This window comes from Psychrobacter sp. 1176_08 (assembly GCF_052850615.1).
The window spans coordinates 57672-173014 of sequence record NZ_VXCU01000008.1 but is presented as its reverse complement, the minus strand read 5'-3'; the positions used below and the strand labels follow the sequence as shown (position 1 = coordinate 173014).

Genomic DNA, 115343 nt, shown 5'->3' with positions numbered 1-115343 from the left:
ATAAGAAAACCTAATACTTTGATCAGTCAATTATTGATTCACTTTAATAAGGAATAACGATGTACTTTTTACTGTCTCCTGCCAAATCTTTGAATGAAACAGATGCGATACCCGTCAATCTGGGTAACTATTACAGTCAGCCAGAGTTGATCGAACATTCGCAGGATTTGATGAAAATATTAAAGTCAAAAGAACCGATGGATTTGCAAGCGCTCATGAGTATCTCTGATGATTTGGCTCAGCTTAATGCCGAGCGCAATCAACAGTGGCGTTGGAGTAAAGAGCAACCATTTACCGATGACGCAACGGGTAATATAGCGAAGCCAGCGGGTTATTTATTCGATGGCGACGTTTATACAGGCCTTGATATGTACCATATGGATAAAGAGACCGCTATTTATGTCAATGAGCATTTGGGGATTTTGTCAGGTCTTTATGGGGTGTTGAAGCCGTTAGATTTAATCCAGCCTTACCGCTTAGAGATGGGTACCAAGCTAAAAAACGAGCGCGGTGATAATCTTTATGACTTTTGGGGCGAGGAAGTGACTGACGTTATCAATGCTCGTATGGCAGATAGCGAAGATAAGACCCTGATCAATCTGGCTTCTAATGAGTACTTTAAAGCAGTAAAGAAAAAAGCCATTGATGCTAATATCATCACGCCACGGTTCGAAGACGAAAAAAATGGTCAATATAAAGTGATTAGTTTTTATGCCAAAAAGGCACGCGGTCTTATGGTGAAATATGCTGCAGATAATAAGCTGAGCAATGCGGAGCAGTTAAAAGATTTTGATTTGGCGGGTTATTATTACTGTGTAGAAGCGTCTGATGATAAGACGTGGGTGTTTAGAAGAGATGCGGCGGATCAGTAACTTGATATAAAAACCATATTTACTACAGTCGCTAGAAGCATGGCACTCAGGGCTTCTAGCGACTGTATTACATCTCCTTTAATTTAACGGGTCACAACAGTCCTTTTTGCGATTGCGATTGATAGCTAAAACCATTGCCTTGAACTATAAAGATGATTCTTTAACGTGAAATAATCGACATGATAGCGTCAGTCAGTTGGGGAATTTCCGTCATTTTCAAACCTGCAATATTGATTCTGCCATTTGGCATGCCATAAATCGCGAACTCATCTTGCAATATGAGCATTTGATTTTCTGTTAGCGGTAATAGAGAAAACATACCTTTTTGATGCGAGATGTCCAAAAACTCTGCGGGTGCATCCCTATCTTTTAAGGCTTTGCCTAACGCTTGGCGAATAGTATCCACCCTACCACGGTAGCTTGCCAGCTCGACTAGCCAAGCGTCTGGTTTGTCTAGCAAATAAGAAGCAACTGCGGCACCGTGATTGGGCGGCATGGAGTAGTTGGCGCGTGTGATGGTTTCTAAGAGTGTCTGTATATCTGCGTGACGCTCATGGTTCGTCGTCATCACCGTGGCAATACCAGTACGCTCATTGTATAGACCCATATTTTTTGAACAGCTGGCGGCGATAAATGCAAAGTCAGAGTCTTTAATGATTAGACGAAGCCCTGCAGCATCGGTATCGGGATCATCTCCAAAACCTTGATACGCCATATCAATAAATGGCACAATATTTTTCTGTTTACATTTATCAGAAAACCGTTGCCACTGCTCTAAAGAAGGGTCTATGCCGGTAGGATTGTGGCAACACGCATGTAATAACAACACGTCTCCTTCTTTTGCTTTTTCTAGCGCGGCAAAACACGCATCAATATCTAATTGTCCATTTTTATTTTGCCATGGATATGTATTAACCGTTAACCCAGCACCTTCCATCAGCGGACGATGATTGATATAGCCAGGGTCACTGATCCAAACGGTTGAATCTGGAGAGAGTATGGCGATTAAGTCAGCAATGAGTCGTAATGCACCTGATGCCCCAACCGTCTGAATCGTGCATTGGTTGTTTAGACTTCGACTGTCACCTAATACAAATTTTGCCATTTGTTGATTAAAATTAGCGTTACCCGATAGCATGCCGTAGGCCTTTGAATGGGCTCGATGAGCAAGATGTATTTCTGCATCTTGCACGGTTTTCATTACAGGCGTATTGCCATGCTCGTCTCGATAGACACCAACCAATAGATCTATTTTATGTTTGCGCTGGTCAGCACGAAACCTACCCAACAATGCCCATAGTGGATCACCATTGATAATAGGCATATTATTTAACATCATGATACTTCCTTAATTAATTTATTTCGCTCGATTGGACAAGATAACACCAATGGTACTGAGTACGATGCCGCATATCATGATGACTGATAGAGACTCATTGAGTATCAGCGCAGCGAGTATGGCAGTTAGTCCTGGGGACAACGAGCCAAGTAATAAGGTACGAATGGAGCCTAACTGTTTGACAGCATAAGAAAATGCAATGGTTGATACCACCCCTACACCAAGTCCTTGTATTAGGATAAATGGAAGCGCTTCATCAAAAGATACAAAACCTATATTCGTCTCCATAATGCCAGACAGAACCATCACTAATGTCAGAAAAAACGAGGTATAAGAGAGCACGATAGCGATAGCTATTGGACTTAACTTGGTACTTTTTAACCCTAAGGTATAACCCGCCCAAATCAGACTTGCCATCAATAATAACCCTACACCGTACAGAAGACTATTCGGTATTGCCTGTGCATGCCCGCCAATCATCGTAGCGATACCAAAGAGAATAAGCATTAATGTGGCAAATTTTCTTAATGATATTCGCTGACGATAAAAAATAAAAGACAGTAAGGCTGCAAAGAAGACTGGTGTCCCTGTCAAAATAGTACCCATGTAAGCTGCTGGCACCGTACTTGCACCAAAAGCCGCCAACAGAAGAAAAGGTACGCCGCCAAATAAAATAAACATGATGTCTGGCAGTCTTATATTTTTGATTTCATGCCAACTAGATAGTACCCAAGGGGTCAACAAAACCAGCGGTACACTAAAGCGAATGAGCATGACATCGGCAATGCTTAGCGACGACTCCCCAACCGCTCGCACAGTTAATGCAAATCCTGACCAAATCAACAATACAACGCTCATAGCCACATAGCCTTTGGTTAGTGGCGACATTATAAACAAAGGGTTTTTGCGTAATGAGGGCTGAAATATCGTATTCATAGTCGTGTCTTATACTGGTATGCAAAGACCAATTATCGATTAAAATACGCGCTTTTATCTCTATTTATTCATTGCAATTTTACAAATATTTGGTGGATAATGCTAATTAAATCAAAATTATTGGCTTAAAAATCCAAAAGGTAAATTATGGACAAAATAGATCGTCATATCTTGGAAGTGCTCCAGAAAAAAGCGCGCTTATCTACGGCGGAACTGGCCGAACGTATAGGGCTGTCGCCATCTCCTTGTGCGCGGCGCCTAAAACGTTTGGAAGATGAGGGTTATATAGAGAACTATCAAGCGAACGTAAATAAAACCAAAGCAGGTATTGTCATGAGTTTCTTTGTGGAGGTCAGTCTCAACAGCCACCAAGAAGACTCTATTGCAACCTTTGAAAAAGCCCTATCCGATATGGACGAGGTGATTAATGGACATGTGGTGTCGGGTTCTTACGATTATTTATTAGAAGTAGTGAGCCCCAATCTTGATGGTTATGAGCGGTTCACACGTAAGCTACATAAGCTTGCTAGCGTAAAAGACATACACACTCATTTATCGGTGAGAAAGGTCATTAATAAGACGACTTTACCTATTTTTGTGTGAGATTTTTTCATGCGGATTAGGGGTAATCACAGTTTTTTTGGACTACAAAGACACTTGGTATGAAAGTGAATATAATCAAACTTCACCTAACTATGTTTGCTAAAGCAGTTAGAATAAAAAATAAAACCGCATAAAAAAGCCCTACTATCTTTCGATAGCAGGGATTTTGGTAGTTAAAACACTTTTACTACAGTAGTTATATTTATAGTGAAAAGTATTTTATGGGTTGACTGAAGCAGTACGACTAGGCAACCGAGTAAAAATTGTACTTATAGTACATCGAACGAGGTTAACAACGTCGTACAAATTCAGTTAAGGCATAAATTACATCATGCCGCCCATTCCACCCATACCGCCCATTCCACCAGCACCGCCCATGCCAGCCATACCATCATCTTTCTCTGGTAGGTCAGTAATCATGGCTTCAGTCGTTAGCATGAGACCAGCAACAGAGGCAGCGTTCTCTAGTGCTGAGCGTGATACTTTTGCTGGGTCAAGGATACCCATCTCAAGCATATCGCCGTATTCACCAGAGGCCGCATTGTAACCATAGTTACCCGTACCATTTTTCACTTCATTCACTACGACTGATGCTTCTTCGCCAGCGTTAGTTACGATTTGACGTAATGGGGCTTCCATGGCACGACGTAGGATGTTGATACCAGCATCTTGGTCATCGTTGTCGCCTTTTAGTTCAGACAATGCATTCATGGCACGAACCAATGCAACACCGCCGCCAGGTACAACACCTTCTTCGACCGCGGCACGAGTTGCATGTAGCGCATCGTCAACACGGTCTTTTTTCTCTTTCATTTCAGTTTCAGTGGCTGCACCAACTTTGATTACTGCTACGCCGCCTGCTAGTTTCGCAACGCGCTCTTGTAGCTTTTCTTTATCGTAATCAGAAGTAGACTCTGCGATCTGACGATTGATAGACTCAACACGGTTTTCGATGTCAGCTTTGTTACCAGCGCCATCAACGATCACGGTGTTTTCTTTACCAACAGTGACTTTTTTAGCTGTACCCAATTGCTCAAGAGTTGCAGTCTCTAGGCTTAGACCAATCTCTTCAGAAATTACGGTGCCGCCAGTTAGCGTTGCGATGTCTTCTAGCATGGCTTTACGACGATCGCCAAAACCTGGTGCTTTAACGGCACAAGTTTTTAAGCCGCCACGCATGTTGTTCACAACTAGAGTTGCCAATGCTTCGTTTTCTACGTCTTCAGCTATGATAAGCAATGGCTTGCTCTGCTGCATGACCTGCTCAAGTAATGGCACGATCTCACGGATGTTGCTGATTTTTTTGTCAACAAGCAAGATATATGGGTTTTCAAATTCAGCAGTCAGGCTGTCTTGTTTGTTTGCAAAGTACGGGCTGATATAACCACGGTCAAACTGCATACCTTCGACAACTTCTAGGGTATCTTCAAAGCTTGAACCTTCTTCAACCGTAATAACACCTTGCTTACCGACTTTTTGCATCGCTTGCGAAATCAACTCACCGATTTTGGTATCTGAGTTAGCAGAGATAGAACCTACTTGCGCAATGGCTTTTTCGTCATCAGCAGGGGTTGATAAGTTATGGATTTCTTTAACGGCTGCGCGAACGGCTTTGTCGATACCGCGCTTAAGATCCATTGGGTTCATGCCAGCAGCGACTGACTTCATGCCTTCTTGCAAGATTGACTGAGCCAATACCGTTGCAGTAGTCGTACCATCACCAGCGACATCATTTGTACGGCTAGCGACTTCACGAACGAGCTGCGCGCCCATGTTTTCAAATTTGTTTTCAAGCTCGATTTCTTTGGCAACCGAGACACCATCTTTAGTGATGGTTGGTGCGCCAAATGATTTATCGATAACCACATTACGGCCTTTAGGGCCTAGAGTAACACGTACTGCGTTTGCTAGGACGTTTACGCCGTCCATCATTTGTTTACGGGCATCAATGCCGAATTTTACGTCTTTTGCCATGGTAAATTACTCCATTATTATAAGTATGAGAATACAATTGAATGATTCGTTCGTATGGTTATGAGTATTTTTAGCTAAAAAATGGTCAGCCAAAATATGCTGTTAAACCATTAGCCTTCTAACACGCCCAATACGTCAGATTCTTTCATAATCAATAATTCTTCACCGTCAACTTTCACTGTTTGACCAGCATATTGACCGAACAAAACTTTGTCGCCAGCTTTTACATCTAATGCGCGCGTTTCGCCATTGTCACGAATTTGACCATTACCTGTTGCCAGCACTTCACCTTGTGATGGTTTTTCTTGGGCTGAACCAGGAAGTAAAATACCACCAGCAGTTTTTGTCTCTTCTTCTATGCGGCGGACGACAATACGGTCATGTAAAGGACGAATGTTCATCGATATGACTCCAAAAATTGGTTATTTGAATTAAGGGTTTATTTGAATAAATACTCTCAATGCCAATATCTATCAGAAGTTCTGTATAAAACAGTATTCTAAAGATAAGCCTTGAGCTTGTTACAAAAAGTGGGGGCAGGACAAGTGCGGTTCAAGTGTAAAGCTCAAAAATTTACAAGATTTTTTGTACCCTTGTTTTTTGTATCTTTGAAAGTTTGAAAGATTGTCTCGCTTTTCGCATTTCACAAAATTCAAAAATCCACTTGTCGAAAATCCCTTAAATAAAAATGGTGATAACGCTATGAAACAAACCAGTGAACGAGCTGTAGAATCTGTCTGATACTCTATGTATCGATTTTCATTATGTTGATAATGCGCCACTTGTTATGAAACCAACGGTTCCGGCTTTAATGGTAACATTGGCTACAAGAGCCAAACGACAAGATGACTGGCTACTCTTGAAAAGGTAGCCAGACATGGCCATTATAGGTGTCAAAGTTATTAAAACAGCCCAACGCTATTAAAAAAATTCCCATCAAAATCTAATATGTCTTATAAAAACCGATCAAGGAACATTCATGAGATTTTTATCAATGAACAAAGCATCTCTTATCACTAATGACAAACAGCGCAGCAAGTCTAAGATTTTGACTGCCTTGACCACAGGCACCAGTATTGCTGCTATCGGAGCTTTAAGTATGACTGCCCCTACACTTGCTAACGCAAAGACCGTACAACCTTCAAGTGCCAATTATAGTTTTACCGTAGAAGACAAATATAAAGGAACCGCGACTCGCACGCTAAACCAGTCAGGTAATACGTGGAAGTACAATGTGAATGCCAGAGTTGCAGGCGTGGCAAGTGCCGCACAAAGCAGTACGTTTACCATTAACGGTAATAATGTCGTGCCAACTCAAGCCCAAACTACCTATAAACTGCTCGGTCTTGGTCGTACTCATAAGCTAAACTTTAACCCAAGTGCCAAAAAAGTTACGAGCACTTATAAGGGCAAAACAACGACCATGAATATGGCACAACAAGCATTTGATGACTTGAGCCTCGAAGTGCAAATTCGCCAAGACCTACTGAATGGCAAATTCTCTGGCAATTATTACATGGCAAAAAAAGACAAAATAGAAAAAACCCCTTTTAAGAAGTCTGGTAATACCAAAATCACCGTACCAGCTGGTACCTTTGATACGGTACGTGTTGACCGTATCCATGAAGATGACAGTCGCTCTACCAGCTTTTGGCTAGCCCCAAGTTTGGATTACTTACCTGTAAAAGTCAGCCAAATTAATGATGGTAAAAAAATGGACTTAGAATTAACCAAAGTCAATTAATAAAAGCAGCTATCCCTTTGAAGGTTTAAGATTTTTTATCTCAAGAGGATAGGCAATAAAAAAGCGGCGCTCTATATTAGAGTGCCGCTTTTTTGTATGGGAGGATTGATCCTTATGAACGCGGCTGTTTTACCACGTTGTTCATCGAGGGCAAACGTTTGAGTAAAATAAACAACCAAATGTTAATCCCCAATAATAACAAGAAGTCGATTAAATAAACGCCTATCTCAGCCCAACTACTACCATAAGCACGTGTAAATAACACCACACCACTGGCACCCAAATACACCAAGGTAAACATACTGGCTATTAACAATGCATAAGGCGAGCGTCCTCGTACTATCCATGGCGTCAAGATAAAGGCGGGCACTAACCACAATGCTTGCCATGCGACACCACCAACAATGTCAGGATTGCTCGGATTAAAAACGCTAATAAAAACAGGCAATCCAATGAGCCTATAAATCAGCCAAGCTAACCAAGTCATCAGCAAACGCTGACGAATGGGAGCAATAGGTTTTTTAGCCTTAGCAGGTTTGCCTACTCTTTTTTCAGGCGGGGTAATATTTGTCTCGCTATCGGAGTGGTTGGTAACCATTGGATATATTTATTTCCTAATTAATAACGCAGTGCTTCATTATTCTCATATCACCATATGATAGTGGCTTAACGACGCCAGTTGGCTTGTGCCAAAGCAGTTGCACTAATGGCCAAACGGTGACCTTGAGCGATTGCCAGCTCACGCTCATCGGCAGTGATTGGTTGATCATGCGCAGCCCCACTAACATGACTGGCACCATAAGGCGTGCCACCTCGATCTGTACGATTTAGAGCTGGTTCTCCATAAGGTACACCAAGAATAATCATGCCGTGATGTATCAATGGTAACATCATTGTCAGCAATGTCGTCTCTTGACCACCATGCATCGAACCTGTGGCAGTAAACACGGACGCTGGTTTATTTTGTAAATTACCTGCCAGCCATAGCGTCACCGTATTGTCCCAAAAATACTTCATAGGCGCAGCCATATTACCAAAGTGCGTTGGGCTACCGAGCGCAAGACCGCTACAATTTTTTAGATCATCCATCGTACAATAAAGATCACCCTCGTCTGGTATCGCAGGCTTATTTACCGTGGTTTCAGGGGCCACTGTTGGTACAGTGCGGATACGTGCGTTCATTCCCGCATCTTCAATACCTTGAGCGATAGCATAGGCTAATGTTTTAGTCGTACCATAACTGGAATAATAGAGTACCAAAACATAAGGGACAGTCTGACTCATTAGCAACACTTCCTCATAAAATCGTTCACGTTATTATTGATAACCATCGTCTACATCGGCTTATTTTTATGTTTGCCAATCAGACCATTATTGACCTGTCATATATCAATTCATAGTCAGCCGTTTGCACCATAGAATTGCGTATACATTATGCCCGAGTCTTTCCCTGACATGCAAACCACCTTGCTTCATATTGTAGCGCTTAAGAGCCGATAGTAGTCCCTACTGTGCATTTTGACACAATTAAAGGGCAGAAGATAACGGCGTATCTTTGTTACACTATTGTCACTTTATTGCTTGCTAAATGGTCGACATGGAAAACTTAATAAAAAAAATCCCGTTTTTGAATCAACGCTGGTTTCAATTTTTGCGATTTTTAACGCGGCATTTTTTTGAAGACAATTGCCAGCAAAAGGCAGCATCACTGACGTACACCACGATGTTGTCCATTGTGCCTATATTGACGGTACTGTTGATGATTCTATCATCTGTGCCTGCATTGTCATCGGTCAGAGCACAAATCTATGAGGTCATTTATAGTAATTTACTACCGCGCTCGAGTATGCAAGTTAGCGAGTATATCAATAGTTTCGCTGAAAAATCGTCTAATCTGACCATCATCGGTGCCCTCATTTTATTTCTAACGACCATCATGACGCTGACAACCATCGAGCGCGCATTTAATCAAATATGGCGGGTAGAAAATCGGTCAGGCGGTATCAAAAGCATGATGCGTTATTGGACCATCGTGACTATGGGGCCCTTAGTATTAGGCACTGCCTTTATCGCGTCAAGTACGGTACAGAGCCTAAGTTTTCTAAACCGACAGATCGCAGGTTATGGTATCGATTGGTCTTTTTGGGTACAAGCCGTATCGATTGGTATTACGTTGGCGGGCTTCATTGGAATGTATTGGTTCATTCCTAAAGCGCGTGTACCTGCAAAGAACGCCGCTATTGCAGGTATATTTGTGGCCATTGTATTTGAATTGATGAAGTACCTTTTCGGTACTGTAATGGCCAACTTTACCAGTTATGAAGCGATTTATGGCGCTTTTGCTGCCCTACCCATCTTTTTATTATGGATCTTTTTATCATGGAACCTGATTTTATTGGGTGTTGAGATTAGTTATACCTTAACGATTTTTGAGACCGAAGAGGTGTATCCTCGTCACCCGTTACTCAGTTTGCTTGACATGCTCAACTTGGTATATACGCACCATCTAAAAGGTGAGGCTGTCAGCGAACAGGCGCTGCGTAATGTATTGGGACGTAAGGAGCTGCCAAAATGGTATACCTATATCAACTATCTACAAGACAGTAATCTCATTACCATGACCGAAGATGATGATTATGTGCTCAAAAGAGACTTGAGCAAAATGACATTGTGGGATTTTTATCGTACGTTACCCTACCCTTTGCCGATCAAAGATGAATTCGATGAGATGACAATAGAAGATCAAAAACCTTGGCTAAGCCTTTTGGTCGCGCGTTTTGAGAATACTGAATCTTATGCTAAACAACAATTAAACCTGCCTCTGAGTACTATTTTTGCCGACAGTGAACCGCGTAAAAAAGCCGACTCCGATGAAGAAAACGCGCTCAAAGGTCATAAAAATAATTTGTTTAGAAAGACCAATACCAAGACACCATCAGTCAGTTCTGCCTCGAAGTCCCCTTCAAATCTCGAAAAGTCGCCACACTTTGATCCTGCGACTTATGATAAAGAAAGCGATGTCGAGTATGACGAGCATAATAATGAAATATTGATTCCTATGGACGCCAACAAGGTTCATGACACACACCATTCTGAGACAGATACTACCAGACGCGATGTTCACAAACGTTCTATCATTACTGAAGCGGATAACCCCCAGCCTTATCAGCCAAATAAAAAAGCCTGAACTGATGTAGAGCTCAATATAGTATGAGGCTCAAAACAGACTGATAACATGGCAAACAAGCCTTATCTCTATTGTATGATTATTTTTGGATATTTTTTAGCTTATGACAGTAAATAAAGACGAGACAAAAAGCTTGTGGATGCGATTTTTTGATAGGGTTCAAAATATACCCAAGTCGTTCATTCAGCTATGGTCGCTCCAGACATTGACGGATTTACCGGATCGACTTAGAAATTTGTGGCAGCAACTTATCGGCTCTTACTGGTTTATTCCAACGGCCTGCGTACTTGCAGGACTGTTACTTGCGCCTTTATTATTGACGATTGATCAATATTTTGATCGGGAAGCGGTGAGGAAGATTACGTTTGCGTTTACCGGTAATGATGATGCTGCACGCGCTATCATGACGTCGATTGCAGGAGCCGTTTTAGGCGTAGCAGGGACCACGTTTTCTATTACCATTGCTGTACTATCCATGGCCTCGTCTCAGTTTGGTCCACGGTTATTGCGCAATTTTTTGACAGATACACCAAACCAGTTTGTATTGGGTGCTTTTATTGGCACCTTTAGTTATAGCTTGCTCGTACTAAAGTCTATTCATAAGTACGACGTCGACTTTGGTGTCCCGCAATTAGCAGTGACTTTTGCCATTATCATGGCTATTATTTGTGCGCTTTTACTGGTTTACTTTGTCCAACATATGGTTCACGCCATTCAAGCATCACATGTCATTCAAGGTGCCAGTAATGAAGCCATTAAAAATATTCACTATTGGTATAGCGATCGTTGCGAGATTCAACATCAGCGTGATATTGAACATCAAGACCTTCAGACGTTTCATACATGGTCTTCGACACCCATTTACCCATCAAGCTCAGGTTATGTTCAACAAATCTATCTTGAGTCACTGATCACTCTGACTCAAGAGTATGGCGGCGTGGTACAAATACAAGTCAATACGGGTGATTATGTTACCAACCAAAACGTTATTGGGTATTTTTACCAACGACCAGCCGATCATGCCAGCAACCAGAAAATCACAGACTTGCCTCATTTGGCTGTTTTGCCGCGCGCACCTGATGGCGAATTTTGGCAGCGGTTTGCAGGCTGTATACGACTCGAACAACGATTGTCACATTCTAATGATATCTCTTATAGCTTAAGTCAAATGACTGAGATTGCTGTGCGAGCTTTGTCTCCTGGTATCAACGATCCAAAGACGGCCGTCAACTGTGTACAGTCTTTGACAAGTTGCCTGAGTATCATGATGCGCCGTCAGCCACCCACTTCTTATCACTTTCATGTTCCAACGCAAGAAAACGAAACGTCAGAGACCATAGACCAAGCACAACGCCTTTCCATATTGGCGGTGGTGACTTATATACCTACGATCTTGGACTTTATCAATATATCGCTTGGTGAGATACGTCGTTATGCGGCAACGGATCTGATGGTATTAAAAGCCTTGTGTCAGGCAATGGTCAATCTAAATTATTCTTGCGTCAATCATGCCCAGCAACAAACGCTCCTGCATGAGCTCGAGTTGATTAAACGGGCAGGAGAAGAAAATTTAAGCTATCAAGAATTGGTGGATGATTTGATGGAGATGTGCCAACAAGCAAAGCAATTCATTCTTGATGAGGACGCCCAACACAAGCACTTCCATTATACCAGCGATTTTGCCGCTCACATTCGTCAGTCGCTACAAACACAATCAAGCTAATCATTACACGACTGGCAATCCTCAGACTTGTATAATGTTATGACTTATACAAAGATGCCGGCTTAATTACTATAAGTCCTAGGCTTAATTACTATAAGTCCTAGGCTTAATTACTATAAGTCCTAGGCTTAATTACTATAAGTCCTAGGCTTAATTACTATAAGTCCTAGGCTTAAGGTAATTTCATATTTATACGAGACCCACTTTATGGCCACTGCAAACAGCCTCACTATTCTTGAAATCAGCGCCATATTTTTATCGATTACTGCTTCACTGTCTTATATCAATCATCGCTTTATTGGCCTACCGACCACGATTGGTGTCATGGCTATTTCCATCTTGTTGTCTATCGGAGCGATATTTTTAGGCTTTTTGGGGTTTGATCAGCTCATTGATTATGAGGTCAGTCTATTAGAGCAGCTTGATTTTACCGAAGTATTATTAGATGGCATGCTCTCCATGCTGTTATTTGCAGGCGCTTTACATGTCAACATTGGTGATTTAAAACGTTATAAGCTGCCGATTGGCATTCTTGCAGGGCTTGGCACCATCGTATCGGCTTTGCTCATTGCCATTGCTATTTATTTTATGTTGCCCCTATTTGGGTTTGGTTTACCTTTTATTTGGTGTTTACTGTTTGGGGCTCTGATATCGCCCACCGATCCTATTGCGGTCATGGGTATTCTTGCTTCAGCTGGCGCACCAAAAAGCGTTGAAACTGTTATTTCTGGCGAATCATTGTTTAACGATGGTATTGGCGTGGTTATTTTTGTGTTGTTGCTTGGCATCTTAGCCAGTGGCGACATCCCAACGGTCAATTATGTAGCACATACATTAGCAGTTGAAGCTGGTGGTGGTATTCTTTTTGGCTTGGTACTTGGGGCAATCTTGTATTACTTGTTAAAGAGCATTGACAGTTATCAAGAAGAGGTATTGCTCACCCTAGCGGGCGTCATCGGTGGGTATGCATTGGCCAGTCACTGGCATTTATCAGGCCCACTTGCTATGGTTATGGTCGGTCTCATGGTTGGCAATCGTGGGCGAGCGCTTGCGATGAGTGATAAGACGCGGCATTACATCGATTTGTTTTGGGAATTGGTTGATGAGATTTTAAACGCTATCTTGTTTGTTCTCATTGGTCTAGAAGTGGTAATGATTGTATATTCAAGCAATTTATTTATCGCAAGCGCATTGACCATCATCATTGCCTTGATGGCACGTTTCATTGTCGTGGGAATGACCACCAAAACCTTTCATCGTCAACTGGATTTGCCAACTGGGGCTTGGAAAGTATTGACATGGGGCGGACTGCGTGGCGGTATCTCAGTCGCTTTAGCATTGCAGTTACCGATGGGCGATGAGCGCGATATTTTATTGGCACTTACTTACGCCGTCGTCATATTCTCTATTTTGGTACAAGGGTTGAGTGTTGGCCGAGTGGCAAAAAGTATTCGTCCTGATGACAAAAAAGCCAGCGTATAAATAAAATCTCTGTACCAAAAAGCATTTGCAGTATAGTCGAGTCTAAATAAAACAGATACATTATAAGACAACGCTGAACTGGAATGAATTTTTTGGCTTGCTGTGCCTTCGCAAACATAGACTGCAAAAAACCTATTCCAGTCACGCTGTATCGGTTTTATACCGAACTCATTATAAAAAGCCAGCATAGAATATCGTCTATGCTGGCTTTTTGGTAAATTTTGAAGCGTATTAACCACATTTCAATGTCTACGATGTTCTATATCAAACCCTTTCGCTTCATATTACGATATACCACAATAACGATCAAAACATTTAAGACCAAGATGCCAAAGTTAAACCAATCAAACGGATTGGCTAGCAGATAGTAAAGCTCAATAGGGATAAATATACCGTAGCCAAGCACACCAAACCAATACGCCCATGTTCTGTCCTGCCACAGCCCATAAGCTTCAACGAAGCGTAAACTGGCATAAGCCACAATCAATATTAAAAATACTGGCCAATTTTTGCTTGCTTGTTGAGCAACTTGTACGGCACTGTCCACTTGAGGTGCCAATAGCTGACCGAATCTTCGCTGCCAAAAATCTGCAATCATTGTCAACCAATGATCAAGATTGGTATGCCACGACCATAACGCCATTGCCCCTAGCAGTGCGCCCACTCCTTTAACCACCTCATAGATTGCCACCGCTTTGATGGACTCACTAGAAGTACTGCGCGGGCTTTCATGCTGGTCACGTAAATTCGGCTCATAATCCTTCGAGGATGGCAGCAGATTGTCATCTTGTCGGGGCAAATTAGCCAAAGAAAGTCTCCACAACACGGCCTTGTAGTTGTTGGTTAAAAAATGGCGTGTTTTTGCCGCTTGATAGCATAGATTGTGCTGTCACTTGCCATTCTATATTAGGATCAACCAATATAGCCCCACCAATTTTCTCGTACTGCTCACTGATCCCAGCAATTTTAGCAGGATTCAAACAAATTTTATCTACCAGTTGCTCTAACGTAAGGACTTCATCATGCACCAGCTGACAAGCCAGCGCCATAAACGTATCAAAGTTTGAGATACCAGGTGTACTCTCAGCAAACGGCGCTTTTTTAGCTGTGCTATTTAGTGGTTCGTGATGACTACAAATCGCATCAATCGTGCCATCTTTTAGACCCCGTCGAATGGCTTGTTGGTCAGTATTACTGCGTAGTGGTGGTAACACATAGGCTTGTGCGTTAAACCCTTCTAAATTGTCATCTGTCAAATAGAGTTGATGCATGGCCACATCACAAGTCACGGGCAGACCTTTGTCTTTTGCCCAGCGCATCAGCTCGATGGAGGATTTGCACGACAATTGGCTAAAATGCGCTGCAATTCCTGTCTCTTCAACCATCAATAACTGGGTAGACAACGCCACCGTTTCAGCAATCCATGGAATACCCTGTAACCCATGATAAGACGCAATATAACCCTCATGCGCGACCCCATCTCCCGACAAGCTTGGCTCATCTGGATAAAAGAAGACTTTCATGCCAAACGTCGCTGCATATTCTAGAGTACGTAACAACACCAAATCATTACGGAATGGTCTGCGCGCGTTAGAGACAGCGATACAGCCGCCTTTTTTTAAGCCTGCAATATTGGAGGGTTGCTCGCCTTCTAACCCAGCGGTCAATGCACCCAAAATATGTAAGTAAATGCCACCATCATCCAGCGCACGCTCACGCAAGCCTTTTAACAAAGACCCATTTTCTAGGATAGGATTGGTGTCAGGTGGAATCACCACATGCAAAAAGCCATTGCCACGAGCCGCGCGACCTTCTGATTCTAGCGTACCGTGTTGCTGTTGACCCGGTTCACGTAAGCGCGCGCACAAATCAACCAATGGAGGTAGTAACCACATTTCACGCTCAGTTCCGATTGAAGCCAGTTTGTCTGTGACAGTATTTGGCAGAGCGTTCTTAATGGTTTGAGGAAGGTGGTCAAGTATCGGTGCTTCAGTATTGAGCATAGTAGACATGAGCGTTATTACCGTATCAATAAAATAAAAGAAATAAGAATAAAGTGGCGAGCAAACTATTAACGGTTGCCAGCCTGATGCGCGCGTTGACCTTCCATCGCTAGTGATAACACGGCCATACGAATAGCAATGCCGTTATTCACTTGCTTTAAGATCACCGACTGCGCCCCATCAGCCACGCTCGACGCAATCTCAACGCCGCGATTCATCGGCCCAGGATGCATGACCAACGCATCAGGTTTGGCAAGTGCCACGCGCTCAGGCGTAATACCATAGTGTTTATAATACTCACTCGACGACGCTAATAACGGCGAACCAATACGCTCATTTTGAATTCTTAATCCCATGATGACATCGCAGTCCGTCACGCACTCATTCATATTTTCATAAACGTTTACCCCATAACGCTCAATTCCTTTAGGCAATAACGTAAGCGGCGCACAGACACGAATATCCTTAACACCTAGAGTCTGCAAAGCACTAATATCAGAGCGTGCTACTCGTGAATGCTTGATATCACCAACGATAGCCACTGACAGCTCTTCAAATGGGCGCGGCGCTTCTCGGTGAATGGTCAGCATATCGAGCATACCTTGGGTGGGATGGGCATGCCAGCCATCACCACCATTGATAATGGCAATATCAGGCGTCACCTCTGTGGCCATAAAATGTGCGGCGCCAGAGGCCGAATGCCGTACCACAAAGATGTCTGCCGTCATCGCTTGCAAATTCCACAGCGTGTCGCGTAGGCTCTCCCCTTTTTTGGTACTGGAGCGTTCGATATCGATATTCAATACATTGGCACCCAAACGTTTTTCAGCGACCTCAAAGGTGGTACGGGTACGAGTCGATGGCTCAAAAAACAAATTCATCACCGTATACCCTTCAAGCTCAGGACGGTTGATCAATTGTCCTTTATCATCAAAAAACGTTTCTGCTTTGGCAATAATGGCTTGCAACTGTGCCTTATTCAGACCTTCAACACCCAAAAAATGGCGAATACTACCATCAGTATTTAGCTGTGGACGACTCAGTGAAGTATTGAGTTTTTGGTGAATGGCATTGGAATCGAGTGTGGCATAATCAGTCGACAAGACCGCATGTGTTGAATTGCTATCGGGAGAATTTGACATAATGGCAAGTCTTTATTGTGGGTTTATATGAGTCTATCGTAATCACTTATTCATTTTTATTCGAGCACTTACGGTTGATACGCACAGACACGAGGACATTCAGTCACTTATTTGCTACAATTTACGCTAAAGAAATAGGCACTGTATAATACCTTTAGCAGCTCTATAAATGAGATAAGTCAACCTTTATCACCTATCTTAGAGGATAGGCCTATCAAAATATAAATGAATAATAACAGATATAGTGTAGCTGATTTTTTGGTCAGGACAAAGTTGCCTGATGAGCTATTTCAAAATCTGTCAAATTAAACGTGGTTCATGTAACCCTTCCTTCTTTTAATACTGATCTAGTTTTTACTCACACTATCATACAGCAGGACATCTTATGACAACCTTAGCAAACTATCTCAACGATCACGCAGCCAATCCTGCCCTTAATGATGTGATTACGACCGTCACTGACGTGGGTAAAACCATCTCACAGTTACTAAGAAAAGGCGCTTTAGCGGATATTTTAGGGGAAGCGGGTAATCAGAACGTTCAAGGCGAAGATCAGAAAAAACTGGACGTATTGGCTAATGACTTGTTACTAGATGCTTTGGCAAAAAATGCACATTGTGCTGGCGTTGCTTCAGAAGAATTGGACGATGCGACTCCTGCCAACGCTGATGGTAGTTTACTGGTATTGTTTGACCCATTAGACGGCTCATCAAATATTGATATCAATATGGCCGTTGGAACGATTTTTTCGATTCTACCGTATGAACGTCAAGGCCAACTGAGCGAAAACAGTGATTACTTACAGGCAGGTACCAAGCAGCTTGCAGCAGGATATTTATTATATGGTACCTCTACCGTATTGGCGCTGACGATAGCAGACAAGGTTGTCATGTTCAGCTTAGATCCAGATACAGGTGAATATGTACTGATAGAGGACAATGTGCAAATCGCAGCAGATACCAGCGAATATGCAATCAATGCCTCAAATTACCGCTATTGGCGTGCGCCTATGCAGCAGTATATTGATGAGCTAATCGCAGGCGAGACAGGTGTGCGCGGTCGCGATTTTAACACACGCTGGGTGGCTGCTATGGTGGGTGACGTTCATCGTATTTTGTGCCGCGGCGGTCTGTTCACTTATCCGTTTGACACCAAATATGCCAATAAAGCCGGTAAATTGCGTTTGATGTATGAAGCCAATCCAATGAGCTTACTGATTGAACGTGCTGGCGGCGGTGCCACTGACGCGGTCAATCGTATTCTAGATATCGAACCTAACGATATTCATCAACGCGTACCTGTGGTGCTTGGTAGTAAGAATGAAGTCAATTACGTCAAAGACTTACATGTGAATTATACTGAAAAATAATTGTTTGCAACGTGCATTAATAGCAGCCAGTATAACGTCTAACGTCTAACGTCTAACGTCTAACGTTTATATGACATTATGCTGGTTATTCAAACCATTCTCATTTTATCCTCTTCTCTAAGCGATCCACTATGGTCTCAAATCCCACCGAGCTGATTACCTCAGATAAGAATACGACAGTCAAACTGGTCAAAGCGCTATTGACGCAAGCGCGCCAGCGTAAAAAGCATGGTCAGACAGTTATTGAAGGTGTTCATCTTATTGATGCAGCCCTTCGTAGTGACTATCCATTTGTCCAAATACTATTATCCGAGTCAGCACATGCTCATCCTGAGGTACAGCAAGTATTAACGCGCCTACCAACCTACACACCTATTTTAACGCTCTCAGATGCGCTTTATGGAAGTATCCGAAACCTAGGTACTGGCATCGATATCATGGCAGTCATCAAGGTGCCAACGCCCACTTTATCGACCATAACAGAGGATTGCTTGATCTTGAATGATGTACAGGATAGTGGCAATGTTGGAACGCTACTACGTACAGCAGCAGCGGTTGGCATCTCCAATATTCTGTGTACCAATGCCACCTCTCAAGCATGGTCTCCCAAAACCTTGCGTGCAGGTATGGGTGCGCAGTTTGCCCTCACTATCTATGAAGGCTTAAGCGTACAGGATATTTTAGATTATGTACAAACACCATTGTTTGCCACTAGCTCTCATACCGATACGGTCATCTATCAGCATGACTTAAAAGCCCCCATTGCTTGGATTATGGGTCATGAAGGTCAAGGGGTTTGTAATGAGCTCATGCAATGCGCCACCCCTATTGCATTGCCCCAGCCAAACGGACAAGAGAGCCTCAACGTCGCAATCGCAGGATCGCTTTGCTTGTATGAGACTTTACGGCAACGACATTACGCCTAGACATTACGCCTTAAAATTGTCTTACATATAAAAAACCCACTATCAGCAGATAGTGGGTTTTTTAAACAATCGTCAGCGGAACATTTACTGGCAACCTAGATTTTGCTGGTCAACTCAGGTAATGCCTCAAACAAATCCGCTTCTAAGAAGTAATCTGCCACACTAGCAATCGGTGACTCTGGGTCATTGTTGATAGCCACAATAACCTTAGAATCTTTCATACCCGCTAAATGCTGAATCGCACCTGAGATACCAGCAGCGATATAAAGCTGCGGCGCTACAATCTTACCAGTTTGACCGACCTGCATATCATTTGGTACATAACCTGCATCAACAGCAGCGCGTGAGGCACCGACAGCAGCACCTAACTTATCAGCCAATGGCTCGATGTATTTAGTGAAATTTTCACCATTTGCTAAGGCACGACCACCTGAAACCACAATGCCAGCTGACGTGAGTTCTGGACGATCAGATTTGGCCATCTCTTCATTTACAAAGCTGGCTTTACCAGTTTCTTGTACGTTATCAAGCGTCTCAACAGTAGCAGAGCCGCCTTCACTTGCAACCGGATCAAAAGCGGTAGTACGAACGGTCAATACCACTTTGTCTTCTGACGTTTTAACAGTGGCCGTCGCGTTACCTGCATAAATAGGGCGCTCGAATGTTTGCGCATCTATGACAGCAGATACTTCTGACAACATACTAACGTCAAGTAACGCTGCGACGCGCGGTATGAAGTTCTTACCAGTTGTAGTAGCAGGTGCAATGATATGGCTGTAATCACCAGCGATATCAGACACTAGTAAGGCAATGTTACCTGCCAATTGATGCTCATAAGCAGCATTGTCAGCTAATAGTACTTTAGACACGCCTTCAGCCTTGGCTGCTTCATCGGCTACGGCTTGATTGCCACTACCTGCAACCAATACATGGATATCGCCACCGATTTGTTTAGCAGCAGCGATCGTGTTTAGAGTTGCCTTTTTTAGACTGGCATTGTCATGTTCTGCATATACCAAAATTGCCATGGTTTTAATCCTTTATTTTTTTGTATCGTCTATTCATTTGGTTGTTTCTGTCCAATGTTGTTTATACTTTCAGCTTTAATATAGCTTCGTTTTAGTATTACAACACTGGACAGGATAGGCTATGAAAAAGTCTTAAATGACTTTTGCTTCATTTCTTAGCTTATCAATCAACTCATCAACTGACCCTACTTTGATACCAGCTTTGCGATCAGCAGGTGGCACCACTTTAATAATCTCTTGCTTGGATGTCATATCAACACCAAAGTCAGCTGGTGTCTTCTCGTCAAGCTGCTTCTTCTTTGCCTTCATAATGTTTGGCAATTTTGCATAACGTGGCTCGTTCAAGCGCAAGTCTGTCGTGATAACCGCTGGCAAGGCTAATGAAACAGTTTGTAAACCACCATCGATTTCACGAGTTACGTTTACTTTATCGCCTTCAACTTTCACTTCTGAAGCAAAAGTACCCTGACCAATACCCATCAGTGCGGCTAGCATTTGACCAGTTTGGTTGTTGTCATCATCAATGGCTTGTTTACCCAGCAAGATAATATCAGTGCTTTCAGTTTCAGCAATATTCTTTAGGATTTTAGCAACTTGCAATGGGTATGGTTTTTCGTCAGTCACGACTAAAATACCACGGTCTCCGCCTAGGGCTAAGGCTGCGCGGATTTGCTCTTGCGATTCTTTTGGACCGATTGATGCCACAATAACTTCATCAATAACGCCCGCTTCTTTTAGGCGAACCGCTTCTTCTACCGCAATTTCGTCAAATGGGTTGATTGACATTTTAGTGTTTGATAGATCAACGCCAGAGTTATCAGCTTTTACACGAACTTTCACGTTATAATCAATGACACGCTTGACCGCTACTAATGCTTTCATACGTTCCTCGTTTATTAATGTTATGAATTAAAAATGATCAGTTAAGAACCAAAGGTTCAGGATTGTTCAAACTGTCGTTCAAAGTTGTACTTAAAGTGATGATTGCTCAGCAGAAACAGAGGTTAAAGCCAAGCCAATCATTATTATCAGACCTATGTATCTTGCGTGAGCACAGGCATCACGTCAAGACAGCGCCGTGAATAATGCGTCATAAATTTGTCACTATTCTATAAAAAATAGTTTATAAGCGTATCACTTCACCGTTTCTGCTTAAATATTTAACGCTTCACACCTTTATAGCATTGCTAACGCTCTATCCATTTAACGTTTTGTTATTATTTATCTTCTTAAAACTACCAGATTACCGAAGTTTTATCATGATAAGCGCTTATCAGTTTTAATCAATAGCTCACTGTCGCGTACGTCATCAAACAAACTCCAATCAGGTGTCACATCATTATTTTTTATCACACTCATATCACCTGTAGTTTCCATAATAACGGCAAACACTTCGGTTTTGGATTTGATACCATTTTTACGTAATACTTCTTGAACGTCACTGGTAGCAAGGTTTGCTTCTTTTAGATTATCCCCAAAATACTCACCATGCGCCATTAATATAATGGCTTGATTGTCGATTAAAGCCTTTAATGGCTTCACTTTTCGCCTGATGACCGATATTACACCTTGTATTAAAAATAATACAGCCACTGCAAACAGCCCTTGCAACAATGCTGGTGTATCTGATATTACCGTTGAAGCAAGGATACTACCGATAGCCACTGTCATTGCAAAGTCATGACTTGATAGCTTAGAGAAACTGCGCAGTCCCATCAGCCGTGTGAACAACATAAGCCCCATATAAAACCCTATCGCAGATAGAGAAATACCTAGCACTTGTGGCCAGTCCATTGAGAACCAAGTTTCCCATTTCATAACACATCCTTTCTTCTTACATGTTTTTTACATCGGTATTTTTACCACTTCATAACACTTGCCGTTAACAGCCATCACTTTATCGTTTCACAAAGAAAAAAGTATAAAAAAAGCAACCTGATGAGAGGTTGCTTTTTTTTGAAGTCGAAACAGTATTTTTATTGTTTTAACAAACAAAGTAATCAATGCTTATATGTAATCTACCTATTATTGAATCTACTGAAAATCAGTCGATTCAATAAAAAATAAGATTAGATAGCTTCGATTTGCTCAGCCTGTGGGCCTTTTTTGCCATCACCTAAGATGAAAGACACTTTTTGGCCTTCGGCTAGAGTTTTGAAACCATTGCCTTGGATAGCGCTGTAGTGAGCGAATACATCTTGTCCGCCATTGTCTTGAGCAATAAAACCAAAACCTTTAGCTTCATTAAACCACTTTACAGTGCCTTCAACTTTATCTGACATAAATTTTCCTAACTCTTTAACTGTTGGTGAGACTTGTGTCGCCACCGATTAATTGATATATACCCAAATTATTTTTTGCTTGGCTTGATGATTAAAACCATCAAACTACCTCAGAGTTAACATAAGGTTTTTGCCTAAAAATCTTTGAATACCACTTGATTATAGCAGCTTTTCTTAATCGCAACTGGTTAAATTGATGATTTTTGTAAACGATTATAATCAGTTCAAAAAGACCAATTTATTAAGCAACCAATCACCTATCATACTGATATTAAATATAATTTTATTATTAGATATGCAACGCCCAAATAAAAACCAATGATTCAACCTGAGGCATATCAGTGCTGCAAATTATAATGAGCAACAATACAAAAATATTCTATTGAAATATGGGTAGCCATGGCGAGCTCAGCACTAGTAAACAAAGGGCAAAAAATATCAATGAAAATGACTGACTATAAGCGATATATTTGGCTGGTATGACCAAGTCTTTGGGAGAGTCAGGAACCCCTTTACGTTTTAATAGACGTGTTCCATAAATCCAACCGAAAGTCGTATAAATACCATAAGCTGCAGGAACCGCGATAGCCAATGGCGTTAGATCTATCACATATAACATGACTACGGAAATAAAGAACCACAGCGTGTCTAGGAGTGAGCTAACTTGAAAAAACTTAGACTTTGGTAATTTGCCATTCGTTTTCTTGAGCATTTCTCCTTGTATCCAAATTAACACTGCTATCACGGCGCTGAGCGTAACATATATGAATTGCGGCGTTAGCCAGTCAGGATAAGATATTTGCACAACATACAACCTGTAATCTATGAAAAATAAAAATGAAGGAATTTTTTGTTCTCTCCAACCTGTCGAAGACAAATCAAGATAATGACCGTCGTCTCATTGAGCAAACAATTAAAGAACACAAAGGCGATAATCTACATTGGGGAGTTACCACTGCTTTTCAAGCCATATGATTAGACCTCTATGAAAACGTATTCAAATAGTAGCGATTAAAAAACCCACGCTATGCATTCATAGCGTGGGTTTTTATGACTAACTAGGCTTGTATCCTAAATAGTTGCTTAGTTCTTGTCTTTATCGATAATCTTGTTGCCACCAATCCAAGGCATCATGCCACGTAGTTTGGCACCAGTCACTTCAATTTGATGCTCAGCGTTGTTACGACGACGGGCGGTCATTGATGGGTAGTTGGTTGCACCTTCAGAAATGAACATTTTCGCGTATTCGCCAGACTGAATACGTTTTAATGCATTACGCATGGCTTCACGAGACTGCTCATTAATAACCTCAGGGCCAGTCACGTACTCACCGTATTCAGCGTTGTTACTGATTGAATAATTCATGTCAGCAATACCGCCTTCATACATCAAGTCAACAATCAGTTTAAGCTCATGTAAGCACTCAAAATATGCCATTTCTGGCGCATAACCTGCTTCAGTTAGGGTTTCAAAGCCCATTTTTACCAGCTCTACCGCACCGCCACAAAGAACGGCTTGCTCACCGAATAAATCCGTTTCTGTCTCATCTTTAAACGTCGTTTCGATAATACCTGAACGACCACCACCAACACCAGCAGCGTAAGAAAGCGCTACTTGCTTGGCTTGACCTGAAGCATCCTGATAGATAGCGATAAGATCAGGGATACCGCCACCTTTTGTGAACTCAGAACGAACGGTATGACCTGGCGCTTTAGGCGCAACCATGATGACATCAAGGTCACTACGTGGTACGACTTGGTTGTAATGAATCGCGAAACCATGAGCAAATGCTAAGGTGGCACCTTCTTTGATATTGGGTTCAATCACGTCACTGTAAAGCTCTTTTTGGAACTCATCAGGCGTCAAAATCATGACCACGTCAGCGGCCTTTACCGCTTCTTCTACTTCAGCAACTTTTAAGCCAGCGTTTTCAGCTTTTTTCCATGAGCCTGAGCCTGCGCGTAGACCGACAGTTACTTCGACATCTGAATCTTGTAAATTAAGAGCGTGTGCATGGCCTTGTGAACCGTAGCCAATAATGGCAACTTTTTTGCCTTGGATAATCGATAGATCACAATCTTTGTCATAAAATACGTTCATAAATAGAGTCCTTTTCCTCAATCATGGCTTACCATGGATAAATGAGCGCTTAGTTTACAGCCACTTTATATACGTAAGTTGTTACCTAAGCGCGATGTTAAATTCTAAGTAAATAAGTTTAAAATATGATGTTTGAATACAATCAGCGTTGGTTATAAGCTAAGTGTTTTCTCACCACGAGCAATACCAATCACACCTGAACGTACAACTTCCATAATACGGTCACGACCAATCACATCAATGAAACCATCTAACTTCGCTTTGTCGCCAACGATTTGAATGGTATATAAAGCCGCATTGACGTCAACAATTTGGGCGCGGAAAATATCAGCACTGCGCTTGATTTCTTCACGCACGTTACCTGTTGCACGTACTTTGATCAGCATCAATTCACGCTCTACATGTACCGTGTCTGATAAGTTATGCACTTTAACGACTTCAATCAACTTATGCAATTGCTTGGTAATTTGTTCAATTCTTTCAGGTGAAGTAATAGTCGTTAATGTCAAACGTGAAATGCTTGGATCATCGGTGGGCGCAACGTTTAGTGTTTCGATATTATAGCCACGTTGTGAGAACAAGCCGACCAATCGCGACAACGAACCTGCTTCATTTTCCATTAATACTGAAATAAGATGTTGTTGCTGCATTAGGTACGCTCCCCTTTTGTTAACCACATATCACGCATGGCTTGTCCAGCAATTTGCATCGGATACACATGCTCATTACGATCGACATAAACGTCAATGAATACCAATCTGTCTTTAATTGCCATGGCCTCAGCCAACTGTGCTTCCATGGTCTCAGGATCGGTGATCTTAATACCCACATGACCATAACTTTCAGCCAATTTTACAAAGTCAGGCAATGAGTTCATATAAGACTGTGCATGGCGACCTTCGTACAACATATCCTGCCACTGTTTGACCATACCCAACTGAGCGTTGTTTAAATTCAAAATCTTGACTGGTAAATTGTATTGCAAGCACGTAGACAGCTCTTGGATATTCATCTGAATAGAGCCTTCGCCAGTAATACACACCACGTCGCGCTCAGGATTGACAAGCTTTGCGGCCATTGCATATGGTAGCCCGACGCCCATCGTACCAAGTCCGCCTGAATTCAACCACTGACGCGGCTCATCATACGTGTAGTAAAGTGCAGCAAACATCTGATGCTGACCCACGTCACTTGTGATAATGGCTTTGCCATCGGTAATTTTGCATAATGCTTGTACAACGTTTTGTGGCTTAATGCCGTTGTCTGTATTGGTGTCATAACGTAAGCCATGACGTTTGCGCCATTCATTAATCTGTGACCACCAATCAAGTAGTGCATGTTGCTCAAGCTCTTTGTCGTGCCCAATAATATCTAACATGTCCGTCAATACAGACTTCACGTCACCAACGATAGGAATATGAGCAAGAATCGTTTTAGAAATAGATGCCGGATCGATATCAATATGGATAATCGTTGCATTTGGGCAGAATTTTTTGACGTTATTGGTGACGCGGTCATCAAAACGTGCACCAACCGCCAAAATCACGTCGGCATGATGCATGGTCATATTGGCTTCATAAGTACCATGCATGCCCAGCATACCTAAAAACTGACGATCAGAGCCAGGGAAAGTACCAAGACCCATTAATGTGTTGGTCACAGGTAAGTTTAGACGGTGAGCTAGATCTGTCAGCTCTTCATGCGCCTTACTCCAAATCACGCCGCCACCCGCATAAATAACTGGGCGCTGTGCAGACAATAAAGTCTCAACTGCTTTTTTGATTTGACCGCTATGGCCTTTTAGCGAAGGTTGATACGAGCGTATGAAAACCTCTTCTGGGTATTCGTATGCGAACTTTTCGTTGGGTGCGGTCATGTCTTTAGGCACGTCAATGACCACTGGTCCTGGACGTCCAGACTGTGCAATATAAAACGCTTTTTTGACAATACTTGGAATTTCGCTCGCATGACGCACCTGAAAGCTATGCTTCACGATAGGACGTGAGACACCAACCATATCGGTTTCTTGGAAAGCGTCTTCACCAATAAGGCTACTTGGCACCTGACCGGCGATTACAACCATCGGTACTGAATCCATAAAGGCGGTCGCAATAGCTGTCACGGTGTTGGTTGCACCAGGGCCCGACGTTGCTAATACGACGCCCGTCTTACCCGTCACGCGTGAGTAAGCATCTGCCATATGACCAGCCGCTTGCTCATGACGCACCAGAATATGCTCGATATTGTCTTGTTGGAACAAGGCATCATAAATATGCAGAACGGCACCGCCTGGATAACCAAAAATATATTCAACGCCTTCATCAGTCAGCGATTGAACCAATATCTCAGCGCCAGACAGCTTTACAGGCTGACCATTATTCTCAGCAAGACGTTGTTGTTTCTTTTCAAAGTTTTTGGCAGCATTACCCGTTTGGGTATGTCCAGTCATGTTTGGACTTTGCGTAGTTTGCGTCACTGTCGTCACCCTTTTTTGTGGCAAAAAATTGCGTTATTTCATAAAAGAAAACAACCACGTTTGCACATTGTTGTCCATCTCGTAAAAATGAATGCCAATCCTTGTGTAGGACAAGAATTTGTGCCCGCTGTATTTCAGCAATGTATGTAAGGTCAGTTTTGTGACGGTGTTTATCGATATACAGTGACAAGATGCGAATGCATCTATAAAAGAAGCTTATTATCGATGATGAATATCAGTCAGTATTTATACGAGTAGGTGGGCACGAATGCCACAGTATAGATAGAGTAAATTACTCTCATAGCCAATGCTATCTTATAAACTTCTTAGGTCTTATAAGTGCTTTAGCAACAACATCTATTTTCACATACCATATCAATTTAGTAATACCGTTAGAATCATGCGTAGTAAGTATCAAATAATAAGTTTATCTTAGTCATTGTAGACAGATAAGTCCGGAGACAATGTATAAAGTTTCAATAGTAATGCCTGTGATTACTATGTTTCTCATATCATTGTCACAAAGAAAATAAAACTGCGCCAGTTACCGATAAGTAACCCGTTGTCATTATTTTCAAGTGCCACGGCAATGCAATAAGAGCCGTTCACTGACCAATCAACTTCTATTATATTCGATTGTTTGTGAGCCATTGTCAAGAAAAAATTCTAAAGCCTATACCTAACTATTGGTTATTAAATAATATACATTCATAAGTAATATTTGTTAAAATCAGACGTTCATATTTTTTTAGTCTCATTAGCACGTTCAGATGTTATATTTATACTTACATCTGTTTTACCAATTAAGAGGATTGCAAACATGGCATATGCGTCTAAGATAAATAATGCTGCCAAACTGCTTATCAGTACTGCGTGTATGTTAATGATGTCAATGAATGCCAGTCAGGCTATTCAGGTTTATAAATCTATTGGTGCTCACGGTGAAGTCAAATACAGTCAACATGCCCCGCAAAATGGTAAAAATGTTGAACTCATCGAATTTCGCAGTGATGGTAGACAAAACAATGCTGGACAGATGGCAGGCAAAACAGAAGCCGATCAAGGTAGCAATACTCAAAGCGCTGAAGAACAGCGTGTTGCACAGCTAGAAGCACGAATTAAAGAACAGGATGCTCAAGCCAATGCCCAGCGTTGCCAATCGCTACGAAACAATTTTACCAACCTAAACGTTGGCGGTCGCATCTATGAGATGGACGCCAATGGTAAACGTCAATACTTGGATGGCCGTGAAATCGAGCTTAAACGTGAGCGAGTTCAACAAGCGATTAATCAATACTGCAATAACCCTTCTACCTAATTTTAGGTAAAAATTCCTAACTGCATCACATGACGAATGGCTGCTGGCATATCTTGAGCTTGTAGCCCTCTTTGTCCGACCAATAGTGTACGCTTATCATCATGACTTGTTTGGTTTACCAGCGTATCTCCGGCTAGACCGTGAATAACCACTGCTTGGTGCAAGCTGCGCATCTCTGATTCTAAATCTTGTTGTGCCAGTAGACCAGCGGTAACCCCAGACAACACATCACCCATGCCAGCTGTCGCCATACCAGCATTACCAACACCGCAAACATAAATATTTTTCCATCCTGAGCGTTGCTCAAGTACCAAAGAACCTGCGCCTTTTAACACCCAATCGCCGCCGTAAGTCTCAGCACACTGCTTGATAGCAGCCAATCTATCGCTTTCTACCTCACTTATTTTTTTATTTAGTAAATTAGCCGCTTCGCCACTATGCGGTGTTAAACAAACCTGATGATCCATACTGTATTCGCGTAGCTCAGAGATCAGTTTGTGAGTCTCTGCTTGTAATGACGCCAAATGATAAAGACCGTCAGCATCGATAATCATTGGTTTTTCATTAGCCATAGCGGCTTCCACATAGCTGATAAATATCGCTTTTGCTTTTTCATCACGACCCAATCCCATACCGATAGCAATGATACTGGCAGATTCAATCAGATGCTTGACGCCCTCTACATCATGCAAGTCGATAGTCATGGCATCTGGTAATGACGTCAAAAGTGCGCCATGAAAAGCGTCATGACAAGCAACGGTAATTTTCCCAGTGCCTGTTGCCATGGCGCTAGAAGCTGATAATATCGCTGCTCCGCCCATACCTTGTGAACCGTTGACACGATTGCCACCGATGACCAAAACATGACCGTAACTTCCTTTGTAACTATTCTGGCGACGGGCATTAAAACTGTGTGCTGCCGTTAGCAGCATAGCCACTGGTGCCAGCTTATTCATATTTTGAGACTGACAACTCTGTCGATCAGATACTGTCTCATAAGGTATCAACGGTATATCAAGCACTTCTCCGCTATAATCAGCGCCATCCTTCGTATGCAGACCAAATTTTCTAGCAATCAGACATAAGGTCACGTCTGCCAGTATGGCGATTTGATCAAATACTTCGCCAGTAGACGCCACCAACCCACTTGGAATATCCACTGCTACAGCCAATGCATGTGCTTGTTGAACCGATTGATTGAAGGCATGAATGGCTTGCTTATACATACCTTCAGGCGCGCGGTTCAGCCCAATACCAAATAACGCATCAATATAAATATCTGCTTGTAAGCCTGCTTTTCTGGAATCATTCAGCTCATCCAGATGGTCTTCAAAGCGTTGATAATTGCAATCAGCAGATAGTGCTATTTTTAGCGCTTTTATAGCATCGGTCGGTGTGCTTGACGCATCAGACTCATCATTTATCTCAAAATCACAATGCTCAAAACCGACTGTTATGACTTGTACACGCCAGCCTGCTTGTTGCAAATAATAGGCAACAAGCCAACCATCACCACCATTATTGCCCTTCCCGACCCAGACACTGACTCGTCGCTCTTGAGTCTCTACATAATTACTTTGATTATTATTTGATACGTTAGTATGCAAATACTTTTTTGCATAAAGCTGTTCGATCTGCTGCGCCATTTGCCAAGCTGCTTGCTTCATCAATCCAAAACTGTCATGACCTTGTGCAAACCATGCCTGCTCCATCGCATAAGCTTGCTCACTACTATAAAGCGCTACAGGTATGTTCGTTTTTTCGTTTAATAAGTTAGAAAGTTTTGACATGACTTGTCCTCGATTATTTTTATAGGCATATTTTTTAGTAATGTAAGTATACTTATTTCTCAATGTCATTAGCTTAGCAAAGCTAACTCTATGTTGTGTATTAATATGAATGTGCGTTTATTTGACTTTTATGCTTGCGCTCTTCGCTCACTCGCTTATCATAGCGGTATTCACATCAATGCCTATTGCCCTACATGAATCATTCATCTAAACCAAACTTATCAGACGCTTCTATTAAACAGGTATCAGCTAGCAGCGGTGCATCTGAAAAAAAGATTACTATTAAAAATACTCCAGCATTTACAACCACTGCGGACGTCAAACACTGGATTAAAGCTCAAGCACAGGCGCTGGGATTTGCTGACTGCGGTTTCTTATCGGTTCATCACCCTCTGTTTGCTCAGCAAATTTTACAGTTGCAGCAATGGTTAGATAAAGGCTATGAGGGTCAGCTGCAATTCATGCATAACAATCATCATCTGCGCGCAAATCCTGACCAATTGGTAGAAGGTGCAAAAACCATCATCAGTGTACGTATGGACTATCTGACTCAAACGCCAACACCTCGCACGGTCAGTGATAACGATCATCCTAATCAAGGTATCATTGCACGCTATGCGAGAGGGCGGGATTACCATAAAACCATGCGCAGTCGTTTAAAGCAGTTGGCATTGAATATCGAAACCATGCTTCCTGAGTGGCAACATCTCAATATCGGCTCAGACCAAGATTTTATTTTTAGACCTTTTAGTGATTCTGCGCCTATTTTTGAGCGTCCTATTGCAGAAGCAGCAGGGCTTGGTTGGACAGGAAAACATACCTTATTGCTCAACAAGCAAGCAGGTTCGTTTTTCGTGCTGGGCGAGCTATTTGTCAGTCTTGAATTGCCCGACGACCAACCTGTTAAGGCACACTGTGGGAGTTGTAGTGCTTGCATCGATATCTGCCCTACCCAAGCCATCGTCGCACCCTATGAGCTTAATGCCTCGGCCTGTATCTCATATCTCACTATCGAACACGACGGTATCATTGATCACAAATATCGCCGTGCCATTGGCAATCGCGTCTTCGGTTGTGATGATTGCCAGCTTATTTGCCCGTGGAATCGTTACGCCAACCTCACGTCTGTAGACGACTTTGCACCGCGACATAACCTTGATAACAGCAGCTTACTAGAATTATGGCAATGGCAAGAAGCTGACTTTATGAAAAAGACAGAAGGTAGCCCACTCAGACGTACAGGCTATGTCAATTTTTTACGTAATATTGCGGTTGGGCTTGGTAATGCGAATGGTAGCGAAGAAGTCATCACACATTTGCAATCGAAATTAGGCAAGCATAATGACGTTCTTGATGAACACATAACATGGGCAATCGATGAACAATATGAAAAACTAAATGCCGATCACTGATAGATTTTTAGCGCCATGCACTAACTTGTCCTTAATTCACTTTAAAAAAAGTAATAGACAAAAAAAACGCCTCTTAAAAAGAGGCGTTTTTTAAATATCGAGTTTCAAATCATTCCCAATACATTGACTGTATTTCTACTATGGCTTAGGAATACGTAATACTTGACCTGGATAAATTTTGTCTGGGTCAGACAACATTGGTTTGTTGGCTTCAAAAATCTTCATATAGTCAGCTGTTGAACCATACACATCTTTTGCGATTTTTGACAAGCTATCACCAGATTTTACAGTATACATCGTAGATTCAGGTGCATCTTCTTCAATATCGATACTATCGATAACTTTAGCAACGTTTTGCACATTACCAATGGCGATAATCGCTTTTTCACGATCCGCTTGCGTCTTCGCTTTACCGCTAATTTCTGCCGTGTCTGTAGTACCATTATATTTTATTTGTAGGTCGCTAATGTTCAAATTCTGCTGTTGAATGCGACGAAGCAGTAGATTGGCTACTGACTGTGCTGAAGGCTCACTACTCGCAACAGGTGTGCCAGTCGTTTTTGCGGCTGGTGTGGTAGCTGCGGCTTTTGTTTCTGATTTGGCATCGTGCTTGGCATCATCGCGATTAAATATCTTCTCACCAATGTCTTTTGCAAAACTGAATACACCCATCTTATTACTCCTTGAAATATCATTATTTATTATTTGTGTTTATTGTTGTGATGGTAACTCTTTATGAGCACAAATCTCTGTAAATAGAGTACCATCAAAATACTATAATCATTTCTTAGTAATGCTTACCCTTATGAGTATAAGCAAAGGCAGCTGAGTAAGATAGTAATAGAATGTTGAGTAATGTTGATTTGGCGTAGCTTATGTTAAAGCAGTTATACATGTAATATAGATGAGATACTTAATAAAAGTATAAACATAAAAAAACCGCTTACCTAAAAAGATAAGCGGTCATATAAAACTTGCTGAGCAAATTACTAATTATAGCTGAGCTTGTACATAATCAATTGCTTTTTGTACAGTTGTCAATTCTGCTGAATCTTCATCAGGAATAGTGATACCAAAATCACTTTCAAATGACATAACCAATTCCACTAGATCCAATGAATCAGCGCCTAGGTCTTCCATAAATGAAGCATCGTTGCTGATATCTTCAACATTCATACCTAGTTGCTCGGCTACTGCTGCTTTAACTCTTAACTCTGTATCATTACTCATGTAGATTTCTCCTTTTTGATCTATTATTTTTACAAACTGTTCATAGTCCTATCATTAGATTCTATGACATTGTATACAAAATGATGTTTTTAAATTAGTAGGTCGTCTAAGTGCTTTATAACCAGTTATACGATTTGACTAATGTCTGATAAAGCCTTGCTATCATACAGGACTTCGATATAAAAGTGTCCGTCATTATAGCACTGTTTATTAGAGTTTACACTCGTTCACACAGTTTTTTATTATCAGTGTGTAACACTTATTTTTGGCCTACATATACATGCCACCATTTACAGGAATGACAGCACCTGTAATATAACTCGCTTCATCACTTGCTAAAAAATGCACCGCTGCAGCAATGTCTTCTGGCTGACCAAGACGACTGATAGGCACCGCATCCAACATAGAGTTTAGTAGACGCTCGTCAAGCTCATCAGTCATATCTGTCTCAATCAAACCTGGTGCTACGCAATTGATAGTGACTTGTCTTGAACCGATCTCACGTGCCAAAGTACGGCTGAAACCTTCAACCCCTGCTTTGGTCGCAGCGTAGTTAGATTGACCAGCATTGCCCATCTGTGCGACGACAGAAGTAATATTAATAATACGTCCACGGCGTGCTTTCATCATGCCACGCACAGCACGTTTGCTCATACGGTAAATTGAGGTCAAATTGGTGTCAATCACATTGCTCCAATCTTCGTCTTTCATACGCATTAATAGGCCATCTTGGGTAATACCTGCATTGTTTACCAACACTTGTACTGCACCATAAACACTTTCAATTTCTTCAAATAATTTATCAATCTGTGCACTATCTCGAACGTCTAAGACTCGACCAATACCACCAGTATCATGAAGATAATCGTTGATAAGTTCAGCCCCTTTTTCACTAGTCGCTGTTCCAATGACAAAATGACCTTCTTTAGCAAAACGTTTAGCAACGGCTTTACCGATACCACGGCTGGCACCAGTGACTAATGTAATTGTACGGCTCATGATAATATCTCCATTAATTTATCAATACGGGCAGGCTTATCAGTAGGATAGCTGGTAATTGGTTGTGCTTGGCGCTTGGCTAAGTTGCTCAATACGTTGCCACTACCACATTCGATTAAAACATTGATTTGTTTATCAGTAAGCTCTTGCATGGTTTTTGACCATAATACAGGCTGACTCAACTGCTCCGTCAATGCTTGTTTAATGCCTATAGCGTTACCTTCGATACGCGCATAGCGATTCTGAATAACAGGAATAGTTGCTTGATCAAATTTGATGCCTGCTAATATTTCAGCCAAGGCACTGCTGGCTGGCTCCATAAGTGCACAATGCGATGGCACACTTACCTTCAAAGGAATGGCTTTTTTGCCAGTGTTTTGTACTTTATCGATCACGGCATTAACACCTACCGCATTACCCGATATAACCACTTGTCCTGGGCTGTTAAAATTCGCGGCACCAACCACTGCATCGTCGACATGCTCGGTCGCTTGCTCACATAGGTTTTCGACCCGATTGTCTTCTAAGCCCAATACTGCTGCCATAGCCGTATCGATACCGACAACTGCTTCCTGCATCAATTGACCGCGCTTATGGACCAAGGTGACTGCATCTGCTAATGAGATGACGTCAGCTGCACACAGTGCACTATACTCACCTAAAGAATGTCCAGCTAAATAAGAAGGTTTTGTGGCTATTTTCTGTTTCAAGATACCCCAGATCGCTATGCTAGCAGTTAACAAAGCAGGTTGGGTATATTGAGTCTGATTGAGCTTTTCTTCATCCTGACAAATAGCCCATAAATCTTCGCCAAGCGCTTCACTCGCCTCAGCAAAAGTATCACGAATTTCTGGATAGATGTCAGCAAGCTCGTTGGTCATTCCAACGACTTGTGATCCTTGTCCAGGAAAAACTACCGCAATACGTGTGGGTTGCTTTTTTACCATATCAGGTACAGAAGCCATAACCAATATTCCTTATTTAATTGGAAACATCCCTAAAACAATGGGGTCGTTATATTATTAGATACTATATCAAGCCAGTATTTGCTTTATTTGCCCAAAGAACCAACTATCAGCAAACTATACACTGACACGCACTATTATCCTAGCGAATCAAACTTCAAGATAAATAGCAAAAAATATCACATGCGCTAGAAAAGCAATCTTATCAATTTACTTGCATAGTCGCTAAAAGCTGCTAAAGATTCAAAGTTAAAGACTTTGATATACTGACGATAAAAAATGTATAGCAAAAAGCCAAGTTATCCAGCCACATAATATATGATAGCGAAATAACTTGGCTCTTTTAACTTATAGCATACTACTTGATAATAATTGCAAAAAGACAGTGACAATCACCAGTATCATCACTACTTTTATATTATCTATTGTATAGCCAAGGACTTAAGCGTCTTGGCTTACTTTGAATAACTGACGACCACGGTAGAAACCATCTTTAGTCATGTGATGACGACGATGCTTTTCACCAGTAGTAGCATCTACGCTTAGCTCAGCCACTTCCATACGATGGTGTGAACGGCGCATGTCACGACGAGAACGGCTTTTACGACTTTTTTGAACAGCCATGATATAGCTCCTATACTTAAAAGGGATAAGCTTAAAAATTCAGCTTCAGTTGATACTGACAGAGATTATATGGTCACAACAACCTAAGTCTTAAGCATCATTAATTAAATAGATTGCCACCTACATAAAAGTACTGACTACGTCTAAAATCTATAGAATTTGCCTAGTCAGCGTCTATCAGCAAGTAACTTGTTGCTAGAATGCAATAAACCGGACATTATACGCATGTTTATTAGATTAATAAAGCCCTGCTTTCCACTCTTCTGCACAAAGTAGTAAAAGTGGCTATAAAATTGCTGATAAAATATTCAGATTATTATAGCTTACCTTTAAGTGATGCCAATGCAGCAAAAGGATTTTCTGTCTCTTCCTCTTCTGGAATTTCACCAAATTGCTCAACAGTCATTTCGCAATCGTCATGCTTTGGTGCCATTGGAATTTTTAATAAAATTTCATCTTCTACCAGCTTTTTGAATGGCAATAGCGTCTCTGGTGATTGCTCAGTGATAACTTCATCCAGTATTAGATAGTCCTGTTCTTCATTCACTAAACGTACTTGACTGTCATTTTCAAGCAAAGCAATGTCGTAGTCATCGGACAAATCAATATTGATCGGCTGCAAACAACGTTGACAAGTAAGCCAGACTTCACCATCTAACGTAAACGCCAAGTGTAAAACGTTATTGCGACGATATAAATTAGCGCTAATCTGGGTGTTTGACTGTTCACGTTCCGTTGTTAACGTAGCGTTTAGACGTTTAAAAGAATTGGGTGACACTTCTCCTGCCCACTCATAACCGCTGTCTGCCCATTTGTCTAAAGAAATATGCTCAGGCATGCTGGCAGAGACAGGCGCTTTTTTGTTGTCAGATTTAAGGACTGACGATTTACTTTCTGGAGTGCTTGACATGCGAGGCCTCATTCATCAAAACGGTGTATAATATTGCCTGCCATACTAAAGGAAAGCGTTAAGCTGCGCTAGCGCTAGTATGTTAAATTTTTTTTAGCTGGTTTGTTCTGCTTTTCTATCTTCCCCTCTTATTTTAATTTGGTTATCGTTATATCTATGAGCTCATGTAATACTAAACCTGATTTCTCTGATCTGCTGGCTTATGCCGAAGACAAATCATTTCTCCAACACTTAATCGAACTGACAAACTCCGCCCGAAATGACAGTACTACTTCAGGTAGTTTTGAGTATGAAAAATGCCAGAATAAAGAACATTTAAATAAGTGGAAAAAAGAATGGCAAGAAATCTATGCTAGCAAAGTAATTGATGGCGAACAGGTCGCAACAGATTGGCTGATACGACTATTTAATACCCTATTTGCAAATCAACAAGTCATACTGGCACGCAGCTCAGGAGAACCCGAATATTTCCCTGCCCATGACGATCAACCAGCAAGAATTGAATTTGCACACGGTTTTTTCGCTAGTGCATTACACGAAATCAGCCACTGGTGCGTTGCTGGTAAAAATCGTAGGACTCTTAGTGACTTTGGTTATTGGTACGCACCAGATGGACGCTCAGCTACTCAGCAGCAAGCATTCGAGCATGTAGAGATTAAGCCGCAAGCATTAGAGTGTTTGTTTACACTCGCCTGTAAAAGCTCCTTTCAAGTCTCACAAGACAACTTGTTTGCAACGTTTGATACCAGTAGCAGCACTTTTGCTAGTGACGTTTATACACAAGTCAAAGAGTATATTGAAAAACCACATCGCTTACCACGTGATGCCAAAGTATTGCTGCGCACTTTTCTTAGTGTTTGTACTTACCCCTGATTCAAACGGCTTAATGATTTTAGCATGTGACTCCGTATCAATTTTCCGTTAACGATTTTCTACGGATAGTAACGCCTTACCAATAAACTTCTGTCTACATCAGACTATACTAACTCATAAAGCAGATTTTAAATTGATAGCGTTTTTGTCAGTCATTCTATGAGTATTCCATTTTTATTCAGCAAATGGATTATTTATCTGAAAAATAAGAGAGACAAATGACAAAGAATAATATCTTTATCTGATTATCAATCAATAACTATAAAATAAGGAGCCACCATGCAAGTATTTTATATCCATCCAGAAAATCCACAGCCTCGCCTTATCGAACAAGCCGCTGACCTACTGCGTAAAGATCAATTGATCATTTATCCTACTGATACAAGTTATGCTTTTGGTTGTCGCTTAGGAGCGAAAGACGCCCTAGAAAAGCTCAAGCAAATTCGTGAGCTTGATGATAAGCATCAATTCACCCTGCTGTGCCGAGACTTAAGTGAAATTGCGAACTATGCAACAGTAGACAACGTGCAATTTAAACAGCTCAAAGCTCATACACCAGCCCCTATTACCTTTATTTTAAACGCCACAAAGGATGTGCCGAAAAAATTGGCGCATGCGAAGAAAAAAACTATTGGCATTAGGGTACCCAGCAATCCTATTGCTCAAGCACTTTTAGAGGCTATGGACGAACCAATCTTGACGAGTTCGTTAATACTACCTAATAAAGATGAAATACTTGATGATCCATTTGAAATTGAAGATCTTTTGGGCAATCAAATAGATGGTTTGATCAATGCAGGTGTAAAAACTACCAAATTAACCACCATTGTAGATATGACCAGTGGTCAACCTGAAGTTATTAGGCAAGGGGCTGCTGATGTCACATCGTTATTGTTGTGATTAATAAAAAGTAATAGCAAATTTCAGGCAAAAAAAAGCTCCAATTAAATTGGAGCTTTTTTATAACTTATACTATTAGTATAAAATTAGTCACGATCAACCAATTCTACATAAGCCATTGGCGCATTGTCACCATCACGGTAACCACATTTTACGATACGCAAATAACCACCTGGACGCGTCTGATAACGAGGACCTAACGTGCCAAATAATTTGCCTACCATAGCTTTGCTACGCATACGGCTAAATGCTAAACGACGATTAGCAACGCTGTCTTCTTTAGCCATAGTGATTAATGGCTCGGCAACGCGACGTAATTCTTTAGCTTTTGGTAAAGTTGTTTTGATCAGTTCATGCTCAAATAATGAGTTAGTCATGTTCTGAAACATTGCCTTACGATGACTGCCGGTACGACCCAGCTTGACTCCACTCTTACGATGGCGCATAGTCAAAAATCCTTAAAGTTTAACGGCTACGATAAGAAAAGCGATCATCAACGCGTAAATCAGCTGGTGGCCAGTTATCTAGGCGCATACCGAGCTCTAAATCTTTAGACGCTAAAACGTCTTTGATTTCCGTTAATGATTTCTTACCAAGATTTGGGGTTTTTAATAGTTCAGTCTCTGAACGTTGTACCAAATCACCGATATAGTAAATGTTTTCAGCTTTCAAGCAGTTGGCTGAGCGAACCGTTAGTTCAAGATCGTCCACAGGGCGTAATAGCACCGGATCAACCTCTTCTTTTTCTTTCACAGGCTCAGGCGCTTCTTCAGCTTCTAGGTCAACAAAGATAGAAATCTGTTGTTGTAAAATAGTGGCTGCTTTACGAATTGCTTCTTCTGGATCTATAGTGCCATTAGTTTCAAGCTCAATGATAAGACGATCAAGATCAGTACGCTGCTCTACACGAGCGTTCTCAACCTGATAAGCAACACGAAGCACAGGACTAAAACTTGCATCAAGTTTCAAACGTCCAATTGCTTTGGTATCGCCATCTTCACGGCGCTGGTTTGCTGGCTCATATCCACGACCCATTACTACACGCAAACGCATCTTAAGATGACCACGGTCGCTCAATGTACCCAATACCAATTCTGGATTGATAATGTCTACGTTATGCGGTAACGCGATATCTGCAGCAGTAATAGTGCCTGGACCTTGTTTATCCAAGGTCAAAAATACTTCATTTTGGTCATGAAGTGTGATTGCCAAGCCTTTTAGGTTCAAAAGCAAGTCAAGTACATCTTCTTGTAGCCCTTCAAGCGTTGAGTATTCATGGTCAACACCATCAATCTCAGCTTCAATGACTGCAGCACCAGGTAATGAAGATAACAAGATGCGGCGTAAAGCATTACCTAGGGTATGCCCAAAGCCGCGTTCTAACGGTTCGAGCGTGACTTTCGCAATCGTTTCGTTAACCGTATCCACATTAATGGCGTTAGGCGTTAGAAACTCAGTTGCATTTAGCATCATGATGTCACCTCGATTTATTAAACTGGTTTAATTAACGTTAATTGCTCAATGCCATTCTCATAACATTGAGCATTACGTCATTTACTTAGAGTATAACTCAACGATCAAGCTTTCGTTGATTTCAGCAGGTAGATCAATACGATCAGGCGCTTTTTTGAACGTGCCTTGTAATTTGCTGTGATCAACATCAAGCCATTCTGGAATACCACGTTGTGTCGCTAGTTCAATAGCGTTTTTAATACGTAGCTGTTCGCGAGATTTCTCTTGGATAGCGATGACATCACCATCTTGAAGCTGAATTGATGGAATGTTCACACGAACAAACTCATCACGACCAGCTTTCTTTACCATAACAGTGCGATGACTAACTAGCTGACGTGCTTCAGCGCGAGTTGAGCCAAAGCCCATGCGATATACCACGTTATCTAGACGGCTCTCAAGCATAGCTAGCAAGTTTTCACCAGTAGCGCCACGCTTACGAGCAGCTTCTTTATAGTAATTAGCAAACTGACGCTCTAACACACCATAAATACGCTTAACTTTTTGCTTTTCACGCAGCTGTAAAGCATATTCTGAGGTCTTATTACGGCTTACACCGTGTTGACCTGGTGGACGACCAGCTTTTTTCGTTTTTACATCGTATGGTTTAACGCCAGACTTAAGACCTAAGTCCGTACCTTCACGACGTGATAATTTTAGTTTTGGTCCAATATAGCGGGCCATTGTTATGTCTCCTATAAGCTTTTGGGATAAAAAGCTTCGTCTTTAATATTAGACGCGGCGCTTTTTCGGCGCACGGCAACCATTGTGTGGGATTGGGGTTACATCAGAGATGCTGTTAACTTTATAACCCAATGCACCTAGTGCTCTTACCGCAGACTCACGACCCGGTCCTGGTCCTTTGACCAAAACGTCGATATTCTTAACACCATATTCTTGAGCCGCTTTACCAGCGACTTCAGCTGCAACCTGAGCTGCAAATGGTGTAGATTTACGTGAACCACGGAAGCCTTGTCCACCTGAAGTGGCCCAAGCCAATGCATTACCTTGACGATCGGTAATCGTAACAATGGTGTTATTAAAAGACGCATGGATATGGGCTATGCCCTCCGATACTGAACGGCGAGTCACCTTTTTGCGACTGCGAGTGTCTTTTGCCATCTTTTAGCTTCCTAAGTTAATTATCTTTTGAGAGGACGTGTCGGACCCTTACGAGTACGAGCGTTGTTCTTGGTGTTCTGACCTCTAACTGGTAGGTTACGACGATGGCGGATGCCACGGTAACAACCAAGATCAACTAAACGCTTAATATTCATTGAAACTTCACGACGAAGGTCACCCTCGGTCATGTAATTTGCAACTTGTGCACGGATAGCATCTAACTGTGTATCATCTAACTGACTAACTTTAGTAGTAGGGGCAATGCCAACTGCTTCTAAGATTTTCTGAGCAGTGGTACGACCTACACCAAAGATGTAAGTTAGTGAAATAACAGCATGCTTATTATCCGGGATGTTTACGCCGGCAATACGAGCCATTGATTTCTCTCCATTAAAGAAAAATAAGCGTTATTTATCAATAAGGCATTATTCTTCAGATTTGTTGCTGTTAATACTAGAACTTTATAACCATATTACTTTTTGACTTTATAAAAAGCCTATCAATAAATAGAATTATAAAATATTCTGCATAAACACGGCAAGTGGCGGATGATATCCCATCCGCCGTTATTTTTCAAGTATTAATTTAAATAGTGACAAAAGTTATAAACTTTATAAAACTAAGTATTAACCTTGACGTTGCTTGTGGCGCGGTTCTGCTGTACAAATAATATGTACACGGCCTTTACGGCGCACAACTTTACAGCTACCACAAATCTTCTTAACTGATGCTTGAACTTTCATAGCATACTCCTTGAAATATCGTACCGCTCATTAAGATTGAGTGGGCGATTGAATTAACGTCTGATCATGATATTGATGGGTCATCAAATGCGCTTGGATCTGCGAAATGAAATCCATTACCACAACCACCATAATCAGTAAAGACGTACCACCAAGTTGGAACGGTACACCAAACGATGACTGGACGACCATTGGCATTAAACAAATAACCGTCATATACATCGCGCCAATAAAGGTCAATCGGTTTAATACATGATCGAGATAACGCTGAGTTTGTTGGCCTGGGCGAATACCTGGAATATAAGCACCACTACGCTTAAGGTTTTCAGCTACTTCACGCGGGCTAAATACTAGTGCCGTATAAAAGTAACAGAAGAAAATAATCATCGCACCGAACAAGACTAAATATAGCGGTTGTCCTGGAGACAATACCAATGCCATATTTTGTAATATTTTTTGAGTAAAAGTAGGATCAGTTGATTGACCAACCCATTGCCCTAAACTTGCTGGAAACAATAACAATGAACTTGCAAAAATAGCTGGGATAACCCCTGCCATATTAAGCTTCAACGGCAAATGTGACTGCTGCTGAGCGTAAATTTTACGGCCTTGTTGTTGTTTTTGTGCGTAGTTTACGGGAACACGGCGCTGAGCACGTTCAATATAAACAATGCCAGCAGTAACCGCGATGCCTAATAACACAAAAATAAATAGTACAATCAAGTTCATTTGACCTTGATTCACTTGTTCAATAGATTGCGAAATCATACCTGGCGTACCAGCCACAATACTCGCAAAAATGAGCATTGAAATACCATTACCAACACCACGCTCTGTAATTTGCTCACCGAGCCACATTAAGAACATTGCGCCTGCTACTAAAGAAGTAACTGCTGGAATATAAAAGGTAAGACCAGATGATAAGGTAAGATTTTGACTGATTAAACCAGCACACATTCCCAACGATTGTACCAGTGCCAAACCAAGTGTCCCCTGACGAGTATACTTGTTTAGCTTACGTCGTCCCGCCTCACCCTCTTTTTTAAGAGCTTCAAGCGATGGTAATACCGCAGACATCATCTGTACAATAATTGATGCTGAAATATATGGCATAATACCAAGCGCCATAATGGACATACGCTCTAGCGCACCACCTGAGAACATGTTGAACATACTCAAGATAGTATTTTCGTTGCGCGAAAACAGATCTGCTAGATTAACTGGGTTAATGCCTGGTACAGGAATATGTGACCCTAAACGATAAACAATCAATGCGCCGATTAAGAATAATAAGCGCGTCCATAATTCATCATACTTACGTATGAATGCAAATGGATTAAGCGGTATACCAGTCGATGACATTGATTGTTTTGACACGTTACTACTCCTCGATGCTACCACCAGCAGCTTCGATTGCTTGCTTAGCGCCTTTAGTTACTTTGATACCTTTAAAAGTATAAGCTTTAGTAACTTCACCTGACAACATAACACGTGCACGCTTCATATCGTGACGGATTAGGTTAGCAGCTTTAAGTGTCTCAATGCTAACTACATCGCCTTCAATTTTGTTCAGTTCAGACAAACGTACTTCAGCCGTCTTCATTGCCAATTTACTGGTAAAACCAAATTTTGGTAGACGACGATATAGAGGCATCTGGCCACCTTCAAATCCTGAGCGAATGCTAGAACCTGAACGAGATTTCTGACCTTTTACACCACGACCACCAGTCTTACCAAGACCTGAACCGATACCACGACCACGACGTTGGGCAGTTTTCTTTGCGCCAACACCTGGTGATAATTCATTTAATCTAAGTCCCATTACGCTTCCTCCACTTTTACCATGTAGTTGACGCGATTAACCATACCACGGGTTGAAGGAGTATCTTCTACTTCAACAGTATGATTAATACGGCGTAAACCCAATCCTTTCAAGCTCGCTTTGTGGCTCTTTAGGCGATGGGCACCCGATTTAAATTGAGTGACTTTCATTTTTTTCATCGTAACTCACCTAGTCTAAGTTAACCCAAGATTTCGTCTACAGATTTACCACGTTTAGCTGCCATCTTTTCTGGAGTTGACATATCACGTAAACCGTTAAACGTTGCACGAACAACGTTAGCAGTATTGGTAGAACCATAACATTTAGTCAAAACATCTTTGACACCAGCAACTTCTAATACAGCACGCATTGCGCCACCAGCGATTACGCCAGTACCTTCAGATGCAGGTTGCATATAAATTTTACTTGCGCCATGACGTGCTTTGATTGGATGATACAAAGTTGCATCATTAAGATCAACAGTGATCATATTGCGTTTAGCAGCTTCTAGTGCTTTTTGAATAGCAGCTGGCACTTCACGTGCTTTACCACGACCAAAACCAACACGACCATTGCCATCGCCCACTACGGTCAACGCAGTGAAAGAAAAAATACGACCACCTTTGACAACTTTGGCAACGCGATCAACAGTAACCAAGCGTTCGACTAGGCCGTCAGTTTGTTCGTTCTTATCATTTTTATCATTTCTAGCCATGATTAAAACTCCAATCCATTTTCGCGAGCAGCTTCCGCTAAAGCTTTTACTCGACCATGATATTTAAAACCACTACGGTCAAAGGCAACTTTAGTAATACCAGCTGCTTTTGCACGTTCTGCGATCAATTGACCCACAGACGTTGCGGCATCAATATTGCCTGTAGCGCCTGAACGCAAACTGCCGTCCAAGGTAGATGCCTGAGCAATCACTTCACCACCGTTCGGAGAGATAATCTGGGCATAAATATGTTTCGGCGTGCGATTAACCGTTAAGCGATGAGCGCCTAAGACACGGATATGCGCGCGGGTTTTCTTAGCTCGACGCAGACGAGCTGCTTTTTTATCAAACATTTCAACTCACCTTATTTTTTCTTAGCTTCTTTGCGAATCACATGTTCATCACTGTAACGAATACCTTTACCTTTATAAGGCTCAGGTGGACGGAAACCGCGGATATTAGCCGCTGCTTGACCAAGCTGCTGCTTATTGTTTGATTTTAAAACAATTTCAGTTTGCGTTGGGGTTTCAGCTGACACACCTTCAGGCAACGTATACTCTACTGGATGAGAGTAACCAACGTTCAAAGTTACTTTGTTACCAGCAACTTGAGCGCGATAACCAACACCAATTAACTGAAGACGTCTTTCAAAGCCTTCATTAACGCCTGTAACATAGTTGTTTAGCAGGGCGCGCATGGTGCCAGTGTGCATCATAGCTTCTTTCGAATCGACTGTAGGTGAGAAAATGATAGCATCATCTTCCTGTTTCAGCTCGACCAATTCATGCAGGCGTAAAGACAAATTGCCGTTCTTGCCTTTAACTTCGACCTGCCGATCGTTCAAAGTAACGCTTACACCACTTGGTAGCGTCACTGGGGCTTTAGCCACACGAGACATAGGAATATTCCTTAAAAAATTGACTTCTTTATATTAGCGAAAAAACTAACAGGCTAAAAAGCCTGCTAGTTTAGCATAGTTGCACCCATTAAGCATCATTCAATTTTATTAAGATCAAATGAATAGTTTCTTAGAACTTATAATTAATCTATATAAATGTCATAGGAAACTATTAAAGGGTTCAAATAGACTTTATCGTCTTATTACCTAGAGCAATAAATACTGATTAGGCAACAAATGCAACGACTTCACCACCGATACCAGCAGCACGTGCAGCACGATCACTCATGATGCCTTGGCTAGTTGATACGATAGCAACACCCATACCTTGCTTAACAGTAGGGATATTGTCTTTGCCGCGATGCTGGCGTAAGCCAGGACGACTAAAACGTTGGATAGTTTCGATGACAGCTTTGCCTTCGAAGTATTTTAATTCGATAGATAGGGTCGCTTTGTTGTTTTCTTCTTCAGTAACAACAGCGCTTGCCACATAACCTTCGCTAACTAGTAAATCAGCAATTGATTTACGTAATTTAGAGTTCGGCATTGCTACCGATACTTTGTTAGCCATTTGTGCGTTACGAATACGGGTTAGCATATCCCCAACGGTATCTTGCATACTCATATAGTTACTCCTTACCAGCTTGCTTTACGAACACCAGGCACATCGCCTTGCATGACACGCTCACGCAGCATATTGCGTGATAAGCCAAACTTGCGGAAGTAACCATGAGGACGACCGGTGATAGCACAACGATTGCGTAGACGTACTGGTGATGAATTGCGTGGAAGAGCTTGTAGCTCTAGCATCGCTTCCATACGAGTTTCGTCGCTTGCATTCATATCACTGATAGTTTCTTTTAGCTTGATACGCTTTTCAGCATATTTAGCAACCATTTTTTCGCGCTTTAATTCGCGGTTAATCATGCTCTTCTTTGCCATAACGTCTTTACCTTATTTAAATGGGAAGCCGAATGCTTTAAGCAACGCACGACCTTCTTCATCAGACTGAGCTGACGTGGTGATCGTCACATCCATACCACGGATACGATCAATCTTGTCAAAATCTACTTCTGGGAATACGATCTGTTCTTTGATACCCAATGAGTAGTTGCCACGTCCGTCAAAGGCTTTAGGTGAAAAACCGCGGAAATCGCGAATACGAGGAATTGCAATGGCAATGAGACGATCTAAAAATTCGTACATTTGCTCACCGCGTAGCGTTACTTTACAGCCAATTGGCCATTCTTCACGAATTTTAAAGCCAGCAACTGATTTACGCGCTTTGGTGACAACAGGCTTTTGACCAGCAATTGCAGTCATATCAGCCACTGCACCTTCAAGCAATTTCTTGTCTTGAGACGCGCCGCCTACACCCATGTTTAGTGTGATTTTAGTGATTTTAGGCACTTGCATCACGTTTGCAACACCAAGCTCTTCTTTGATTTGCTGCTTTAGTTTATCGTTATATAAAGATTTTAATCTTGCCATTACCATTACACCCTTAGTGTCTTACGCAGTCGCCACTACTTCACCGTTTGAACGATAGACGCGTTGTTTCTTGCCGTCTTCGCCAAACTGATAAGTAATACGATCAGCTTTTTGGGTTTGCGCATTTAATATTGCGACATTTGAGATATGCAGAAAAGCTTCTTGCTTAAGAATGCCACCTTCAACGCCAGTTGCCTGATTTGGCTTCTGATGCTTAGTGACAATATTAATGCCTTCAACTTTAATACGATCATTTTTTACAGCTTGCACAGTACCTTGTTTGCCTTTATCTTTACCAGCAATCACGATAACTGTATCGCCTTTACGTAATTTTGACATGGATTACCTCACAATACTTCTGGTGCTAGTGATACAATTTTCATAAACTGATCACCACGTAGTTCACGAGTTACCGGTCCAAAAATACGAGTTGCAATAGGTGCTTTATTTTGGTTTAACAATACCGCAGCATTGTCGTCAAAACGCAACACAGAACCATCAGGACGACGAACGCCTTTTTTGGTACGAACAACTACCGCATTCATCACGTCGCCTTTCTTAACACGACCACGCGGAATGGCTTCTTTAACCGTTACTTTAATAATGTCGCCAACTGATGCATAACGACGATGAGAACCACCCAGTACTTTAATGCACTGAACTCGCCTTGCACCGCTATTGTCTGCAACTTCCAGCATTGACTCAACCTGAATCATAGCGTTACTCCACACGTATGAGCAATAAAAACCAGTTGCTGCCGCTAGCACAGAATGAGTAGGACGGCATTTTAATATTAATAACCGCGACTTACTCTTAATGTGAGTGATATACGCTCGGCGCAATCAGCATCCTTAAAAAGGCGGCTATTTTAACAGCTTCTGGCTTTTAATGCAATTTACTTAGATTTTTTCTACTTTTTCAACCACATCAACCAAAGTCCAAGACTTGGTTTTAGAGATTGGACGCGTTTCTTTGATGCGGACAAGATCGCCTTGTTGGCAAACGTTATTCTCATCATGTGCTTTGATTTTCGTAGAACGACGAAGCTGTTTGCCATACAAAGGATGACGAACCAGGCGCTCAATCAAAACTGTGATGGACTTGTCCATCTTGTCGCTGACAACTCGTCCTGTCAATACGCTAGCATTGGTAGCTGTTTGATTGTTATCGCTCATGAGTCGCCTCGTTGTTTCTCGTTAATCAAAGTCTGAATCTGAGCAATCGTACGACGATTGCCTCTGACTTCATGGGTATTACCCAACTGACCAGTTGCTTTAGCCATACGAATACGGAAAGCATCAAGTTGCTTTTCATCAAGTAACTGGGTCAGTTCTTCTAATGATTTATCACGTAATTCACTGATCTTCATTACATTATCGTCCGCTTAACAATGGTAGTTTTAAAGGGCAGTTTTGCTGCAGCAAGCGTGAAAGCTTCACGTGCAAGCTCTTCTGGTACCCCTTCAATTTCATATAGCACTTTACCAGGTTTGATTTCGCATACCCAATATTCAACTGGACCTTTACCTTTACCCATACGTACTTCTAATGGCTTGTTGGTAATTGGTTTGTCTGGGAATACACGAATCCAAATCTTACCACCACGTTTGATTTTACGAGTAATGGTACGACGTGCTGCTTCAATTTGACGGGCAGTCATACGACCACGAGTCAACGATTTTAGACCAATTTGTCCGAATGCAACGGTGCTTCCACGATGAGCTAGCCCAGTGTTACGACCTTTATGCATTTTACGAAACTTGGTACGTTTTGGCTGTAACATAGTTTAACCTCTGTCTGAGTTTCGACGGTTTCCGTTTCCACGACCACGGCGTTTTGGCGCACGAGGCTTCTCTTCGTTGACGGGATTATAAACACTGTTCATACCGTCAAGGATTTCGCCACGGAAAATCCAAACTTTCACACCGATAGTGCCGTAAGTTGTCTCTGCACGTACTGACGAATAGTCAATATCAGCGCGGAGTGTATGCAATGGCACACGACCTTCACGATACCATTCGCTACGAGCAATCTCAGCACCGCCAAGACGGCCAGACAACTCAACTTTAATACCTTTAGCACCAGAACGCATGCTGTTCTGTACAGCGCGCTTCATCGCACGACGGAACATAACACGACGCTCAAGCTGGCTTGCGATACCGTCTGCTACCAAACGTGCATCAAGATCAGGTGAAGTAATTTCTTCAATGTTGACCTGAGCAGGTACGCCCATAATTTTGGTCAATTCTTTTTGAAGTCTTTCAATATCTTCGCCTTTCTTACCGATAACAATACCAGGACGCGCAGTGGCGATGGTAATTTTAGCAGCACCAGTAGGACGCTCAATCATGATATTACTGATCATAGCATTATCTAGCTTTTTGCGTAGATATTCACGAACTTGAATGTCATTGATGAGGTATTCTGAGTATTGTTTAGGGTTAGCATACCAATTTGCATTATGCTTTTTTACAACACCAAGACGAATTCCGATTGGATGTACTTTTTGACCCATAACTTATTCTCCTACCTTTATAGTGATGTGACAAGTACGCTTACTGATACGATCAGCGCGACCTTTAGCACGTGGTAGGATACGTTTTAGCGTAATGCCTTCATCGACATAGATAGTAGCGACTTTTAGGTCGTCAATATCTAAACCGTGATTGTGTTCGGCATTGGCGATGGCTGAGTTAAGGCATTTCTTAACAAACACAGCGCCTTTTTTATTACTATACGTTAGGATATCCAAAGCACGCTCGATTGATTTGCCACGAACTTCATCAGCAACGAGTCTAACTTTTTGTGCCGAAATGGCGGCACCGCGTAATTTTGCAGTTACTTCCATGGTAAGCACCTTATTTCTTAGCTTTTTTGTCAATGCCGTGACCACGATACGTACGAGTCGGGGCAAATTCACCTAGTTTATGACCAACCATCTGCTCGCTCACGATAACCGGTACATGAGTACGGCCATTGTGAACAGATAAAGTTAGGCCAACCATTTGTGGCAGAATCATTGAGCGGCGCGACCAAGTTTTAATTGGCTTGCGTGAGTTGGTGTCTAATGCATTCTCAACTTTAGCAAATAGGTGCGCGTCTATGAATGGACCTTTTTTCAATGAACGAGGCATGAAATTCTTCCTTTATTTCTTCTTGGCGCGGCGGCGGATGATCATATTGTCAGTACGCTTATTGTGACGCGTTTTAAGTCCTTTAGACTTCTGACCCCAAGGGCTAGTTGGATGGCGACCTTTATTACGACCTTCACCACCACCATGTGGGTGATCAACCGGGTTCATAGCGACACCACGAACTGAAGGACGAACACCACGCCAACGTGAAGCACCGGCTTTACCAAGTGATTTCAAGTTGTTTTCAGTGTTAGAAACTTCACCAATAACTGCACGGCAATTCACATGTACACGGCGTGTTTCGCCAGAGCGCATACGAAGAATCGCATAGATACCGTCACGACCTAACAACTGAACGCTAGCACCCGCAGAACGAGCCATCTGTGCACCTTTACCGATTTTAAGCTCGATATTGTGAATCACAGTACCCAATGGGATGTTTTTTAGCGGTAAGCAGTTACCTGGACGGATTGGAGATGTTTCACCTGACATTACTGTATCGCCAACTGCTTGTTTTTTAGCAGCGATAATGTAACGACGTTCGCCATCAGCATACTTAAGTAATGCAATATGTGCAGTACGGTTAGGATCGTATTCAATACGCTCTACCGTTGCTGGGATATTGTCTTTAGTACGTTTGAAATCGATAATACGATAATGTTGCTTATGACCACCGCCGATATGACGAGTCGTTATGCGACCATTATTGTTACGACCACCTGACTTACTTTTTGATTCGAGAAGCGCTGCATAAGGACGACCTTTGTAAAGGTGTGGATGCACCACTTTTTCAACAAAACGACGGCCTGGTGATGTTGGCTTTGCTCTTACGATAGGCATGAGTGTAATCCTTATTCGTTATTCGCTGTTTCACTAGTAGAATCAGTAGTGTTCGCTACTTCTTCACCAGCATCAGCCATTTGTACATCTTGACCAGCTTTTAAGGTAACATAGGCTTTTTTATAGTCGTTACGACGGCCGATGCTTTTACCAAAACGCTTTGTCTTACCTTTAACATTCAAAGTGTTCACTTTAGTAACTTCAACACCTTCAAACATCAACTCAACTGCTTTCTTGACTTCAAGCTTAGTAGCATTAGAATCAATTTTAAATACCTGCACACCAAGTGAGTCGCCAAGCATTTGAGATTTTTCTGAGAATACAGGTCCTCTTAAGACCTGATAAAGTCTTGCGTTATTCATGCTAGTGCTTCCTCAAATTGTTTCGCAGCTTCAACTGACATGATTACTTTATCAAAAGCAATCAAGCTCACTGGATCCACTTCGTTTGTACCAAGTACATTGACGTGTGGGATGTTGCGAGCAGCTAAGTATAAATTCTCGTCAACTTCTTTGGTGACGATTAATGCACGAGGTGCATTAAGATCATTTAACTTTGCAATCAGCTCTTTGGTCTTAGGTCCAGAAACGCTCAACTCTTCTACCAAAATCAAACGCTCTTGGCGAATCAATTCGGCTAGGATGCACTGCATCGCACCGCGATACATTTTACGGTTTACTTTCTGTGACCAATCTTGTGGTTTTGCAGCGAATGCACGACCACCTGAACGCCAGATAGGGCTACGAATAGAGCCTGCACGAGCGCGACCAGTACCTTTTTGGCGCCATGGCTTAATGCCACCGCCAGAAACTTCGGCACGGGTTTTTTGCGCACGTGTACCTTGACGAGCACCAGCAAGATATGCGGTGACGACTTGATGCACTAATGCTTCGTTGAATTCACGACCAAAAGCCGTATCAGAAAGCTCAACCGCCGCACCTGTAACTGTTTTTAAATCCACGTTAATCCCCTTGCTTAGGCTTTGACTGACGGACGTACGATGACATCGCCACCGGTGGCGCCTGGGATAGCACCCTTAATGACAAGTAACCCTTTTTCGGCATCAACCGAAATTACTTCTAGGCCTTGAACGGTAACACGTTTGTTACCCATCTGACCCGCCATCTTTTTGCCTTTGAATACTTTACCTGGTGACTGGTTTTGACCAGTTGAACCATGTGCACGATGAGATACTGAGTTACCATGAGTCGCATCTTGCATGCTGAAGTTGTGACGTTTGATAGGACCTTGGAAGCCTTTACCTTTGCTTTGTCCTGTCACATCAACCATCTGACCTTGTTCGAACAAGTCAGCTAGAATCTCGCCACCAATTTCACGACCTTCAAGATCGCTATCGTTGGCACGGAATTCCCAAACACCACGGCCAGCTTTAACGCCAGCTTTAGCGAAGTGACCTTTTTGTGCGGCTGTTACGCGGCTGTCACGACGGGTACCTGTGGTAATTTGGATAGCTTGATAGCCATCTACATCAGTATTTTTTACTTGAGTAATGCGGTTTGCATCGACCTCAACCACTGTTACAGGGATAGATGCGCCTGTTTCAGTGAAGATACGAGTCATGCCGCATTTTTTACCGACTAAACCGATCGCCATTTTAGACCTCTTTATATCTTATATTAATGGGTTGGGTGTGTAATGTGCATTAACCCAAAGCAATTTGAACGTCAACACCCGCCGCTAAATCTAACTTCATTAGCGCATCCACTGTTTTATCAGTAGGCTGAACGATATCAACCATACGCTTATGAGTACGGATTTCGTACTGGTCACGAGCGTCTTTGTTAACGTGTGGTGAGGTTAGAACGTTGAAGCGCTCAATGCGAGTCGGCAACGGTACAGGACCACAAACTTGCGCACCGGTGCGCTTTGCAGTATCAACAATCTCTTGTGCAGATTGATCGATCAAACGATGATCAAAAGACTTAAGACGGATACGGATTCTCTGGTTAGCCATGCCAGCAAGCTCCTAATATGTGCCTTTGTCATCCTTGCTTCGCAAGATTATGACCAAAAGCAGTTTGGTTAAATATTCACTTAAAGCGGCCTTCTGTTCTTAACCAGAATGAGTTCTTTATCCGAACTTATAGCGTGCCAAAAGCAAAATAGTTTAAAGCCCCGCCGACCCTCCATATATTGGAAATCAGCAAAGGCATAATGAAATAGTGCTAGAAACGATGCTCTAGCTGTCATAGCGCCAGCTTTTTTATTCGCTGCGCATATATAATTCAGTGGTACGTATTATACATAGTATTTTTATCATTGCAAGGGCAATATATATAGTGATTTCAGATATTAACCGTTATGCAGCACTCTTTTTATTCCTATTGCCATTCTTTAAATCTTTTCATAAAACTTAAAATATCAGTCTAAAACGATATCATATTGCTCTTGGGTATATAGGTTTTCCACATCAAAAGTGATGACTCTACCCAATAGATACTCTAAGTCTGCCACGGTATCTGATTCTGAAGTCAGTAATAAATCGATGACTGCAGCATGGGCAACGACAGTGAACTTTTTAGGAGAGTTATAAGTACGAGCACAGCGCATAATTTCGCGAAATATCTCAAAACAAACGGTTTCTGCTGTCTTTACAAAACCACGACCTTGACAAGTAGAACAAGGCTCACATAACTGCTGTCCCAAGGATTCACGAGTGCGTTTGCGTGTCATCTCCACCAAACCAAGCTCGCTCACTTGAGTAATTTTGGTTTTGGCATAATCTTGCGTGAGTTGTGCCTGTAAACTCTCAAGCACATCGTCCTTGTGCTGTTGCTCAAGCATATCGATAAAATCTAAGATAATAATGCCGCCCAGATTACGTAGACGCAGTTGACGGGCAATAGCGTGAGTAGCCTCTAGATTGGTTTTATAGACAGTGTCTTCTAATGACCGTCCTCCAACAAAGGAGCCTGTATTGACATCAATAGTTGTCATGGCTTCTGTCTGATCAATAATCAAATAGCCGCCAGATTTTAGGTCAACACGGCGTTTTAGAGCGTCGCGCAAATCATCTTCAACACGGCTCACATCAAATAGTGACTGCTCTGCGGTGTAGTGTACGATTCGATCATATACAAAAGGTACAAACTCTTTGGCGAAATACCGGACTTGTTCATAAACCTCTGTATTATCAATAATGACTTTTTCGGTATCTGCATGAACCAAATCACGAATAGAGCGTAGAGGCAGCGACAACTCTTGATAAATCAGCTCTGAGCTTTGATGATGGTTGATCTCTTGACGGCGAGCGCAAATGGTACGCCACAATTGCAATAGATAATAAATATCTTCCTCTAACTTGTCGACAGGCACGCGTTCAGCAGCGGTACGAGCGATGAGGCCACCTTTTAGATTGACGGTTTGCATCAAATTGCTAAGCTCAGTCTTTAAGTGTGTACGCTCCTCTTCCCCATCAATACGCTGTGATATACCAATATGATCACTTGACGGCAAATAAACCAAGTAGCGTGATGGCAGTGATATATTGGTTGTCAGGCGAGCGCCTTTACTTCCTAATTGATCTTTGGTGACTTGTACCAAAATACGCTGACTTTCGTACAAGCGATGTTGGATAAGTGTTTTGGAGACAGGCACTACTTCAGTCGTTTGGGTCGTGACCATAGGCGCTGTAAAATCTACACCATCAGAGGTTTCAAGAGTTGTGTTGTCTTTGTCGATCTCTGTATTTTTAATTTGAGAACTATTACTTTGAAGACTGCCTGCACCAGTTTTATCCTTATTGTCGGCCACTGGTCGAGGCTCACGCTGCATATCATTGACATGTAGGAATGCTGTCCGTGATTGACCAATATCGACAAAAGCTGCCTGCATACCAGGTAAGACCCGAACAACCGTCCCCAAATAAATATTGCCGACCAGTCCTAGCTTATGATGCCGCTCGATATAAATCTCACCTAGGATACCATTGTCTAAAACCGCAACACGCGATTCCATCGGACTAATATTAATTAGCAGCTCTTCGGACATAGTTTTTCTCTTAGCTTTAGCTTTTGTTAGACGTTCATAATTCGTTATAGTATAACAAATATGGTTTGCTATTACTCATTACTCTACCGCATTATTGTGCGCATATCTAACGATAACGGCGCAATTACTTACGCACTGACTGCTGTCATGTCTTTGATTAAGGCCAATGTCTGTGCTAACGGCAATCCAACGACATTGGTATAGCTGCCATTGATACGACTGACCCAAGCCGCGCCAAGACCCTGAATCCCATAACCCCCTGCTTTGTCAGCTGGCTCACCACTATCCCAATAGTCGCTCATCATCTCAGCCGTCAGTGGCACAAAGCTTACTTCTGTACGCTCAGTAATTTGTCGTTGGTCAAGTATTTGAAAGCCTTGCTCTAGACTTGCACATTCAGAAAACTCAAGAGGTAACGATACTTGGGTTGCTTGTACAGCGGTCCATACTTCGTGAATGCTGTCCGACATTTGCTTCCACATACGATAAGCATGTTCACGATCGGTTGGTTTTACGAGTACTGTCTGACTATCTGGTAGCACCCCTATCGTATCCGAGGTTAAAATAATAAGTGGCTCAGTAAAACATACCTTACCTGTTTTGAGTTGTACATTCAGTTGCTCAATGGCCGCTTGTGCCTTGGTCGCAACCATGCGCTCAATATAGTCTTTTGGTGCCTCACTATCATACTGTGTCTCATCAATATCTACGCTCAAGAGCTCAAAATCCAGCTTCGCTCTTGCCAGTAACTCGCGACGACGCGGCGAACCAGACGCTAAAATGATATTCATTGCGCTTCTCTTCATTTATAAATTTACGGATGTGTCACCGCTGATTGTTTGTGAATCAGAACATTAGAACAGGATATTAGCAATTATTATTGCCATAAATTTATCAGTGATCAATGCACAAACTTTCTTAATACCAAGAGCACTAGTGGCCAGCTTATGATACTCATCAGTAAGGATAATGCGGATTGTGCGATAAAGACATTTTGAATAAACATCTGTAGTACCCATAGGCTGATTTGGAAGACGATCAATCCCAAGCTCGCTATCAGCCATGCACTCAGAGTATTTAATTGTCTAACGTAGATACTGGTAATTTTGATGACAAGAGCAACCACCACTGCAGAAAAGGCTTGTTGTCCCAAGTGCGTATCCATCAGTAAATCAGCAATAATACCTATGGTAAATGCTGTGAAGATACCGACATAACGGGGCTGAAACAGCAACCAAAAAATCAGCACCATAATCATGACCATAGGACGCAGGGTTGCCATACTAGGGTTTAATGGATATACATTGAGTGATGAAGCAGCGACGAAGCTTAGAATGATGGCAGCAATTAAAAGTACCGTTGCATTCTCAGAATCAGGATACGCCATTATTTACTTACCTTAGAAGTGGAAACTACTGCTGTTAAAACGTGGTTAATCAATAATGAGCCAAATGCTGTTACTGAAGTTGCACTAGTAAACACACTATCAAGTGAGCATGCGTACATTACTACTCAATCAATGCTTATATTAATCAGCGTTTGTCTTGCAAGATTAGTACATAGGCATTATCGATGAAGTTTGCTGTTGGCGTCACATTGATGCTTCTAAAGTTAGCAGCTTGTACATCTTCCACATGAGAGATGCGACCGACACGATACCCTGCTGGTATACGTCCACCTAACCCTGAAGAAATCAGCTCATCACCCACACGCACGTCTGAAGTTTTGAAAACATAATCCAGACTCAATGAGGTTGGTATGCCCTTGCCTGTCACGATAGCTCGTTGACCCGTACGTTTGACCGTCACAGCCACCGATTGCTGCTCATCAGTGATCAGTAGCAATCGACTGGTATTAGGGTATACGTTGATAATCTGTCCTAATATGCCGTTTTCATCAATGACCGTTTGCCCAACTTGCACTCCATCTTGCTCACCTTTATTGAGCACCACAATTTGTCTGAGCAAATTGGCATCGGTCCCAATAACCTGAGCCAAATTTAGATCAAACTGCTCAGGCTTCGTGGTTGATAAGATGCCTTGCAAACGCGCATTCTGTGCCAAGATATAATCCTGCTGTTGCAGCTTGGCTTGGGCATGAATGAGCTGTGACTCTAGCTGCATGTTTTTGCGGCGCAAGGTTTCTTTGGACTGTAAACTTCCACTCGCCCAATGGGTTGCATAGCTGGGCAATAAAGACAGCTCATAAATCGGCTGCATCGCGGCATGACTCGTACTACGTACGGGAGTAAACCATTCTGAGTTTTTGCTATCGAACCACATCAATATTAAGGCTGCTATTAGTACAATAGCAGTCTTACGAAGTGATAACGGCTGGCGCGCAAAAATACTTGGGGTCATAAGCTTTTTAACTCAGAAGTTATAGAACAATCAGTTGCCAGTCATAGAGGCTGTTTCATCATAAATACTATGTTCTAGCGTTTGCTAATGCAATTAAAGGTAGCGCAACGGGCTACCTTTATTTTTAACTCTTTTGACTTGCGATGTTATATCAATAAGTAACAAGTACAACGAACATGATCATAGGACACTGGTTTAAGCGAATGACTTAAACAAAAATCATATTCAAGCTTTTGTTATTGATAAAATCAAGCGCGATACCGCCACCACGGCTAACACAGGTCAATGGGTCTTCGGCAACTGTCACAGGCAGACCAGTCTCTCTTGAAATCAGTTTGTCTAAATCACGAAGTAACGCGCCGCCACCAGTCAACACAATGCCGCGCTCAGCGATATCTGATGATAACTCAGGTGGTGTCTGCTCAAGTGCTGCTTTTACTGCACTAATGATACCACTCAATGGATCGCTCAATGCTTTTTGCACTTCTTCAGAATTGACGATAAAGGTCTTTGGCACCCCTTCTGCCATACTACGACCGCGAACCTCAACTTCTAGCTGACTGTCTTCATTCAACGCAGAACCGACTTCTTTTTTGATACGCTCAGCAGTTGTCTCACCAATCACGCAACCATGTGTACGGCGTACGTGCGTAATAATGGCTTCATCAAACATGTCGCCACCAATACGAATGGACTCAGCATAGACGCAACCAGATAGCGCGATAACGGCGATCTCAGTTGTGCCACCACCGATATCAACAACCATAGAGCCACTGGCTTCATGAACTGGCATGCCTGCCCCTATTGCTGCCGCCATTGGTTCCTCTAGCAATAGCACTTTACTTGCGCCTGCTGACGAGACTGCCTCACGTATCGCTTTACGCTCAACCAACGTAGACTTACAAGGTACACAAACCACCACGTTAGGCTGCGCCATAAAACGCTTGGCTTTTACCTTAGCGATAAAATGCTTGAGCATCTTTTGTGTCACTTCAAAGTCAGCAATCACACCGTCTTTTAGTGGGCGAATCGCCGTAATATTGGCAGGCGTACGACCCAGCATTTGCTTTGCATCGATACCAACAGCAGCAACGGTAGGGTTTTGAGTACGATTACTTCGTAACGCAACCACCGTAGGCTCGTCAAGTACGACGCCTTTATTAGGAATAAAAATGAGGGTGTTCGCAGTACCGAGGTCGATTGCGATATTATTTGATAAAAATCCAAACAGGTTCATGACTAATATATCCAGCGTCTTACGAATGAGGCGAATGAGATTGACTGAGGGGTTACTCGTCAGTGTTGAGCAGGTCGTCGATAGACGTTACTTGTTGCAAAATTTGAGCATCGCAGCAAGTCAAACCTAAGCAATAATGATGAAATGATAAAACTGAGCTAAATTATACCGATTTGGCTCAGAAAAAACACAGATATTTGCATCAGTAAGTCAGGATTTCGGTCTTAGACGCTAAAAGTTGTTACAAAGTTTGAATGAGCAGTCATTGCCATTCAACTTAATGAAACATCATTTAATTCAATAACTAACAAAGTTCTACAGGCAGATGATGGTTTTGCTTGATAGTAGGTGCATACTGTAACGTATTTCAGAATCGAATGGGTGAGCAATTGAGCAACAATCGTGAATTATATGGTCAACTTTGCGAATACTTATATTTTGGTTAATTGTGTCTTGGTTTATATTGTGCATCAATCAAGCGTCCTGCTCTGTAAACTTAGGTCAGATGCTTTATAATAAAGCACCTTTATCAAAGCTTTAGTTTAATACTGACCTATTGTCATACTCATATTTATATACTTTAAGGTTCATTGTCCTCAATGGTAACCTATTACTACACTTAACAAAACTGTCCTTAACTGGAGAAACCATGTCACAACAATCAACGTCACAGCAACCATCAACGTCTGACAGCGCAGTCAGCCGTGAAGAAATCTTAGAAATTGCTACCCTTGCCCGTTTGGGTGTCGATGAGAGTACTGCCAATAGCTATGCCGATGACATCACTAAAATATTAAAGATGATGCAGACCATTAGCAACGTTGATACGACAGACATCAAGCCATTGGCAAACATTCATGAAGCTTGTCAAGAATTGCGCGCTGATGTTGCCAACCACGATATCGACCGCGAACGCAATCAGTCGGTCGCACCTGCTGTTGAAGAAGGCTTATATCTTGTACCACAAGTGATTGAATAGACGATCACCTCTTTTTGGTCTTTTATCTTAATTTTATTTATGTTATTAACAATTTGACGGACGACAACTATGTCTGAGCTTCATTTATTAAGTACCGAGCAGCTGATCACTGGCTTGCAAGACAAAGAATTTAGCAGCCTCGAGCTGACTGATCATTATATCAAACGTATCGACGCCCTCGACAGCAAGATTAATAGCTTTATCACTCATACCTCTGAGACAGCACGCGCACAAGCAAAAGCAGCAGACGAGATGCGTGCACAAGGCGACAACCGCCTATTGTTAGGCGTACCAATGGCGCATAAAGACATTTTTTGTACGCAAGGTGTATTGACGACTTGTGGCTCTAAAATGCTACATAACTTTGTCTCACCTTATAATGCCACGATTGTCTCTAATATTGATAAGGCCGGTATGATTAGCTTAGGTAAGCTCAATATGGATGAGTTTGCGATGGGTTCAGACAATAGTAGCTCTTATTATGGCACGGTGCAAAATCCCTGGAACCTAGAGCGTGTTCCTGGTGGTTCGTCAGGTGGTAGTGCCGCAGCCATCGCCGCAGGCTTCGTTCCTGTTGCAACTGGTAGTGACACGGGTGGCTCTATCCGTCAGCCTGCTTCATTCTGTGGTTTGACCGGTATCAAGCCCACTTATGGTCGTGTCTCGCGCTTTGGTATGATTGCTTATGCCTCAAGTCTTGACCAAGCTGGTAGCATGGGACGCAGCGCCAAAGACTGTGCCTATCTACTGCAACCCATGATCGGTCATGATCCGCTTGATGGCACCTCCATTAAACATGACATTCCTGACTATATACAAGACATTGAAGATGCAGAAGCAGCCGCTGGCGACAAGCCATTTGCGGATCTACGTATTGGCGTTGCCAAAGAGTATTTTGCTAATGGTTTAGATAGCGAAGTCGAGCAAGCAGTACGCGCCGCCCTAAAAAAATATGAAGAACTGGGTGCGACCATTGTAGAAGTAAACATCACCAACCCTGATATCACCCTGTCTACTTACTATATGCTAGCGCCGGCTGAAGCGTCATCAAACTTGTCGCGCTTCGATGGTGTACGCTTTGGTTATCGCTGTGAAAACCCAAAAGACTTGATCGATCTATACACACGCTCACGCTCTGAAGGGTTTGGCCCTGAGGTGCAACGCCGTATCTTGACAGGGACTTATGCCCTATCTGCCGGTTACTTCGACGCTTATTATACCAAGGCACAAAAGGTGCGCCGCTTAATCGTTAAAGACTTCGACGATGCATTTGCCAACTGTGATGTGATTGCCAGTCCAACCGCACCAACGGCTGCCTACAAGCTTGCTGAAGACCTCGACCCTGCAACCATGTACTTAGGCGATGTGTATACCATCGCGGTGAATTTGGCCGGTTTGCCAGCACTGAGTCAGCCAGTTGGCTTGACGTCAGACGGCTTGCCTATTGGCTTGCAATTGATTGGCAAGCATTGGCACGAAAGTGAGCTGCTGTCTACTGCACACCTATTCCAGCAACACACCGATTATCATTTACAACACTCTGCCATCGCGAAGGAGACGGTATAATGAGCACCGCAACTACTGATAACAATACCGTTCGTAAAGAGCTTTTCGTTGATGGATACGAAGTGGTCATCGGCATCGAGATTCACTGTCAGCTTAATACGGAAAGTAAAATATTTTCAAGCTCGCCCACAGATTTTGGGCATGAGCCAAACAGCCAAGCCAGCCTTGTTGATTTGGGTCTGCCTGGTGTATTGCCTGTTTTAAATGCTGGCGTGGTCGATCGCGCCTTAAAATTCGGTATTGGCGTCAATGCTGAATTGGGTTTGTACAACACATTTGATCGCAAAAACTACTTTTATCCTGACTTACCAAAAGGCTATCAAATTACCCAGATGGCCAACCCTATCGTGGGTAAAGGGTACATCGATGTGGTGGTCAATGAAGGAGAGAAGAACGAATATCCAAAACGCATGGGCATCACCCGTGCGCATTTAGAAGAAGATGCAGGTAAATCTGTACATGACGCCATCGACGGTATGACAGGTGTCGATTTGAACCGTGCAGGTACGCCGCTGATTGAGATTGTCTCTGAACCAGACATGCGCTCAGCCAATGAAGCCCTTGCCTATATCAAAGCCATCCATCAGCTGGTCACATGGCTTGGTATATCCGATGCGATTATGGCAGAAGGCTCGTTCCGCTGTGACTGTAACGTCTCTGTACGTAAACCGGGTGACGAGCTTGGTACGCGTACTGAGCTGAAAAATTTAAACTCGTTCCGCTTTATCGAACGTGCGATCAATCGTGAAATCGAGCGTCAAATTGACATCATCGAAGACGGTGGTCAAGTCATCCAAGCCACGATGCTATATGATCCAGATCGTGATGAGACGCGTACCATGCGTACCAAGGAAGACGCCAACGACTATCGCTACTTCCCTGATCCTGATCTGCTACCTGTTCGCATTGAGCAGCATACTGTTGATGAAATCAAAGCAGCTATGCCTGAATTACCAGTTGCTCGTCGCGCACGCTTTGAGGAAGCACTTGGTCTATCAGAATATGACGCTCGTATCCTAACCGGAAGCCGTCAGCTGGCCGATTACTTCGAAGCTGTCGTCGCTGAAGTGGGACAATCGGACGCGAAGATGGCTGGCAACTGGGTTATGGGCGATCTACTCGGTGCATTGAACAAAGATGACACGGATATCGTCGACTCCCCTATCAGTGCTAAGCAATTAGCTGGTATGCTGGCACGTATCAAAGATGATACCTTATCTGGTAAATTGGCCAAAAAAGTCTTTAGTGCCTTATATGAGCGTGAAGGCGGCTATGCTGATAATGCAGCAGATAAAATTATCAAAGACAAAGGCCTCAACCAAGAAACCGACACGGGCGCGATTAAAGCCATCGTGGAAGACGTCATCGCTAAAAATGCAGCCATGGTCGACGAGTATCGCGGCGGTAAAGAAAAAGCCTTTAACGGTCTGGTTGGACAAGTGATGAAAGCCAGTCGCGGTAGTGCCAACCCGCAACAAGTCAACCAAATCCTAAAAGAGCTGTTGGGCTAAGGTTGTCTACTCATTGGTGAGACTGACTGTGATAGGCAAAATGCGATGGTAGATGTTGGCTACTATAAATAGCCCTTGCAATATGCATAATTTTGCGTAAAATAGTCAGTCATTCGGGGCGTAGCGCAGTCTGGTAGCGCACTACACTGGGGGTGTAGTGGTCGCAGGTTCAAATCCTGCCGTTCCGACCAAACATAATATTAGGGCAGACCGTCATTGACCGTCTGCCCTTTATTTTGGGCGTTTTTCGGGTTTTCACTATCTTATAGGTATATGGCGCTCCATATAGAATGTTAGCAAAATAGAAAACGTGATCTTTGCAGACTTCAAACAATAAGTAGCGAAGTTAGGCCAGTCATTTTGAATAAACCACCTTGCCTAATCAATATTAAGCAAGTGATTACCGTATCTATTATCCGATGCCTGTTTATACGATACTCTCTAAGTATTACTAGGAGGGAATAGTAAAGACAAAAATAGACGAAAGCTTTTACAAGACATTTCAATCAGAAAAGCCGCATTTGGACACTATGCTCAATGCTAAAGACCAGTGGCTGTATAAACTTATAAGTTACTATATTTTTTAAGGCAAAATCTTTTTTAAGAAATTGGTCGTTTATTAATGCTTGATTACGAATCCAAAAAATAGGCGTTTATCGTCTACCTTCTGTGTATTAATATATATCTTTCGTGACATCAGCCTAAAGAAGTAACTTTAAGAAAGGTAACTAGATAGGTTTTTGGAAACATGAAGGTACGGGTATTCTATCCTTAGGCATATGCTTGAAGCTAAGCTTTGACAAACCAAGCATCACTCATCTTGCCTTTTATAGAATTAAAGCGTACGTATATGCCATTGCTATCTTTTGTGGCATACCAGTGGTCACCATCTTCCGTCTCTATTTCAAAAAATTTTTTGTTTACAATATTACCGACTGTATAAATCTGTCCTTCTATAAAAAAAATATTCCCATTTGTGCACATTAATTGATCCCCAGTATTCATCATACTCTTTCTCTATTTTTATAATAAAAAACAGCCAAATATGCGTATATTTTCGGACAAATACAACAGGAAAAGGTATTAATGGTATTAAATACGATATAAACGGTAATATTTTCATTTTTTAGTGAACAGTTGTTTTAAAAATTTAGTATTTTTGTTATATAATAATGAATGTCGAAAAAAATAAGAATCTAAATTGCCTAACTATTGTATATATTTGAAAAAGTTGCTTACTATATAAATGACGCAACCTTGGTATGGGTGGATGCATATATATACACATCTTACGTATGAATACCCCTTTTTTAAGAACAGTCCATTGCTACACACCATACCCTTAGCATTAATCTTCATGTAACCCGCCGAACCTCATTACGGCATAACATGGAGCTATAAAAGATGACACGCCCAAACCAGAACTCACAACAGCCACCCAACAACCAATCCCGCAAACCTAAAAGCTGGCAGCGTTTTCTACTTAAAGCAATGCTTGGTATTCTGTTACCCTACCTACTCTCACCGCCCGATATCAGCATTTATATTTATCATATTACTATTGCTCTTCTCTCGTAGCGAAATCACACGCATTGCCCTAGCTGATACTCACGCTCACTAGACTTTTAGTAGGTGAGCCGTTAGGGTAAATGCTTCACGACTATAGTGGTTTATCCTATGCCCGAAACTCTTATCAAGCCTGATCCTGCCCTTACAAATGATGCGCCTTGGAACGCATATCAGCGTCCTTTTGTCCGTGATTTGGCGTATGTGCTGGCATGTCCCAATGTCTTGACGCAATGGATAGACTTTACGCCGCATCAAAACACGCATACGGTTGATGTGCATAGCGCCAGCTTCTGGCAAGCGCAGCTTGAGACGTATCAAGAGCGTCTAGAAGAGCTAGACACAACCACCGCTTATCAAGACTTAACACGCTACTTATTAAAAAGACCGAGTCCGAGCCGTTTAGGGTTTCACTTTGAGGGGCTGTTATCATTTTGGTTAGAGGATGGATTTGCGCGTCAGCTGCATCCGTATGAGATGCTCGCTAATAACGTGCAGTTATACAGCGGTAAGCAGACCACGGGCGAGCTGGATTTGATCTTGTACAACCATGAGGAAAAGCTGGTTGAGCATTGGGAGCTTGCTATCAAGTTCTTTATGGGATCATCGCCTTTTGCACCTGAGAATTGGGTTGGGATTAACTCAAAGGACAACTTAGAACGTAAGATGACGCACATGCAGACCAAGCAGTTTCGCAGTGTGTGGGTCGATACAGAAGATCATGGACGCATTAGAATTGATAAGCGTTACGGTATTATCAAAGGACGATTCTTTTTGCCCATCAACACCAGCAGTTTTGGTGATCGTGATTGGCCTGCTTGGCTACAATCTAGCTTCCCCATACATGAGTGGTGCGATAAGAATGATCTGACCAATCTTGCGACAATTGATACGACCACCTTACGACGTGCACACTATGTGGAATGGTTTAGCAAACGTGACTTTTATGATAACTATGATGAACGTCTACCACCGCTTAACCTGTCTGAAACTGAAACCCTTAGAACAGGATTGTATTTTGAAGGTGATAGACCCATCGTTATTTATTTCGCATACCCTGAAAAACCCTACGATAAGCTTTAAAGAGCGTTAGCCCTTGTTGGCAAGCAAATTTCGACCAGAATTCATGCAACAATAAATACTTACTGGCTTAATAAGTCTCAATCACTTGCATCAGCTCATACCTGAGCATATCGGCACTGGGCATACGCTCTGCGTGAAAGCGAACGATAGGAATCCCAGCACTAGCAAGCGCCTTATCTTTTTTGTCATCAGCCTTTTGACGTGCTTTACTACTGTGCGTCCAGTCATCAAGCTCTATCGCCAGTAATGTCGTCTGCGCATCCACATCGACAATCACATAATCAACGCTTTGACGACAGATACGATTGAACCAAAAGCTACGCTCAGAGGTTTCATCGCTATTGGCTTCAATAATTCGTGATAGCTGCACTTGGACAAAGATATGATATTCGGGTAAGGCATTTTTTAGCTTGTTAAAAAAGATAATCTCGGTGTCAGTCATAATAGGCATAGGCGCAAATGGCCAAATCTCTAACTCATCTCCGCGTACAGGCTTTGGATCAGGCTCCACGCTTTGACGTCTTGATAACAGCTTTGGTAATGTAATCAGCCCTAAGAAGCCAACTGCCAGTATTAAAAATATAACGCCAAATGACATGGTTTTACCTTATACAATATGAAAGTGACTGACGATCTACCATGACCTTGTGAAAGGCCTTTCGTAGTAAACCAGTCACAACTGGTCAGCCTTTATAGGCTGACCAGCGATACGGAGAAAAACAAAGAAATTAATGCTTATCCTAGCTAAGCTTACGCCAAGCAGCAAACACTAACGTAAAAAACACGACAGTAGCTGTCGTGTTCAGTCATAAAAAATAAAAGATAATCGGCTATAAGAGCATGGTCAAAATACTGTCTGTTGCTTTAAACGAGTCTATCAGCGTATAGATTAGCGCCAGTATAAAACCCAAGCTTCCGATGCATTCAGTTTAGGGTCACTATTAATTTTATCTTTTAGTGCCAACGCTGCGACTTTACCGCGCTCAGGCCCAACGATTACTCGAACACCGCGACTGGTAGGACTGGTTTTAACCTGATAACCTGCGGCTTGTAGTTTCTTTGCCAATTCATCCGCTTTGGCTTGATTGTTTGCCAAGGCGACTTGCACGCCAAAACTGCCTTTGGCATCGGTTTCTTTTACTTCTTTACGAGCCTCGGTAAGTTTCTGCTGAGCGTTACGTTTGGCTTCAGCGGACTTCTCAGCTGCTGCCGCTTCACGCTCTAAACGCTGTACTTGGCTACGCGATGGAATCGTTATGTTTTGACCAACCTGTAGCGATGTTGAGGGTGAAAGATTATTCGCCTGCGCCAACGCTTCTACTGGCATGTTGTATTGCCGTGCAAGCTTAATCAGTCCGTCCCCTCTTTTGACCTGATAGTCAGAAGGCGATTTTGGCGGTTCATTCTTAGCAGCTTCTGCCTTAGCCGTTTCCGCAGCTTCTCTCTTTCTTTCAGCTTGTGCTTCAGCCTGCTTTTTTGCTTCGGCTTCTTTTTTCTCTCTTGCCGCTTTTTCAGCAGCGGCTTGTTCTTTCAAAGCAGCTTGTCTTTGAGCGTCCTGTTTTGCTTGAACAGCTTGTTGCTGATCGCGCGTGCTGGCGCTTGTAGCAGTCTCGTTTGATGTATTGGTACTGTTATCATCAGTGGACTGTACTGATGCTGATTCAGACGACTCGCTTGAGTCACTCTCTTCTACCTTAGGCGTATTGCTAGCCACATATTGCTGGCTTTCAGCACGCGCCTTGGCCAATGCTTCGGCTTCAGCAGCTTCTTGTTCTGTTAAGAACTGCTGAGCACGCATTTCTTGCTCTGCAACGCGAGCCGCGCGTTCTTTTTGTTTTTGTGCCAAGATACGTTTTTCGGTCTCGATATCAGTCGTTAATGGCTGCGAAGACTCTTGTTCGCTACTTGGCTGATCTATCAGTGCTGAGGGTAGATGTGGTTTGTTACTGTCACTAATCTGTTGCGCCATGGCGTATAGCATCACGCTACCGCCAATAATCATCCCAATGCCCAATAAGGCTTGTCTCGAAAAATTCATCCGTTTACGTCTCTTAGTTGGTAATAAGGTTGATTGAGCGGCGCAGCTATCGTCTCAAAGCTATAGGGTAGCTAGATTTAGTTCGTAGTGCCTGCCCTCAATTCTATTCATCCGTTCTCAAGATTTCTGTAGACCTTGTCATACCAGTCTTTTAAACCTCTTTGATTATAAAGCATATTTTTCGTGCTGTCTGCAATCTTGCTGATACTAAGATTAACATTAATTAACGTATATTTTAACCAAGATTATGAAATTTTAAGCGCAGACAATGCCTCTCCAATGGTATGAAAAGAGCCGCATACGACAATCAGATCTTGTGGTTGGCTGGCATCCATCACCGCATCAGTTGCTGCTGATAACCGATTGAATGCATGTATTTGAGCGCCATCGACATAACTGGCCAAAATCCCTCGTAACTGCTCGGTACTGGCCGCACGTGGATAATCGATTTCGGCAATAAACCAATCACTGATTGGTAAACCAGATTCGGTCAGGCACTGTACAACCTTGTCGATGTCTTTATCCCCTAACATTGAAAACAGGATTTTAATCGTTGCGGGTGTGTGATGGGTTTGACTATCTACCTTTTGCTGCGCCAGATGCTGCTGCCAAAGTGGTAATAGCTGTTTTAATAAAAACGTAACGCCATGCTCATTATGGGCCACATCAAACAACCAATGACGCGCTTTGACCTCACGATAATCGAAGCGACCTGCCAGTTTAACCGTTTGCAACGCTTGCTCAAGCGCAGCCATATCGACATTTAAGGGACTTGCCAATACGGCTGACAAAGCATTGGCGGTGTTCATCAATGACAATGCTGGTCGTGGCAGCTGCATCGTAATGGCTGCATTACTGTACTGCCATGTTTTTGAGTCAAGTTCGCGATAACTAAAATCTTGACCAACTTGATAACAAGTGGCCTCATGCTTATCAATCGCTTGCTGCACGCTAGCAGGCATCTGGTCACTGCCATAAATTAAAGCAATATCTTTACGTAGAATACCGGCCTTTTCTGCCCCGATATCTTCAATATTGTCACCCAACCAATCGACATGATCGATACCGATATTAGTAATCACTGCCATATCAGGATCAATAATATTAACCACATCTAAACGTCCACCCAGCCCTACTTCCAATACCCAAACATCACAATCTGCTTCAGCGAATATCAATAATGCTGCCAGCGTTGTCATCTCAAAAAACGACAAGGTCAAATCACACGCTAATCGTGCGGCTTCTACTTTGTTAAAGGCGTCAATCAATGTTTGATCGCTCGCCATCTCACCATTAATGCGCACGCGCTCATTAAACACGCTCAGATGCGGTGACTGATACAATGCCGTTTTGTACCCTGCGGCTTGGCAAACTTGTGCGATAACAGCCGTGGTTGAGCCTTTACCATTGGTACCTGCCACCGTGAACACATAGGCATCATCTTTAGCGGATTGTACGACACCAAGCAACTCAGCGACGGGCAACACTCGTGACAAACCCATGTCTATTGCAGAGACATGTATCTGCTGCATATAGTCCAACCATTCTGTTAGGCTAGATTGGTCGTTGAGATTGTGCGTCGAAGAAACTAAAGAATCAGACATGGACAAAACCTATATAAAGAATTTTGATGATTGCTAAAAAAAGAAAAAATAGTATAACTGGCTTGGTAAAAACAAAAAATAGCATTTACCGTAATATGACGATAAATGCTATTCGTGAGTTCTATATATCTGGCAGATAGTAGCACAACGCTCAATCGTTATGCATATCGCCATGCGCTCATTTACTTACTGAGCATTGAGATTGGGTACATGACATAACTTCGCGAGCAAACGATAAATCGTATCAATCAGTTGATGACGATGTACCACTTCATCGACCACACCATGTTCTAGCAGGAACTCTGCGCGTTGGAATGGCTCTTCTAATGTCTCACGTACGGTTTGCTCAATCACGCGCTTACCAGCAAAACCAATCATGGCTTTTGGCTCTGCCAAGTGAATATCACCCAGCATAGCTAAAGAAGCCGTCACCCCACCATAAACAGGGTTGGTCAATACCACAATATAAGGAATGCCAGCGATTCTGAGACGTTCAATGGCGGCAGCCGTTCGTGCCATTTGCATTAAAGACAACAGGCCTTCCTGCATACGAGCGCCGCCAGACGCCGCAAAGCAGATCAAAGGTACTTTATCTTCAAGCGCTTTTTCGGCTGCTTGAACAAAACGGTCACCAACCACTGACCCCATCGAACCACCCATAAAACGAAAATCAAAGGCACAAGTAACGACATCAAGATTGCGCAATTTACCATGCATCACAATCAGCGCTTCACTTTCACCTGTTTTTTCCTGTGCCTCACTCATACGCGCAGGATAGGGCTTGCTATCCACAAAGCTGAGTGGATCTTTGGCAGTAAACTCTTGCCCAAGCTCACCATTAACTTGATCCAGTAACCAGTTCAGACGCTCACGAGCGCTCATCGGTAAATGATGATCGCAATGCGGGCACACATAACAGTTAAAAATCAGCGCTGTATTGGTAATCATTGAGTGGCAGCTACTGCACTCTGTTGATGGCTCGGTCTCAACTGCGGTCAATGGTGCCGTCAGTTGTTGCTTAATCCCTGGTATCTCGCGATTAAACCATGATTGCCCAGCCGTATTGCCTTTTGGCTCAAGGCTTGGCGCACTATCGTTACTAGCATTGGGTTTTGTTATCGTATCAGTCATATTATTCGCCATTATCAAAGGCTTATCGACAAGTTGGCTCATTTACTTGTCCCTAAGAGTAGATTTAAGAGTTGCACATAGTCATAACATGAGCAGTTATCAAGCACACTTATATGCAACTGTAACAATTCATATGTGAGGTTAGTTTACACACGTAAACTAAGTTTAGCAAAGTCATTTCTTACTGTCTGTATAAACATTCTTACAAAGACTGTAATCATGGCTCAGCGCAATTATTTTTATCTTTAAAATTTTTAATGCTCACATTCATATGGCATCAATATTCAGTATTTTAGTAGTAATAATAACTGCTGCTGTTTCACTTGAATAATTGTATCTTATCTTTGCATCTTCTCTATTTGCTTAGGCTTCACTAAGCGCTCAAGCTATCAAGAGCAGCGCGTAGCTCATCCATTTTGGTCATGATTTTTTGCTGGGCATTGGCGACAGCCGTTGCATCATTACCATCTATATCAGCAAAATTCTGTACCAAGGCACTTCCGACGATGACGCCATCTGCATGAGCACCGATCGCTTTGGCTGACGCGGCATCACGAATACCAAAACCGACACATACTGGCAAATCTGTCTCTGCTTTGATTGCTTGAACTTGGGTGGCAACATCGTCTGTATTTAGCGTAGCTGAGCCAGTTACGCCTTTTAAGGAAACATAATAGATATAGCCGCCGCAATGGGTCAGTACTTGCTCACGGCGTTCAGGTAAAGTGGTGGGCGACAGTAAGAAAATCTCATTCATCGCATGCTCAGTTAAATGCTGGGTAAAGCTGCCTGCCTCTGCGGGCGGCAAATCTACCATCAAAATACCATCGACGCCTGACTGCTCACATAGCGCGACAAAATTATCGTAACCGATGATCTCCACAGGATTGAGATAACCCATCAAGATAATTGGAGTCTGAGTGTCTTTCTGACGGAACTCCGCGACCATTTTTAGGGCATCACGCGTACTCGTACCGGCTGCTAGCGCACGCTCGCCTGCCAATGCAACCACGGGACCATCTGCCATTGGGTCAGAAAACGGTAAGCCAAGCTCAATCATATCTGCGCCATGCTTCACCAAGTCATGCAGCAAGTCTACAGTGACGGTAGGATTGGGATCGCCCGCCATCACATAAGGAATGAGGGCTTTTTTATTTTGTGATTTTAAAGTGTCAAAAGTGCTTTCGATTCGAGTCATAAAATTCTCTTAATTTGTATACGGTGGCTCAGCTGGCCCTTTATCAAACAATAAAGGGCGCTAAGCAATTTTTCTTATGAATGATAGTGGCATAGCCTGTTAAAATAATGGCTATTACAACTCAATCCCTTCCGCTTTCATCACTGAATGCAAGTCTTTGTCACCGCGACCTGACATATTGACGATAATGGTCTGGTCAGGCGTCATGGTTTTTGCAAGCTTCAAGGCATAAGCGACCGCATGGGCGGACTCAAGTGCAGGGATGATGCCTTCTTTGCGCGTGGACTCATGGAAGCCTTCTAGAGATTCTTTGTCAGTACAACCAACATACTCAACACGGTTCATGTCTTTTAGGAAGCTGTGCTCAGGACCCACACCTGGGTAATCAAGACCTGCTGAGATAGAATGCGTCTCTTGAATTTGACCGTCATCATCTGCCATAAGATACGTACGGTTGCCATGCAATACACCGATACGACCTGCCGCCAATGGCGCAGAATGACGACCTGACTCGATACCGTCACCGGTCGCCTCAACGCCATACATTTTGACTTCAGGATCGTTTAAGAAATCAAAGAACAAACCAATAGCGTTCGAACCACCACCCACACACGCAACTAGTGCATCAGGTAGTTTGCCTGTTTTTTCTAAATGCTGAATACGCGCTTCTTTACCAATAATCGCTTGGAAATCACGCACTAGCAATGGATAAGGATGCGGACCTGCCACCGTACCAATAATATAATAGGTACTATCGACATTGGTGACCCAATCACGCATGGCTTCGTTCATGGCATCTTTGAGCGTACGAGAACCTGACGTGACTGGCACGACGGTCGCACCAAGCAAGCGCATACGATAGACGTTCATCTTTTGACGCTCGACGTCATCAGCGCCCATATAGACGATACACTCTAGTCCTAGGCGTGCCGCAATCGTGGCTGTTGCCACGCCATGTTGCCCTGCCCCTGTCTCAGCGATGATACGTTTTTTGCCACACATTTTGGCAAGCAATGCTTGTCCAATGGTATTATTCACTTTGTGCGCGCCAGTATGGTTCAAATCTTCACGTTTGAAATAAATTTGCGCACCGCCAATCTCATCGCTCAACCGCTTTGCGTGATACAACGGTGTTGGACGACCCACGTAATTCACCAAATCATTGTGATACTCTTCCCAGAATGCTGGATCTGCTTTGACTTTGGTATAAAGCGTCTCTAGCTCTTCTAGGGCAGCCATCAAGGTTTCAGAGACAAAGCGACCACCGTGTACACCAAAATGTCCGCGTGCATCGGGATACTGGTTAAAATCGGGCACGTTTTCAGGATTGGTAAAGGTATTGATGGCCGTTGCAGTGGTAGATAACTCTTTATTAGCGACATGACTCATGATAATTCCTACTGTAATAAGTGGTATTTTTTAGTATAAATATTAGAAAATGCGGTAAGTAGTAGATGCTTGAATAATGCAGAACTAACTACTCAGGTTCGAAGGTTCGCTAAGCGTCGCGTTTTGCCATCGGTCACGCTTGACCGCTTTCATAAAGGCACGCATTTTAGCAGCATCTTTTTTGCCTTTATCTTTCTCAATACCGCCACTGACATCGACCGCATAAATAGGCAAATCTAATGTCGCAGCGACATTTTCGGCATCCAGTCCACCCGCCAAGATAATCGGCAGAGAGCTGTCTTGCGGAATGAGATTCCAATCAAAGCGCTGGCCTGTCCCGCCATAAGCAGCGGGGTGATAAGCATCCAATAAAATACTACTGGCACCTGCTGCTGCAAATTTGTCAATCTGGGCGCGAACGCTATCGGGCGTATGCTGCTCAGCATTGATACGCAGCGCTTTAATCCAGCGCTTATTGATACTGCTTGCCAGCTGCTGGCACTGCTCAGGGGTTTCGTCGCCATGGAACTGAATGATATCAAAAGAGACCGTGTTTACTAATTCAATCAGCTCATCCTGAGGCATATTGACCACCAATGCGACTACGCTCATAAACGCTGGCACAGAAGCGCTGAGCGTTTTTGCTTGCACAAGCGTAACAGCACGCGGGCTTGGCGGGTAAAACACCAAACCGACTGCATCAGCACCCAATTGCGCCGCAGTCTGAACATCACTAAGCTGGGTAAAACCGCAAAACTTAACGTGCATGATATGACCTTAAATAGAACTCTCAGAATACTGATTTACAATTGGCTCACGACCAATACGACTCGTTAACGCGCCAGATTAAGTATGATGATGATTTGTTAACCAAATGGCAAATCAATTGCATCCAAAAACTTATCCTAGCATACTTTTATTCCTAATTTTGTTTATGATTGACATAAGGTTATTTGAATGTCTAAGACAGCATCAAAAGCGGCAAGCAAGACCCATAATAATGACAAAAACACGAATGCAACCTCGCCTCATTACTTGATGTGGTTCCGTCGTGATCTAAGGCTCCATGACAATACGGCTTTGACAGCACTGTGTGAAAAAGCAGCCACAGACAACGCTCAAGTCAGTGCCGTGTTTTTTTTGACACCCAAACAGTGGCAAGCACACGATATGTCGCTTGTACAAGTCGATCATATTGCCCGCACCTTGCCGATACTGGCAAAAACGCTACAAGATCAACTGAATATCACCCTTATCGTCCATTCTGCTCCAAGCTTTGCTGACTGTATCGATACTTTGACGACCTTGTGTCAAAAAAATCATATCAGTTGCATCATGGCAAATCATGAATACGAAGGTAATGAGATTGACCGTGATGAGCAACTAACCAAACAGCTGGCAAAAGATGATATCGAGTTTATTCGTTGGCACGACCAATGTATATTGCCACCGCAAAGCATCACCACTAACGATGACACCATGTATCAAGTATTTACGCCATTCTATAAAAAATGGCGTCATACCTTGGATGTGGGCGAAATACAGTTACATGACGCACCAGCTATTCGATACAATGATGATGTTGATTTGCAACTATCAAAAACCAGTGTAAACACTATGAAAGAGATAGAGAGTCTTTGCAAAAACACCGTCGAGGATTATCAAAAGACCTTGCAAGACGCAGAAGCACTACAGCACATAGATAGCGAGGAGCAGCTTAAACACGCTCGCGACGCTTATCCTGCGGGTGAAAAAGCAGCCTGCCAGCAGCTAGAGCGTTTCATTGCTGAGGACATCAATGATTACGACGTGGGACGCGATGTGCCTAGCCTGAATGCAACCAGTCAATTATCTGCTTACCTCACGATTGGTACTATTAGTCCACGACTGTGTTATCTACAAGCTCATAAAGCGCAAGAAAAACTGCACGGCAATGATGGCGATAATGAAGACATCAATCGCTGGATAAGTGAATTGGCGTGGCGTGATTTTTATCGTCATGTATTGGTCGATAAGCCAGAGCTAATCCGTCATCAAGCTTACAAGGATGACACGGATAAACGTATTAACTGGTCTTACGGTGATGATGATTTTAAGGCATGGTGTACAGGTAAAACTGGCGTGCCCTTGGTCGATGCTGCCATGAAAAGTCTCAATACCACCGGCTTTATGCACAATCGCTTGCGAATGGTGACGGCTATGTTTTTGACCAAAGACTTATTGATTGATTGGCGATGGGGCGAGCGCTACTTTATGCAGCAACTTATAGATGGTGACTTTGCTTCCAACAATGGTGGCTGGCAATGGAGCGCTTCGACTGGCACGGATTCTGCGCCCTACTTCCGTATCATGAACCCGTTTAGCCAAGGCAAGACTCATGATCCTGATGGAACATTCATCAAGACTTGGCTACCTGAACTCAAAGATATTCCTAATAGCACCCTGCATTCAGAAGAAAAACTCCGCAAGGCGCTCAGTAAAGGAGGTAAATTTGCCAGCCTTGATTATCCTCTACCGATGGTTGAACACAAAAAAGCCCGCGAGCTTGCCATTGCTGAGTTTAAAAAATAATAACGTCGTTCAAACAAACCTTCAGTCATGTCAGTAAGGGGTTTAACCGTTTGCTGACGAGGCTACTGGTAATTGGCACGCCCCTGCACCTTGAGTCGTGACAGTCACGACTGCGCCTGTCATAGCAAACAGTTGCTGTAACTGTGTCTGTGCATTTTTTAGTGCCATATTCATCACATCACCGCGGCACGCACGCTCCAAAACCTCTTCTTTGGCCATGCTCTGTGCTTGGGCTAAAATTTTTGGATCGACTTGCATCATGCCAAACGCACCCGTTTGCCAATCATAAATCTCGATGTCATCCAAATAAACCGCAAATATCTCTGACGGTGGCAACGTGATATTGATTGTTGGCATCAGAGAAGCTGCGCTTGTCGCACTGTCTGTCTGCGCGCCTTCCTGATCGGCACTGGAAGGCTCAGGCTGCACTACCTGAACCATCTCAGGCGTCAATGCGCTCAAATCGATCCCTGCTTGTACTCGACCACGCGCGATAAACAGCCCTTTTTGCTCATCTTGCCACAGCTTCATCCAACTTCCTGGGCGCTTACTGGTAATGACGGTATCTACACTAAACGCGACCGTTTGTAAGCGATTGAGCTGCTGTATCTGAGTAACCACGCCCTCACGAGTGATGGTTTCTATCGGTTCTTCTTTTGTTATATTCTGAACACTATAAATCGCAAACACGATCGCGGCCAAACCAATCAGCAATACTATCCATGACATTGGAGCGATTGGTTTTTTTGCTGAAGAATCGGGGGCATTGTGATTGACAGAAGAGCGATTATCAGGCTTGTTCATATAATCTACCTTAGAATGTGGTGTTTATTTCTATCACATCGTGATAAGTAACAGTCTAAGCAATAAATGCTATGTTTGAGCAATAACTTCAAGTAACAGGTACAAATGCTTTACATAATTACTTATTAAGTACCTCCTTAGAATACGCGATAAATAGGTTTAGAGCTGATAAAAATCGAGTTATAGGCGCTTTATTAGCGTCTTTGAGCCACGTTCGCTTTGAAAAAATAAAAAGTCATTGCGTCTTAGACGAACTTTACCTAACATAGTCAGATTGCGTTGATAAAATGTCGGTATAGATTTATTTAACAGGTTTTGCCCTACAAATGATTTCTATAGCTGCTCAGTATATTGATACATCAATCAGAGTTCGCCACTCTTTCATTAGAGCGGTTTTGTTCATATGCTTTTCTTACAAGCATTTTAGTCGCTAAGACACATCCCAGATTATTACTAAGTGATGACGGTAAGCTTGCGGCGGCAACGAAACAGTTAGCCATACGCTCAACATCCTCTTATTTCTTATTTTTTATCGTTGATAAGGTTACGCTTTATTTATGAAAGCCAGTCAATTTTTATTTGCCACACTAAAAGAAACCCCAAGTGATGCCGATATCGCCTCAAGCCAATTGATGGTACGTGCCGGTCTTATTCGTAAGATTGCTTCTGGGTTATATATTTGGCTGCCCATGGGGCTGCGCGTCTTACAAAAAGTTGAACGTATTGTTCGTGAAGAGATGCAAAACGTGGGTGCGCAAGAAGTACTGATGCCGATGACTCAGCCTGCAGAGCTTTGGCAGACAACAGGACGCTTCGATGATTATGGCCCTGAGCTATTGCGCTTCAAAGATCGCCATGATCGTGACTTTGTACTCGGCCCTACTCATGAAGAAGTCATCACCAACCTTGCTCAAGGCGAGCTGCGCAGCTATAAACAACTGCCAATCAGTTTCTTCCAGATCCAAGGTAAGTTCCGCGACGAGATTCGTCCACGGTTTGGCGTGATGCGCGCTCGTGAATTCACGATGAAAGACGCCTATTCATTCCACGTTGACCAAGCGTCATTGGCGCAAACCTATCACGACATGTATGAAGCTTACACACGCATCTTTACCCGTTTGGGTTTAGATTTCCGTGCCGTACAAGCAGACACCGGTTCCATCGGTGGTTTTGCTTCTCATGAATTCCATGTATTGGCTGATAGCGGTGAAGATGATATCGCTTTCTCAGACGCTTCTGACTACGCAGCCAATGTTGAGCTGGCTGAATCAGTAAGCACTGCTGAGCGGCAAGCGCCTAGCCGAGCACGCGAAGACGTCTTAACAGAGAACATGCCCACCTGTAAGATGGTCGCTGAGCATTTAGACATTCCTTTAGAGCAAACAGTCAAAACCTTGATCGTACACGGTCACACAGAAGATAACGAGCCACAACTGATTGCGATCGTCTTACGTGGTGATCATCAGCTCAATACCATCAAAGCGGAAAAAATCGAAGAGGCCAACGTGCCACTAACTTTGGCGTCTGATGAAGAATTGAAGGTTGCTGGTCTGCACAAAGGATATATCGGTGTTGACTTAGATATGCCCGTATTCGTTGATCGCTCGGCTGCAGCTTTGTCAGACTTTGTGGCTGGTGCCAATGAAGTAAATAAGCACACCGTTGGTCTAAACTGGGAACGCGATGCCAATATTACTCGTATTGTCGATGTCCGCAATGTTCAAGAAGGTGACCCTTCTCCTGATGGAAAAGGTAGCCTAAGAATCAAACGCGGTATCGAAGTGGGTCATATCTTCCAATTAGGTGATAAGTACTCACAGGCGCTGAACTGTACGGTGTCAGGTGAAGATGGTAAGCCAGTGACGCTTATGATGGGTTGTTATGGCATCGGTGTTAGCCGTATCATTGCCGCTGCTATCGAGCAGAACAACGATGAAAACGGCATCATGTGGCCAACCACGCCAACCGTTAATGACTCTATCGCGCCTTTTGAAGTGGCTATCATCCCGATGAAGTCAAAAGAAGAAAACGTCATGCAAACGGCAATGGCACTTTATGAAGAGTTAAAAGCTCAAGGTGTCAATGTGCTACTTGATGACCGTAATGAGCGTCCAGGTGTTAAGTTTGCAGATCTAGAACTTATCGGTATTCCACATCGCATCGTTGTCTCTGATCGCAACCTTGCGGAAGATAAGTACGAATATGTCAATCGCCGTGAAACAGAGAAGCAAATGCTCAGCCGTGAAGAAGTGTTGGCAAAGGTAAGCGGTAAATAATTCTATTGCTAAAGCCTTTAACAAAAAAAAGCGCCTATCCCATCGAATGAGGTAGGCGCTTTTTTATTGGCGAGAACAGTCTATTGAATGTTGTATCTTTTGGCAATGGCTTTACTACGTTTTTGAGTCTCAGTGGCGGTACAAACATTCGCCCCAATCTGAGCATACACTATAGTATTATTCATTGGGCCATCATGTTCAAAGTGACACTTATTATCGCGTTTTTTTAACCATGCGAGTTGTTCTGTATCCAACTGCTGCCGCTCCACTTTATTCAAACGACGATAAGCGCGATTATAGATTTTATTAAGGCGATTTTTCTCAACTATAATGGCATTGTTAGCGCAATCATAGGCCTTTTCCATATATATATCTTCACAAATGTATTCGTTTTCTACAAATGCCGCTTGTGCTGATATTGCGGTAGAAAGAAGCAAAGCGGCTGACCCCGCCACCATTAAAGCATTAGTCATCAGCTTCATGTCTGCACCCTGATCTCATATAGATAAAGTCTACTGATTATAAGATACACCAGCGAGTTATAAAATCTCTATTTATTTATTTATTGACGAATAAGGCGACTCGGTTTCGGTAACAAACTGGCATCGCTGACACGGCACGGATTGATATCAATACCGCCTCGGCGTGTGTACCAAGCACGTACCATTAGCTCACTTGGCTTATAGTATTTGCTCAAATCAGCAAATATCTGCTCGACGCATTGCTCATGAAAGCCATTGTGCTGGCGGAAGCTCAATATATAGCGCAGCATATTTGCGTTACTGAAAGGCTTATCAGTCGTTATCGAAACAGCTAGCGTACCCCAGTCTGGCTGATTGGTCACCGGACAATTACTACGCAGTAGGTTAGAGTAAAAAGTATAAGTCTGAGACTCATCTCTTTCTAACTGACTATCATCTACCTGTGTTTGATCCTGCAACAATGACGCATCTGGATGCTCGCATAGTGTCACTTTTTCTGTGGTATCTGACAAGGCATCTAAGGCATTATCAATGCATATACCCTCAGGCTTGGCAATCAATAAACTTGATAAGTCCTCTTCTAAGCCAAACAATTCAACTGTCACATCGGCTTGTATACAGGCTGATAAGTCTTTAGCAATCAGCGTTTCTACCTCTTGCCAGCTAGCAAATTCGGTAAAATTGATACTGTTCAAATACAGTTTAAGCGACTTTGACTCTACGATATATGGTGAACTGGCAGGAATACTAAAACGCGCGATAGCAACCTGCGAGACACCTTGTGTATTGAGCCAAGACATCTCAAAAGCTTGCCACCAATCGACGCCGACCGTTAACTTGTCAGCATGCCAACCAATGGCATTGCGTCCCATCTCGCGCGCGATGGGATAGAGTGTCTCTGGACTGTACTGCGTGGGATAATTGGTGGTTTGTTCCCCTAAAATACCGTGAATACTCATAAGCTGCCTTGATTACTAGATAACATGAATTATATTAATGGGTCATTATTTTACCGCAATCGACCTATTTGTGCGCGCCTTTTAATAACCAAACCGTACCAACTACCACAATCATTCACTTTCTAAATTAGGCAAAAACCAGGCCACGTGCAGTGTTACAATTGCATCTTTTTCCTTAATACTCCCTATGATAAAAAGATTCCCTTTGGGTTCAGCTTGGATGATTATTGCGGCATTCTTATTTGCCATGATGAGCATTTTAGTCAAAAATGCGTCTACTCACTTGCACATGAATGAATATGAGTTGGCCTTTTGGCGGTCATTATTGCCTGCTCTGGTCATTTTTGGCACGACCCTCGCGCGAAAAAAAACCCTTAAGACGCCATTTTTTTGGGGTCACATGCAGCGTAGTATGGCGGGCACAATGGCATTGTTATTGGCATTCTATGGCTTGGGTCATCTGCCTCTAGCAACATCTGTGACGCTGAACTATACCTCTGTCGTTTTTATTGCCTTGCTGTCCATTTTTTGGCTAAAAGACAAGCCATCACTCAAAACGTGGGTCGCTCTGCTGATGGGGTTGGCGGGTATCTGTCTGATGCTAAAACCTGCCTTCGCCTCAGATAGATTATTAGAGACTTTAATTACCTTGAGTGGCGGTATTTTTACGGCTTTTGCGTTGCTGCAAGTGCGAGAACTATCCTTAATGGGAGAACCTGCGTGGCGAATTGTGTTTTACTTTTCGGCAGTAGCGACCATTGTCTCAGGCATAGCGGCAACGTGGTTTGGTTGGAGTCATCTAACAAGCGAGAGTTTACCTTATATCGTTGGCATTGGTGTGGCAGGGTTGCTTGCGCAGCTGGCGATGACTCATGCCTATCACGTCGGGCAAAAATTCACGGTCGCGGCATTGTCGTATTTAACGGTCGTGTTTTCTGCGATTTATGGGGTCATTTTTGCAGGCGAACGCATTGGCTGGCTAGAGATTTTAGGCATTACGGCAGTCATTTTGGCAGGCATCGTTAGCAGTGTGCCTGAGCGGAAAACAGCTAAACGCTAGCTTGGCGCTTGCGATACGGGTGAATCACTGGTGAACCTTGATGACTCGTCAAAATCTCAATATCCACGTGATACACTTTGCGTAAAATCTCGGATCGTAACACAGCTTTAGGCATACCTTGGGCTTGAATATCACCATCAGACAGTAATATGACTTCATCCGAAAATTGAGCGGCTAGGCTCAAATCATGCAATACCATAATACAAATCAATTGGTGTTGTTGCGTGTAATGCCTAACTTTGTCCAATAAGTTAATTTGATGTGCCATGTCTAGTGCTGAGACGGGTTCATCCAGCAGTAAAATCTTGGGACGGCGAAGTAACGCTTGTGCAAACATCGCCAGCTGTCGCTGTCCGCCGCTCAATGAGCGGATTGAGCGATGCGCCAAATGGGAAATATTCAACTCCGCCAATAACTCGACTGCTTCTCGTAACAACTCATCGCTGATATGACGACTCAAGGCATCCATTCGTCCAAGTATTACTACTTCGAGAGTGGTAAGCTCGGCGTCAGTGTGACTGTCTTGCGGCATATATGCGATAGGTTTGCGCCACGCGTTGAGCTGGGATTTGGTCTGCACTCTCCCTTGATAGTCAATCGTGCCAGAGAATGTAAGCTCACCAAAAATCGCTTTGAGCAAACTGGACTTACCTGCCCCATTTGCGCCCAAAATGGTATAAATATTGCCCGCTTCAAACTGGGCATCAATATCCCTAGCAACGGTGAGCGCGCCATATTGGATCGTTAAACGGTCAAGCTTGAGCATAGCGGACTTCTTCTATCAAATTTTTAAAAACCAATTAAGCAAACAAACCGCTGAACCAATTCATGAGCTTAGTAAACCACGACACATTTTCAGACGTATTGGCAGCAGGATCAGCTTGGCTCGCAGCTGTCGATGATTCAGTATTGTTGTTGGCTTGGTTTTTAGCATTGCCATCACAAACACTTGCGCCACAGCCTAGCTGGATAAAAAATGTACCGTTAGGCTTGACTGGCAAGTATTTTTCATGAAAATTCATGTAGGTTTTTTCAGGGTCGACGTCGGCAAAGGCTGTAGGGTACAAGGCTTTTGCCATGAACTGTGCTGCTGCCAAATCAGACAACGAGCGAGAAGCCGTGTGATAAATACCATATACACGATTATTTTTTACCGCAGGTAGATTCTCCCAACCATTGCGGGTAGTAAAGCCTTTTAGGCGGCGCTGTGCTTCGTCGGCTGGAACATCAATCCCCATTGCCATCGTATTGGGCTGTTTCATGCCCACTTCGGTGCCTGAGATCATAATGACCTCAGGTTTACTCACCAAAACTTGTTCGGGATTAATAGGTCCCCAATTTTCGACAAATGGTTTACTAATATTGTCACCGCCCACAATATCGGCAATCGCACCCCACATATTTTTGCCAAAGGTGAAGCTGTGCTCTTTTGGTCCTTTATCACCAAATTCGACGTAGATCTTAGGTTTGGCAATTTGAACAGCATTCACCCGTTTTTGGATATCCGCGATACCATCAGCGTATTCTTGAGCCACTTGGTCGGCACGTTGCTCACTGCCTGCCAATTGCCCAAATATTTGAGTGCTTTTGACATGGTTTTTCACCGTTTGATCGTTGTAATCAACCACCACCACAGGGATATTTGCCGCTTCAAAACGCGGCATTTCGGCTTTTAACGTATCGTATTGCTGCTTTGCCAATATCACTACATCAGGTTTCATCGCTAAGGTTTTTTCAAACGAAAACGTGCCCCTATCGATATTGCCAATATCGCCAATGCCCTGTAAATTAGGCAATTTTTGATTGTATAAGTCCCAGCTGCCGGGGTTGAATTTTTCCCAAAACTCTCGTGAAATACCGACGACCTGCCCAAAGTTTTCCGCCCCTGTCGCGGCAATATAATCAGGATAATAAAACCCCAACACGACTCGCTTGGCAGGTACATCGACTTGTACATCACGCCCTAACACATCTTTGATGGTTTTGACTTCTGCTTGGGCAGTTAACGTTGTTAACATCAAACTTAACGCCAATGTTCCGCGAATCCAATTTTTCACCGCTTACTCCAAATAATCCAAAATAAAAAAGGCACACCCACAAACGACGTGACAATCCCTACCGGAAACAACGCTCCTGGGATAATCACTTTTGATAATACCGATGAGAATGATAAAAAGGCCGCGCCAGCGAGCATGGTCGCAGGCAAAAAGTAACGCTGATCTTCACCAACAAGCAGCCTTGCGACATGCGGCGCAACCAACCCAATAAAGCCAATTACTCCGACAAAGCTAATTGCTGTTGCCGTCATCATCGCCACCAAAATCAAGGTTTTGATGCGTAAATGAGTCAGATTGACACCAAGTGCTGACGCTCTCTCTTCACCCAGTCGCAGCGCTGTTAATTTCCAACTGTCGCGCATCAGTAGTATGATACAAATACTACTTACGACAGCAACCACCGTCACATTTGTCCAAGTGGATTTGGTTAAACTACCAAATAGCCAAAACAAAATCTGCTGTGAGACTTCAGATGATGCGGTAAATTGTACCAATGACAGTAACGACTGAAAAATAAATAAGAGAGCGATACCCACTAAGATGAGCGTAGAAGCGGCAAACTGCTGCAATGACGCAAATAAAAACAGTACCGCAGAGGCGAGCATCGTCATCGAAAATGCCCCAATAGGCACCGCATATTGCAGTGGCATACCAAAACTACCAAACGCAATAACCAGTGACGCTCCAAACCCTGCTGCCGCTGCAAGTCCTAGTGTATAAGGGCTTGCCATTGGGTTATTGAGTAGCGTCTGCATCTCAGCCCCACCTGCACCAAGCGACGCTCCCACAAGCAAAGCCATAAACGCAATAGGCAAGCGCAGATCATAAACGATGGTATGTGAGGTATCATCCAAACTGCCTATCTGTAGTAAAGACTTAACGACGTCCGCCATCGGTAGCATCGAAGGTCCTGTCATCACATCGAGCACTAGACCCAACAAACACGCTGTCGCCAGTGCCAATAATACCACTCGGCGTTTTGACTCTATGCGACGTTGTTGTCGGATGATTTGTTCGCTGACGGATTGGGTCATCTTATATCTCAATTACCAAGGCAGATTTAAGCTACCTTTTGTCTCAAAAGATGAGAATTATAGTGCTAATGAGGAACATTCGCAATTAATAGTCTTATCTTTCCCCTTATTAAGCCTTTGAATTCATATAATAAGTGCCCTTTCATTTGAAGGGAGATCGATAACAAATTGGGATATAGGAAAGGAAGGGAGCCAAACAACTGAGTATTGGGCCGGGCGTTATTGCTAACGCCCTGCAGTACTCATCTATTATTCGTTGGACAAAAGCGGGTCACGATAAATGGAATAATGAAAAAAGCAACGCTGCCAGTACTCGACAGCTTAGATGATAAGGTAAACTACAAACGAATCCGTGAACCGCTATCGAGCAGGCGATAAGCAATCACATAAAATATCACGCAAAATATAAAAATCGCGACCATTGAATACCAAACATTCACATCAGAGTAGCCTAAAATACCGTAACGAAATGCGTTGACCATATAAACGATAGGATTCAAAAGCGATATGTTCTGCCAAAATGGTGAGAGGTTTTCCATTGAATAAAAGACACCGCCCAAATATGTCAGTGGTGTTAATACAAAGCTTGGAATGATGGAGATATCATCAAACGAGCGGGCAAATACCGCATTAATAAAACCACCCAGTGAGAATAGAATGGAGGTGCCAAGGACAGTAAATATTGTCACAAATAAATGCTCAATACCCAAGTCTGTGAAGAATAGTGCCACTATCGAAACAATGACAGCAATGGCAAGTCCGCGGAAAATACCACCGCTAATATAGCCCATTAAAATAGCATGCTTCGAGACTGGCGACACCAAAAGCTCTTCAATACTGGCCGTAAATTTGGCGCTAAAAAAGCTTGAAACGACATTGGAGTAACTGTTGGTAATAATCGACATCATGATTAAACCAGGCACAATAAACTGCATGTAGGGCACGCCGCCCATCTCGCCCACACGTGAGCCAATCATCTTACCGAAAATAACAAAATACAGACTCATGGTGATAACTGGCGGCAATAACGTCTGTGGCCAGATGCGCAAAATCCTACGAATTTCTTTTAAACAAATCGTACGAAAAGCGACTCCTTTTTTGTGCCACGACATCGATTTATTATGATCTACAATTTCCTGACTCATAACCCCGCCTCCTTCATACTGTCTGTACTTTGAATGTTTTTATCCACTAAGCGCATGAATAACTCTTCTAATCGATTGGCCTTATTACGCATACTGGCTACCGTGATGCCTTGCTCAGATAGCTGATCAAAAACACCATTGAGTGACTCCCCTTCTGTCAAAGTTACTTCAAGTGTCTGACTATCGGGTTGAGAGACATCTGTTACACCTGACAAAGCCAATTTCTGCACAAGTGGCGTACCTAAATCAAAGACAAACGTCTCAACTGATAGCTGTGCCAATAAGTCTTTCATTTCTGTATTGATACGAATCTCACCGTGATCTAAAATTGCAATGCGCTTACAAAGCTGCTCGGCTTCTTCGAGATAATGTGTGGTCAAAATAATTGTGGTGTTTTCTTCAATATTGATCTGCTGCATGAATTCCCACATAGAGCGGCGCAACTCAATATCGACCCCAGCCGTTGGTTCATCCAGAATCAACAGTTTAGGTTTATGAATGAGGGCGCGTGCAATCATCAAACGGCGTTTCATACCACCAGATAGCTCACGTGATTTACTATTGCGCTTATCCCATAACCCAAGAGCTGTTAGTAATCTTTTAGCTCGTGGTCTGGCTTCTTTTGCAGAAATACCAAAGTAACCTGCCTGCGTGATCAAGATATCTTCAACTTTTTCAAACATATTAAAATTAAATTCTTGCGGTACAACTCCAAGATATTGCTTGGCAACCGAAGGATTCTCTAATAAATCTGTCCCAAAAATATGTACGCTACCTGTCGTGGGTTTAAACAGTGAGCTGATAATACCAATCATGGTGGACTTACCAGCACCATTAGGACCAAGTAGTGCAAAAAACCCACCTTGTGGTACAGTTAAATCAACCCCTTTTAATGCCGAAAATCCATTATCATAAGTTTTGGATAAATCTTTTATCATCAGTGCTGGTGTATCAGACATGAGTACCTCTATATCTATTATGAATGTTTATAGCATATTAGGGCGTGTTGAACATGCGATCAGATCACTTTGCAGCGACAGTCTATAAATATTCAACACGCCCTAATATCTAGATAGGACAATGTCATGAAGTGAGGTTATCAGACCCGAATTTCAACTGTCGCTCGTAAGAAGTAACAGATTGATATTACTTATCATCAAAAAAAGCGCCTACTTCATTTAATGAAATAGGCGCTTAACAGAGTATATTGCAAAAATTTAGCGTTGGCTTGAATCAGGATTAGCTTGCTGCTTCAACCATATAATCTACAGCATTTTGAACTTCTTCATCAGGAATATCAGCACCGCCTTTTGCAGGCATGGCATTGAAACCATTGATAGCATGCGTATATAGCGTATCTTTACCTTTTGAAATACGAGGTCCCCAAGCGCCAGCATCACCAAAAATAGGAGAGCCTAATAGGCCTGCAGTATGACATGTATGGCAGACAGCATTGTATACAGCCTTACCATCACGAGGTCCATCCCCTGGTGCTGGCCCAGCCACACGAGCTGTCACATCACAAACTTCGTCATCTTCAAAACATACTTTGGCTACAGGTTGAATACGAGCAATCAAATTAGGGTATAGCGCGATCAGCTTTTGTACTTGTGGCGTGTCTTGAGGGATAGGCTCTTCTTCGGCAGCAGGTGCCGCAGCAGCGGTTTCTGCAGCAGCTTCGCCATCCACTTGCGCAGCTTCATCAGTAGCAGCTTCGCCATCTGTAGTCACGGCCGCGGCTTTGGTGTCGTCCCCTAGCTTTTCAGGCAGGTTATCTACCACTTCCTGTCCCTCTGCTACGTCAGAAACGGTTACAGTAGAAGTGCCTGCAACATCTTCAGCTTGGCTCACCGCGATACTAGCGATTCCTAGAATGGCAGCTGCCGATAACATAACTACTTTTCTCATTCGTCACGTTCTCTTATTACAGATACAGTGGCCTACACGACTCGGACATTCTGTCTGTCCTCCTTTGATGAGCAATCGTCATCAATAGCAAACAGCCATCCCGCGTGTCAACGCACTTGTAATCGGTGATTATAAATATGAATTCTCCCTGACATTATAAGGGAAAAGGCAGGTAAATTGCCATGCTTGTTTAATGACTATCCTGTTTTTTCTTAAAAAACATCAATCGCTGCCTTCACTCATTGGCTTTATGGCTTTTATTTGTTAGACTAAGCCGTCTTTATTTTTCGACACTTTATACGGCTTATAACACTCGTTTAAGTATTGTATTGTTCCATGTCGTCATTATCATGCGCTCGTAGCTCAGTTGGATAGAGTATCGGTCTCCGAAGCCGAGGGTCGTGGGTTCGATTCCCGCCGAGCGCACCATTATTTATAGCTTAATTTTTATTCAAGTTTCGCCTCAAACATTATATTGTTTGAGGTTTTTTTGTGTCTATAATTTCCTTTAAAACCTTTATCTATAAAGCCTAGCTATTGTGTCTTCATCAACCCTTAAGAAGCAGTCTACTCTTTAATAACATAATCGCGATAAGTTTGTGGGCATGCACTCTACCCTTTAAAAATTGGTGACCACCTGCTCGGTGACCAAACGGTGACCATTTTGTGACCAAGGTTGTTGAAGGTCGGTGATGGTTATCGACTCCATTGTCGAGGTAGTTAATCGCTAACTTAGCAACCCATTTTCAATATACCTAGTTGCTCGCTTCACCTCATAGCTATCTGACTTTAATAAATTATCCCAAACATCTAAGCATAGACTCAGAGTAACATCATCCTCATCATCGACCGCTTCATCATATATTCTCTGCAATATTTTGGTTAATTTATCCATTTCACTGTAAACAATTTGTTTAGTTTCATCAGATAGACTGGCTGTAGCTATTTCAATAAATAACTGTAATAACATACTTTTAAAATCACTTAAACATAAAACATGGTTTTCTAAAGCGTAAAATAAATGGTATAGCTTTTTGTTCACTACTTGAGAGTTCATATATATATCAACTAGTTCTTCAGTAATACCTTTATTCCAAAAATTCTTTTCTCGAATACAAGATAGCAAATTTCCTCTTACTTTCTGTGAATCATCGTTAAGTAAGGACCTATATACTTCAACTAGTTTATGTTCTTGTTCTGCATAATCATCCGTGGTCAGAAGTTGAACTAAAACTTGAGCAACACCTAGCTTAACTGACTCATCAGCCATTAAAACAGAGAATATTTCTTTTGCAAATAAATCGTTAAAGAAGTAACGGGCGAAAATTTGTGTGCCAGCCTGCCTACGAACCTCTTCGTACTCAGAAGTAAGCATAAGTCTAACTAAATCTATATACTGATCTTTAAATTTATCTATGAAAGCTGAATTAAAAAAATTATAAGATTCATAAGCACAGCTCATTCTTAAGTCAGATTTACATAAATCTAGAAACCTTTGCAATGCATAATTTATGTCGTAATTTAAGAAAGGAGTCAATAATCTGACTGCTACTATTTTTACAGCTGGATGAGGATCATTTATAGCAGAGTCAATCAAACTCAGATTATCCCGTGCATACTCTTCATTATCCCAAAATATTTTGGCAATACCACCGTATGCAATCCCTCTATAACAGTTTATAGAATTTTGCATTAGACTCTCAGCAGTAGTGTGCTCAGCACCTTCTCCCTCTTGAGGGTCATATACATTGAGCTTGTTATTGTTCGGATTGGATGAGTGAAGAGCAATATCAATAAGCTTATCTAGCATATCAGGATGGTCTATAATCTTTGGAGTATCTGTTAATAATCTTGTCAGTGCTTGACTCTCATCAAAACCTTCAAAATGTCTAATAACTTTGTAACGAAGGTCTAATAGGCAAGGTTGCCAGCTTTCTTTAAAATCTTCCGCTAAATTAGATGAATTGTTATCTGCCAGTCCATAGTAAATATTCTCAATAAACTTCTCATTGATATTTTTTGGCAGTGTTAATGATAGTTTTGCGAACCTCTCAGGCTCATTTTTTACAGCTGTACTTAGACTATTAGAAAATGCGCGTATACTGGATTCTGTAATATTCCCCCTATCTAAAGGTTTCATCTTCCAAGTACTGAAACGTTCTTCGTTTGTGAGTATAAGCTTTGTCCATGCTCTATCAGATAATTTATTCGCTTGTGGTATAGGTGAAACAACTGCACCACCATATGAAGAATCATATGAATAAAAATAAGTATCGCTACAACCTTTAAATCTTCTTTGTAAAACATTATATAAGTCTATGGATTTTTTGCTGATACGATTATCATCAAGTTTATTAAGTAAGAAATATTGAGCTTCTCCCCAATAACTTGTCCAAAAGTTTCCAAATTTTCTTCTCATCTCCAACGCATACTCTATACTCTCAAGATCTTTACTAAGCCCGATACCTGATATTACAATTTCAAGGCAATTAAAAATCTCGTCCTCACAATATGGTGAAAATTTATCAATCAATTTTCCAGCCAGTACCCATCTCGGCTCTTCATAATCATTCCCACAAGCTAACCTAGTAGTCGGATTATCTAGGAGCCATTTAATAATTTGATCAGAATACCCAATGGGTAGATTGAGCAACAGATTTGCAATAATGTGCTCTACAACTGGATGCTTATTCGTTAAATATAACGTCAGTAAATTGAATAGCTCATCTGGTTTATCTGTATACTGTTTACCTGCTTCGAAAAAAATACCTAATACACCTCTTACTAAAGAATCTCTATGTTCATTAAATGAATGTCTTGCGCTGTAGAGCCATATTCTTGTATAAGAGCTTTCATTAATTGAGCTATTAATTATTTCGAAGACCTGAAGCATTAACTCTTTAAGAACATCGTAAGGCAGAGCTTCTGAGATACTTTCTAAGTCTTCGATTTGACCTTCTCTCCATACCTTTCGGTGTAGATGCTTAACCGACTCTTCAGACTCCTTTATATCCAGACTCGAGTCTGTTAATTCTTCTTTATAACCTTCTAAAATTAACTGTATTAAATCAATCGCCTTTCTCGGATAGCTTTTTGCTAACTCATTCCAATCAATGTAATTGACTGCACAACCTAGTTGTAAAAGCTTTTTGCGTACTTCAAACATCTTTTCTGAATCATTTTGAATGTTCCAGCTCAAAGCAGAATAGCATCTATTATTCCACTCCTCAGATATACCGATAAATGGCTCAATTTCTTTTAAAACAATATCAGGTGCTTTGTCAGCTATAGAGCTTAACAATCGAATAGCCAAACCAATTTCCGAGTCAGATCCATTCAGCCATCTGGAAATTATATTTTTTTCTGAAAGCACCGTAACTAGTTGTGAATGTCCAAAACAAGCATGGTCAATAAAAGGCTGACTTAACTCTTCATTATTTATAAGACTTGTAATCAAATTACGCATAGGCGTTTTAATAACTTTGATCTCGCCAACCATATTTATAGCTAAGTACTTGACATGGAAACGAATTTCGGAGCTATCAAACAATGCTGAAATATTTTCGCAAAACACTGATTGTCTGGATTGTGATAATAGTTTTAAGGCATATTTGATATGCTCTCTTCGTATTAGTGTTTGTTCAGACTTAGAGCCAATTTCTTTAAGAAAGTCGTCGCTTGACTGTCGAGCAATATCAAAAAGGCGTTTTCCCAAGTGGTAATCGAATAGTGCTTGATGCTGAAAGCTAACCTGATTACCTGTCTTATTAAAAATACCGACAGATATTATTGCCTCAAGAACATTGGGATTGTGACTGCATAAAGCGTTAATTGATATAGAAAACTGCATCTCTCGGCTTGCTTTTTCTATAAAGTCATCAATAATGGTGTTAGCCGAACTTAAATCATTTATAGCATTGTTTAGTTGCTTCAATCTATCAACCCAATACAAACTTATAAGGTCGCTTTTGCTGTTAAAATTGAGGCTGCCCTGATCATTCTTTATAAGCTGTATGTAAAAACTTAACCATATTGGAATTTTCAAAATAGTCTGCTTGACAGGTGATAACGAGTCATAATTTTCGTATGGTGAAAGTAATTTTTTAACTTCTACAACAGATAGCTCTTTTATTGTTATATGCGCTACTTTATTATTTAGACTTGAAATCCAACTTTGTAATTGAATATCTTCGTTTAAATCAAAGTCTCTACAAGCTAAAACTAGACTAATATCATAGTTATCTTTCCTTAGTTGAATCACTTGATACGCAATTTGTTGACAGACTTGTAAAGCACTGCTTGAGTGACTAGCTGTCCAACGTATGGCGTCTAATTGATCCAAAATAATAATAGCTTTTTTAGCGCCTGCAAACTTATTTAAGCTAAATACAGGTGAATGGCTAAAACCTAAATCATCTCCAAAAGCATCTGCATTTTTTTTAGGACGGTTTCGATCTAATCGTATTGGTAGACATATATGACCCTTCTTTTGCATCTCATCGCACAACTGCAATAGAAAAGCACTTTTACCCATACCCGCTTCTGCTTTAATCAAGGTAATTGGATAGTTATCTATTGAGTCAATACAATTTGCCATTTCAGAACGCTCAATTAAACTACCTTCAATTAAAAAGGGTGTAATTGAATCTCGAAAAGCCTGATTAACACGCTCTATAATAGGGAATAATCTTGTGTCGTTTTCATAAATTCTTTGGTTAAAACCTTGGCCTTTCATACTTTCGAGGAGCTGAAACGATGTAATTGATGAGCGTAAATTGTTATCAGTGGGATAATTTTTTAAGTAGTCAACTATGTTATTAGAGTTACTACTAAAATTCTTATCGATTTTTCCAATAATATTACGTTGAGATTCAGAGTTAGCAGGAAAAGCAATAACCTCAAAATTTTTCAAAAACTGAATAGCTTTTGCAATATCAATCTCTACATTAATGTTTAAACCTAACTTATGACACAAATCTTCAAATAACTTTCGACGTTTACCGCTCTGGTCAACCTGATGTTCAATAAAATCTTGAGGATTAGATGTTGTATTTTTAGCGCTCAAACTTAGTTGGGATAGCTGAGTGAATGATAATGGAGATACGACTTTAAAGGTACAATCTGTTCTCTGTATTTGATTAAAGGCTTTTATCAATACACCCGAAATCTCTAGTGATGATAAGGTCCATACATCCGAATTATTGTGACTAGATTTACATTGATGAAACTCTCTAGATCCGTTTGATTTTTCAACAATCAAATCTACGCCTGTTTCATCTTCACCTAATGGCTCTACAGTTACGGAGGTTATCTCTTCCTCAACTAGTCTTAATAATTGCTCAGCAACCCAAAATTCTTCGTAGCTATTACCGAATTTATCTGCAAACCCACCACCTTCTAATGCCATAGCTGAACTACCTTCACTAATATCAGTATACTGAAAATAGTAGCATGAAAGAATGTTTAGAGAAGATAAATATAGAAATCCTTAATCAAAAAAACCAGAGAGCATTAGCAATCTGGTTATCAAGTACATTTCAAATTGTTACCTGCCCATTGTAAGCTGACCACCAGCAAAGCTAATACATGATTCGCAGAACCAAGATGATCGTTTTCTGATATAAGGTATATCCGCTGGTACATCAAGTTGATACGGCCGTCCACAGTACTCACAGTGCACATCATCTAAGTAAGCCTGACACTCTGCTAATACACCAAACAAAACATGATAATCAACACTATACTGTCTACAGAGCATTTCTATATGCTCTACATACCATCCATCATGCCCGTATGCCCAATAGTCTTCACATAGTTGTATGTCGGACTGATCTGCATTGGCGCTAAAAATAAGTTTTAAGCTCATGGTTATCTCCAAACCAAATAGTTGATAGTAATCACAACGAATAAGGAATCTCGTAATGATTCATAATGGCCAAAAATTTGGTTTCAAGATTCGTTAATGCATAATGATTTAGCACTAACCCCTCATTGAGCTCACGTTGGACCCATATCCTAACCGCTTCATCATTGTAGAAAAGGGGGTTAACCCCTAGCATTCTTGCTAACTGCGAGCCCTGTTGTATTTGCAGATTTACCATAAGCTTGGTAGATAGCGATATCGCTTCGGCGCTTAACCAGATTGAAGCATGCGGCGATTTAATAAAGGTGTTCATGTATAATCTCCTGTAGATTAATATTTCTTTCTGTTAGTCGTAATGACTCCCTACAGATTGAATTATACATATATTTTGAGCTGATGCAACTCAAAATAACCTTCTATAGAACTTTTTATTACTTAATAGAACATTTAACTCATTTGAGAAACTATATTGCTGCGTATTATTTGGTGTAATAACTGATAAGCGCAGCACTATCTTGAATTTTAAAAGGAGGAAAGTTTATTCTTCTTCCTTAACTAGCTCATAAAGGTCGCCCACTTCAATATCCAAATATAAGCATAGCTTTTCTACTACCTCTAGATCCACTCTGGTCGCTTCTTCGTTATACATACGTGTGATTGTGCCTCTGTTGACATCTGTATCTCTAGACACATCGGCAATCTTAAGTCTTTTTTCGCCCATAATTCTAGATAAATTACATTTCACCATAACCTCCTCCATAATAAAATAACCTACTGTAGATAAAAATGTCTTGCAAAAGATGATTTTTAGTGTAAATTATGTTCTATAGCAGGTCATAAAGCTATTAGATAATAACACTTTAATCTTTAGTAAGGATTTTACTATGAGTTATACCTATTTAACAACCGAAGAGCTGTCACAACGTATTAAATATGACAGCAAGACAATACGCAATCAACTTAAGGATGCGGTATTCATTGAGGGCGTTCATTACATCAAACCATTTGGAGGTAGAAAAATTCTTTTCATATGGCAAAAGATTGAAGAGTTAATGCTGACAGGCTACGACGATAACATTCCATTTGCAGCGGGAGCGTAATCATGGCGAGTATCAATAGCCGTAATGGCAACCTATATGTAGATTTCCGATACATAGGCCAACGTTGTAGAGAGCAAACCTTACTGGCAGACACTAAGCCTAATCGAAAGCGTCTAGAAAATTTCGTTAGTAAAATGCAAGCAGAGATTCAACTAGGTAGTTTTCGATATGAAAACTATTTTCCGCAGAGTAAAAAGCTTGAGCAGTTTCAAAGCTTAGAGCTCATGAGATCAACGAATAGCCATAAGGACTCAAGCTCAGGATTTGATTGCTTTAGCAGAGTTTGGTTAGAGGAAAAAAAACCGGAATGGCGGTGCTCTCAGATAACTAATGTAGAAAACATACTTAAGATTTATCTATTTCCCTATTTTGGCAATGTGCCACTAAATACCATTAACAAAGCTAAAATAATGGCTTTTCGGGGTAATCTAGTCAAGGAAGGAAATAGTGGACGACTTTTATCAGCATCTCGAATCAACCACATTATGACGCCATTACGTATGGTGATTACCGAAGCATCTGAGCGTTTTGATTTTGAGAACCCTTGGAAGAATATAAAGCCACTAAGTGTACCTAAAAGTAATGTTAGTCCTTTTACCTTAGAGGAAGTCATGCTCATCATTGACAACGTCAGAGTAGACTATAAGCCATATTTCACAGTACGGTTTTTTACAGGCATGCGGACAGGTGAAATTGACGGTTTACCGTGGAAAAATATTGACTTTGAACGTAGACAAATCGTTATTGATCAAGCAATTGTTGGAGGTGTTATAGGTGACACTAAAACTTCCAGCTCTAATCGTATTATCCACATGAATCAACTGGTTTACGATGCATTGATTGAGCAGCAGAGCTTGACTAAACATCGAAGTGAGTTTGTTTTTAGTACAAAAGCAGGTACTCCTTTGAGTCATCGCAATGTGACAAAGAGAGTTTGGTATCCGTTATTGCGATATCTAGAGCTTGATATACGTAATCCCTATCAAAGTAGACATACGGCTGCCACTCTTTGGCTTGCTGCAGGCGAGTCTCCTGAGTGGATTGCTGCGCAAATGGGTCATAGCAGCACTACAATGTTATTCACAGTGTATTCACGTTATGTGCCCAATCTAACTCGTCAGGATGGGAGTGCTTTAGATAAGCTACTGATAGAGCGAGGTATAATACAAAATCCATGAAAATACCTATGTTTAACAAAAAGACATCCAAATAGATGTCTTTTTTCGATTTTAATGCTGGATGCTTTACATTAATGAAGCTACAGTTATTTGAATGCCTTGTAACGGTAGCAGAATAATGGCTAGTAAAGATAGTAACTCTACAAATATTAAGGATTGGTTGAAGCTAAATCTCCTTGATTTCGCTAATGGCCATGATCTTGAAATATTACTTATCGAGCTAAAATTTTTAAAAGATACCTTACCTGAGCAATTTAGATCAGAATTGAAAGATGAGTATCGAACATTGTCTGAATGGATAAAAACATTAGATGTGGATAGTAATTTGACGAAGACGCATGAATTACAGATATACGAAAATGGAATTGCTCATAAAGTATTTTTAGAAAATATTAGAAAGCCTCATCTGCATTTAAAAGAGCTCTATCTAATTACCTTTTTAATCCATCGAGCAGACTCGTCTAAAATAAATACTATCCGTGCTGTCTACTTTTTTCTATGTTTAAGGATGGTTGAGTTAACTGACTATGATAGTCGAATTGAAACTACGCTCGATGAATGCAGATTTTTAACGAACAAAACTCGTGAATTTTTAGTTCCGTTTTTACCAGACGTCACTCAGTCGAAAAATCTGCAAGATATTAAAGAGCGTCTTATTCAAACGCAAGAAGATGATAACTACACTAGATGGCTAAATAGATCTCCAAAAACATTCGAATTAGAGGTGCGAAGATATAAGAATAAGCTATTAGGCGCAGGAGCTTCATTATTCTCTAGCGATGCTCAGTTTGAGATTAACGAACGTATAGCCAAATATCTGTATGAGTATATCCTACCACTCGAAAACTACTTTAAAAATGACTCAGGTATTACCCGAGTAACGACTGAGACTCATAAGATTATAACTATCTTACAAGATAAGGATGACATCACTGGTAATACCGTTAGCGATCTTACCTACATATCAGAAAATACTAGCGAAGAAAACGGATTTGAAGATCGAGAACGACAAGACGATGAAGAGCAATCATTTGAACAAGTCAGTTTCGAGCAGCCTACAAACTACTATTTAGATAAAATTAGAGCTGAACAACAAGTTAACTGTAGACATCAACGGACTTTAAGTCAGGTAACTGATGTAAATGTTGCACATGCTGATGAAATACAGGTTTTAGTCAAATACTTGCTGAGAAATCTGATGAGTTTAGATCTCAGAAGGATAAATGATAATGAGAACAGCGAAAAAAAACCTTCAAATATTGAATATGATCTGGACCATCAAGCTTCTTTGTATTTACTAATAGTTCTATTGACAGGTAGACCTCAATTATTAATATCCGAAGATTTAAAGAAGAGTTACCTGTGCTATCGGTATCCACTGGAATTCACACCTACTCGTAGTAAAGCTCAAGAAAGCTGGGACTCTAAACTATATGCAGAAAATAGTTCCATCCTTCATCTTATCTACCCTACCGTTATTGGTGATATACACTATTATCTATTACATGACATAAGCATAAAGGATCTAGAAGAAATTAGAAACAAGGCTAATGAAAATTTAAAAGCTCTAAATAAGAAAAGCAAAACTAGATTAACTATTAATAAAATTAAGAATTATTTAGAGCACTTCCTTATACACAGTGGACGAGATCACGCTTTAATCAATGTCCTAATTAGTAAACCAATACACCATTCTTCGGCACTTCCTTATTTCAATGTTAGCCAACTAGATTTATTCCTTTGCCAGGACGACTTTAATGAGCATTTGTATGAAATAACATTTGATAAGGTCAACGATGAATCAAAAAAAAATCAGGAATATCTATTTTTTAAATTACCTGATGATAGAGAAATAAATTACTGGGACAAACAGATAGGTAGTGTTTTAGCCGTACAAGAAGGCCGCTTAACATCTATAGTTAGCGATTTAATCACTCGGATCAATTCTTCATTGCTAGATAGGAATACCCTAAACTCTAGATCTATAGTTGACCTACATAATACCTTTACTGATTACTTATATATTTTGCTATCGGTTTCAAGTGGTTATCGTCCAGTGCGTGAACCTTTTGGTAGGCTTATAGATATAGATGTTAGAACCAAGAAATATTTCATCAGCGACAAGGAAAACCGCCAACATACTCGAGGTAGATATATTTATCTACCTGATATAGCAAATCATCAGATTGAGCAGTACATCAAGTATTTAAAGACAAATGTCTTTATTTTAAATAATCTAGATAATAGTCTATGCGATATTTATTCAAATATTCTTGCTAGCAATATTGGACTTATCAGTTATCTAAAGCTGGATGAAAAAACTAATACTATTACTGAAGTCAGTCTCACTCAAACATTTATTCAAGAAAGACTATCTAGGATTTTAGAGTTACCGTCAAACTGGCATCGTCATTTTATACGCTCATATAAAAGCCCAGAAGTTGGAATCTTTTCTGCTAAAAGCAGTTCATCATTATCTGATAGTTTTGGTCATGATGTTATTGGAGCTTGGATGGGGCATGCTGATGAACTTGGTTTCGATTACTACGATAAGCATAGTGGTCTTAAAAGAAGTGAGTTGCGCAGGTTTGCTTATGAGCTTAATAAAATACTTGAGTATAACGGCTTTAAAATTATCTATTTGGAGAATAATTAATGGCTCAGCGTAAATCAGGTATCAAGGAGCGTGCAGAGAATAGAAGCAAAGAAACCTTAAAGCGTAAAAACTTGTCTAAACGAATAGTTAGAGAGTCTATAGATTTTGACAAAATTATTGCATCAAATGATCCTCAAACAATATTTAATGCTATGTGGGAGCAGCTTGATAAAAGATTATTAGAAAACAAACATTTTCAGGGCTATCTTGGTTATGTAGAAGGATATAACGAAGCAGTAAAGTGCTGTCAAGATTATATTGAAAATAAGGACATTGATATTGGTTTTCCAAAGCTTATTGTTACCTCATACCGTCCAAAGTCTTTTAGAAATGAAGTAACCTTTTCTGAAAACCAACAAATATTAGATTTTTATTTGTATTGGATAGATGGTATAGCTAGCAAAGCTTATGAGCTTACTATCACAGATTTAATGCTATCGTTAATTTTCCATAGTGCTGTATTAAAAAAGCCAATATTACAAACGCTTATATCTCGCATCAGTGACAAATCATTAACTATAGAAAGCATATTTGAACTGCCTGTGACAACACTCATTATTGATGACGATAGCTACCATACTAACACTTACAACGATTCAACAGCTGTACATGAAGTAAAAGTCTTTTTATCGCCATTAACGAGCTATTTAATTAAGCTCTATAACAAAAAGGGCAAGACTAAAAAGGTATCGCTTAGTACTGATATTCATAAGCTATACCAAACATTGCAGATGACTAAATCTCTTAGTCAAAACCAACTATCTATGACTTTAAAGAAGTTTTTAATAGGTGCAGTCTATGTTTTAGAAGATTATCTATTTTTAGATCTGCCAGAACATACTTGGTATCTATTAATTGGTTGGGACTCTACCTATGGTCTGTCAACAGCCAATTGGCAGTCTCTAATCTTTAACATATCTCATGAGACCCTTGCCAATGTAACTACTAGCATTGAGTATCATAACGATGTCGTTGTAGAGCCTAGAAAAGCTAACCCTACTATCACTGTCGAGATTGCTAAGCTATTCAAAAAGAATAAAGATGAAAAAATCTCAATGACTACATTCTCAGCTGGCCTCAAACAGCTATATGAACGTTTATCCACGAGCGATGCTCCTTTAAGTGAGATCGCAATTGTAGGTTGGTTACTGACGAAAACAGTAACTTGCAAAAAAGTAAGTAGTGTTCAGACTTACAGCGGCACTATTACGAATCGATGGTTATCTCTGACGCAGGGTGTTGCTCTTGAGGAGCACACTGAAGAGGATTATATTCAATTTTATAGCGAACTTATTGAACTTGGGAAGTCAAAAGACGCTAAGAATACTATTGCTACTCGTATTGATGAGATTCATGAATATTTAGTTAATCAACATAATATTGAACCTATTGCACCTCTTTCGTCTACCAAGAGAGCACATCATAGGACAGGTTATCTTTCAGAAACTATGTTTCAGGCTATTCTTAGCAGTGCTGACAATCTTGAAATGACTAAAGATGAGCTAGAAGCGGTAAAGCTCGCTCTGATTTTAGGTCAACGCTGTGGACTTAGAATAGGTGAGATAGTTAAGATTAGATTAAAAGATGTGGCTATAACTTCAGCTTATCTAGAGGTGCGTGACAACAAATATGGTAATAATAAAACGGGTTCTGCATTAAGACGGACGTTGTTAGAACAACTTTTGACAGATTCAGATATGTTGTTTTTTAGAAAAGTCGAGCTTATTCGTGGTGAGGGTAAAGGTGACACCTTAATCGCTAACCAAGCGGGTATGGCTTATCGTGCCAGTGATTTATCTAAAATTTTATCTCAGTTAATTAAAACTGTTACAGGACTTCCTCATCTTACGACTCATCATCTAAGACACAGCTTTTTGACTAATTTTCAATTAATGTCATTTATGTATGACCAAGCTAATAATTTTAAGGGACACAAATGTACTCAGGCTTTAAAAGACCTATTACCTTATGACGAAGAAAAGTCTTGTGAAATATTAGCTTATATTGAGACATCACTACAATACAAAAAAATCTATGCCTTAGCAGGGGTTGCTGGTCATGCCAGTCCTAGTACCACTTTTGAATCTTATGTTCATTTGACTGACATTCAGATTGGATTGTTACTTTGGCATATGGATTACCACCTAACGTCTAAACACCATGAATTAATAAGCATTCCTAGACGTTTGAAAAAGCAGTTAGCCGCTTCACCTGTTGCAGTTAATGACTATCTGCTTAACAAGCTCAAACTTAAACCACTGCCTAAACCAAAACATAGTAAACGACTAAAGAGAGCAGATAAAAAATCTACAAAGCCAAAAAGATACTCATTCGATGAAGTTCGTCAGACTCTAGAGGTACATAATAGAGAGGAAGATTTCAAGGAAAAAATGGATGTTTATAAACTTGATCAAAATACTTTTGAAATGTGGCTTGAGAATGCTAGACGGCTCAGAAACGATTCTGCGTTTAAAACCACACACGGTAATTCCAGATTGTTTGCCTCTGATGATAACAGGAGTTTATTACCAGTTCTCGATAGGTATGCTGAAGACAACCACATGCTCATGCAGATGACCAATAAATTTCGTGACTTATATAAGATAAAAGACAATCGAGAACCTATGCTTCAGTTTGTAGGGCTTACGCTTACGAACTCTCAATACTACAAAAATCATATTAGTTTTAATGAAGCTCTGGATCTATATAGTTATATACAAATACTGAGACAACTAGTCTTAAAGAAGAATATTAATTTAAAAATATACCATTATGCACAAGCTAAAGATGACGATAAAAAGGAATGGCAACCTGTAATGAAATTACTTGCCTCATCTCAAATAAAAAATTGTAATGTAGCAGATAAATTGAACGGCAACGTATACAAAAAGAAGATCCGTGCTGAATTATCACTATCTAGCCAAACTGAGCAGACTAGGCTTAATAATAGAGAGAAATCAAATCTCCCAATCAAGCAATGGACCGTTAGAACTTTACAAATTTTCTGTCATTACGCTTTCATTATGATAGGGCAAAGAATTAATTTAGGAGATCACAAGCCATGAATCTGTCAGCAAAGTCTATCAGCATTAACAATAGCACTAAAATTAGTCTTCATCCGTTGGCTAGCCAACTAAATAAGCTAATAGTGAAAGCCTACTTAATTGGTGGTCAAGAAGCCTATATTAAATCTATGCATACTAAGTTTGATTGTTATAACAGTGTACCTATTCATAATGTATCGTTAGTGAATAATGATGTGAATGAGTATTTACTCATTGGTGGTTGTTTTTTACCTGTATTTAACCTAAAAGATCTTAATAACAACAACACTATTTTCTTAAGTTATAAAACCTCTAAAAAAGACTCTAAGCCTGAGCATAAGAAACAAGTTAAGAAAGAATTTGATCAGGATGTGATTGACTTTATATACATGGACTTTATCCGAGCAATATCAATACTCTCGTTAGCTAAACCTGGGCTTATGTATCCAAGTCTTAAAACAATAACGCAAGAGTATAAAAGTCAGATATGGAGTGAAATATTCAATAGGGAATCAAAAACCCCAAAAGATTACATTTTATTAAATAACGTCGCCGATCTGCTTGATACAACACGTGGCACATTGAATAGTCATACTAAACTAAAGAAGTAGCGGTTAGTTCTTTCCGCTATGCCTGATTAGAAACAGAGCTATCTCACTAAGCTTAGAGTAACAAGCTAGACAACCTTAATCCTCGAATTGGAACACAAGCGATCTAATGCGAGGACTTATTCAGGATTGGATAGCGATATATCTACTTCTAGGAGTCATTAAAGAGATGATTTATGAGAGAGATACAAAGGGATGTATTCACAACCGTATTAAAACTTAATAGCTCTGCCTAACCACGCTACCAACTCACGGGCAGGAGCCTGACTCAAACACTGCGGACAATTAATATAGGTCATTATGCAGTCATTTAAATCAGTCAACATATGTAGTAATAACCCTAAACCAATTACCTTATAGGGCTTTGGTAAAAACAACATGCCCGCATATACTGCCATCGCATAATAAGTATGTAGCGGATGGAAATTAATACTACAACGATTGGGCGAAAAGATAGGTGTCGCTAGCAGATGATCTAAATCAACTAGCATGGTTGCTAATAGGATCAAATAAACTCGCTTATAGTCACTACGAAAAAACATATAGGCGATGATAAACGGCATACCAAAGTGTAGAAAATAATGGATAACGGTTTGAGTCATCGCTTTTTCCGATTTAAGAGGGTGTTTTAGAAAGTGTTCTAAGAGTATCATACACGATCTGAGGTATACCTTCACACCTGAAAGACAGGCGCGAATCCACCACCTGGCATACGGAAGTTGGTCATCTGACCGTGATAAACACGCGCAGCAGGTAACATGCTAATCTACCGTTGAGAGACGCCAGTAAACGGTAACTCGGTCTGGTAATGAGGAACGAGTAAACATGCAACTGTATTTATTGCTATGGCTATTTTTGGAGGAATTATGACTCTTGTAAACCAATCGTGCCGAGCAGCAGCGTTAGCTGTGCTTGCCCTGATGGTGTGGAGCGTAAGTTTCTTTCTCCATTTTTTTTGGGAGATGGCACAGGTACCGTTCTTCTCAGGCATGGCAGAAGCGAGCCACTGGGAGGTGGTCTGGCTTTGTACACGTGCGACCTTCGGTGATGCCAATATTGCCTTTGGCGCCTACGTGCTTGGGGCGTTGTTTGTAAAAGACTGGTTCTGGATTTCAAAGCAGTGGCTTCTGTCGACTTTATCGATATACCTTGGCGTTGGCCTGATTGTGACAATACTCTTTGAATACTGGGCAACTGGAGCTGGCCAAAGGTGGAATTATAGTGGTCTGATGCCTGATGTTCCGTTACTAAGCATAGGTGCGTTGCCGCTCTTTCAGTGGATGGTCATTCCGATAATATTAATCTACGCTGTCAAATGGATGTTCCTTGGGTGGCTGGTTTCGAAGCGTACCGAACGCGAGTAGATCGAGTAAAGACAACCACATTCTCTCAAAGCGCTTCCGGAACAGTCAACATCCATGTCCTGACCTGACCTGAGGTATGAAACTCTGCTCGATATATCGTTGAGAGGGCGTTTAGCTAATTTGAAAGGGGTTTTTTACCACTCATGATCTGAAGAACAAAGGTTCCGGATACTGTAATCAATAGGAAACCGTGGAAAGCCTCCATAGCAGTCATGAATCGTAGATGTCCGTTGGGCATGAGATCGCCTCGCCCAAGCGTTGTGAAGTTGACTAGCGAAAAGTAAAAGTAGTCCATAAAATTAAGAGAGCTACCATCGCTAGATGAGGACGATACGAGGTTACCGACCTCAAGGTCGTGCACAGCAAACCAGAAGCCAGCAGCGTAGAGCAACGCCTCGAACGTATGGGCAAGTACGATTGAGCCGACTGCGACCCCAAGACAGTGTCCTAGACGGCGAGACGGCGTCACAAACTGTGACGAGAACTTTAACGCGCCGTAATGTATTGTCGTGCAGACAGCGATCAGAATCGCTGCCATTATGATTGCCAGAACCACTTTTTACCCTCTTCAAGAAAGTCATGTTATAGTCGAAGGAACGGCACAGATTACCACGCTCTATCTATCAACTGTAGTTGTTTCTTCCTATCGGTGTAAGCACAATAAGCCAGAAAAACTTATGCCCGTTTCGCCTCATAAGATAACGTATCCCTTTTATTCAGTATCGGATATAGTAATCCTAAGCCAATTATTTTGATGCAGAAAGTAATGAATAAAGAGTTGAATCATCATTTTTCCAGTTCAGCATGATATTTTGATTATTGCATTAGTACTTAGAATAATCCAAATAGTAAACACTGCTTAAAAGCCAAACCCAAATGATCACACTTGGAAAACAGGCGCAAATCCACCCCCTGGTGTGCGAAAATTAGTCGCTTGACCTTGATAGATACGCCCAGCAGTTAGTAACAGCTGTCCTGCATAGGTATAAAGACGTATATCTACTTTTTTGGTCGTCACAACATCATCGATTTTTATTGATCGCTCTGTAGCAGGTATAAAGGTCTGTGCAATATAATCCTCATCCAGAATGTTCTCAAAAACGCGTCGAGTGAGCTTGCTACCGCGATAGACGCCTTTGCTTCCATATCCAGCAACTGGCTTAAAAAACAATTGTCCCCGAGTACGCCATAACTCTGCTGCATCCTCTTTTATAACCATTTTGGTAGTTGGCACTGCCCTTTCTAGACATTTTGCATCATCATTATCTAGTCCCCACGACTGCAAAGTTTGCGGATCGGATAGTAAGGCTAAGTTGCGCTTATTCGCAAATATAGCATGGACATGAGGATTAGGCGTTACTACTACCGCACCCTCTAGATAGGCACTTTTAAGCACGGCGTGGTTAGGGTTTTCAAATGCAAAGTCGACCAACCGATTATAGATCATATCAATGGGCTTACCATGCGCTGTCAGCTTGCCATCAACATAGTTAATTTCAGACGGATCAAGTATAACGGTATCAATGCCCTTAGCTTGAAGTAGTCGGCAAGCCAGCTGAAACTCTAAATACATGAACTGACTTTTGGGATCATTATCGATAATAGCTATGCGATTAGGCATGGCAGTAGCCGATTGTCGCTGCCACTCTTGTATGAACATGTTAGTGACGGCTTCTTCAAAGCCATCAAGCATTTTAGTAGTATCAGCACTTTGCTCGGAAGGGTGGCAGCATTGTTTTTGTGCGCGGGCAAGTGCTACGTTTAAAAATGCGCCTCCAGCGTTAGTATTGATCTCAATAAGTTGAGGGCTATCGCTACCTAAGTGAAAGTCATAACCCATAAAGGCTCCTATTGGCCCTGGATCGAAAGCAGCAATTTTGGGTGCCCATGACAATACTTGCTGTTGGTAAGATGGAAGTCTAGCAGCCGACTCAATAGCTGCGACAATTCGCACCATTGTCTCTATCTCTGTTTTGGGGACAAACACCGGTGTTGCTGAAAAAATTTTATTAAGCTCATTAGCTCCTATTGGGTTGTCTCTAGTGTCTGACAATTGATTTTGAAGGCTAGTATTAAGTACTTTACGATCTAAAGTACGGCAATAGCACTCTTTATTAAGTTGATCTGCAAGATTGTCATTCACTTTATCTTGGTTATTGCTTAGGTGTTCCATTTAAATCTCATTACTAAGTTTAGTGGGTATGCTGATAAGGTTTAGAAGACAGCCAAAGTAAAAAAGGTATTTGAAATGTTTAAGATAAGGTTGTTTTTATAGTTGTTTTATAAAATAGTCATTGTGCGCCATAGCTACTTTGCGAGGTTAAACAGTTTTATGCTCTTCTTTGATTAGCACTTTTGCTAAAAACAAACCTAACTCGAACAGTAGCCACATCGGAATCGCTAGCAATAGCATTGAGACACCATCGGGTGGTGTAACTACAGCTGCCACAGCAAAACAACCAACAATGATATATCGGCGCTTACTCTCTAGACTCTGAGTGGATACGATACCGACCATTATCAATAGTAAAGTAACCACTGGAATCTCAAAAGTCAGTCCAAACACCATAAACAACTTGAGTGCAAAGCTCAGATAACTATCAATATCGGTCATAGGTATGACATTCTGCGGAGCGAATAGGATAAAGAACTTTAATACGCCTTTGAGTACCACAAAGTAGGCAAAGGCAACACCCGTATAAAATAGAAATATCGAAGAAAACAGCACAGGAATGGCAATTTTCTTCTCTTTTTTATATAAGCCAGAAGCTATAAATGACCAAATTTGATACAGAATATAAGGCATCACTACAAATGCAGCAACGAAAATTGTCAAGCGAATAGGTGCCATAAAGTTTGAGGTAATGTCAGTGGCAATCATAGTCGAGTTCGCAGGCAACTGTGCAACTAGAGGGTCTGATAAAAGGTTGTAGAGTTCACGCGAAAACCCTACCAATGCTAAGAAAACAATCAAAACGGCTACGCATATTTTGATGAGATGCTTGCGTAGTTCAATCAAGTGTTCAGTAATAGGCATATCACTGAGCGCATTCAGCACATTATCAGCCTCATCACTATGGGCAGTGTCTGGGGCTTTAATATTTGTATCCGCTAACTTTTTTTGTCGATTTTTTTGGCGTTTAAATAAGCTCATTCATTCACCTTTTCTATAGGTGAAGAAGAAATATTTGGCTGATGAGGATCGGTTGGTTGATGTGAAGCGTCTAAGCTTTGATTCTGCGAGTCTTCAAACTTTTGCATACTACCGCGCATCTCTGCTAGTTCACGCTTCATATCTGACTCAGTCTGACGGATTTTTGCAAGCTCATTTTGCATTTGTTGGCGCGTTTCAGCCAGATCAAGCTCAGCTTCTATTTCAGACTGTAAAATGGATACTGTACGGCGCAGTTTGGCATACCATTGCCCAGCCGTACGTGCGGCCTGCGGCAGTTTTTCTGGGCCCAATACGATTAAGGCTATGACGCCAAACAAGAGTAACTCGGAAAACCCGATATCAAACATAACAGACAAATATATTAATTAATAGGCTATTGAGTATCGCCATCTATAGCGGCGCACTTCATACTTTCTGCTTATTATCAGTGGTAGCAGGGTTGATTTCTATATCATCAGCCTGTGTATTTGAGTCAGTATCTGGTACTGGCAGATTGCCTTCATGACTAAGTGCGCGGTTTTTGCGAGTATGCTCGGTCTCTTCATCTTTTACCGCTTCTTTAAAGCCCTTTACCGCACCGCCTAAATCTTTACCCGCGTTTTTGAGCTTAGCGGTACCAAATACAACCACTACGACTACTAACAAAATCAGCCAATGTGTAATAGAAAAACTACCCATAACGATATCCTTATTTTTAAATTCTAATAAAACCCGTATTGGGCATTACGTTTTGACAATTTTTCCTAACATTCATATCACAAGTCCAACCTACGTAGTCTAAGCGCGTTAACAATCACCGAGAATGACGACAAGCTCATAGCTGCCGCTGCTATCATTGGACTAAGTAGAAGCCCAAATACGGGATAGAGCACACCTGCGGCAATTGGGACACCAAGTGCATTGTAAATAAAGGCAAAAAACAGGTTCTGTCTGATATTGCGCATGGTGGCGTGGCTAAGCTTATAAGCTTTAGCAATGCCCATTAAATCACCTTTTAGCAGGGTAATACCCGCACTCTCCATCGCCACATCGGTACCCGTTCCCATAGCGATACCAACATTAGCCTGCGCTAGTGCGGGCGCATCGTTGATACCGTCACCTGCCATTGCTACCAATTTACCGCTATCTTGCATCTCTTTGACGATACGGTTTTTGTCCTCTGGTGAGACGTCGGCATGGACTTCATCGATACCTAATTTATTGGCGACTGCCTGCGCGGTTTTTTCGTTATCACCCGTTAGCATGACGACTTTTAGTCCCGCGTCATGAAGCAGTGAAATAGCCTCTTTGGTGCTTGGTTTAATAGGGTCAGCAACTGAAATAATACCAGCAGCTTTACCATCTATAGCCACAAACATTACCGTTTCACCGTCTTTTCTACGGACATCAGCTTTAATGGACAGCTCATTATCAAAACTATTTAGGCTTTCCATAAGCTTAGAGTTACCAATAGCGACTTTCTTACCATCGACCACGGCTTGTACGCCTTCGCCAGTAGTCGAATTAAAGTCAGTAGCTTTAGGAATAATGAGTGATCTTTCTTGAGCCGCTCTAACGATAGCTTCTGCTAAAGGATGCTCGCTTGCACTTTCTACTGCGGCTACCAATGCGAGGAACTCGTCTTCATCTTGACCTACCTGCGCGTCAATTGCAGTAAGCTCGGGCTTACCAGCGGTCAGTGTTCCGGTCTTGTCGACGACAATAGTATCGACTTTTTCCATACTCTCTAACGCTTCAGCATTTTTGATAAGCACGCCATTCTGAGCACCCTTGCCAGTACCGACCATAATCGACATAGGTGTGGCGAGTCCTAAAGCACAAGGGCAAGCGATGATTAACACTGCAATAGCGTTGACCAGTGCAAAGGCCATAGCGGGCTCAGGGCCGAATATCGCCCAGACAATAAAGGTAATGACGGAGCAGATAAGCACGATCGGTACGAACCACCCAGCTACCTTATCTACCAATTTCTGTATAGGTGCGCGGCTACGCTGAGCTTCGGCAACCATTTGTACAATTTTGGATAATACCGAATCTGCTCCAACATTGACCGCTTCGACCAATAGCGTTCCAGTGCCATTTACCGTACCGCCAGTAACCGTATCTCCTTGTGCTTTTGACACAGGGATTGGCTCACCCGTTACCATTGATTCATCAACATTACTATTGCCATCGATCACTGTACCATCTACGGGTAGTTTCTCACCCGGTTTAACCCGTAGCTTATCGCCAGTGACGACCTCATCAAGCGAGACTTCGACTTCGTTGCCATTTTCATCGACACGTCTTGCAGTCGGCGGTGCGAGCTCAAGCAATGCTCGAATCGCGCCTGAAGTTTGACTTCTGGCTTTGAGCTCTAATACTTGACCCAAAAGTACTAAGGTTACAATGACAGCTGCCGCTTCGTAATACACACCGACTTGACCATTAGCGTCTCTGAAACTGTCTGGGAAAATATTGGGAAAAAAGGTCGCGACAATACTAAAAATATAAGCAGCGCCTACGCCTATCGCAATCAAAGTAAACATATTGAGATTGCGGCTTTTTATAGACTGCCAACCACGGACAAAAAACGGGGCGGCGCCCCAAAGCACGACAGGGGTCGCAAGCACTAACTCAGCCCATTGTAAGATCTGTGATGAGATACCATACTGACTGAAATTAACTACGTTTACGTCAAACATACCGCTCATCACATATATTAATAGCGGTACAGTCAGTACTGTACAAACCCAGAATCGACGAGTCATATCATCGAGCTCTGAGGTATCTTCTTCACCGATAGTAAGCGTTTCAGGCTCAAGTGCCATGCCGCATATTGGACAGCCACTATTCTCAACATCTCTGACTTCAGGGTGCATAGGACAGGTGTAGACCGTGCCATCATAATCAGCAGGAACTTTGTCGTATTTACCGCCTTTGATAGATTTTACATCAGTGCTGTTAGAAGTATCCTTTCCATGACAGTGTGCATGACTGTCTTCATCAGTAACCTCGTTCTCAGGTTTGAGAAACATACCGCATATTGGGCAATCGCTTTTTTCCACATCTCTCACTTCTGGATGCATAGGACAGGTATAAACGGTTCCGCTATAATTTTCAGGTACTTTGTCGTAATTACTCTCTTTAGTAGGATGGGCATCGGTATTTGACATGCTATGGCAGCTTGCATGGTCATCTTTCATTGCTACCATCTCGGCAACAGTGTCTTCAGGTTTAAGAGACATTTTGCATATGGGACAGCCTCTATCTGTAATGTCTCTGACTTCCGGATGCATCGGACAGGTATAAATGGTTCCACTGTAGCAAGTTGGCACCTTATCGTAAGTGGTATCTTTATTAGATTCTATGCCTGTATTCGCTGTACTGTCACAGCAATCAGGGGCTTCGCTGTCCGAAGTATTTTTTGTCGTATCGTGTTTCATGACTATGTTCCCGTTATTGATTGCAATGATAGTTTAGGGCTAAGTCGCTAGCTTTTGATCCCATTCAAGATTGGTGCACTGTTCGTCTTTCTCAGCATAGCTGACCTATCTGAGCCGAAGATTCAATGGCTACGCTAGACTCATCCTGCTTTAGCAAACCAGCGATATAGCGGTACAAACACAATCGCAAAATACCAACCATAAAGATAGGATTCGACAAATCCAATTAGGAAACCTGACCATGTCAGCCATTCAAAACCAGGTAGCAGCGGTGCCCAAGCCTCATGCATGCTTATCTGCTCAGGTGCGAGTAGGCCAAAGCCTATGCACAAGAGATAGCTAATGAGCAGAAACAGAGAAACGCTATTGCCCACAGGACCAATTCTTAAAGTATTCGCTTTTGAATTCAATTCGTTCATCTTGACTCTCCTTGGTGGATGCTATACACCGCTTTCGTCACTACCAAACAACGGTATGGTATATGACCCGAGCATCCGAGCCAGAAAGCTTTGCGCAATAATTATAGAAAATTACATCAGTAGAGCATTAAAACCGGTCGTCAAACAGTCTCCATATACTTGATGCAAGTACGTCGCAGCACCGCCAGCTGACGGGTAAGCGTTAGAGATTTTGATATAGGAGTAAGCACTAAAAGAGACAACAATTGCAGCAGCCAGAAGGCCAGTAGGGAAAGTGAACCATGCATACTCAGCCTTTTATTGCTTTTTCATGAGCAATGTTTTGATTCTGTAGTGAAAGTAGCTTTGAATAAAAAGACCTATATGCTTAAGTCTATTATTTGATAGACCATTATTTTATTTGTTTAAAATATTCCTATCAGTATAGATCGTTATTCAAGCTCATCAATCAATTGCTTCATCTCAGCGATTTCACGCTTTTGCGCTTTAATAATATCGTCAGCAAGCTTTTGTACACGCGGATCTTCAATATCAGCGCGACTACTAGTGAGAATGGCAATCGAGTGATGCGGTATCATCGCTTGCATCCAATCGACTTGATCGACAGTTGCTTGTGATCTAACACCCCAAATACCAACAGCAAACATCAATACGCTTAGACCATAGATCATTAAATTGACTTTGGTCTTCTTATACATATTCGTCATAAATGCCAACATGACCACTGCCATACCGGCACCCATGTAGAGCGCCATGTAAGCTCGGGTTTCACTAAAATAAATATGATCCCATTCATAAGTATTGAAATACATCATGATGTACATCACAATCGTAGACGTCACAATCATCAGAGTGAACTTTACATAAGGGTTCATGCCCTGTTGATGATCCATGGTGTTTTGATCTGAAGCATTCATAGTATATCCCCTATTATTTTAATAATATTAGAACCAGAATTTGACCCCCGCAGTCAAACTACTGCTATCAACCGATTCATTTTCTTGACGTCGTTGACCACGAGCCTTGCCAAGCGCTGTCTCATAACTCACACCGATGTAAGGCGCGAGTTGGCGACTGAATGTCTCATAAGTCAGCCTAACCTCGGCTTCCATTTCATTAAAGCCCTTGGTAATGCCATTATCATGGTCATCTTTACTAAAGGCAGTCAGTCCCACCTCCGGTATGACCACCCAATGCTGATCCAAACGCCATTCGTACTCTGCGCCTAAATCAAGACGAAGTTGACCATCGGTATATAAATAGGCTCTCGCATCTGTTTCGATAAAATACGGCGCGGTACCGACAATACCTGCCATAAGGGCAGCGTTATCGTTTTCAGTATCGTAAGCGACACCAGCTTCACCATTCCAGAAAATGCTCAGTGGTTTCCAATAAGCAAGCGAGCTCAAGCTATCGATTTCTTTATCATCTTTAGTCTGAGCACTACCTTCCGTGCGTAGCCTGATACGATTACTGTCAGTACCATACCAACCCGTCGCCTCGAAGTTGATTTGATCCTCATCAAACTGATAGCCCAAGTCGTCTACTGATACTCCCCATAATGGCATGCTGCCCATCATCATTGGCTTACCATACTGCCCGTAGGGAACCCCATTTGAATAGTCTGGACTACGAGCATCGGCTGGCGGCTGCCCGCCTTGCATCCCAGACATATCCATGCCGCTGTGATCCATGCCTGACATATCCATACCGCTGTGATCCATGCCTGACATATCCATGCCGCTGTGATCCATGCCTGACATATCCATACCGCTGTGATCCATGCCTGACATATCCATACCGCTGTGATCCATACCAGACATATCGCCCGACATGTCCATGCCACTGTGATCCATACCAGACATGTCGCCCGACATACTCATACCGCTATGATCCATATCAGACATATCGCCCGACATGTCCATGCCACTGTGATCCATACCAGACATATTGCCCGACATATCCATGCCGCTGTGATCCATATCAGACATATCGCCTGACATGTCAATGCCACTGTGGTCCATACCAGACATATCGCCTGACATATCCATACCGCTATGATCCATACCAGACATATCAGCAGCCGTTGCAAACGATGATGTGAGCAAGACTAGCGATGACAAACCAATGAATGGCAGATTTTTCTTAGATATTTTCATAATAAGCCTCATATTCGAAGGTTTGTTAAACGACGGCAACTTCTCTGAACATACCGGCTTCCATGTGATAAAGCAGATGGCAATGCCATGCCCATCGTCCAACTTCACCCGTCACATCGAAGCTAATCTTTTGCGCTGGCTGCACCACAATCGTATGCTTACGTACCTGAAAGTCTCCAGATGGGGTTCGCAAGTCGCTCCACATACCATGCAGGTGCATCGGATGGTTCATCATGGTGTCATTGACTAAGGTAATGCGTACGCGCTCGTTAGGTTTAATATTGACAGGCGTTGCATCCTTAAACATGACACCATCTAACGCCCAAATATAGCGTTCCATATTGCCAGTCAAATGTAATTCGATCTCTCTAGTAGGTTTGCGCTGCTCTGCCAGTACTTGCTCATCCACGGAGCGCAATTGGTCATAAGTCAACACCTTTCTATTAATATCACGCAGGTTAATACCGGGGTCATCGAGGTTCATACGTGGACTGTCGACACGCATATCAGATTTAAAGTCGTACTCGGTCTTAGCGTGCTTTGCTTTGTAGCCTTTGTCACCCATAGCCCCCATCATATCAGCCATGGTCAGCCATTCGATCTTATCCATAGCAGGTATTGCAGCACGAGCGCCTTTTTTGGTCGCAAGCGTGGTCGCGACATAGCCCGAACGATCAATGTTTTGGGCAAATATGGTATGTGCATCTTTGGTCGGCGTGACGATGACATCATAAGTCTCAGCCACCCCAATGCGGAAATCATCAACATCGACAGGCGCGACATCATTACCATCCGTTGAGACGACTGTCATCTTCAGACCCGGTATACGCACATCGAATATCGTCTGCGCCGAGCCATTGATAAAGCGCAGTTTGACGGGCTGTCCCGCTTTCACTAGCTGTGTCCAATTGGCGGCGGTGGTTTTACCATTCATAAGGTAAGTGAATGTCTTCTCACCAGACAGATCCGTAAAATCTGTCGGCATCATGCGCATCTTATTCCACATTTTGCGCTTGTCATAAGCGGCTTCTAAATCTGTTGCGGCAATATCAGACAATAGCTTTTTAAAATCTGGCAAGTGGTAGTTATCAAAGTCAGCGCGCTGCTTTAATAGCTTTAGCAAGTTATGCGGATCACGATGTGTCCAATCACTCAATAAAATCACGTGATCTTCGGCGACTGGATGACGTTCGCGGCCTTTAGGCTCAATGACGATAGCGCCGCGCATTCCAGTTTGCTCTTGAAAGCCAGTATGGGAGTGATACCAATACGTACCCGATTGAATGAGTTTGAATTTATAGGTAAAGGTACTGTTCGCAGGAATACCATCAAAGCTGATACCTGGCACCCCATCCATCTCAAATGGGACGAGCAAGCCATGCCAGTGAATAGAGGTCGACTCATTCATCTGGTTATGGACACGGATGGTCACGGTATCGCCTTCTTGCATCTTTAGCGTTGGCGCTGGCAGCGAGTCATTGATGAGGGTTGCCATACTCGACTTGCCATTGACAGTAACGGGCTTCTTGCTGACATACAGGTCAAACTCATTACCGGTTAGGATAGGTACGATATGGTCAGATTTATCACTGTTGACGGCTACGTTTTGTTGACCTTTACCGAGCGCACTATTGGCAATAGATGGCAGTGTGGATAGCATGGATGCCCCTAATAGAGTAGAGGACCCTGTCAAAAAACGCCTGCGGTTAAGCATATTCTTGTTCATAATTATTTACCTAACTTAATCCATGAAATGGGAGTTGAGTCTATATATTTATCAGTCAAGCTTATGTCTTCGACAGCCCATTAGTAGAGCTGGATAAGCTATTTAAACGTCACTCAAACTATAATTGCTGCTGCGGTGACTCAATGGTTGCATAAATGGCTGTTGAGCCATCTTTGTTAAGCTGCATCACTTTATACGGCATAAATTTATCTTGATATTCCATACCAGGGCTACCAACTGGCATCCCAGGTACGGCAAGACCGATCGCATCACTTGGTGGGTTTTTTAGGAACTGTGCCATATATTTGGCAGGGACATGACCTTCAAATACGTAGCCGTCAGTAGTGACAGCGGTATGACAAGAGCGCATCTGCTGCGGTACGCTGTAGCGCTCTTTAAACAAGGACAAATCTTCGACGTTCTGTGCGGTTGCATTTAGGCCATGACCTTCGGCATAACCGACCCATTCTTTACAGCAGCCACAATTGGCATCTTTATAAACGGTGACTGAGATATTTTTTAGGATAGTTGGCTGGGTGTCTGAATGAGCACTGACAGGCATTATTTCCGCTTGTGGTTGCTCTACTAGAGCGGTTTGCGTAGCGGTAGTTGGCTCAGTCGCTGGTTTTGAGTCAGCAGTAGTGGCGTTAGGTTGACTACAAGCGGCAATCGTTAACGATAATGGTAATACCACAATCGCTGAGAGCACACGGCCAGATATCAGATTATGTTCATTAATAAATCTATTGGTATAGCGTCTCATAAAACCACTCCTGAGCGTCTATCTGACGATCACATTTATAAAAATTAAAGCCGTAACACTGACCAAAGTAGTACTGGTAAAGCTTAAAACTCAAATCGCAAAAAGCAGCACTATTGAGCACTGCATCTCTTACGAAAAATCAATGTTGCATTCCGGATCCATCACCTGACATATCCATCTCACCATCAAATGACATATCTAACATATCGTCGTCCAACCTAGTCGTTAGCATCGTGTACTGAGCTTCATCTAATTCAGGTAACGATCTAATGAAAGCCACCATTGCCCACATTCTATCATCGTCGTGAGAGGCACCCCATGCTGGCATTCCGGACGCCATGATCCCGTGCTTAATCGCCCAAAAACCTTGCTGTGCGCCAGCTTCTGCTTGATAGCGCTCAACCACATCAGCGTTGGTAAAGTTGGGCGGTTTAGGGTATAGACTTGCGCTAAAGTCAGTGCTTTCTACCCCAGGAGATAAGTGACAGCCTGCACACATGTCTTTGTAATCCGCACCACCTGTACTGATCATATCTACTTTTTCTAGGTTTGGAACGATGATGTCCTTGCTAGCATTCGCTATTGAACGTGTGCGGGCAGTCTCTAAAAACTTGTAAACCAGTGGACTATGGGCTTGATCAGCGCCAATATTTATCACACCACTAGTCACTACCACAAAAACACCTACAATAGCGACAAAGACAGCAAAGAGTATTCCTAGTAAAAACTTCATAGGCTCATCCTAAAAATCCATTTTTATTAATACCCGATTACCCTTTGATAAAAATTACCTAACAATAATCACGAGTGTATAAAGTGAATCGTTAAGAGTTGCTATTACTTGTCACACAGTGTTTTTGGTACATCTGTTTCATTTTACCCATATTACTCATCATTGCTTTCATGGCAGGATCATTCATATCCATTTTACTATGATCCATTTTGCCCATCATTTGCATGTGCTTTTGCATTTTTTCACAGTTCATTTGGTCTTTTTCAGCATGCATCTTAGGATCATGCGCCAAAGCTGACGTTGAAACGACTAAAGCTATAGCAGTTGCTACGATTGATTTAGATAGTGACATGGTAAATCCTTATTTGATTGGGTTTGAAGTCGACTAGACTTCAAACTATTAAGTTACTTTAAAGCATACTTTATTGATTCTGACAGAGAGATGACGGCAAGATTACAATTCTGTCATCTTGCTATTTATGGTTTTTAATATTGTTAGCAATCCTTTAGTATGACGTTAACGCTGATATTACTTATCGCTACCATATTTGTTAATGAAGTATTTTTCAGACTGTAGATGTTGATCTTTGTGTTCAATCTCACAAGCCACTCTAGCATCGATATAGCTTTTCATTTGGGCGCTAGAAAGCTGAGCATCGTTATGATCCAAGTTTTTTG

118 protein-coding genes and 2 tRNA genes (1 of these 120 only partly in view) are annotated in these 115343 nt (G+C 41.9%); 28 read left to right on the top strand and 92 right to left on the bottom strand.

Annotated elements, in window-relative coordinates; genetic code table 11:
- Nucleotides 1–59 precede the first annotated feature (59 nt).
- Nucleotides 60–872, top strand: a complete 813-nt coding sequence (gene yaaA, locus FW759_RS11800) for a peroxide stress protein YaaA (protein ID WP_446443083.1) — start codon at nt 60–62, stop codon at nt 870–872.
- Between the two features lie 160 nt (nt 873–1032).
- Here yaaA and FW759_RS11795 read toward each other — a convergent pair whose 3' ends face one another.
- Nucleotides 1033–2211 (bottom strand): aromatic amino acid transaminase, encoded by a 1179-nt coding sequence (locus FW759_RS11795; RefSeq protein ID WP_446443082.1) that lies wholly within the window; start codon nt 2209–2211, stop codon nt 1033–1035.
- Between the two features lie 18 nt (nt 2212–2229).
- Nucleotides 2230–3147 carry a DMT family transporter gene (locus FW759_RS11790; RefSeq protein ID WP_446443081.1) on the bottom strand — a complete coding sequence of 306 codons (918 nt, stop codon included), beginning with the start codon at nt 3145–3147 and terminating at the stop codon, nt 2230–2232.
- 147 nt (nt 3148–3294) lie between these two features.
- Between FW759_RS11790 and FW759_RS11785 the strand changes: the two genes are divergently transcribed.
- On the top strand, nt 3295–3750 hold the full coding sequence (locus FW759_RS11785; RefSeq protein WP_446443080.1) for an Lrp/AsnC family transcriptional regulator: 456 nt from the start codon (nt 3295–3297) through the stop codon (nt 3748–3750).
- 324 nt (nt 3751–4074) lie between these two features.
- On the opposite strand, the gene groL is transcribed toward FW759_RS11785, so the two are convergent.
- On the bottom strand, nt 4075–5724 hold the full coding sequence (groL, locus tag FW759_RS11780) for a chaperonin GroEL (protein ID WP_062843971.1): 1650 nt from the start codon (nt 5722–5724) through the stop codon (nt 4075–4077).
- Nucleotides 5725–5834: 110 nt separating this feature from the next.
- Nucleotides 5835–6125, bottom strand: a complete 291-nt coding sequence (locus tag FW759_RS11775) for a co-chaperone GroES (protein ID WP_010196840.1) — start codon at nt 6123–6125, stop codon at nt 5835–5837.
- A 578-nt stretch (nt 6126–6703) separates the two neighbouring features.
- Between FW759_RS11775 and FW759_RS11770 the strand changes: the two genes are divergently transcribed.
- Nucleotides 6704–7468: a DUF3108 domain-containing protein gene (locus tag FW759_RS11770; RefSeq protein WP_446443079.1), complete on the top strand. Its 765-nt coding sequence runs from the start codon at nt 6704–6706 to the stop codon at nt 7466–7468.
- A gap of 112 nt (nt 7469–7580) precedes the next feature.
- On the opposite strand, the gene FW759_RS11765 is transcribed toward FW759_RS11770, so the two are convergent.
- Both FW759_RS11765 and wrbA read right to left on the bottom strand, forming a co-directional pair.
- Nucleotides 7581–8066, bottom strand: a complete 486-nt coding sequence (locus FW759_RS11765; RefSeq protein ID WP_131400426.1) for a hypothetical protein — start codon at nt 8064–8066, stop codon at nt 7581–7583.
- A gap of 68 nt (nt 8067–8134) precedes the next feature.
- Complete coding sequence (wrbA, locus tag FW759_RS11760) at nt 8135–8752, bottom strand: NAD(P)H:quinone oxidoreductase (RefSeq protein WP_353671021.1); 618 nt, start codon at nt 8750–8752, stop codon at nt 8135–8137.
- A gap of 313 nt (nt 8753–9065) precedes the next feature.
- On the opposite strand from wrbA, the gene FW759_RS11755 reads away from it, so the two are divergent.
- From FW759_RS11755 to FW759_RS11745, 3 genes are all read left to right on the top strand, one after another.
- Nucleotides 9066–10655, top strand: a complete 1590-nt coding sequence (locus tag FW759_RS11755) for a YihY/virulence factor BrkB family protein (protein ID WP_446443078.1) — start codon at nt 9066–9068, stop codon at nt 10653–10655.
- A 103-nt stretch (nt 10656–10758) separates the two neighbouring features.
- Nucleotides 10759–12378 (top strand): DUF2254 domain-containing protein, encoded by a 1620-nt coding sequence (locus tag FW759_RS11750; protein WP_446443077.1) that lies wholly within the window; start codon nt 10759–10761, stop codon nt 12376–12378.
- Nucleotides 12379–12585: 207 nt separating this feature from the next.
- A complete protein-coding gene (locus FW759_RS11745) occupies nt 12586–13860 on the top strand; it encodes a cation:proton antiporter (RefSeq protein WP_446443076.1) in 1275 nt (424 codons plus the stop codon).
- A gap of 259 nt (nt 13861–14119) precedes the next feature.
- Here FW759_RS11745 and FW759_RS11740 read toward each other — a convergent pair whose 3' ends face one another.
- The 3 genes from FW759_RS11740 to FW759_RS11730 are packed head-to-tail and all read right to left on the bottom strand — an operon-like array spanning nt 14120 to nt 17005.
- Nucleotides 14120–14668: a DUF2127 domain-containing protein gene (locus FW759_RS11740; RefSeq protein WP_446443075.1), complete on the bottom strand. Its 549-nt coding sequence runs from the start codon at nt 14666–14668 to the stop codon at nt 14120–14122.
- On the bottom strand, nt 14661–15872 hold the full coding sequence (locus FW759_RS11735; RefSeq protein ID WP_446443074.1) for a dihydroorotase: 1212 nt from the start codon (nt 15870–15872) through the stop codon (nt 14661–14663). The genes FW759_RS11740 and FW759_RS11735 overlap by 8 nt, the downstream gene beginning before the upstream one ends.
- Nucleotides 15873–15931: 59 nt before the next feature.
- Nucleotides 15932–17005, bottom strand: a complete 1074-nt coding sequence (locus FW759_RS11730; protein ID WP_062843964.1) for an aspartate carbamoyltransferase catalytic subunit — start codon at nt 17003–17005, stop codon at nt 15932–15934.
- Between the two features lie 385 nt (nt 17006–17390).
- Between FW759_RS11730 and FW759_RS11725 the strand changes: the two genes are divergently transcribed.
- The gene (locus FW759_RS11725; RefSeq protein WP_443509164.1) at nt 17391–18374 is read left to right on the top strand and encodes a class 1 fructose-bisphosphatase; all 984 of its coding nucleotides are present in this window, start codon (nt 17391–17393) and stop codon (nt 18372–18374) included.
- A 131-nt stretch (nt 18375–18505) separates the two neighbouring features.
- Nucleotides 18506–19300 (top strand): TrmH family RNA methyltransferase, encoded by a 795-nt coding sequence (locus tag FW759_RS11720; protein WP_446443073.1) that lies wholly within the window; start codon nt 18506–18508, stop codon nt 19298–19300.
- Between the two features lie 95 nt (nt 19301–19395).
- On the opposite strand, the gene FW759_RS11715 is transcribed toward FW759_RS11720, so the two are convergent.
- The 8 genes from FW759_RS11715 to FW759_RS11680 all read right to left on the bottom strand — a co-directional run bounded on the left by FW759_RS11715 (nt 19396) and on the right by FW759_RS11680 (nt 27159).
- A complete protein-coding gene (locus tag FW759_RS11715; protein WP_446443072.1) occupies nt 19396–20328 on the bottom strand; it encodes an electron transfer flavoprotein subunit alpha/FixB family protein in 933 nt (310 codons plus the stop codon).
- A 132-nt stretch (nt 20329–20460) separates the two neighbouring features.
- Nucleotides 20461–21210, bottom strand: a complete 750-nt coding sequence (locus FW759_RS11710; protein ID WP_062843960.1) for an electron transfer flavoprotein subunit beta/FixA family protein — start codon at nt 21208–21210, stop codon at nt 20461–20463.
- 375 nt (nt 21211–21585) lie between these two features.
- Nucleotides 21586–22146, bottom strand: coding sequence for a DUF421 domain-containing protein (locus FW759_RS11705; RefSeq protein WP_446443071.1), 561 nt, complete (start codon nt 22144–22146; stop codon nt 21586–21588).
- A 251-nt stretch (nt 22147–22397) separates the two neighbouring features.
- Entirely contained in the window at nt 22398–22610 is a 213-nt protein-coding gene (locus tag FW759_RS11700; RefSeq protein ID WP_057758834.1) for a cold-shock protein, read from the bottom strand.
- 379 nt (nt 22611–22989) lie between these two features.
- Nucleotides 22990–23322, bottom strand: a complete 333-nt coding sequence (locus tag FW759_RS11695; protein WP_323053118.1) for a hypothetical protein — start codon at nt 23320–23322, stop codon at nt 22990–22992.
- A 371-nt stretch (nt 23323–23693) separates the two neighbouring features.
- Nucleotides 23694–24710 carry a ketol-acid reductoisomerase gene (gene ilvC, locus FW759_RS11690; RefSeq protein WP_062843958.1) on the bottom strand — a complete coding sequence of 339 codons (1017 nt, stop codon included), beginning with the start codon at nt 24708–24710 and terminating at the stop codon, nt 23694–23696.
- Between the two features lie 152 nt (nt 24711–24862).
- Nucleotides 24863–25360 carry an acetolactate synthase small subunit gene (gene ilvN / locus FW759_RS11685; protein ID WP_062843957.1) on the bottom strand — a complete coding sequence of 166 codons (498 nt, stop codon included), beginning with the start codon at nt 25358–25360 and terminating at the stop codon, nt 24863–24865.
- Nucleotides 25360–27159 carry an acetolactate synthase 3 large subunit gene (locus FW759_RS11680; RefSeq protein WP_228139893.1) on the bottom strand — a complete coding sequence of 600 codons (1800 nt, stop codon included), beginning with the start codon at nt 27157–27159 and terminating at the stop codon, nt 25360–25362. Before FW759_RS11680 ends, ilvN begins: the two co-directional genes overlap by 1 nt.
- An 847-nt stretch (nt 27160–28006) precedes the next feature.
- Here FW759_RS11680 and FW759_RS11675 point away from each other — a divergent pair.
- On the top strand, nt 28007–28504 hold the full coding sequence (locus FW759_RS11675; RefSeq protein WP_446443070.1) for a DUF4124 domain-containing protein: 498 nt from the start codon (nt 28007–28009) through the stop codon (nt 28502–28504).
- 2 nt (nt 28505–28506) lie between these two features.
- Here FW759_RS11675 and FW759_RS11670 read toward each other — a convergent pair whose 3' ends face one another.
- The gene (locus FW759_RS11670; protein ID WP_446443069.1) at nt 28507–30294 is read right to left on the bottom strand and encodes an NAD(P)H-hydrate dehydratase; all 1788 of its coding nucleotides are present in this window, start codon (nt 30292–30294) and stop codon (nt 28507–28509) included.
- Nucleotides 30295–30488: 194 nt separating this feature from the next.
- On the opposite strand from FW759_RS11670, the gene queG reads away from it, so the two are divergent.
- A complete protein-coding gene (gene queG, locus FW759_RS11665) occupies nt 30489–31706 on the top strand; it encodes a tRNA epoxyqueuosine(34) reductase QueG (protein ID WP_446443068.1) in 1218 nt (405 codons plus the stop codon).
- A 138-nt stretch (nt 31707–31844) separates the two neighbouring features.
- On the opposite strand, the gene lysM is transcribed toward queG, so the two are convergent.
- The 6 genes from lysM to FW759_RS11635 all read right to left on the bottom strand — a co-directional run bounded on the left by lysM (nt 31845) and on the right by FW759_RS11635 (nt 36434).
- Nucleotides 31845–32378 (bottom strand): peptidoglycan-binding protein LysM, encoded by a 534-nt coding sequence (lysM, locus tag FW759_RS11660; RefSeq protein WP_443505930.1) that lies wholly within the window; start codon nt 32376–32378, stop codon nt 31845–31847.
- A gap of 321 nt (nt 32379–32699) precedes the next feature.
- Nucleotides 32700–32936: an acyl carrier protein gene (gene acpP / locus FW759_RS11655; protein ID WP_021813394.1), complete on the bottom strand. Its 237-nt coding sequence runs from the start codon at nt 32934–32936 to the stop codon at nt 32700–32702.
- A gap of 270 nt (nt 32937–33206) precedes the next feature.
- Nucleotides 33207–33941, bottom strand: coding sequence for a 3-oxoacyl-ACP reductase FabG (fabG, locus tag FW759_RS11650; RefSeq protein WP_228139937.1), 735 nt, complete (start codon nt 33939–33941; stop codon nt 33207–33209).
- On the bottom strand, nt 33932–34900 hold the full coding sequence (fabD, locus tag FW759_RS11645; protein WP_446443067.1) for an ACP S-malonyltransferase: 969 nt from the start codon (nt 34898–34900) through the stop codon (nt 33932–33934). Before fabD ends, fabG begins: the two co-directional genes overlap by 10 nt.
- Nucleotides 34901–35341: 441 nt before the next feature.
- A complete protein-coding gene (rpmF, locus tag FW759_RS11640; protein ID WP_010196743.1) occupies nt 35342–35524 on the bottom strand; it encodes a 50S ribosomal protein L32 in 183 nt (60 codons plus the stop codon).
- A gap of 316 nt (nt 35525–35840) precedes the next feature.
- Entirely contained in the window at nt 35841–36434 is a 594-nt protein-coding gene (locus FW759_RS11635; protein ID WP_062843950.1) for a YceD family protein, read from the bottom strand.
- Between the two features lie 156 nt (nt 36435–36590).
- On the opposite strand from FW759_RS11635, the gene FW759_RS11630 reads away from it, so the two are divergent.
- Nucleotides 36591–37307, top strand: coding sequence for an elongation factor P hydroxylase (locus FW759_RS11630; protein ID WP_443528388.1), 717 nt, complete (start codon nt 36591–36593; stop codon nt 37305–37307).
- A 279-nt stretch (nt 37308–37586) separates the two neighbouring features.
- A complete protein-coding gene (locus FW759_RS11625) occupies nt 37587–38207 on the top strand; it encodes an L-threonylcarbamoyladenylate synthase (protein ID WP_443528386.1) in 621 nt (206 codons plus the stop codon).
- A gap of 86 nt (nt 38208–38293) precedes the next feature.
- Here the strand turns inward: FW759_RS11625 and rplQ are convergent, their stop codons facing one another.
- The 33 genes from rplQ to FW759_RS11460 all read right to left on the bottom strand — a co-directional run bounded on the left by rplQ (nt 38294) and on the right by FW759_RS11460 (nt 58100).
- Complete coding sequence (gene rplQ, locus FW759_RS11620) at nt 38294–38653, bottom strand: 50S ribosomal protein L17 (protein ID WP_021813387.1); 360 nt, start codon at nt 38651–38653, stop codon at nt 38294–38296.
- Between the two features lie 19 nt (nt 38654–38672).
- Nucleotides 38673–39680, bottom strand: coding sequence for a DNA-directed RNA polymerase subunit alpha (locus tag FW759_RS11615; protein WP_021813386.1), 1008 nt, complete (start codon nt 39678–39680; stop codon nt 38673–38675).
- A gap of 81 nt (nt 39681–39761) precedes the next feature.
- Nucleotides 39762–40403 (bottom strand): 30S ribosomal protein S4, encoded by a 642-nt coding sequence (gene rpsD, locus FW759_RS11610; RefSeq protein ID WP_058025563.1) that lies wholly within the window; start codon nt 40401–40403, stop codon nt 39762–39764.
- A 48-nt stretch (nt 40404–40451) separates the two neighbouring features.
- Nucleotides 40452–40841 carry a 30S ribosomal protein S11 gene (gene rpsK / locus FW759_RS11605; protein ID WP_045454458.1) on the bottom strand — a complete coding sequence of 130 codons (390 nt, stop codon included), beginning with the start codon at nt 40839–40841 and terminating at the stop codon, nt 40452–40454.
- A 20-nt stretch (nt 40842–40861) separates the two neighbouring features.
- Nucleotides 40862–41218 (bottom strand): 30S ribosomal protein S13, encoded by a 357-nt coding sequence (gene rpsM / locus FW759_RS11600; protein ID WP_021813384.1) that lies wholly within the window; start codon nt 41216–41218, stop codon nt 40862–40864.
- Nucleotides 41219–41467: 249 nt separating this feature from the next.
- On the bottom strand, nt 41468–41584 hold the full coding sequence (rpmJ, locus tag FW759_RS11595) for a 50S ribosomal protein L36 (RefSeq protein WP_010196721.1): 117 nt from the start codon (nt 41582–41584) through the stop codon (nt 41468–41470).
- 30 nt (nt 41585–41614) lie between these two features.
- Nucleotides 41615–42946: a preprotein translocase subunit SecY gene (gene secY / locus FW759_RS11590; protein WP_179207260.1), complete on the bottom strand. Its 1332-nt coding sequence runs from the start codon at nt 42944–42946 to the stop codon at nt 41615–41617.
- Nucleotides 42947–42965: 19 nt separating this feature from the next.
- The gene (gene rplO, locus FW759_RS11585) at nt 42966–43406 is read right to left on the bottom strand and encodes a 50S ribosomal protein L15 (RefSeq protein WP_062843946.1); all 441 of its coding nucleotides are present in this window, start codon (nt 43404–43406) and stop codon (nt 42966–42968) included.
- Nucleotides 43406–43585 carry a 50S ribosomal protein L30 gene (gene rpmD, locus FW759_RS11580; protein WP_010196714.1) on the bottom strand — a complete coding sequence of 60 codons (180 nt, stop codon included), beginning with the start codon at nt 43583–43585 and terminating at the stop codon, nt 43406–43408. The genes rplO and rpmD overlap by 1 nt, the downstream gene beginning before the upstream one ends.
- 20 nt (nt 43586–43605) lie before the next feature.
- The gene (gene rpsE / locus FW759_RS11575) at nt 43606–44121 is read right to left on the bottom strand and encodes a 30S ribosomal protein S5 (RefSeq protein ID WP_062843945.1); all 516 of its coding nucleotides are present in this window, start codon (nt 44119–44121) and stop codon (nt 43606–43608) included.
- A 2-nt stretch (nt 44122–44123) separates the two neighbouring features.
- Entirely contained in the window at nt 44124–44474 is a 351-nt protein-coding gene (rplR, locus tag FW759_RS11570) for a 50S ribosomal protein L18 (RefSeq protein WP_062843944.1), read from the bottom strand.
- A gap of 11 nt (nt 44475–44485) precedes the next feature.
- A complete protein-coding gene (rplF, locus tag FW759_RS11565) occupies nt 44486–45019 on the bottom strand; it encodes a 50S ribosomal protein L6 (protein WP_062843943.1) in 534 nt (177 codons plus the stop codon).
- 226 nt (nt 45020–45245) lie between these two features.
- Nucleotides 45246–45644: a 30S ribosomal protein S8 gene (gene rpsH / locus FW759_RS11560; RefSeq protein WP_062843942.1), complete on the bottom strand. Its 399-nt coding sequence runs from the start codon at nt 45642–45644 to the stop codon at nt 45246–45248.
- Between the two features lie 11 nt (nt 45645–45655).
- A complete protein-coding gene (rpsN, locus tag FW759_RS11555; RefSeq protein ID WP_062843941.1) occupies nt 45656–45961 on the bottom strand; it encodes a 30S ribosomal protein S14 in 306 nt (101 codons plus the stop codon).
- A 12-nt stretch (nt 45962–45973) separates the two neighbouring features.
- On the bottom strand, nt 45974–46510 hold the full coding sequence (rplE, locus tag FW759_RS11550) for a 50S ribosomal protein L5 (protein WP_062843940.1): 537 nt from the start codon (nt 46508–46510) through the stop codon (nt 45974–45976).
- Between the two features lie 21 nt (nt 46511–46531).
- A complete protein-coding gene (rplX, locus tag FW759_RS11545) occupies nt 46532–46849 on the bottom strand; it encodes a 50S ribosomal protein L24 (protein ID WP_011279796.1) in 318 nt (105 codons plus the stop codon).
- 8 nt (nt 46850–46857) lie between these two features.
- Nucleotides 46858–47226 carry a 50S ribosomal protein L14 gene (rplN, locus tag FW759_RS11540; protein WP_010196702.1) on the bottom strand — a complete coding sequence of 123 codons (369 nt, stop codon included), beginning with the start codon at nt 47224–47226 and terminating at the stop codon, nt 46858–46860.
- 183 nt (nt 47227–47409) lie between these two features.
- Complete coding sequence (gene rpsQ / locus FW759_RS11535; RefSeq protein ID WP_021813375.1) at nt 47410–47685, bottom strand: 30S ribosomal protein S17; 276 nt, start codon at nt 47683–47685, stop codon at nt 47410–47412.
- Nucleotides 47682–47879, bottom strand: a complete 198-nt coding sequence (rpmC, locus tag FW759_RS11530; RefSeq protein ID WP_010196696.1) for a 50S ribosomal protein L29 — start codon at nt 47877–47879, stop codon at nt 47682–47684. Before rpmC ends, rpsQ begins: the two co-directional genes overlap by 4 nt.
- On the bottom strand, nt 47879–48292 hold the full coding sequence (rplP, locus tag FW759_RS11525) for a 50S ribosomal protein L16 (RefSeq protein WP_010196693.1): 414 nt from the start codon (nt 48290–48292) through the stop codon (nt 47879–47881). Before rplP ends, rpmC begins: the two co-directional genes overlap by 1 nt.
- 3 nt (nt 48293–48295) lie before the next feature.
- Nucleotides 48296–49024 (bottom strand): 30S ribosomal protein S3, encoded by a 729-nt coding sequence (gene rpsC / locus FW759_RS11520; RefSeq protein WP_062843939.1) that lies wholly within the window; start codon nt 49022–49024, stop codon nt 48296–48298.
- Between the two features lie 3 nt (nt 49025–49027).
- Entirely contained in the window at nt 49028–49357 is a 330-nt protein-coding gene (gene rplV / locus FW759_RS11515) for a 50S ribosomal protein L22 (protein ID WP_021813373.1), read from the bottom strand.
- 10 nt (nt 49358–49367) lie between these two features.
- On the bottom strand, nt 49368–49643 hold the full coding sequence (gene rpsS / locus FW759_RS11510; protein ID WP_062843938.1) for a 30S ribosomal protein S19: 276 nt from the start codon (nt 49641–49643) through the stop codon (nt 49368–49370).
- Nucleotides 49644–49655: 12 nt separating this feature from the next.
- Nucleotides 49656–50483, bottom strand: a complete 828-nt coding sequence (rplB, locus tag FW759_RS11505) for a 50S ribosomal protein L2 (protein ID WP_021813371.1) — start codon at nt 50481–50483, stop codon at nt 49656–49658.
- Between the two features lie 11 nt (nt 50484–50494).
- On the bottom strand, nt 50495–50845 hold the full coding sequence (rplW, locus tag FW759_RS11500; protein ID WP_057758700.1) for a 50S ribosomal protein L23: 351 nt from the start codon (nt 50843–50845) through the stop codon (nt 50495–50497).
- The gene (gene rplD, locus FW759_RS11495; RefSeq protein WP_057758698.1) at nt 50842–51444 is read right to left on the bottom strand and encodes a 50S ribosomal protein L4; all 603 of its coding nucleotides are present in this window, start codon (nt 51442–51444) and stop codon (nt 50842–50844) included. The genes rplW and rplD overlap by 4 nt, the downstream gene beginning before the upstream one ends.
- Nucleotides 51445–51458: 14 nt before the next feature.
- Nucleotides 51459–52097 (bottom strand): 50S ribosomal protein L3, encoded by a 639-nt coding sequence (gene rplC / locus FW759_RS11490; protein ID WP_062843937.1) that lies wholly within the window; start codon nt 52095–52097, stop codon nt 51459–51461.
- A gap of 49 nt (nt 52098–52146) precedes the next feature.
- On the bottom strand, nt 52147–52458 hold the full coding sequence (rpsJ, locus tag FW759_RS11485; protein WP_010196670.1) for a 30S ribosomal protein S10: 312 nt from the start codon (nt 52456–52458) through the stop codon (nt 52147–52149).
- Between the two features lie 407 nt (nt 52459–52865).
- A complete protein-coding gene (locus tag FW759_RS11480; protein WP_446443066.1) occupies nt 52866–54494 on the bottom strand; it encodes an Rne/Rng family ribonuclease in 1629 nt (542 codons plus the stop codon).
- Nucleotides 54495–54622: 128 nt separating this feature from the next.
- A complete protein-coding gene (locus tag FW759_RS11475; RefSeq protein WP_446443065.1) occupies nt 54623–55285 on the bottom strand; it encodes a Maf family protein in 663 nt (220 codons plus the stop codon).
- Nucleotides 55286–55395: 110 nt separating this feature from the next.
- Nucleotides 55396–55881 (bottom strand): rod shape-determining protein MreD, encoded by a 486-nt coding sequence (mreD, locus tag FW759_RS11470; protein WP_062843934.1) that lies wholly within the window; start codon nt 55879–55881, stop codon nt 55396–55398.
- Between the two features lie 145 nt (nt 55882–56026).
- Entirely contained in the window at nt 56027–56854 is an 828-nt protein-coding gene (gene mreC, locus FW759_RS11465; protein ID WP_095568996.1) for a rod shape-determining protein MreC, read from the bottom strand.
- Nucleotides 56855–57062: 208 nt separating this feature from the next.
- Entirely contained in the window at nt 57063–58100 is a 1038-nt protein-coding gene (locus FW759_RS11460; RefSeq protein WP_062843932.1) for a rod shape-determining protein, read from the bottom strand.
- A gap of 640 nt (nt 58101–58740) precedes the next feature.
- On the opposite strand from FW759_RS11460, the gene gatC reads away from it, so the two are divergent.
- The 4 genes from gatC to FW759_RS11440 all read left to right on the top strand — a co-directional run bounded on the left by gatC (nt 58741) and on the right by FW759_RS11440 (nt 62338).
- Nucleotides 58741–59070, top strand: a complete 330-nt coding sequence (gatC, locus tag FW759_RS11455; RefSeq protein WP_095568997.1) for an Asp-tRNA(Asn)/Glu-tRNA(Gln) amidotransferase subunit GatC — start codon at nt 58741–58743, stop codon at nt 59068–59070.
- Between the two features lie 69 nt (nt 59071–59139).
- Complete coding sequence (gene gatA, locus FW759_RS11450) at nt 59140–60636, top strand: Asp-tRNA(Asn)/Glu-tRNA(Gln) amidotransferase subunit GatA (RefSeq protein ID WP_443505636.1); 1497 nt, start codon at nt 59140–59142, stop codon at nt 60634–60636.
- Nucleotides 60636–62147, top strand: a complete 1512-nt coding sequence (gene gatB, locus FW759_RS11445; protein WP_446443064.1) for an Asp-tRNA(Asn)/Glu-tRNA(Gln) amidotransferase subunit GatB — start codon at nt 60636–60638, stop codon at nt 62145–62147. The genes gatA and gatB overlap by 1 nt, the downstream gene beginning before the upstream one ends.
- A 114-nt stretch (nt 62148–62261) precedes the next feature.
- A tRNA-Pro gene (locus FW759_RS11440) sits at nt 62262–62338 on the top strand.
- Nucleotides 62339–62936: 598 nt separating this feature from the next.
- Here FW759_RS11440 and FW759_RS11435 read toward each other — a convergent pair.
- A complete protein-coding gene (locus FW759_RS11435; protein WP_446443063.1) occupies nt 62937–63155 on the bottom strand; it encodes a hypothetical protein in 219 nt (72 codons plus the stop codon).
- Nucleotides 63156–63551: 396 nt separating this feature from the next.
- Between FW759_RS11435 and FW759_RS11430 the strand changes: the two genes are divergently transcribed.
- Together FW759_RS11430 and FW759_RS11425 are read left to right on the top strand one after the other, a co-directional pair.
- Nucleotides 63552–63725, top strand: a complete 174-nt coding sequence (locus tag FW759_RS11430; RefSeq protein WP_446443062.1) for a hypothetical protein — start codon at nt 63552–63554, stop codon at nt 63723–63725.
- A 99-nt stretch (nt 63726–63824) separates the two neighbouring features.
- A complete protein-coding gene (locus FW759_RS11425) occupies nt 63825–64796 on the top strand; it encodes a DUF1853 family protein (protein ID WP_446443061.1) in 972 nt (323 codons plus the stop codon).
- A 67-nt stretch (nt 64797–64863) separates the two neighbouring features.
- Here the strand turns inward: FW759_RS11425 and FW759_RS11420 are convergent, their stop codons facing one another.
- The 7 genes from FW759_RS11420 to FW759_RS11390 form a co-directional block, all read right to left on the bottom strand.
- Nucleotides 64864–65394: a DUF2726 domain-containing protein gene (locus FW759_RS11420; protein ID WP_446443060.1), complete on the bottom strand. Its 531-nt coding sequence runs from the start codon at nt 65392–65394 to the stop codon at nt 64864–64866.
- A 291-nt stretch (nt 65395–65685) separates the two neighbouring features.
- The gene (locus FW759_RS11415) at nt 65686–66834 is read right to left on the bottom strand and encodes a LysM peptidoglycan-binding domain-containing protein (protein ID WP_446443059.1); all 1149 of its coding nucleotides are present in this window, start codon (nt 66832–66834) and stop codon (nt 65686–65688) included.
- 245 nt (nt 66835–67079) lie between these two features.
- On the bottom strand, nt 67080–68438 hold the full coding sequence (locus FW759_RS11410) for a bifunctional folylpolyglutamate synthase/dihydrofolate synthase (RefSeq protein ID WP_446443058.1): 1359 nt from the start codon (nt 68436–68438) through the stop codon (nt 67080–67082).
- A gap of 186 nt (nt 68439–68624) precedes the next feature.
- Entirely contained in the window at nt 68625–69581 is a 957-nt protein-coding gene (gene accD / locus FW759_RS11405; protein ID WP_179288349.1) for an acetyl-CoA carboxylase, carboxyltransferase subunit beta, read from the bottom strand.
- Nucleotides 69582–69942: 361 nt separating this feature from the next.
- Entirely contained in the window at nt 69943–70767 is an 825-nt protein-coding gene (trpA, locus tag FW759_RS11400) for a tryptophan synthase subunit alpha (RefSeq protein ID WP_095569004.1), read from the bottom strand.
- 114 nt (nt 70768–70881) lie between these two features.
- Nucleotides 70882–72084, bottom strand: coding sequence for a tryptophan synthase subunit beta (gene trpB / locus FW759_RS11395; RefSeq protein ID WP_228139936.1), 1203 nt, complete (start codon nt 72082–72084; stop codon nt 70882–70884).
- A 156-nt stretch (nt 72085–72240) separates the two neighbouring features.
- Nucleotides 72241–72924 (bottom strand): phosphoribosylanthranilate isomerase, encoded by a 684-nt coding sequence (locus FW759_RS11390; protein WP_446443057.1) that lies wholly within the window; start codon nt 72922–72924, stop codon nt 72241–72243.
- A 189-nt stretch (nt 72925–73113) separates the two neighbouring features.
- Between FW759_RS11390 and FW759_RS11385 the strand changes: the two genes are divergently transcribed.
- On the top strand, nt 73114–74727 hold the full coding sequence (locus FW759_RS11385) for a cryptochrome/photolyase family protein (protein ID WP_446443056.1): 1614 nt from the start codon (nt 73114–73116) through the stop codon (nt 74725–74727).
- A 42-nt stretch (nt 74728–74769) separates the two neighbouring features.
- Here the strand turns inward: FW759_RS11385 and FW759_RS11380 are convergent, their stop codons facing one another.
- A complete protein-coding gene (locus FW759_RS11380) occupies nt 74770–75531 on the bottom strand; it encodes a DUF4230 domain-containing protein (protein WP_446443055.1) in 762 nt (253 codons plus the stop codon).
- A 557-nt stretch (nt 75532–76088) separates the two neighbouring features.
- On the opposite strand from FW759_RS11380, the gene FW759_RS11375 reads away from it, so the two are divergent.
- The gene (locus tag FW759_RS11375; RefSeq protein WP_446443054.1) at nt 76089–77807 is read left to right on the top strand and encodes a proline--tRNA ligase; all 1719 of its coding nucleotides are present in this window, start codon (nt 76089–76091) and stop codon (nt 77805–77807) included.
- Nucleotides 77808–77887: 80 nt separating this feature from the next.
- Here the strand turns inward: FW759_RS11375 and FW759_RS11370 are convergent, their stop codons facing one another.
- Entirely contained in the window at nt 77888–78289 is a 402-nt protein-coding gene (locus tag FW759_RS11370) for a lysozyme inhibitor LprI family protein (protein WP_446443053.1), read from the bottom strand.
- An 80-nt stretch (nt 78290–78369) separates the two neighbouring features.
- Nucleotides 78370–79248 (bottom strand): NADPH-dependent 7-cyano-7-deazaguanine reductase QueF, encoded by an 879-nt coding sequence (gene queF / locus FW759_RS11365; RefSeq protein ID WP_446443052.1) that lies wholly within the window; start codon nt 79246–79248, stop codon nt 78370–78372.
- Nucleotides 79249–79453: 205 nt separating this feature from the next.
- On the opposite strand from queF, the gene FW759_RS11360 reads away from it, so the two are divergent.
- Nucleotides 79454–80308: a DMT family transporter gene (locus FW759_RS11360; RefSeq protein WP_446443051.1), complete on the top strand. Its 855-nt coding sequence runs from the start codon at nt 79454–79456 to the stop codon at nt 80306–80308.
- Here the strand turns inward: FW759_RS11360 and FW759_RS11355 are convergent.
- The 6 genes from FW759_RS11355 to FW759_RS11330 form a co-directional block, all read right to left on the bottom strand.
- A complete protein-coding gene (locus FW759_RS11355) occupies nt 80298–81074 on the bottom strand; it encodes an ABC transporter ATP-binding protein (RefSeq protein ID WP_446443050.1) in 777 nt (258 codons plus the stop codon). The genes FW759_RS11360 and FW759_RS11355 overlap by 11 nt on opposite strands.
- 34 nt (nt 81075–81108) lie before the next feature.
- Entirely contained in the window at nt 81109–82365 is a 1257-nt protein-coding gene (locus FW759_RS11350; protein ID WP_446443049.1) for an ABC transporter substrate-binding protein, read from the bottom strand.
- Nucleotides 82362–83399: a FecCD family ABC transporter permease gene (locus FW759_RS11345; RefSeq protein ID WP_446443048.1), complete on the bottom strand. Its 1038-nt coding sequence runs from the start codon at nt 83397–83399 to the stop codon at nt 82362–82364. Before FW759_RS11345 ends, FW759_RS11350 begins: the two co-directional genes overlap by 4 nt.
- 338 nt (nt 83400–83737) lie before the next feature.
- Entirely contained in the window at nt 83738–84511 is a 774-nt protein-coding gene (locus FW759_RS11340) for an ABC transporter permease (protein ID WP_062845827.1), read from the bottom strand.
- A gap of 29 nt (nt 84512–84540) precedes the next feature.
- Nucleotides 84541–85503 (bottom strand): ABC transporter ATP-binding protein, encoded by a 963-nt coding sequence (locus FW759_RS11335; protein ID WP_446443047.1) that lies wholly within the window; start codon nt 85501–85503, stop codon nt 84541–84543.
- 280 nt (nt 85504–85783) lie between these two features.
- On the bottom strand, nt 85784–86437 hold the full coding sequence (locus FW759_RS11330; RefSeq protein WP_095569016.1) for a c-type cytochrome: 654 nt from the start codon (nt 86435–86437) through the stop codon (nt 85784–85786).
- A 367-nt stretch (nt 86438–86804) separates the two neighbouring features.
- Between FW759_RS11330 and FW759_RS11325 the strand changes: the two genes are divergently transcribed.
- A tRNA-Arg gene (locus FW759_RS11325) sits at nt 86805–86881 on the top strand.
- Nucleotides 86882–87179: 298 nt separating this feature from the next.
- Here FW759_RS11325 and FW759_RS11320 read toward each other — a convergent pair.
- The 3 genes from FW759_RS11320 to FW759_RS11310 form a co-directional block, all read right to left on the bottom strand.
- Nucleotides 87180–91859, bottom strand: a complete 4680-nt coding sequence (locus FW759_RS11320) for a hypothetical protein (RefSeq protein WP_290177023.1) — start codon at nt 91857–91859, stop codon at nt 87180–87182.
- Nucleotides 91860–92349: 490 nt separating this feature from the next.
- On the bottom strand, nt 92350–92628 hold the full coding sequence (locus tag FW759_RS11315; protein ID WP_371532712.1) for a hypothetical protein: 279 nt from the start codon (nt 92626–92628) through the stop codon (nt 92350–92352).
- 225 nt (nt 92629–92853) lie between these two features.
- Nucleotides 92854–93063 (bottom strand): helix-turn-helix domain-containing protein, encoded by a 210-nt coding sequence (locus FW759_RS11310; protein ID WP_057762347.1) that lies wholly within the window; start codon nt 93061–93063, stop codon nt 92854–92856.
- Nucleotides 93064–93199: 136 nt separating this feature from the next.
- Between FW759_RS11310 and FW759_RS11305 the strand changes: the two genes are divergently transcribed.
- The 5 genes from FW759_RS11305 (at nt 93200) to FW759_RS11285 (ending at nt 100904) form a co-directional block, all read left to right on the top strand.
- The gene (locus FW759_RS11305) at nt 93200–93415 is read left to right on the top strand and encodes a hypothetical protein (RefSeq protein ID WP_021813684.1); all 216 of its coding nucleotides are present in this window, start codon (nt 93200–93202) and stop codon (nt 93413–93415) included.
- Between the two features lie 2 nt (nt 93416–93417).
- Nucleotides 93418–94593 carry an Arm DNA-binding domain-containing protein gene (locus FW759_RS11300; protein WP_371532758.1) on the top strand — a complete coding sequence of 392 codons (1176 nt, stop codon included), beginning with the start codon at nt 93418–93420 and terminating at the stop codon, nt 94591–94593.
- A gap of 118 nt (nt 94594–94711) precedes the next feature.
- On the top strand, nt 94712–97249 hold the full coding sequence (locus tag FW759_RS11295) for a hypothetical protein (protein ID WP_446443046.1): 2538 nt from the start codon (nt 94712–94714) through the stop codon (nt 97247–97249).
- The gene (locus tag FW759_RS11290; RefSeq protein WP_427568373.1) at nt 97249–100314 is read left to right on the top strand and encodes a tyrosine-type recombinase/integrase; all 3066 of its coding nucleotides are present in this window, start codon (nt 97249–97251) and stop codon (nt 100312–100314) included. Before FW759_RS11295 ends, FW759_RS11290 begins: the two co-directional genes overlap by 1 nt.
- Nucleotides 100311–100904 (top strand): hypothetical protein, encoded by a 594-nt coding sequence (locus tag FW759_RS11285; protein WP_290176785.1) that lies wholly within the window; start codon nt 100311–100313, stop codon nt 100902–100904. Before FW759_RS11290 ends, FW759_RS11285 begins: the two co-directional genes overlap by 4 nt.
- 209 nt (nt 100905–101113) lie before the next feature.
- Here the strand turns inward: FW759_RS11285 and FW759_RS11280 are convergent, their stop codons facing one another.
- Entirely contained in the window at nt 101114–101503 is a 390-nt protein-coding gene (locus FW759_RS11280) for a DUF6122 family protein (RefSeq protein WP_290176786.1), read from the bottom strand.
- 264 nt (nt 101504–101767) lie between these two features.
- On the opposite strand from FW759_RS11280, the gene FW759_RS11275 reads away from it, so the two are divergent.
- Nucleotides 101768–102265: a hypothetical protein gene (locus FW759_RS11275; RefSeq protein ID WP_290176787.1), complete on the top strand. Its 498-nt coding sequence runs from the start codon at nt 101768–101770 to the stop codon at nt 102263–102265.
- Between the two features lie 115 nt (nt 102266–102380).
- On the opposite strand, the gene FW759_RS11270 is transcribed toward FW759_RS11275, so the two are convergent.
- The 14 genes from FW759_RS11270 to FW759_RS11205 form a co-directional block, all read right to left on the bottom strand.
- Nucleotides 102381–102803 carry an ion channel gene (locus FW759_RS11270; RefSeq protein WP_371532716.1) on the bottom strand — a complete coding sequence of 141 codons (423 nt, stop codon included), beginning with the start codon at nt 102801–102803 and terminating at the stop codon, nt 102381–102383.
- 342 nt (nt 102804–103145) lie between these two features.
- Nucleotides 103146–104438: a hypothetical protein gene (locus tag FW759_RS11265; protein ID WP_240216647.1), complete on the bottom strand. Its 1293-nt coding sequence runs from the start codon at nt 104436–104438 to the stop codon at nt 103146–103148.
- Between the two features lie 147 nt (nt 104439–104585).
- Nucleotides 104586–105302: a twin-arginine translocase subunit TatC gene (tatC, locus tag FW759_RS11260; protein ID WP_371532759.1), complete on the bottom strand. Its 717-nt coding sequence runs from the start codon at nt 105300–105302 to the stop codon at nt 104586–104588.
- Nucleotides 105303–105415: 113 nt separating this feature from the next.
- Nucleotides 105416–105787, bottom strand: a complete 372-nt coding sequence (tatB, locus tag FW759_RS11255) for a Sec-independent protein translocase protein TatB (protein WP_240216649.1) — start codon at nt 105785–105787, stop codon at nt 105416–105418.
- Nucleotides 105788–105845: 58 nt separating this feature from the next.
- Nucleotides 105846–106118, bottom strand: a complete 273-nt coding sequence (gene tatA / locus FW759_RS11250) for a Sec-independent protein translocase subunit TatA (RefSeq protein ID WP_240216650.1) — start codon at nt 106116–106118, stop codon at nt 105846–105848.
- Nucleotides 106119–106195: 77 nt separating this feature from the next.
- A complete protein-coding gene (locus FW759_RS11245) occupies nt 106196–108865 on the bottom strand; it encodes a copper-transporting P-type ATPase (RefSeq protein ID WP_290176788.1) in 2670 nt (889 codons plus the stop codon).
- A 140-nt stretch (nt 108866–109005) separates the two neighbouring features.
- A complete protein-coding gene (locus FW759_RS11240) occupies nt 109006–109284 on the bottom strand; it encodes a DUF5676 family membrane protein (RefSeq protein WP_057758573.1) in 279 nt (92 codons plus the stop codon).
- A gap of 431 nt (nt 109285–109715) precedes the next feature.
- Nucleotides 109716–110201: a DUF305 domain-containing protein gene (locus tag FW759_RS11235; RefSeq protein ID WP_290176789.1), complete on the bottom strand. Its 486-nt coding sequence runs from the start codon at nt 110199–110201 to the stop codon at nt 109716–109718.
- A 27-nt stretch (nt 110202–110228) separates the two neighbouring features.
- Complete coding sequence (locus FW759_RS11230; RefSeq protein WP_446443045.1) at nt 110229–111443, bottom strand: copper resistance protein B; 1215 nt, start codon at nt 111441–111443, stop codon at nt 110229–110231.
- 25 nt (nt 111444–111468) lie between these two features.
- Nucleotides 111469–113169, bottom strand: a complete 1701-nt coding sequence (locus FW759_RS11225) for a copper resistance system multicopper oxidase (protein WP_290176791.1) — start codon at nt 113167–113169, stop codon at nt 111469–111471.
- Nucleotides 113170–113287: 118 nt separating this feature from the next.
- Nucleotides 113288–113932 (bottom strand): DUF411 domain-containing protein, encoded by a 645-nt coding sequence (locus FW759_RS11220; RefSeq protein WP_290176792.1) that lies wholly within the window; start codon nt 113930–113932, stop codon nt 113288–113290.
- Between the two features lie 139 nt (nt 113933–114071).
- Complete coding sequence (locus tag FW759_RS11215; protein ID WP_290176793.1) at nt 114072–114665, bottom strand: c-type cytochrome; 594 nt, start codon at nt 114663–114665, stop codon at nt 114072–114074.
- A 91-nt stretch (nt 114666–114756) separates the two neighbouring features.
- Nucleotides 114757–115017 (bottom strand): hypothetical protein, encoded by a 261-nt coding sequence (locus FW759_RS11210; RefSeq protein WP_290176794.1) that lies wholly within the window; start codon nt 115015–115017, stop codon nt 114757–114759.
- A gap of 177 nt (nt 115018–115194) precedes the next feature.
- Nucleotides 115195–115343, bottom strand: the 3' portion of a protein-coding gene (locus FW759_RS11205) for a hypothetical protein (protein ID WP_339727245.1). Its footprint extends 136 nt past the window's final position; 149 of the gene's 285 nt are visible here — the last part of the coding sequence; the start codon falls outside the window, past its right edge; it ends in the stop codon at nt 115195–115197.

Bases quoted from the DNA above. Each gene is read 5' to 3' on its own strand.
- tatB (WP_240216649.1), bottom strand. From the start codon at position 105,787: ATGTTTGATATCGGGTTTTCCGAGTTACTCTTGTTTGGCGTCATAGCC.
- rpsS (WP_062843938.1), bottom strand. From the start codon at position 49,643: ATGCCTCGTTCATTGAAAAAAGGTCCATTCATAGACGCGCACCTATTT.
- tatA (WP_240216650.1), bottom strand. From the start codon at position 106,118: ATGGGTAGTTTTTCTATTACACATTGGCTGATTTTGTTAGTAGTCGTA.
- FW759_RS11385 (WP_446443056.1), top strand. From the start codon at position 73,114: ATGTCTAAGACAGCATCAAAAGCGGCAAGCAAGACCCATAATAATGAC.
- FW759_RS11735 (WP_446443074.1), bottom strand. From the start codon at position 15,872: ATGTCTACTATGCTCAATACTGAAGCACCGATACTTGACCACCTTCCT.
- FW759_RS11615 (WP_021813386.1), bottom strand. From the start codon at position 39,680: ATGATGCTAAATGCAACTGAGTTTCTAACGCCTAACGCCATTAATGTG.
- FW759_RS11235 (WP_290176789.1), bottom strand. From the start codon at position 110,201: ATGAATGCTTCAGATCAAAACACCATGGATCATCAACAGGGCATGAAC.
- FW759_RS11795 (WP_446443082.1), bottom strand. From the start codon at position 2,211: ATGATGTTAAATAATATGCCTATTATCAATGGTGATCCACTATGGGCA.
- rplV (WP_021813373.1), bottom strand. From the start codon at position 49,357: ATGGAAGTAACTGCAAAATTACGCGGTGCCGCCATTTCGGCACAAAAA.
- FW759_RS11710 (WP_062843960.1), bottom strand. From the start codon at position 21,210: ATGAAAGCATTAGTAGCGGTCAAGCGTGTCATTGATTATAACGTGAAA.
- gatA (WP_443505636.1), top strand. From the start codon at position 59,140: ATGTCTGAGCTTCATTTATTAAGTACCGAGCAGCTGATCACTGGCTTG.
- FW759_RS11730 (WP_062843964.1), bottom strand. From the start codon at position 17,005: ATGTCAAATTCTCCCGATAGCAATTCAACACATGCGGTCTTGTCGACT.
- FW759_RS11720 (WP_446443073.1), top strand. From the start codon at position 18,506: ATGGTCTCAAATCCCACCGAGCTGATTACCTCAGATAAGAATACGACA.
- rpsE (WP_062843945.1), bottom strand. From the start codon at position 44,121: ATGGCTAGAAATGATAAAAATGATAAGAACGAACAAACTGACGGCCTA.
- rplN (WP_010196702.1), bottom strand. From the start codon at position 47,226: ATGATTCAGGTTGAGTCAATGCTGGAAGTTGCAGACAATAGCGGTGCA.
- gatC (WP_095568997.1), top strand. From the start codon at position 58,741: ATGTCACAACAATCAACGTCACAGCAACCATCAACGTCTGACAGCGCA.
- FW759_RS11635 (WP_062843950.1), bottom strand. From the start codon at position 36,434: ATGTCAAGCACTCCAGAAAGTAAATCGTCAGTCCTTAAATCTGACAAC.
- rpmD (WP_010196714.1), bottom strand. From the start codon at position 43,585: ATGAAAAAAATGAAAGTCACTCAATTTAAATCGGGTGCCCATCGCCTA.
- rplQ (WP_021813387.1), bottom strand. From the start codon at position 38,653: ATGCGCCATCGTAAGAGTGGAGTCAAGCTGGGTCGTACCGGCAGTCAT.
- FW759_RS11275 (WP_290176787.1), top strand. From the start codon at position 101,768: ATGACTCTTGTAAACCAATCGTGCCGAGCAGCAGCGTTAGCTGTGCTT.
- FW759_RS11750 (WP_446443077.1), top strand. From the start codon at position 10,759: ATGACAGTAAATAAAGACGAGACAAAAAGCTTGTGGATGCGATTTTTT.
- FW759_RS11675 (WP_446443070.1), top strand. From the start codon at position 28,007: ATGGCATATGCGTCTAAGATAAATAATGCTGCCAAACTGCTTATCAGT.
- rpsD (WP_058025563.1), bottom strand. From the start codon at position 40,403: ATGGCCCGCTATATTGGACCAAAACTAAAATTATCACGTCGTGAAGGT.
- FW759_RS11755 (WP_446443078.1), top strand. From the start codon at position 9,066: ATGGAAAACTTAATAAAAAAAATCCCGTTTTTGAATCAACGCTGGTTT.
- rpsH (WP_062843942.1), bottom strand. From the start codon at position 45,644: ATGAGTATGCAAGATACCGTTGGGGATATGCTAACCCGTATTCGTAAC.
- FW759_RS11790 (WP_446443081.1), bottom strand. From the start codon at position 3,147: ATGAATACGATATTTCAGCCCTCATTACGCAAAAACCCTTTGTTTATA.
- FW759_RS11410 (WP_446443058.1), bottom strand. From the start codon at position 68,438: ATGTCTGATTCTTTAGTTTCTTCGACGCACAATCTCAACGACCAATCT.
- rpsC (WP_062843939.1), bottom strand. From the start codon at position 49,024: ATGGGTCAAAAAGTACATCCAATCGGAATTCGTCTTGGTGTTGTAAAA.
- rplX (WP_011279796.1), bottom strand. From the start codon at position 46,849: ATGTCAAAATTACGTAAAGGCGATACAGTTATCGTGATTGCTGGTAAA.
- FW759_RS11725 (WP_443509164.1), top strand. From the start codon at position 17,391: ATGACAACCTTAGCAAACTATCTCAACGATCACGCAGCCAATCCTGCC.
- rplE (WP_062843940.1), bottom strand. From the start codon at position 46,510: ATGGCAAGATTAAAATCTTTATATAACGATAAACTAAAGCAGCAAATC.
- FW759_RS11630 (WP_443528388.1), top strand. From the start codon at position 36,591: ATGAGCTCATGTAATACTAAACCTGATTTCTCTGATCTGCTGGCTTAT.
- FW759_RS11285 (WP_290176785.1), top strand. From the start codon at position 100,311: ATGAATCTGTCAGCAAAGTCTATCAGCATTAACAATAGCACTAAAATT.
- rplP (WP_010196693.1), bottom strand. From the start codon at position 48,292: ATGTTACAGCCAAAACGTACCAAGTTTCGTAAAATGCATAAAGGTCGT.
- rplF (WP_062843943.1), bottom strand. From the start codon at position 45,019: ATGTCTCGTGTGGCTAAAGCCCCAGTGACGCTACCAAGTGGTGTAAGC.
- FW759_RS11390 (WP_446443057.1), bottom strand. From the start codon at position 72,924: ATGCACGTTAAGTTTTGCGGTTTTACCCAGCTTAGTGATGTTCAGACT.
- mreD (WP_062843934.1), bottom strand. From the start codon at position 55,881: ATGGCGTATCCTGATTCTGAGAATGCAACGGTACTTTTAATTGCTGCC.
- FW759_RS11480 (WP_446443066.1), bottom strand. From the start codon at position 54,494: ATGTCCGAAGAGCTGCTAATTAATATTAGTCCGATGGAATCGCGTGTT.
- FW759_RS11475 (WP_446443065.1), bottom strand. From the start codon at position 55,285: ATGAATATCATTTTAGCGTCTGGTTCGCCGCGTCGTCGCGAGTTACTG.
- rplB (WP_021813371.1), bottom strand. From the start codon at position 50,483: ATGCCTATCGTAAGAGCAAAGCCAACATCACCAGGCCGTCGTTTTGTT.
- FW759_RS11375 (WP_446443054.1), top strand. From the start codon at position 76,089: ATGAAAGCCAGTCAATTTTTATTTGCCACACTAAAAGAAACCCCAAGT.
- FW759_RS11695 (WP_323053118.1), bottom strand. From the start codon at position 23,322: ATGCTCAAGAAAACGAATGGCAAATTACCAAAGTCTAAGTTTTTTCAA.
- lysM (WP_443505930.1), bottom strand. From the start codon at position 32,378: ATGGGTGTATTCAGTTTTGCAAAAGACATTGGTGAGAAGATATTTAAT.
- FW759_RS11770 (WP_446443079.1), top strand. From the start codon at position 6,704: ATGAGATTTTTATCAATGAACAAAGCATCTCTTATCACTAATGACAAA.
- rpsK (WP_045454458.1), bottom strand. From the start codon at position 40,841: ATGGCAAAAGACACTCGCAGTCGCAAAAAGGTGACTCGCCGTTCAGTA.
- rplR (WP_062843944.1), bottom strand. From the start codon at position 44,474: ATGTTTGATAAAAAAGCAGCTCGTCTGCGTCGAGCTAAGAAAACCCGC.
- trpA (WP_095569004.1), bottom strand. From the start codon at position 70,767: ATGACTCGAATCGAAAGCACTTTTGACACTTTAAAATCACAAAATAAA.
- FW759_RS11705 (WP_446443071.1), bottom strand. From the start codon at position 22,146: ATGAAATGGGAAACTTGGTTCTCAATGGACTGGCCACAAGTGCTAGGT.
- FW759_RS11370 (WP_446443053.1), bottom strand. From the start codon at position 78,289: ATGAAGCTGATGACTAATGCTTTAATGGTGGCGGGGTCAGCCGCTTTG.
- yaaA (WP_446443083.1), top strand. From the start codon at position 60: ATGTACTTTTTACTGTCTCCTGCCAAATCTTTGAATGAAACAGATGCG.
- FW759_RS11700 (WP_057758834.1), bottom strand. From the start codon at position 22,610: ATGTCAGATAAAGTTGAAGGCACTGTAAAGTGGTTTAATGAAGCTAAA.
- mreC (WP_095568996.1), bottom strand. From the start codon at position 56,854: ATGACCCCAAGTATTTTTGCGCGCCAGCCGTTATCACTTCGTAAGACT.
- FW759_RS11625 (WP_443528386.1), top strand. From the start codon at position 37,587: ATGCAAGTATTTTATATCCATCCAGAAAATCCACAGCCTCGCCTTATC.
- rpmC (WP_010196696.1), bottom strand. From the start codon at position 47,879: ATGAAGATCAGTGAATTACGTGATAAATCATTAGAAGAACTGACCCAG.
- rplC (WP_062843937.1), bottom strand. From the start codon at position 52,097: ATGGCGATCGGTTTAGTCGGTAAAAAATGCGGCATGACTCGTATCTTC.
- rpsJ (WP_010196670.1), bottom strand. From the start codon at position 52,458: ATGGCTAACCAGAGAATCCGTATCCGTCTTAAGTCTTTTGATCATCGT.
- FW759_RS11430 (WP_446443062.1), top strand. From the start codon at position 63,552: ATGACACGCCCAAACCAGAACTCACAACAGCCACCCAACAACCAATCC.
- rplW (WP_057758700.1), bottom strand. From the start codon at position 50,845: ATGAATAACGCAAGACTTTATCAGGTCTTAAGAGGACCTGTATTCTCA.
- FW759_RS11340 (WP_062845827.1), bottom strand. From the start codon at position 84,511: ATGTCGTGGCACAAAAAAGGAGTCGCTTTTCGTACGATTTGTTTAAAA.
- acpP (WP_021813394.1), bottom strand. From the start codon at position 32,936: ATGAGTAATGATACAGAGTTAAGAGTTAAAGCAGCAGTAGCCGAGCAA.
- FW759_RS11290 (WP_427568373.1), top strand. From the start codon at position 97,249: ATGGCTCAGCGTAAATCAGGTATCAAGGAGCGTGCAGAGAATAGAAGC.
- FW759_RS11330 (WP_095569016.1), bottom strand. From the start codon at position 86,437: ATGTTATCGGCAGCTGCCATTCTAGGAATCGCTAGTATCGCGGTGAGC.
- rpmJ (WP_010196721.1), bottom strand. From the start codon at position 41,584: ATGAAAGTTCAAGCATCAGTTAAGAAGATTTGTGGTAGCTGTAAAGTT.
- FW759_RS11315 (WP_371532712.1), bottom strand. From the start codon at position 92,628: ATGAACACCTTTATTAAATCGCCGCATGCTTCAATCTGGTTAAGCGCC.
- FW759_RS11715 (WP_446443072.1), bottom strand. From the start codon at position 20,328: ATGGCAATTTTGGTATATGCAGAACATGACAATGCCAGTCTAAAAAAG.
- rplO (WP_062843946.1), bottom strand. From the start codon at position 43,406: ATGGGACTTAGATTAAATGAATTATCACCAGGTGTTGGCGCAAAGAAA.
- FW759_RS11785 (WP_446443080.1), top strand. From the start codon at position 3,295: ATGGACAAAATAGATCGTCATATCTTGGAAGTGCTCCAGAAAAAAGCG.
- fabD (WP_446443067.1), bottom strand. From the start codon at position 34,900: ATGGCTTCTGTACCTGATATGGTAAAAAAGCAACCCACACGTATTGCG.
- FW759_RS11415 (WP_446443059.1), bottom strand. From the start codon at position 66,834: ATGAATTTTTCGAGACAAGCCTTATTGGGCATTGGGATGATTATTGGC.
- FW759_RS11270 (WP_371532716.1), bottom strand. From the start codon at position 102,803: ATGGCAGCGATTCTGATCGCTGTCTGCACGACAATACATTACGGCGCG.
- ilvC (WP_062843958.1), bottom strand. From the start codon at position 24,710: ATGAACGTATTTTATGACAAAGATTGTGATCTATCGATTATCCAAGGC.
- FW759_RS11435 (WP_446443063.1), bottom strand. From the start codon at position 63,155: ATGATGAATACTGGGGATCAATTAATGTGCACAAATGGGAATATTTTT.
- FW759_RS11775 (WP_010196840.1), bottom strand. From the start codon at position 6,125: ATGAACATTCGTCCTTTACATGACCGTATTGTCGTCCGCCGCATAGAA.
- ilvN (WP_062843957.1), bottom strand. From the start codon at position 25,360: ATGCAGCAACAACATCTTATTTCAGTATTAATGGAAAATGAAGCAGGT.
- queG (WP_446443068.1), top strand. From the start codon at position 30,489: ATGAATCATTCATCTAAACCAAACTTATCAGACGCTTCTATTAAACAG.
- FW759_RS11305 (WP_021813684.1), top strand. From the start codon at position 93,200: ATGAGTTATACCTATTTAACAACCGAAGAGCTGTCACAACGTATTAAA.
- FW759_RS11670 (WP_446443069.1), bottom strand. From the start codon at position 30,294: ATGTCAAAACTTTCTAACTTATTAAACGAAAAAACGAACATACCTGTA.
- tatC (WP_371532759.1), bottom strand. From the start codon at position 105,302: ATGCCTATTACTGAACACTTGATTGAACTACGCAAGCATCTCATCAAA.
- FW759_RS11240 (WP_057758573.1), bottom strand. From the start codon at position 109,284: ATGAACGAATTGAATTCAAAAGCGAATACTTTAAGAATTGGTCCTGTG.
- gatB (WP_446443064.1), top strand. From the start codon at position 60,636: ATGAGCACCGCAACTACTGATAACAATACCGTTCGTAAAGAGCTTTTC.
- FW759_RS11380 (WP_446443055.1), bottom strand. From the start codon at position 75,531: ATGAACAAGCCTGATAATCGCTCTTCTGTCAATCACAATGCCCCCGAT.
- FW759_RS11245 (WP_290176788.1), bottom strand. From the start codon at position 108,865: ATGAAACACGATACGACAAAAAATACTTCGGACAGCGAAGCCCCTGAT.
- FW759_RS11765 (WP_131400426.1), bottom strand. From the start codon at position 8,066: ATGGTTACCAACCACTCCGATAGCGAGACAAATATTACCCCGCCTGAA.
- FW759_RS11215 (WP_290176793.1), bottom strand. From the start codon at position 114,665: ATGAAGTTTTTACTAGGAATACTCTTTGCTGTCTTTGTCGCTATTGTA.
- FW759_RS11230 (WP_446443045.1), bottom strand. From the start codon at position 111,443: ATGAAAATATCTAAGAAAAATCTGCCATTCATTGGTTTGTCATCGCTA.
- accD (WP_179288349.1), bottom strand. From the start codon at position 69,581: ATGGCGAATAATATGACTGATACGATAACAAAACCCAATGCTAGTAAC.
- FW759_RS11265 (WP_240216647.1), bottom strand. From the start codon at position 104,438: ATGGAACACCTAAGCAATAACCAAGATAAAGTGAATGACAATCTTGCA.
- FW759_RS11320 (WP_290177023.1), bottom strand. From the start codon at position 91,859: ATGGCATTAGAAGGTGGTGGGTTTGCAGATAAATTCGGTAATAGCTAC.
- FW759_RS11220 (WP_290176792.1), bottom strand. From the start codon at position 113,932: ATGAGACGCTATACCAATAGATTTATTAATGAACATAATCTGATATCT.
- FW759_RS11355 (WP_446443050.1), bottom strand. From the start codon at position 81,074: ATGCTCAAGCTTGACCGTTTAACGATCCAATATGGCGCGCTCACCGTT.
- FW759_RS11680 (WP_228139893.1), bottom strand. From the start codon at position 27,159: ATGACTGGACATACCCAAACGGGTAATGCTGCCAAAAACTTTGAAAAG.
- wrbA (WP_353671021.1), bottom strand. From the start codon at position 8,752: ATGAGTCAGACTGTCCCTTATGTTTTGGTACTCTATTATTCCAGTTAT.
- FW759_RS11295 (WP_446443046.1), top strand. From the start codon at position 94,712: ATGGCTAGTAAAGATAGTAACTCTACAAATATTAAGGATTGGTTGAAG.
- FW759_RS11280 (WP_290176786.1), bottom strand. From the start codon at position 101,503: ATGACTCAAACCGTTATCCATTATTTTCTACACTTTGGTATGCCGTTT.
- FW759_RS11335 (WP_446443047.1), bottom strand. From the start codon at position 85,503: ATGTCTGATACACCAGCACTGATGATAAAAGATTTATCCAAAACTTAT.
- FW759_RS11345 (WP_446443048.1), bottom strand. From the start codon at position 83,399: ATGACCCAATCCGTCAGCGAACAAATCATCCGACAACAACGTCGCATA.
- secY (WP_179207260.1), bottom strand. From the start codon at position 42,946: ATGTCATCGACTGGTATACCGCTTAATCCATTTGCATTCATACGTAAG.
- FW759_RS11420 (WP_446443060.1), bottom strand. From the start codon at position 65,394: ATGTCATTTGGCGTTATATTTTTAATACTGGCAGTTGGCTTCTTAGGG.
- FW759_RS11425 (WP_446443061.1), top strand. From the start codon at position 63,825: ATGCCCGAAACTCTTATCAAGCCTGATCCTGCCCTTACAAATGATGCG.
- groL (WP_062843971.1), bottom strand. From the start codon at position 5,724: ATGGCAAAAGACGTAAAATTCGGCATTGATGCCCGTAAACAAATGATG.
- rpmF (WP_010196743.1), bottom strand. From the start codon at position 35,524: ATGGCTGTTCAAAAAAGTCGTAAAAGCCGTTCTCGTCGTGACATGCGC.
- FW759_RS11210 (WP_290176794.1), bottom strand. From the start codon at position 115,017: ATGTCACTATCTAAATCAATCGTAGCAACTGCTATAGCTTTAGTCGTT.
- rpsN (WP_062843941.1), bottom strand. From the start codon at position 45,961: ATGGCAAAGAAGAGCATGATTAACCGCGAATTAAAGCGCGAAAAAATG.
- rpsQ (WP_021813375.1), bottom strand. From the start codon at position 47,685: ATGAGCGATAACAATCAAACAGCTACCAATGCTAGCGTATTGACAGGA.
- FW759_RS11745 (WP_446443076.1), top strand. From the start codon at position 12,586: ATGGCCACTGCAAACAGCCTCACTATTCTTGAAATCAGCGCCATATTT.
- FW759_RS11310 (WP_057762347.1), bottom strand. From the start codon at position 93,063: ATGGTGAAATGTAATTTATCTAGAATTATGGGCGAAAAAAGACTTAAG.
- FW759_RS11300 (WP_371532758.1), top strand. From the start codon at position 93,418: ATGGCGAGTATCAATAGCCGTAATGGCAACCTATATGTAGATTTCCGA.
- rpsM (WP_021813384.1), bottom strand. From the start codon at position 41,218: ATGGCTCGTATTGCCGGCGTAAACATCCCGGATAATAAGCATGCTGTT.
- FW759_RS11225 (WP_290176791.1), bottom strand. From the start codon at position 113,169: ATGAACAAGAATATGCTTAACCGCAGGCGTTTTTTGACAGGGTCCTCT.
- queF (WP_446443052.1), bottom strand. From the start codon at position 79,248: ATGAGTATTCACGGTATTTTAGGGGAACAAACCACCAATTATCCCACG.